Source organism: Paenibacillus radicis (ex Xue et al. 2023) (genome assembly GCF_024722015.1).
GTDB lineage: Bacteria > Bacillota > Bacilli > Paenibacillales > NBRC-103111 > Paenibacillus_S.
This window is the reverse complement of sequence record NZ_JANQBD010000010.1, coordinates 57,672-173,014: the sequence shown is the minus strand read 5'-3', so window position 1 is coordinate 173,014 and position 115,343 is coordinate 57,672. Positions and strand designations below refer to the sequence as shown.

The 115,343-nt window shown below is 45.5% G+C and carries 100 protein-coding genes, 3 riboswitches and 1 other annotated feature (1 of these 104 only partly in view); of the genes, 34 read left to right on the top strand and 66 right to left on the bottom strand.

Annotated features, from left to right (window positions below; all coding sequences use genetic code 11):
• Nucleotides 1–3,135: 3,135 nt before the first annotated feature.
• On the bottom strand, nucleotides 3,136–3,504 hold the full coding sequence (locus NV381_RS15500) for a winged helix-turn-helix transcriptional regulator (RefSeq protein ID WP_258214193.1): 369 nt from the start codon (nucleotides 3,502–3,504) through the stop codon (nucleotides 3,136–3,138).
• A gap of 187 nt (nucleotides 3,505–3,691) precedes the next feature.
• On the opposite strand from NV381_RS15500, the gene hxlA reads away from it, so the two are divergent.
• Both hxlA and hxlB read left to right on the top strand, forming a co-directional pair.
• Nucleotides 3,692–4,327 (top strand): 3-hexulose-6-phosphate synthase, encoded by a 636-nt coding sequence (gene hxlA, locus NV381_RS15495; protein ID WP_258214192.1) that lies wholly within the window; start codon nucleotides 3,692–3,694, stop codon nucleotides 4,325–4,327.
• 2 nt (nucleotides 4,328–4,329) lie between these two features.
• Nucleotides 4,330–4,887: a 6-phospho-3-hexuloisomerase gene (hxlB, locus tag NV381_RS15490; RefSeq protein ID WP_258214191.1), complete on the top strand. Its 558-nt coding sequence runs from the start codon at nucleotides 4,330–4,332 to the stop codon at nucleotides 4,885–4,887.
• Nucleotides 4,888–5,000: 113 nt separating this feature from the next.
• Here the strand turns inward: hxlB and NV381_RS15485 are convergent, their stop codons facing one another.
• From NV381_RS15485 to NV381_RS15460, 6 genes are all read right to left on the bottom strand, one after another.
• Nucleotides 5,001–5,237 (bottom strand): glycine zipper 2TM domain-containing protein, encoded by a 237-nt coding sequence (locus NV381_RS15485; protein ID WP_258214190.1) that lies wholly within the window; start codon nucleotides 5,235–5,237, stop codon nucleotides 5,001–5,003.
• Between the two features lie 140 nt (nucleotides 5,238–5,377).
• Entirely contained in the window at nucleotides 5,378–5,449 is a 72-nt protein-coding gene (locus NV381_RS15480) for a YjcZ family sporulation protein (protein WP_258214271.1), read from the bottom strand.
• A 69-nt stretch (nucleotides 5,450–5,518) separates the two neighbouring features.
• The gene (locus NV381_RS15475; RefSeq protein WP_258214189.1) at nucleotides 5,519–6,097 is read right to left on the bottom strand and encodes a sulfite oxidase-like oxidoreductase; all 579 of its coding nucleotides are present in this window, start codon (nucleotides 6,095–6,097) and stop codon (nucleotides 5,519–5,521) included.
• Between the two features lie 77 nt (nucleotides 6,098–6,174).
• Nucleotides 6,175–8,001, bottom strand: coding sequence for a PAS domain S-box protein (locus tag NV381_RS15470; RefSeq protein ID WP_258214270.1), 1,827 nt, complete (start codon nucleotides 7,999–8,001; stop codon nucleotides 6,175–6,177).
• Nucleotides 8,002–8,108: 107 nt separating this feature from the next.
• Nucleotides 8,109–9,053, bottom strand: a complete 945-nt coding sequence (locus NV381_RS15465; protein ID WP_258214188.1) for a Gfo/Idh/MocA family protein — start codon at nucleotides 9,051–9,053, stop codon at nucleotides 8,109–8,111.
• A gap of 55 nt (nucleotides 9,054–9,108) precedes the next feature.
• Nucleotides 9,109–10,386 (bottom strand): MFS transporter, encoded by a 1,278-nt coding sequence (locus NV381_RS15460; protein WP_258214187.1) that lies wholly within the window; start codon nucleotides 10,384–10,386, stop codon nucleotides 9,109–9,111.
• A gap of 155 nt (nucleotides 10,387–10,541) precedes the next feature.
• Between NV381_RS15460 and NV381_RS15455 the strand changes: the two genes are divergently transcribed.
• Nucleotides 10,542–11,117, top strand: coding sequence for a hypothetical protein (locus NV381_RS15455; RefSeq protein WP_258214186.1), 576 nt, complete (start codon nucleotides 10,542–10,544; stop codon nucleotides 11,115–11,117).
• A gap of 3 nt (nucleotides 11,118–11,120) precedes the next feature.
• Here NV381_RS15455 and NV381_RS15450 read toward each other — a convergent pair whose 3' ends face one another.
• The 5 genes from NV381_RS15450 to NV381_RS15430 all read right to left on the bottom strand — a co-directional run bounded on the left by NV381_RS15450 (nucleotide 11,121) and on the right by NV381_RS15430 (nucleotide 17,024).
• Nucleotides 11,121–12,683, bottom strand: a complete 1,563-nt coding sequence (locus NV381_RS15450; protein ID WP_258214269.1) for a leucyl aminopeptidase — start codon at nucleotides 12,681–12,683, stop codon at nucleotides 11,121–11,123.
• A gap of 114 nt (nucleotides 12,684–12,797) precedes the next feature.
• Nucleotides 12,798–13,814 carry an aldo/keto reductase gene (locus tag NV381_RS15445; RefSeq protein WP_258214185.1) on the bottom strand — a complete coding sequence of 339 codons (1,017 nt, stop codon included), beginning with the start codon at nucleotides 13,812–13,814 and terminating at the stop codon, nucleotides 12,798–12,800.
• 256 nt (nucleotides 13,815–14,070) lie between these two features.
• On the bottom strand, nucleotides 14,071–15,555 hold the full coding sequence (locus tag NV381_RS15440; RefSeq protein WP_258214184.1) for an anti-sigma factor domain-containing protein: 1,485 nt from the start codon (nucleotides 15,553–15,555) through the stop codon (nucleotides 14,071–14,073).
• Between the two features lie 17 nt (nucleotides 15,556–15,572).
• A complete protein-coding gene (gene sigI, locus NV381_RS15435; protein ID WP_258214183.1) occupies nucleotides 15,573–16,367 on the bottom strand; it encodes an RNA polymerase sigma factor SigI in 795 nt (264 codons plus the stop codon).
• 228 nt (nucleotides 16,368–16,595) lie between these two features.
• Nucleotides 16,596–17,024 carry a hypothetical protein gene (locus NV381_RS15430; protein ID WP_258214182.1) on the bottom strand — a complete coding sequence of 143 codons (429 nt, stop codon included), beginning with the start codon at nucleotides 17,022–17,024 and terminating at the stop codon, nucleotides 16,596–16,598.
• Nucleotides 17,025–17,380: 356 nt separating this feature from the next.
• Here NV381_RS15430 and NV381_RS15425 point away from each other — a divergent pair, with 356 nt between their 5' ends.
• Nucleotides 17,381–17,596 (top strand): KTSC domain-containing protein, encoded by a 216-nt coding sequence (locus NV381_RS15425; protein WP_258214181.1) that lies wholly within the window; start codon nucleotides 17,381–17,383, stop codon nucleotides 17,594–17,596.
• Between the two features lie 319 nt (nucleotides 17,597–17,915).
• On the top strand, nucleotides 17,916–19,880 hold the full coding sequence (locus NV381_RS15420) for a glycoside hydrolase family 15 protein (protein ID WP_258214180.1): 1,965 nt from the start codon (nucleotides 17,916–17,918) through the stop codon (nucleotides 19,878–19,880).
• A 102-nt stretch (nucleotides 19,881–19,982) separates the two neighbouring features.
• Here NV381_RS15420 and gcvH read toward each other — a convergent pair whose 3' ends face one another.
• The 3 genes from gcvH to leuB all read right to left on the bottom strand — a co-directional run bounded on the left by gcvH (nucleotide 19,983) and on the right by leuB (nucleotide 22,311).
• Nucleotides 19,983–20,366, bottom strand: a complete 384-nt coding sequence (gene gcvH / locus NV381_RS15415; protein WP_258214179.1) for a glycine cleavage system protein GcvH — start codon at nucleotides 20,364–20,366, stop codon at nucleotides 19,983–19,985.
• A gap of 106 nt (nucleotides 20,367–20,472) precedes the next feature.
• A complete protein-coding gene (locus NV381_RS15410) occupies nucleotides 20,473–21,021 on the bottom strand; it encodes a peroxiredoxin (protein ID WP_171651278.1) in 549 nt (182 codons plus the stop codon).
• 210 nt (nucleotides 21,022–21,231) lie between these two features.
• Nucleotides 21,232–22,311 (bottom strand): 3-isopropylmalate dehydrogenase, encoded by a 1,080-nt coding sequence (leuB, locus tag NV381_RS15405; protein ID WP_258214178.1) that lies wholly within the window; start codon nucleotides 22,309–22,311, stop codon nucleotides 21,232–21,234.
• A 201-nt stretch (nucleotides 22,312–22,512) separates the two neighbouring features.
• Between leuB and NV381_RS15400 the strand changes: the two genes are divergently transcribed.
• Both NV381_RS15400 and NV381_RS15395 read left to right on the top strand, forming a co-directional pair.
• Nucleotides 22,513–23,088, top strand: coding sequence for a hypothetical protein (locus NV381_RS15400; protein ID WP_258214177.1), 576 nt, complete (start codon nucleotides 22,513–22,515; stop codon nucleotides 23,086–23,088).
• Between the two features lie 498 nt (nucleotides 23,089–23,586).
• Nucleotides 23,587–24,783: a PLP-dependent aminotransferase family protein gene (locus tag NV381_RS15395; RefSeq protein WP_258214176.1), complete on the top strand. Its 1,197-nt coding sequence runs from the start codon at nucleotides 23,587–23,589 to the stop codon at nucleotides 24,781–24,783.
• A 644-nt stretch (nucleotides 24,784–25,427) separates the two neighbouring features.
• Here NV381_RS15395 and NV381_RS15390 read toward each other — a convergent pair.
• Nucleotides 25,428–25,538, bottom strand: coding sequence for a sporulation protein YjcZ (locus tag NV381_RS15390; protein WP_258214175.1), 111 nt, complete (start codon nucleotides 25,536–25,538; stop codon nucleotides 25,428–25,430).
• A 110-nt stretch (nucleotides 25,539–25,648) separates the two neighbouring features.
• The gene (locus tag NV381_RS15385; RefSeq protein WP_258214174.1) at nucleotides 25,649–27,979 is read right to left on the bottom strand and encodes a helix-turn-helix domain-containing protein; all 2,331 of its coding nucleotides are present in this window, start codon (nucleotides 27,977–27,979) and stop codon (nucleotides 25,649–25,651) included.
• A 268-nt stretch (nucleotides 27,980–28,247) separates the two neighbouring features.
• On the opposite strand from NV381_RS15385, the gene yiaK reads away from it, so the two are divergent.
• The 5 genes from yiaK to NV381_RS15360 are packed head-to-tail and all read left to right on the top strand — an operon-like array spanning nucleotide 28,248 to nucleotide 33,866.
• On the top strand, nucleotides 28,248–29,246 hold the full coding sequence (gene yiaK, locus NV381_RS15380) for a 3-dehydro-L-gulonate 2-dehydrogenase (RefSeq protein WP_258214173.1): 999 nt from the start codon (nucleotides 28,248–28,250) through the stop codon (nucleotides 29,244–29,246).
• Nucleotides 29,247–29,284: 38 nt separating this feature from the next.
• The gene (locus tag NV381_RS15375; protein WP_258214172.1) at nucleotides 29,285–30,448 is read left to right on the top strand and encodes an oligogalacturonate lyase family protein; all 1,164 of its coding nucleotides are present in this window, start codon (nucleotides 29,285–29,287) and stop codon (nucleotides 30,446–30,448) included.
• A 36-nt stretch (nucleotides 30,449–30,484) separates the two neighbouring features.
• Nucleotides 30,485–31,996 (top strand): extracellular solute-binding protein, encoded by a 1,512-nt coding sequence (locus NV381_RS15370; protein ID WP_419182272.1) that lies wholly within the window; start codon nucleotides 30,485–30,487, stop codon nucleotides 31,994–31,996.
• Between the two features lie 3 nt (nucleotides 31,997–31,999).
• On the top strand, nucleotides 32,000–32,947 hold the full coding sequence (locus tag NV381_RS15365) for an ABC transporter permease (protein ID WP_258214170.1): 948 nt from the start codon (nucleotides 32,000–32,002) through the stop codon (nucleotides 32,945–32,947).
• Nucleotides 32,948–32,984: 37 nt separating this feature from the next.
• Nucleotides 32,985–33,866, top strand: a complete 882-nt coding sequence (locus tag NV381_RS15360; protein WP_258214169.1) for a carbohydrate ABC transporter permease — start codon at nucleotides 32,985–32,987, stop codon at nucleotides 33,864–33,866.
• Nucleotides 33,867–33,972: 106 nt separating this feature from the next.
• Here the strand turns inward: NV381_RS15360 and NV381_RS15355 are convergent, their stop codons facing one another.
• From NV381_RS15355 to ilvB, 4 genes are all read right to left on the bottom strand, one after another.
• Nucleotides 33,973–35,523, bottom strand: coding sequence for a 2-isopropylmalate synthase (locus NV381_RS15355; RefSeq protein WP_258214168.1), 1,551 nt, complete (start codon nucleotides 35,521–35,523; stop codon nucleotides 33,973–33,975).
• A gap of 153 nt (nucleotides 35,524–35,676) precedes the next feature.
• Nucleotides 35,677–36,669 carry a ketol-acid reductoisomerase gene (gene ilvC, locus NV381_RS15350; protein WP_258214167.1) on the bottom strand — a complete coding sequence of 331 codons (993 nt, stop codon included), beginning with the start codon at nucleotides 36,667–36,669 and terminating at the stop codon, nucleotides 35,677–35,679.
• A gap of 241 nt (nucleotides 36,670–36,910) precedes the next feature.
• Nucleotides 36,911–37,399: an acetolactate synthase small subunit gene (gene ilvN / locus NV381_RS15345; protein WP_258214166.1), complete on the bottom strand. Its 489-nt coding sequence runs from the start codon at nucleotides 37,397–37,399 to the stop codon at nucleotides 36,911–36,913.
• A complete protein-coding gene (ilvB, locus tag NV381_RS15340; RefSeq protein ID WP_258214165.1) occupies nucleotides 37,396–39,138 on the bottom strand; it encodes a biosynthetic-type acetolactate synthase large subunit in 1,743 nt (580 codons plus the stop codon). The genes ilvN and ilvB overlap by 4 nt, the downstream gene beginning before the upstream one ends.
• A gap of 533 nt (nucleotides 39,139–39,671) precedes the next feature.
• Here ilvB and NV381_RS15335 point away from each other — a divergent pair.
• Complete coding sequence (locus tag NV381_RS15335; RefSeq protein WP_258214164.1) at nucleotides 39,672–41,246, top strand: ArnT family glycosyltransferase; 1,575 nt, start codon at nucleotides 39,672–39,674, stop codon at nucleotides 41,244–41,246.
• Between the two features lie 122 nt (nucleotides 41,247–41,368).
• Here the strand turns inward: NV381_RS15335 and NV381_RS15330 are convergent, their stop codons facing one another.
• The 9 genes from NV381_RS15330 to NV381_RS15290 form a co-directional block, all read right to left on the bottom strand.
• Nucleotides 41,369–41,761, bottom strand: a complete 393-nt coding sequence (locus tag NV381_RS15330) for a GtrA family protein (protein ID WP_258214163.1) — start codon at nucleotides 41,759–41,761, stop codon at nucleotides 41,369–41,371.
• 5 nt (nucleotides 41,762–41,766) lie between these two features.
• Entirely contained in the window at nucleotides 41,767–42,777 is a 1,011-nt protein-coding gene (locus NV381_RS15325) for a glycosyltransferase family 2 protein (protein WP_258214162.1), read from the bottom strand.
• 54 nt (nucleotides 42,778–42,831) lie between these two features.
• Nucleotides 42,832–45,177: a glycosyltransferase family 2 protein gene (locus NV381_RS15320; protein ID WP_258214161.1), complete on the bottom strand. Its 2,346-nt coding sequence runs from the start codon at nucleotides 45,175–45,177 to the stop codon at nucleotides 42,832–42,834.
• A complete protein-coding gene (locus NV381_RS15315; RefSeq protein WP_258214160.1) occupies nucleotides 45,153–45,383 on the bottom strand; it encodes a hypothetical protein in 231 nt (76 codons plus the stop codon). Before NV381_RS15315 ends, NV381_RS15320 begins: the two co-directional genes overlap by 25 nt.
• 503 nt (nucleotides 45,384–45,886) lie before the next feature.
• Nucleotides 45,887–46,246, bottom strand: a complete 360-nt coding sequence (gene rplT, locus NV381_RS15310) for a 50S ribosomal protein L20 (RefSeq protein WP_171651261.1) — start codon at nucleotides 46,244–46,246, stop codon at nucleotides 45,887–45,889.
• Nucleotides 46,247–46,286: 40 nt separating this feature from the next.
• Nucleotides 46,287–46,490: a 50S ribosomal protein L35 gene (gene rpmI / locus NV381_RS15305; RefSeq protein WP_171651260.1), complete on the bottom strand. Its 204-nt coding sequence runs from the start codon at nucleotides 46,488–46,490 to the stop codon at nucleotides 46,287–46,289.
• Between the two features lie 24 nt (nucleotides 46,491–46,514).
• Nucleotides 46,515–47,030, bottom strand: a complete 516-nt coding sequence (gene infC, locus NV381_RS15300; RefSeq protein ID WP_258214268.1) for a translation initiation factor IF-3 — start codon at nucleotides 47,028–47,030, stop codon at nucleotides 46,515–46,517.
• A gap of 22 nt (nucleotides 47,031–47,052) precedes the next feature.
• Nucleotides 47,053–47,191: a sequence feature (ribosomal protein L20 leader region), on the bottom strand.
• 332 nt (nucleotides 47,192–47,523) lie between these two features.
• Nucleotides 47,524–48,759, bottom strand: a complete 1,236-nt coding sequence (locus tag NV381_RS15295) for a glycosyltransferase family 2 protein (protein WP_258214159.1) — start codon at nucleotides 48,757–48,759, stop codon at nucleotides 47,524–47,526.
• A gap of 272 nt (nucleotides 48,760–49,031) precedes the next feature.
• Complete coding sequence (locus NV381_RS15290; RefSeq protein WP_258214158.1) at nucleotides 49,032–50,204, bottom strand: glycosyltransferase family 4 protein; 1,173 nt, start codon at nucleotides 50,202–50,204, stop codon at nucleotides 49,032–49,034.
• A 329-nt stretch (nucleotides 50,205–50,533) separates the two neighbouring features.
• Between NV381_RS15290 and NV381_RS15285 the strand changes: the two genes are divergently transcribed.
• Together NV381_RS15285 and NV381_RS15280 are read left to right on the top strand one after the other, a co-directional pair.
• Nucleotides 50,534–51,061 (top strand): phosphatase PAP2 family protein, encoded by a 528-nt coding sequence (locus NV381_RS15285; RefSeq protein WP_258214157.1) that lies wholly within the window; start codon nucleotides 50,534–50,536, stop codon nucleotides 51,059–51,061.
• 74 nt (nucleotides 51,062–51,135) lie between these two features.
• Nucleotides 51,136–52,260, top strand: a complete 1,125-nt coding sequence (locus NV381_RS15280; protein WP_258214156.1) for an MGDG synthase family glycosyltransferase — start codon at nucleotides 51,136–51,138, stop codon at nucleotides 52,258–52,260.
• 91 nt (nucleotides 52,261–52,351) lie between these two features.
• On the opposite strand, the gene trmB is transcribed toward NV381_RS15280, so the two are convergent.
• The 3 genes from trmB to NV381_RS15265 form a co-directional block, all read right to left on the bottom strand.
• Nucleotides 52,352–53,101 (bottom strand): tRNA (guanosine(46)-N7)-methyltransferase TrmB, encoded by a 750-nt coding sequence (gene trmB, locus NV381_RS15275; RefSeq protein WP_258214155.1) that lies wholly within the window; start codon nucleotides 53,099–53,101, stop codon nucleotides 52,352–52,354.
• A gap of 162 nt (nucleotides 53,102–53,263) precedes the next feature.
• Complete coding sequence (locus tag NV381_RS15270; protein WP_258214154.1) at nucleotides 53,264–53,467, bottom strand: hypothetical protein; 204 nt, start codon at nucleotides 53,465–53,467, stop codon at nucleotides 53,264–53,266.
• A gap of 24 nt (nucleotides 53,468–53,491) precedes the next feature.
• Nucleotides 53,492–54,148 carry a WGxxGxxG-CTERM domain-containing protein gene (locus NV381_RS15265; protein ID WP_258214153.1) on the bottom strand — a complete coding sequence of 219 codons (657 nt, stop codon included), beginning with the start codon at nucleotides 54,146–54,148 and terminating at the stop codon, nucleotides 53,492–53,494.
• Between the two features lie 260 nt (nucleotides 54,149–54,408).
• Between NV381_RS15265 and NV381_RS15260 the strand changes: the two genes are divergently transcribed.
• The 4 genes from NV381_RS15260 to NV381_RS15245 all read left to right on the top strand — a co-directional run bounded on the left by NV381_RS15260 (nucleotide 54,409) and on the right by NV381_RS15245 (nucleotide 57,797).
• The gene (locus NV381_RS15260; protein WP_258214152.1) at nucleotides 54,409–55,365 is read left to right on the top strand and encodes a TIGR01212 family radical SAM protein; all 957 of its coding nucleotides are present in this window, start codon (nucleotides 54,409–54,411) and stop codon (nucleotides 55,363–55,365) included.
• Nucleotides 55,366–55,494: 129 nt separating this feature from the next.
• Complete coding sequence (locus tag NV381_RS38210) at nucleotides 55,495–56,172, top strand: cytochrome c (protein WP_308861900.1); 678 nt, start codon at nucleotides 55,495–55,497, stop codon at nucleotides 56,170–56,172.
• Nucleotides 56,173–56,196: 24 nt separating this feature from the next.
• Nucleotides 56,197–56,781 (top strand): class I SAM-dependent methyltransferase, encoded by a 585-nt coding sequence (locus tag NV381_RS15250; protein WP_258214151.1) that lies wholly within the window; start codon nucleotides 56,197–56,199, stop codon nucleotides 56,779–56,781.
• A gap of 50 nt (nucleotides 56,782–56,831) precedes the next feature.
• Entirely contained in the window at nucleotides 56,832–57,797 is a 966-nt protein-coding gene (locus tag NV381_RS15245) for a type I phosphomannose isomerase catalytic subunit (protein ID WP_258214150.1), read from the top strand.
• A 113-nt stretch (nucleotides 57,798–57,910) separates the two neighbouring features.
• Here NV381_RS15245 and NV381_RS15240 read toward each other — a convergent pair whose 3' ends face one another.
• From NV381_RS15240 to NV381_RS15205, 9 genes are all read right to left on the bottom strand, one after another.
• Nucleotides 57,911–60,001 (bottom strand): hypothetical protein, encoded by a 2,091-nt coding sequence (locus NV381_RS15240; protein WP_258214149.1) that lies wholly within the window; start codon nucleotides 59,999–60,001, stop codon nucleotides 57,911–57,913.
• 768 nt (nucleotides 60,002–60,769) lie between these two features.
• Nucleotides 60,770–62,533: a B12-binding domain-containing radical SAM protein gene (locus tag NV381_RS15235; protein ID WP_258214148.1), complete on the bottom strand. Its 1,764-nt coding sequence runs from the start codon at nucleotides 62,531–62,533 to the stop codon at nucleotides 60,770–60,772.
• 157 nt (nucleotides 62,534–62,690) lie between these two features.
• Complete coding sequence (locus NV381_RS15230; RefSeq protein ID WP_258214147.1) at nucleotides 62,691–62,921, bottom strand: hypothetical protein; 231 nt, start codon at nucleotides 62,919–62,921, stop codon at nucleotides 62,691–62,693.
• A 203-nt stretch (nucleotides 62,922–63,124) separates the two neighbouring features.
• Nucleotides 63,125–65,473, bottom strand: coding sequence for a universal stress protein (locus tag NV381_RS15225; protein ID WP_258214146.1), 2,349 nt, complete (start codon nucleotides 65,471–65,473; stop codon nucleotides 63,125–63,127).
• Between the two features lie 75 nt (nucleotides 65,474–65,548).
• The gene (kdpC, locus tag NV381_RS15220; RefSeq protein WP_258214145.1) at nucleotides 65,549–66,166 is read right to left on the bottom strand and encodes a potassium-transporting ATPase subunit KdpC; all 618 of its coding nucleotides are present in this window, start codon (nucleotides 66,164–66,166) and stop codon (nucleotides 65,549–65,551) included.
• Nucleotides 66,167–66,222: 56 nt separating this feature from the next.
• On the bottom strand, nucleotides 66,223–68,253 hold the full coding sequence (kdpB, locus tag NV381_RS15215; RefSeq protein ID WP_258214144.1) for a potassium-transporting ATPase subunit KdpB: 2,031 nt from the start codon (nucleotides 68,251–68,253) through the stop codon (nucleotides 66,223–66,225).
• Between the two features lie 28 nt (nucleotides 68,254–68,281).
• Nucleotides 68,282–69,961 (bottom strand): potassium-transporting ATPase subunit KdpA, encoded by a 1,680-nt coding sequence (kdpA, locus tag NV381_RS15210; protein WP_258214143.1) that lies wholly within the window; start codon nucleotides 69,959–69,961, stop codon nucleotides 68,282–68,284.
• 38 nt (nucleotides 69,962–69,999) lie between these two features.
• The gene (gene kdpF / locus NV381_RS38470; protein WP_379371498.1) at nucleotides 70,000–70,077 is read right to left on the bottom strand and encodes a K(+)-transporting ATPase subunit F; all 78 of its coding nucleotides are present in this window, start codon (nucleotides 70,075–70,077) and stop codon (nucleotides 70,000–70,002) included.
• A gap of 147 nt (nucleotides 70,078–70,224) precedes the next feature.
• A complete protein-coding gene (locus tag NV381_RS15205; RefSeq protein WP_258214142.1) occupies nucleotides 70,225–70,632 on the bottom strand; it encodes a hypothetical protein in 408 nt (135 codons plus the stop codon).
• Nucleotides 70,633–70,864: 232 nt separating this feature from the next.
• Nucleotides 70,865–71,073: riboswitch (cyclic di-AMP (ydaO/yuaA leader) on the bottom strand.
• Between the two features lie 79 nt (nucleotides 71,074–71,152).
• A riboswitch (cyclic di-AMP (ydaO/yuaA leader) is annotated at nucleotides 71,153–71,346 on the bottom strand.
• Nucleotides 71,347–71,677: 331 nt separating this feature from the next.
• A riboswitch (cyclic di-AMP (ydaO/yuaA leader) is annotated at nucleotides 71,678–71,851 on the top strand.
• 109 nt (nucleotides 71,852–71,960) lie between these two features.
• Between NV381_RS15205 and NV381_RS15200 the strand changes: the two genes are divergently transcribed.
• Nucleotides 71,961–72,422 carry a hypothetical protein gene (locus NV381_RS15200; RefSeq protein ID WP_258214141.1) on the top strand — a complete coding sequence of 154 codons (462 nt, stop codon included), beginning with the start codon at nucleotides 71,961–71,963 and terminating at the stop codon, nucleotides 72,420–72,422.
• Nucleotides 72,423–73,553: 1,131 nt separating this feature from the next.
• Here the strand turns inward: NV381_RS15200 and NV381_RS15195 are convergent.
• Both NV381_RS15195 and NV381_RS15190 read right to left on the bottom strand, forming a co-directional pair.
• Nucleotides 73,554–74,654 carry an ABC transporter permease gene (locus NV381_RS15195; RefSeq protein ID WP_258214140.1) on the bottom strand — a complete coding sequence of 367 codons (1,101 nt, stop codon included), beginning with the start codon at nucleotides 74,652–74,654 and terminating at the stop codon, nucleotides 73,554–73,556.
• 28 nt (nucleotides 74,655–74,682) lie between these two features.
• Nucleotides 74,683–75,642: an ABC transporter ATP-binding protein gene (locus NV381_RS15190; protein WP_258214139.1), complete on the bottom strand. Its 960-nt coding sequence runs from the start codon at nucleotides 75,640–75,642 to the stop codon at nucleotides 74,683–74,685.
• Nucleotides 75,643–75,841: 199 nt separating this feature from the next.
• Here NV381_RS15190 and NV381_RS15185 point away from each other — a divergent pair, with 199 nt between their 5' ends.
• From NV381_RS15185 to NV381_RS15170, 4 genes are all read left to right on the top strand, one after another.
• Entirely contained in the window at nucleotides 75,842–76,777 is a 936-nt protein-coding gene (locus NV381_RS15185; RefSeq protein WP_258214138.1) for an RluA family pseudouridine synthase, read from the top strand.
• Between the two features lie 50 nt (nucleotides 76,778–76,827).
• Entirely contained in the window at nucleotides 76,828–77,775 is a 948-nt protein-coding gene (locus NV381_RS15180; protein WP_258214137.1) for a helix-turn-helix transcriptional regulator, read from the top strand.
• 67 nt (nucleotides 77,776–77,842) lie between these two features.
• Complete coding sequence (locus NV381_RS15175) at nucleotides 77,843–78,382, top strand: DinB family protein (protein ID WP_258214136.1); 540 nt, start codon at nucleotides 77,843–77,845, stop codon at nucleotides 78,380–78,382.
• 249 nt (nucleotides 78,383–78,631) lie between these two features.
• Nucleotides 78,632–79,195, top strand: coding sequence for a guanylate kinase (locus NV381_RS15170; RefSeq protein WP_258214135.1), 564 nt, complete (start codon nucleotides 78,632–78,634; stop codon nucleotides 79,193–79,195).
• 118 nt (nucleotides 79,196–79,313) lie between these two features.
• Here NV381_RS15170 and mgrA read toward each other — a convergent pair whose 3' ends face one another.
• The 18 genes from mgrA to NV381_RS15080 form a co-directional block, all read right to left on the bottom strand.
• Nucleotides 79,314–80,309 carry an L-glyceraldehyde 3-phosphate reductase gene (gene mgrA / locus NV381_RS15165; RefSeq protein ID WP_258214134.1) on the bottom strand — a complete coding sequence of 332 codons (996 nt, stop codon included), beginning with the start codon at nucleotides 80,307–80,309 and terminating at the stop codon, nucleotides 79,314–79,316.
• A gap of 40 nt (nucleotides 80,310–80,349) precedes the next feature.
• A complete protein-coding gene (locus NV381_RS15160) occupies nucleotides 80,350–81,204 on the bottom strand; it encodes a carbohydrate ABC transporter permease (protein ID WP_258214133.1) in 855 nt (284 codons plus the stop codon).
• A gap of 3 nt (nucleotides 81,205–81,207) precedes the next feature.
• Nucleotides 81,208–82,119, bottom strand: a complete 912-nt coding sequence (locus NV381_RS15155; RefSeq protein ID WP_258214132.1) for a carbohydrate ABC transporter permease — start codon at nucleotides 82,117–82,119, stop codon at nucleotides 81,208–81,210.
• 82 nt (nucleotides 82,120–82,201) lie between these two features.
• Nucleotides 82,202–83,551 carry an ABC transporter substrate-binding protein gene (locus tag NV381_RS15150; RefSeq protein ID WP_258214131.1) on the bottom strand — a complete coding sequence of 450 codons (1,350 nt, stop codon included), beginning with the start codon at nucleotides 83,549–83,551 and terminating at the stop codon, nucleotides 82,202–82,204.
• A 144-nt stretch (nucleotides 83,552–83,695) separates the two neighbouring features.
• The gene (locus NV381_RS15145; protein ID WP_258214130.1) at nucleotides 83,696–85,276 is read right to left on the bottom strand and encodes a response regulator transcription factor; all 1,581 of its coding nucleotides are present in this window, start codon (nucleotides 85,274–85,276) and stop codon (nucleotides 83,696–83,698) included.
• A 103-nt stretch (nucleotides 85,277–85,379) separates the two neighbouring features.
• Nucleotides 85,380–87,101, bottom strand: a complete 1,722-nt coding sequence (locus NV381_RS15140) for a sensor histidine kinase (RefSeq protein ID WP_258214129.1) — start codon at nucleotides 87,099–87,101, stop codon at nucleotides 85,380–85,382.
• Nucleotides 87,102–87,423: 322 nt separating this feature from the next.
• Nucleotides 87,424–88,104 (bottom strand): hypothetical protein, encoded by a 681-nt coding sequence (locus tag NV381_RS15135; protein ID WP_258214128.1) that lies wholly within the window; start codon nucleotides 88,102–88,104, stop codon nucleotides 87,424–87,426.
• A gap of 466 nt (nucleotides 88,105–88,570) precedes the next feature.
• Entirely contained in the window at nucleotides 88,571–89,770 is a 1,200-nt protein-coding gene (locus NV381_RS15130) for a trans-sulfuration enzyme family protein (protein WP_258214127.1), read from the bottom strand.
• Nucleotides 89,771–89,812: 42 nt separating this feature from the next.
• Entirely contained in the window at nucleotides 89,813–91,147 is a 1,335-nt protein-coding gene (locus NV381_RS15125) for a Sapep family Mn(2+)-dependent dipeptidase (RefSeq protein WP_258214126.1), read from the bottom strand.
• Between the two features lie 46 nt (nucleotides 91,148–91,193).
• Entirely contained in the window at nucleotides 91,194–92,147 is a 954-nt protein-coding gene (locus tag NV381_RS15120) for a uroporphyrinogen decarboxylase family protein (RefSeq protein WP_258214125.1), read from the bottom strand.
• Nucleotides 92,148–92,430: 283 nt separating this feature from the next.
• Nucleotides 92,431–92,625: a hypothetical protein gene (locus NV381_RS15115; protein ID WP_258214124.1), complete on the bottom strand. Its 195-nt coding sequence runs from the start codon at nucleotides 92,623–92,625 to the stop codon at nucleotides 92,431–92,433.
• Between the two features lie 278 nt (nucleotides 92,626–92,903).
• Entirely contained in the window at nucleotides 92,904–93,914 is a 1,011-nt protein-coding gene (locus NV381_RS15110) for an extracellular solute-binding protein (protein ID WP_258214123.1), read from the bottom strand.
• Nucleotides 93,915–94,056: 142 nt separating this feature from the next.
• Complete coding sequence (locus tag NV381_RS15105) at nucleotides 94,057–95,142, bottom strand: ABC transporter ATP-binding protein (RefSeq protein WP_258214122.1); 1,086 nt, start codon at nucleotides 95,140–95,142, stop codon at nucleotides 94,057–94,059.
• Between the two features lie 18 nt (nucleotides 95,143–95,160).
• Nucleotides 95,161–96,816, bottom strand: coding sequence for an ABC transporter permease (locus tag NV381_RS15100; protein ID WP_258214121.1), 1,656 nt, complete (start codon nucleotides 96,814–96,816; stop codon nucleotides 95,161–95,163).
• A gap of 84 nt (nucleotides 96,817–96,900) precedes the next feature.
• Complete coding sequence (locus NV381_RS15095; RefSeq protein ID WP_258214120.1) at nucleotides 96,901–97,935, bottom strand: ABC transporter substrate-binding protein; 1,035 nt, start codon at nucleotides 97,933–97,935, stop codon at nucleotides 96,901–96,903.
• 27 nt (nucleotides 97,936–97,962) lie between these two features.
• Nucleotides 97,963–98,748, bottom strand: a complete 786-nt coding sequence (locus NV381_RS15090; protein WP_258214119.1) for a DUF3919 family protein — start codon at nucleotides 98,746–98,748, stop codon at nucleotides 97,963–97,965.
• A 73-nt stretch (nucleotides 98,749–98,821) separates the two neighbouring features.
• Nucleotides 98,822–100,237, bottom strand: coding sequence for a sensor histidine kinase (locus tag NV381_RS15085; protein WP_258214118.1), 1,416 nt, complete (start codon nucleotides 100,235–100,237; stop codon nucleotides 98,822–98,824).
• A 3-nt stretch (nucleotides 100,238–100,240) separates the two neighbouring features.
• Nucleotides 100,241–100,918 (bottom strand): response regulator transcription factor, encoded by a 678-nt coding sequence (locus tag NV381_RS15080; protein ID WP_258214117.1) that lies wholly within the window; start codon nucleotides 100,916–100,918, stop codon nucleotides 100,241–100,243.
• Between the two features lie 255 nt (nucleotides 100,919–101,173).
• Between NV381_RS15080 and NV381_RS15075 the strand changes: the two genes are divergently transcribed.
• From NV381_RS15075 to map, 6 genes are all read left to right on the top strand, one after another.
• On the top strand, nucleotides 101,174–101,431 hold the full coding sequence (locus NV381_RS15075) for a hypothetical protein (RefSeq protein ID WP_258214116.1): 258 nt from the start codon (nucleotides 101,174–101,176) through the stop codon (nucleotides 101,429–101,431).
• Between the two features lie 182 nt (nucleotides 101,432–101,613).
• A complete protein-coding gene (locus NV381_RS15070) occupies nucleotides 101,614–101,790 on the top strand; it encodes a hypothetical protein (protein ID WP_258214115.1) in 177 nt (58 codons plus the stop codon).
• A gap of 224 nt (nucleotides 101,791–102,014) precedes the next feature.
• Nucleotides 102,015–102,314, top strand: a complete 300-nt coding sequence (locus NV381_RS15065) for a helix-turn-helix domain-containing protein (RefSeq protein WP_258214114.1) — start codon at nucleotides 102,015–102,017, stop codon at nucleotides 102,312–102,314.
• Between the two features lie 233 nt (nucleotides 102,315–102,547).
• Entirely contained in the window at nucleotides 102,548–103,477 is a 930-nt protein-coding gene (locus tag NV381_RS15060) for a hypothetical protein (protein WP_258214113.1), read from the top strand.
• Between the two features lie 135 nt (nucleotides 103,478–103,612).
• The gene (locus NV381_RS15055) at nucleotides 103,613–104,221 is read left to right on the top strand and encodes a TetR/AcrR family transcriptional regulator (protein ID WP_258214112.1); all 609 of its coding nucleotides are present in this window, start codon (nucleotides 103,613–103,615) and stop codon (nucleotides 104,219–104,221) included.
• A gap of 3 nt (nucleotides 104,222–104,224) precedes the next feature.
• Nucleotides 104,225–104,974, top strand: coding sequence for a type I methionyl aminopeptidase (gene map / locus NV381_RS15050; protein ID WP_258214111.1), 750 nt, complete (start codon nucleotides 104,225–104,227; stop codon nucleotides 104,972–104,974).
• A 21-nt stretch (nucleotides 104,975–104,995) separates the two neighbouring features.
• Here map and NV381_RS15045 read toward each other — a convergent pair whose 3' ends face one another.
• Both NV381_RS15045 and NV381_RS15040 read right to left on the bottom strand, forming a co-directional pair.
• Nucleotides 104,996–105,232 carry a DUF6953 family protein gene (locus tag NV381_RS15045; RefSeq protein ID WP_258214110.1) on the bottom strand — a complete coding sequence of 79 codons (237 nt, stop codon included), beginning with the start codon at nucleotides 105,230–105,232 and terminating at the stop codon, nucleotides 104,996–104,998.
• Nucleotides 105,233–105,465: 233 nt separating this feature from the next.
• Complete coding sequence (locus tag NV381_RS15040) at nucleotides 105,466–108,669, bottom strand: bifunctional cytochrome P450/NADPH--P450 reductase (RefSeq protein WP_258214109.1); 3,204 nt, start codon at nucleotides 108,667–108,669, stop codon at nucleotides 105,466–105,468.
• 188 nt (nucleotides 108,670–108,857) lie between these two features.
• Here NV381_RS15040 and NV381_RS15035 point away from each other — a divergent pair, with 188 nt between their 5' ends.
• The gene (locus NV381_RS15035; RefSeq protein WP_258214108.1) at nucleotides 108,858–109,463 is read left to right on the top strand and encodes a metalloregulator ArsR/SmtB family transcription factor; all 606 of its coding nucleotides are present in this window, start codon (nucleotides 108,858–108,860) and stop codon (nucleotides 109,461–109,463) included.
• An 88-nt stretch (nucleotides 109,464–109,551) separates the two neighbouring features.
• Nucleotides 109,552–110,553 (top strand): DoxX family membrane protein, encoded by a 1,002-nt coding sequence (locus tag NV381_RS15030; RefSeq protein WP_258214107.1) that lies wholly within the window; start codon nucleotides 109,552–109,554, stop codon nucleotides 110,551–110,553.
• 134 nt (nucleotides 110,554–110,687) lie between these two features.
• On the opposite strand, the gene NV381_RS15025 is transcribed toward NV381_RS15030, so the two are convergent.
• On the bottom strand, nucleotides 110,688–111,605 hold the full coding sequence (locus tag NV381_RS15025) for a M15 family metallopeptidase (protein WP_258214106.1): 918 nt from the start codon (nucleotides 111,603–111,605) through the stop codon (nucleotides 110,688–110,690).
• 131 nt (nucleotides 111,606–111,736) lie between these two features.
• Here NV381_RS15025 and NV381_RS15020 point away from each other — a divergent pair, with 131 nt between their 5' ends.
• Both NV381_RS15020 and NV381_RS15015 read left to right on the top strand, forming a co-directional pair.
• The gene (locus NV381_RS15020; RefSeq protein WP_258214105.1) at nucleotides 111,737–112,510 is read left to right on the top strand and encodes a hypothetical protein; all 774 of its coding nucleotides are present in this window, start codon (nucleotides 111,737–111,739) and stop codon (nucleotides 112,508–112,510) included.
• 149 nt (nucleotides 112,511–112,659) lie between these two features.
• The gene (locus NV381_RS15015) at nucleotides 112,660–113,337 is read left to right on the top strand and encodes a DNA alkylation repair protein (protein WP_308861891.1); all 678 of its coding nucleotides are present in this window, start codon (nucleotides 112,660–112,662) and stop codon (nucleotides 113,335–113,337) included.
• Between the two features lie 421 nt (nucleotides 113,338–113,758).
• Here the strand turns inward: NV381_RS15015 and NV381_RS15010 are convergent, their stop codons facing one another.
• A protein-coding gene (locus tag NV381_RS15010; RefSeq protein ID WP_258214103.1) for an AraC family transcriptional regulator crosses the window boundary here: on the bottom strand, nucleotides 113,759–115,343 show its 3' portion. It continues 740 nt past the right edge of the window; only the last 1,585 of its 2,325 coding nucleotides appear in the window; its start codon lies off the right edge, out of view — the gene reads right to left on this strand; it ends in the stop codon at nucleotides 113,759–113,761.

The following is a 115,343-nucleotide window of genomic DNA, read 5'->3' as shown; positions in this document are numbered from 1 at the left end:
GGGTAATCTGGCTGTCCCGGATAGCCGTATTAGAAAATACGGGTGCTGAAGCAGGAGGCTGTACGTTGTTCGGATAGCCCAAGGCCTCATGAGAGAAATCACTTTCCCCGCTCGCATTAACACTAGTGACAACATAATAATAATTTTTCTTGTTCTCCAATCCCGTATCCGTATAGGTTGGTGAAGACAGATCGGTTGCAACACGCGTATAAGCGCCTTTGGAAGTTGTGCTTCGATATACGTTATACGTATCTGCTCCACTAGCTGCGCCCCACTTTAGCACTACCATATTGTTAGCGCCTGCTGTGGTCAACATTTGTGGAGTTACAGCACTTTGCTTGTAAACTCTCACATTATCAACATACATACTGCCAGTCGAAGACCCGGCTGTTCTTGCTTGAATTTTGGAAATGTTGGTGTCCAGTGTACTAAACTTATAGTTTCCTTCGTAAATTCCGTTAAGAAATACATCAGCAGAATTTGTACCTGTATCGGCAACGAATTTTAGATTATACCAATTGACTACATTACCAGGGTTAATGGGTAAAAAAGTATTGAGATTCGTAACACTGAATGAAAGTACCGTTTTACCTGAGCTATCGAGCAATTCTAATGGATAAGAATCACCAATGACTTTAGGCTGCATGAAATCCAACTCAGCGGTTAGGCCGTTTTTACCTGATACCGGAGTGAAAGTATTCGTATAGCCGCCTCTGCGACTTGCATTTGCGTTATCATTGATCCACAATACATTAGTTGAATTTCCTATAATAGCTGGTGATTTATTATTTGCCGGTGCAGCCTCAGTCGGCGAATAATATTTATTCGTCAAATTATTATTGTTAATTACGGTTATGTTATTAATCGCAGCATCCGCTGCTGCAGCAATAGTTACATACCCTGACGGTGTATCTCCAAGCACGCTTGTTTCAAAATTATCATTAATTAGAAAAGCTCTTGTCTTGCCCGACACTTCGCTGGAGCTGTCGCTTTCTCCCAGTGCGTTTACAGCAGTCACCACATAATAATAAATGGTTCCGTTAGTTAAGCCGGTGTCTGTGAAGCTTGCATTGCCAGCGTTCACAGTGTTGATAACCGTGTACGGGCCACCTGCCTTCTCGCTTCGTTTGATTTTATATGAGGTCGCCCCGGACACGCTGCCCCAGTATAGACTTGCTTGCTTGTCGCCTGCCCAAACCACCAGATTTGTCGGTGCAGCAGGAAGCGAAGGAGTATTAGGTGTCGCCGATACAGAATTGGAGTTTGCGCTTTCTACCGATGACACATTAACGGCCGTAACCACATAATCATAGGCAGTTCCATTAAGAGCGCTGTTGTCGGTGAAGCTTAGTGCTGCAACATTTTGCAAAGAGGTGTAGGAGCTTTCCGATGTCAATTTGCGCTTGACGTTATAGGATGCCGCACCAGTGGCTGCTGTCCATTGAAGATCGACTTTATTATTGCCGCCAATTGCCGTCAATCCTGATGGTGCAGGCTGAGCGCTAGGAGCGATTGGCGATGCTTTTACTTGGTTAGAGTATACACTTTCGGTTACCGGGTTAACGGCTGTAATGACATAATAATAGTCTTGTCCGTTGGTTACCGTCGTATCTGAGTAGCTAAGTCCCGTTACTGGACTTGCATTAATGGAGGTGTACAAGCTTCCGCTTGTAGTGCTGCGTTTGACGTTATAATACGTTGCACCCGTTACAGAGCTCCAGCTTAAGTCAACTTTACCGGAAGCTACCGTTGGCGCTGAAAGCGTTGGAGCAGGAAGTGCTGTGTATACTTTGATATTATCTAAATATAGAGCGGTTTGAGCCCCATTGCCTGTGTTGATATCAATCGCTGCGAAATCATTGACATCTGCTATAAAGGCAGCGTTGCTGACCGTCGCCATTGTTGCGCCAGTTGCTGAGGATAACGTGAAGCTAACGGTTTTTGGCGTGCTCTTTATGTCGATAGTCGCTTTCAAACGATACCAGTTGTTTGGAGCAAGGACTGCACCCATATTTGTTAATGTGCTGCCAATTCTGTAAGCCAAATTATTGCCTGAGCTGTTCTCGATTGAAAAGAAAGCAGTATTCGCACCCGTATTCGAAAAACGAATTCGATTGGAAGTACCAGTGGATAAATTGCCTGCGCTAAAGGTGTCCTTGAAATAAAAATCTAGTTCGGCAACCGAAACATTGCCTGACTGCGGGCTGAACATTCTAGTAAACCTCGTGGAACCGCATTTATTAGCAGATCCATCCTGACTATCGTATAGGAGGACAGCCTTATTACTTGGATTGGTCGGGTTAGGAACAACCTGCACGTAGTTGTCTGCCGCACTGTAGAGCCAATTGCTCACAGGGTTCGGACAAGGAGAGCTAGTAGAAGCGGTCGCCTGTACTTTATACGATGAATCCCCATTTAAATACGTTGATGTACCACTAACTGAAGTATTAACGGATGCTGCTGGCGCAGCAGCCAATGCCGGGTCTTCAAAATCATCAAATATCGGCAATGCTGTAGACACTGCAGCTTGTGCAGCCGGCACGTTCCATAACGGTATATAGGAAGCAAGCAGCAATAAGCACATTATAATTCGCAAAGATTTCATCATGCAGTCTTTTACCTCCTGAAATGTTATTTTATTAAACAAAGATGCTTTTATAAGCTCAGCATGATACATTCCCCCTACATATGAAATATCCCACAAACAGAAAATGAGCGCCTCACATCCTGCTTCTGAACTCTGCCCGTCTGCATTTTCATTATGGGCGCCAAATCCACCCCAATCTATAATCATCTCACTTGAAGTTAGGTGATTACTTGCAGCCGCACGGCTTTCGTTGACAATCAGCTTGTTTTAACCTACAAACGCAAATAACCCCCTAGGGAGCAATTCCCTTAGGGGGTTATTAACATCATTCTAAACCTCTACAATTTCAATTGTTAAATTTAGCATATTCGCGATTCATCTCTTCAAGGCTTGGATAACCGCCGTTTTGGCCCAGCACTCCGCTTCACGGTCAAATCCTCAACCATCCAGCTTTCTCAGGATATACGGATACTCACTTCCCGCGGCCACAGTGTTTGGATTCTAGGAGCACAGGTCAAGACGAAGCTCCTGACACTATTCCAATGCCTTTATGACTCAGAGCCTTCATTCCAAATTACCTTCTCACCATAATCCTTGCCCCAGCTGTACATCATTTTTAAAATAGGCATTAAGCTTTCACCATAATCCGTTAATGAATATTCCACTCTTGGTGGAACTTCGGCGTACACTTTACGTGTCACCAGTTGGTCCTCTTCTAACTCACGAAGCTGGTTAGTTAACATCTTTTGAGTGATAGAAGGGATTAATTTTTTCAACTCGCTAAACCTTTTGGTCCCCTCTAACCCCAGATGCCAAAGAATAATCAGCTTCCATTTCCCGCCAATAACTGCAAGAGTCAATTCTTTCTCGCAATTAATTTCCTTCAGGTTAATCCGTTCCTTTAACTCACTTGCCATGATTACTTCACTCCTTTTTCAAGAGAAAGTCTAATAACACCCGAACCGAATCATCAAGCCAGGCTCAATAGTATCTCCTGAGTAACTACACCACTTACAAGTGCGTACTTCCCAATTGGATAGTTAAGTCCTAGAATAAGTCTTGTTCAGAAAAATTACAACTACTTGTTATAAAGGAGAGGTATTAATGGAACTTCAACTAGCATTGGATCTTGTGAATATTCCTCAAGCTAAGGAGCTCGTCAAGGAAGTCGAAGCTTATATAGATATCGTTGAAATCGGCACACCTGTTGTTATCAATGAAGGGCTGAGGGCCGTCAAGGAAATCAAAGAAGCCTTTCCCCATTTGAAGGTTTTGGCTGATCTTAAAATTATGGATGCTGGTGGCTATGAAGTCATGAAAGCATCTGAAGCCGGTGCTGATATTATTACCGTATTGGGTGTTTCGGATAACAAAACGATTCAGGGCGCGGTAGAGGAAGCTAGAAAGCAAAACCGCAAAATCATGGTAGACATGATCAATGTAAAAGATATTGAAGGTCGCGCGAAAGAAATCGATGCGTTCGGGGTAGATTATATTTGTGTACATTCCGGCTACGACCATCAGGCTGATGGAAAAAATTCCTTCGAAGAGCTTGCAGCTATTAAACGGGTGGTCAAGCATGCCAAGACCGCTATTGCAGGCGGTATCAAGCTGGATACCCTGCCGGAAGTTATCCTGGCAAATCCCGATCTTGTTATCGTTGGCGGCGGCATTACTGGCCATGAAAACAAAAAATTTGCAGCTGCAACAATGCAATCATTAGTTAAACAAGGCGTGTAATTATGCAGATTACTCAATATACAAATGAGGTTATTAAAGAGTTAAATCGTACGGTATCTTTAATCTCTGAGGAGTCCGCTGAGAAATTAGTAGAACATATTCTGCAAGCTGAAAGGATCTTTGTGGCTGGAGCTGGCAGATCCGGTCTCATGATGAAAGCTTTTGCTATGCGGATGATGCATATGGGGCTTCAGGTTTATGTTGTAGGTGAATCTGTGACACCGGGTTTATCAAAAGAAGATCTGTTGATCATTGGCTCCGGCTCAGGAGAAACGAAAAGCTTGCTTGCCATGGCGGCAAAAGCTGCAAGCTTAGGGGCTGCAGTAGCGATCACAACGGTTATTCCTGACTCATCCATTGGGCGATTAGCAGATCTCGTTATTCAAATACCCGCCCTATCCAAGGACACAACGGATAGCGGTCTTACAAGCATTCAGCCTATGGGCTCTTTGTTTGAGCAAAGTATTCTTCTGCTGTTCGATTCGATCATTCTCCAAATGATGATTAGGCTGGATTTAGATTCCTCAGCCATGTTCGGAAATCATGCCAATCTGGAATAAGCAAGTAAGGGCAGCTTCGCTACTATAGCGATGGCTGCCTTTTAAAGTAGAACGAAGGCGGACAGGTTTCCCCGCCCCCCTTTTTATCCTCCACTTAGAAGATAGAGCTATCCTTATTTTTCGTGTTCGTTTGTGTTATTATCGCTATCTCCAACACTGTCCCCCATTTTATTGCCTAGAGCTGCACCTGCGATTCCACCTGCAACGGTGCCAACAGGGCCTAATAGGGAACCCACTACAGCACCTACGACAGCACCGCCCGTAGTTCCAACAGCTTCTCCAACTCCTGACATGTTTGTCTCACTGCTGTCAGAACCTTCTTGTATATTGCGGTCTTTGTTTTTATCCATTCATCTCACTCCCTCGTTTTTATGATAGAAACCGCTTTGTCAGCGCAGTCCCAAAATATATAATGCCCTAACACAACTGTAAGAATTCTTAAACATATAAATAAAGCCCTCACTCCCGAAGGAAAGAGGGCTGACTTTTGTTAGATAAATGCACGAGAAACAATAACCAACAATATGAACAGCACGAGAATTACACCCGTAGAAGTAAACAAACCTTCAGCATTTTATGAACGAAGGAGTAATAGAGATTGGACTAATCAATGAAACAGGCGCTTACATGCCTAGTCAAAATCATAACGTTGCTCTTTAAACGGATCGCCGTACATATGATAGCCATTACGCTCCCAAAAGCCCGGCTTATCCTTCTCCATGAACTCAATACCACGAATCCACTTGGCGCTTTTCCAAAAATATAGGTGAGGCACCACCATTCGTACAGGATAACCATGCTCTGGCGTCAGCAACTGACCGTTATGTCGGATTCCGAAGAAGGAGGTTTCCCGCAAGAAGTCTTCCAGCGGCAAATTCGTTGACCATCCATGCTCCGCATGCAGCATGACATACTTCGCTTCAGGCTTCAGCTTAACCCGCTTCATCACCTCGCTAACGGCAATACCCTCCCATACATTGTCCAGCTTCGACCATGTCGTCACGCAGTGGATATCGTTATTGAACTCCTGCCGCGGTAACGCCATAAACTCCTTGTGGCTAATCGTTGCGTCTTCTTCAACTAGCCCGAACAGCTTGAAGTCCCATTTGCTCATATCATTGTAATAAGGGACCGTGCCGTAGTGCAGAACCGGGAATCCCTCGGTTAAAGTTTGTCCCGGCGGTACTCGGTCATTTGTAATTTTACTCATTTTTCACTGTCTCCCTCTTTTTCCCGAAAGTCCGTCTCCTCCTATTATACCCCTGCTCTATGTCCCTATAACCTTCTCTATGTTGGGAGGGGAAACCTCACTTCTACCCGTGTCCCCTCCTTCAGCTTGCTTGTCACAAAAAACTGCCCACCATGCTGCTCAATAATTTTATGGCTGATCATCAGCCCTAAGCCTGTGCCGCCCTCTTTGGTTGTGAAAAAGGGTTCGCCCAAGCGTGACAGCAGTTCTTCAGGGATACCGCTGCCTTGATCCTCAATACTAAGAACGATGTATTCAGTAGAAGCTTCATCTGTCAGCTGTATTTTTATGACTCCACCTTTTTTCATCGCTTCAATGGAGTTTTTCAAAAAGTTAATGATAATTTGTTTAATCTGGTTAGGATCGCAATAAACCGGGTAATGATCCTGCTCGGCAATCAATACAATTTCTATATTGTTCATAATGGCCTGTGTGCCGATTAAAGCCATTACTTCCTCAGCCAAGTCCTTCAAATTCATTGATTTCAGCTGCAAAGATTGGGGCTTGGATAACACCAGCAGCTCGCTTACAATAAGCTCAATCCGCTCCAGCTCTTCTTTCATTATGTCCAAATACTTAGGAACCTGTTGATTACTGTGCAGCATGAGCTGAATAAATCCCTTAAGTGCAGTTAACGGATTACGGATTTCATGCGCTACCCCGGCAGCCAGCTGACCTACAACCGACAGCTTTTCAGAATTACGCAGCATCTCATCCCTTTTCTTCTGCTCTGTAACATCCTTAACCATAACGTAGCATCCAGTCAATTGCTGCTGGATAATGATAGGGGCAAGTGTTACAAGAAGATCAATAACGTGACCATCCTTATGCAGCATTCGGATGTCCGCTCTTTCTATTTGTTCTCCTTTCATCAACAGCTTAAACCGCCCCGTCATAATTGACGCATCCTCATCATGCAGCAAGCTTGTAAAATGCCCACCCTTTAATTCCTCAATGGTATAACCCGAGAGCTCCTTGGCTGCAGGATTAGCGGACGTTATAATTCCTCTTCGATCAAGAGCCATTATGGCATCGGGATTATAATTTTTTAGAGAAGTATACCTGTCATAGGTTTCCTCTAATAGTGCTTGCGACTGCTTGCGCTCCGAGATGTCTTGGACTATTCCTTGAATTTTATGAGGTGCTCCCTGCTCATCCAATATGACAATACCTTGAATATATACATATTTGTTATGTCTTTTGGCCGTAATAAGCCGACACTCCAGCTCGAACATGCCAGAGGTTGTAGCCAGCCCCAGCTTCTGCTGGAATTGTTCCCGGTCATCGGGGTGTACAAAATTCATTATGTTATTGGACTTGCCGACGACACGAGACGGATGCAGTTCAACAATGCAGAATAATTGTTCCGTCCAGATGATTTCATCCTTTTGGATATCCCAATCCCAGCTGCCAATGCATGCGATTTTTTGAGCTTCTGCCAAGCTTCTCTGGCTTTTGATCAAAGCCTGTTCCGCTTGTCTTTTTTGCATGGAAATTCCATTAATATGGATATGAAGAACGGGCTGCTGACCCGAATGAACCGAATCAGTCGAATCAGTTGAATCAACCGTATCAATCGTAATCAAAGATAGCTGCTGAGTCGTCCAAATCGATTGTCCAGACTTATGTATCATACGCAGCTCAAATGGAACGAGAGACGGGACGTGCTCCTTCAATTGTTTAATTTGCAATTGAAACGCTTGCCAATCAGCCGGATGGACTAATGCGAAATACGTTACGGCCAGTAGCTCCTCTTCATCGTACCCCAGTAAACCGCATAGTGCAGGATTGACTATTATCATCTGTCCATCCATGCCGGCGCAAGCGATACCTGAGGAGCATAATTTAAATGATTGCTCGTAAATAGCAGACTGTTCATACCGATTTGTAATAATGGATCAGCACCTCCCACACATGTTCCTATCTCTTGAAACGACTGGATAATATTATGCAGGCATTGTCATATGATAAATCATGAAGGCGATAAACGATCTGCAAGCTCATGTACGGCAAGTACATGACCTGCACTGACTGAGCAGGCTTCGGGATGATCCAGGCAATGTATGAAGTGATCTACAATTCCGGCAAAGCCCCTCCGATGAAGAACTCCGTCCCAGCTGCCAAAGCTGCTGATTTGCGGAGAAGCAGAGCTGGCTGACAAAATAGCTGAATCCATATTCACTACTTCAGCCGATCGGAAAGACCCGTGAAGCTCCAGCTTCTCCAGATCAGAACCGGCACGCCGAACCATACTGAATTGACCGTATCTGGTACCGGACCGCTGATCTCCATTCGTGAAAGCCAAGCTTCCCGTTCCAATTAACAGCCTTCCAGCTTCATCCGTCTGCTGTGCATAATGCAAAATTTCATGCTTGTCTCCACCAAACCAAAGCAATAAATCCAGCATATGAATCAAGTCATCGTGAAGGGTATGCCGGGCGCTGTGCTTTTGCAGCTTGGTTCTATGCTTCGTAACGGTGCATTGCTCGAAGCCGCCGGCTTCCTCCAGCCAAGCTTTGGATCGCAAGTACATGGGGGCAAAACGGCGATTGAATCCAACCGCGAGCAGAATCCCCTGCTTCAGAGCAAATTCAGCCATTGCGGCCGACTCTGCCAAGCTGTAGGAAAGTGGCTTATCCACATAAACCGCTACACCTTGCTTTAAACAATCCATTACAATTTCATAATGAGTCTCCGTAGGACTATGGATAAACACCGCATCCGGCTTAACTTTTAAAAGATCTTCCAGAGAATCAAAACGCCCGCCAATTCTATATTGATCTGCTACCTTCGTAACCGTTGCTGTAGTGCGGCTGTTTAATCCAACAATCTCCACCTGCTCGTTTGCAGAAAGAAGTGGTAAATATACCTTTTGGGCAATGTCGCCAAGCCCTATAATTCCGATCCTTTTTTTCATATTTGACGTTACCTCCCCAGGTTCTCACTATCAATCATTACTGTTACCGGTTACATTATTGCTTTATAACTTCCTTCGATTGAATGCTAAACACATATTTCCCCGCCATACCGATTAGTGCCAGCAGCAAGCCAACAGCGCAGGAAACTCCATATTGCTGAACCCATAAAGGAAACAGGGCAAGCTGCTTATACATAAATCCTCCCAGCATCGGACCAAGAAAACCGGCTATTCCTGTTATAGTTGAGTATACAGCGAAAAACATAGGCCTTTCACTCTTCGGAGTTTCACCTATAATATAATTGAATACGAGTAGATTAAATCCTCCGGTCCCAATTCCTAGCAGGACATGAACCAAAGTTAGCACAAAGACTGCGGGCATTAACGCCAAGCCACCCCAAGCCAGACAAGATGCAGCAATAATAGGAAGAGTCCATAGCAGTAGTGTTTTGGCCGAAAATCTGCTATTCAGCAATCCCCATATGTAATAACTTGCCATCATGACTAAGGTCATCACAATCGTGTAGAATGAAACGCTTTCATAGCTTAATTTCATAACGTCCAGCATAACATAGTTAAAAAAAGGAACCGCAACACCCTGTAAGAACAAGAAGAGCGACAAAAACAGGATCGCAGCCCGAAATCCCCTGTCTCTATAAGGCTTGAGGAGCATTGGCCCCAATTGGCTTTCGGTTGATTTCTCAAAAGGCGGACTCGGATAAAAGGCATAGGCAACTATATTAAGCACTGCACATACGGCGCATATCACAAACAAATACCGGAACCCTTCTCCTCCTGTATAAGCCTCCAAGATTTGTCCACCTGCATAGATAGCTACAGCTCCAATAGCCCATAGAATCGTGTTGCGAAGTCCAAAATATTTGCCGCGAATCGGCACAGGCACCATATCGCTAACTAAAGATGACCATACAACGCTGCCTGCGGCATTTGACAAAAACGCCGTAAAATACATCACTATAAAAACAGGAACCCACCACTCCTTGGCAAATACATAAGGAATAATGCCTGTTGCCGCCCATAACACTCTGTGCAATCCTCCGAAAATAAGCAGAGTCCATTTGCGGTTGGTAATTTTTTGCATCCAGAAAGCCATCATAATTTGAGCTACGTTAACAAGAGTAGTAACAGCGAGGACCAGGCCAATTTCTTCTGAGGTCGCCCCGAGAAATAATAAATAGCCTGTTAGAAAAGGGCCGCCCAGCATCTGCAGCAAAACGATCGCAGGGAAGCCTTCCAGCGTTGCAACCCATAATCCCCTCCGGTATGCAGAAGGTTTTCTTCTAGGTCGGTTAATAAGGTTCGATAAATCCATAGAAATGTAACTCCTTCGACAGGAAACAAGAGCGTTTGACAAAATTTAACGAACTCTTAAAAGGGGAAGCCCTTTAATAAACTACCACCAATGTGATAGAATGAAAATGCTGTGTAGTTTGGCCATATCTGTTTTCCATCTGGGGGATTGCTTTCATGTCGAAAAAACAATCATCATTATTATTTATTTATATCTTCGTATTCCTGGCCTTAATTGGTGTCGCTATCTTTCTTCAATCAGCATTTTATTTGTATGCGGCAAGCGCGTTGCCTATACTCATTGTGATGGCATTGCCCGATACTCGAAAAAACCAGTACATTCGCGGTGTCAAAGACCTTAAAGCTGTTCGTATTTATAAACAGTCTAATGAGGACGACCCGCTATTGATCATTACCTTCCAGCAAGGCTTCATTCGCTGGAACAGCAAGAAGCTGTACTTTCATTTAAACGATATTCAGCCAGCCCCACATCCACAAGAGCTCGCGAACGAAAATTATGCATCACTTTCCGTTCTGGGCTTCGACCTAACCCCACACCCTAGCAAGACCGGCTGGATCGGTATTGATCTTACCCAGCTTGCGCTAAGAACCGCCAATCTATCCTATACAACGGATGAAATTACCCGTCTGGTTATCCCTATGAACGATCTTGAGGATACGGCGCTGCAGATGATGTCTGCGACAAACACCGTTCCTCTGGGCAAAAGTAAAAATAAAAGCATTTCGGCCTAAGCTTCACATCTGTGAAGTGCATAACCAGTGAGCCAAGGTGCGAACCATCGTACCGGTGCCGCCTTTCGGCTCTGTACCGCGGTCATTCCACAGCCAGGCTGTGCCGCCGGTATCCAAATGAAGCCATGGTGTGTCTCCGGCAAAAAATCCAATAAACAGCCCGCCTGTAATGCTGCCCGCCCACCGATCGCGTGAGGCGGCGTTTTTTATATCTGCTACATCACTCTTGAGCATATCGTGATATTCCGGATAATTAGGGAACGGCCATACTTTTTCCCCTGCCTGCTTGGCAGCCTGAATAATTTCCTGCTGCAGCACTTCGTCATTGGACACTGCTCCTGTAGCCACATCGGCAAAGCTAACCAGCACAGCGCCGGTCAAGGTAGCTACATCGACAATCCGGGTTGCGCCCAGCTGTTTGGCATAAGTGACTCCGTCTCCTAATACAATACGGCCTTCTGCATCGGTATTTAAAACCTCAACGGTGTGGCCGCTCATCATCCTGATTACATCGCCTGGCTTAAAAGCAGCTCCAGACGGCATATTTTCGGCTGCTGGAATAACAATAACCAGGTTAATCCTCGGTTTAAGTCTGCCTACCGCATGCAGCAGCCCTAACAACACAGCCGCACCGCCCATATCGCTGATCATTTCTTCCATGCCGTCCGGCTTCTTGAGCGAGATACCCCCGGTATCAAAGGTGATGCCTTTGCCAACCAAGCCTACTACATTATCCCATGAATCCGTTCCTTGGTAACGGATAGAGATCATGCGCGGAGGATTGGCGCTGCCTTTGCCAACGGCATGGAGCCCTCCCATGCCATGCTCGACAATGGCTGCCTCATCCAGCACTGTGCAGGCCATGCCGTATTGGGAGGCCACCCGGGCAGCCTCCTGGGCCAGTGTATCCGGCACAAGCACATTGCCGGGAAGGTTCGTCAGGTCGCGCGCGTACTGCGTCGCGACCGCGAACGCCCGCGCAGCCTCCAGCGGCTGCGCAAGAGCCTTGGCGGCGCTGCCGCCGCCTAGCGCCGCGAGTGTCGCCTGATCTGCGATCAGGGCGACCTCGCGCAGCGCAGGCACGGGCGGCTGCGCCGCCACAGCGTAGCTCGGCATGCGGTAGCCGCCGAGCAAGAGCCCTTCGGCGAGCGCGTGGACACGCTCGCCTAGTGGCGCAGCCGCCGCGTCAGCGGCTGTGCCAGCGGCGGCTGTGCGCGGCAGCGGCGCCGCGAGCCGCTCGAGCCCGCGGGCCAGCGCCGCGCGGGCCGCGTAGACGCCTGCGTCACGCCAGGCGACCGTGCCGGCCGCTGCGCGGCCAAGGCCGCTCAGCACAAGCGAGCGGCAGGGCAAAAGCCCAAGCGTCGGCAGCACCTCCGCTTGGCCCAATTCGGCCGCGAACTGTCCCCGTTCGCGCATCCCCGCCACCTCGGCTGCCAATGGAGCCGGCAGCCATTCCTTCAAGCTCTCCGCGTCGTCTAGCTCCGCTGGCGTTAATAGAAGCACCAGCGCGTCTGCATTAACGCGCTGCAGCACTTCGGCAGCGGTATCCCCAACATCCCGCTCCATAATATGCAGGCTGGTTTCCAAATCATCCTTAACCATCAGCTGGTTTAAATCCATCGGTATGAGCCTCCAATTTGTACCTCACAGAGACGGGTTCTTCATTTCTCTGCTCAGCTATTAGCTATAGTACGAAGCCGCCTCTTGCACAACCCTCTGCATCGGTAGATGATACGGACATTGCTGCTCGCAAAGCGGCTTCTCCTTACAGGGCTCGTAATCAGCACAGGACATGATACTGTCCTTTTGCTTTTCAAAAAATCCTTCGCCTTTCGGAAGCAATCCGAATACATCGCGAATTTTGCTCGAAATCATAATATCCGGAATTTTTACATCAACGGGACAGGAGCAGTAATTACAGCGGCGGCAATTATGAGTTCCCAGCTGCAGTGCCAGCTCTTCCAGCTCTTGACGCTCAGCTTGTCCAACTTCTTGCTCCATGGCTGCCAAGTTTTCTTTAACCTCATCCACGCTTACCATACCGGATATAATTACGTTCACATCCTGACTGTAAGGGAAACGTATCGCTTTCTCGACCGGTTGAATAAATCCGCCAGACAGAGGCTTCATTGCTACCTTGCCCATTCCCATTTCCGTTAGCTTCGGAATCAGCTCATTCAATGCAAACGGTTGAGCTAAATTCAGGTGAAACAGAACCTGATCGAATTGCCCGTTGCTGATCCATTTCGTCAGCAGCTCCGGTCTATGTCCAGTAATTCCAATAAATCTAACCTTTCCTGCTTCTTTCATCTCCAGCGCGGCTTTGTAAGCTCCGTTCTCATCCATAGCCGCTTTGTACTCATTGACATAGTTGACATAGTGAATTTGCAATAAATCTATAACATCGGTTTTCATGCGTACCAGGCTGCGTTCGATTTCTTCCTTGGCTGATGCGTAATCCCGCTTATTCGTCTTCGTTGCCAAAAAATATTCCGAACGACGGTGCGCTATCGTTTCACCGATAATCTCCTCGCTGTTGCGGTAGCCCGCCGCCGTATCGATATAATTGATGCCGTGATCCAATGCGTAATTTAGCGCATCTCCTGCTTGCTGCAACGGAACTCCTGGCAGATTCATCGCTCCGAATCCCAGAGCTGATACTCGATGACCTGTTTGACCAAATAAAGTATATCTCACGGCTTATTCTCCCCTATTCCCATATTAACTTATAACATCACTTCACTAAAAAGCCTGCAATTCTCCCCGCCAATAAGCATGTTCCAAATCAATTTTTTTGAATTTCCCTTACACAATTTTCTATGTATATTCAAGTTCTCATTTTATCACACCCATCCATCCTCCGTCATGAAGGTCTGTAAATTTATGTGCAAAAAAAAGAGACACATCAGCCCTTATGGGCCTTTGTGTCAAACATTAAGCAAGCAAGAAGCGTTTAGCGCTTATCATTCTTGTTATCCGTGTCTTTCTTGTTGTCCGATTCTTTTTTAGTGTCCGTTTCTTTTTTCCGATCATCGGCCTTATCATCTTTTTTCTGAGTCTCGTTCTTCTTTTCCAGCTCTTTTTTCAAATCATCTGCTTTCTTCTTATCATCGTTTTTTTTATCATCATTTTTATCGTCGTTTTTCTTGACGTCCTGCTGTTTATTATCATCATTACGCTTGGGGTCATCTTTTTTGTTATCGTCCTTCTTGCCGTCATCCTTTTTAGGATCATTGTCTTTCTTGTTGTCGTTTTTATTATCGTTTTTATTATCATTTTTGCTATCGTTCTTATTATCGTGCTTAGGGTCATTCTTTTTATCGTCGTCCTTACCGTCATCCTTCTTGTTATCTACGGGACGAACACTACCAGGAGATTGAGTTCCTGGTTTTGTAGTATCCGGCTTTGAAGTATTTGGTTTGGTAGTGGCAGGAGAGCCGCCGGTCTTTTTGTCATCCTTGCGGTCATCCTCTTTATTGTTGTTATTGTTTCCAACAGCAGGCTTTTTCGGATCCGTTTTACCGTTATTGGTTGTATTCGTGTTCTTCCCGGTATCTTTATCTTTGGCTGCCCGTTCTTTCTTCTTCTCATCGAGCTTCTTATCCAATTCGCCCGACTTTTCCTCCTCTATCAGCTTTTTTATAGCTTCCTTAGTCGGTACTTTCTCGGGCTGAATAACCGCGGATTTGTTATCCGAATTATCCTTGATGATTTTATGAATAGACTCTTTCTTTAAATCATCAACCGTCACTTCAACCCCGTTGCTCTTGGCGTTTAAATAAACGGAATATTTACCCATGGATACGCCGCTTTTGTTAGCTTCCGCGCGAATCTCCTGGGGCGCAGCAAAAGCCTCTACCTGGTAGGAGGCAGTCTGGTCAGGATGCGTTTGCTTAATATGCTCAGTTACCTGCTGCCGAAGCTTTTCAGCAATTTTCGCATCATCGACAGTACCTTTATCCAGGACTATTGAACTAGCGATTACAATATCCGCTTCACCCTTAGACAGCGACTTCTGTTCAGCCTTGTCCAACAGGGAAGCTGTCACTTTCTCTAATGTCTTTCCTTTAAAATCAACCGCCTGGATCAGTTCCGATCCATCATCATTTAAGCCGCGAAGCTCGAGCACTTGCTCCTTCTCATCAATCCCCATCTCAACCGAAGGATTGATGTCGAGTGATACATAGGCAACGACTTCGGAGCTGCCTATTTTGCCTGCAAAACTGGCGAAAACTACGAGGCAGAACACGACCGCCGCAACCATTGCGGAACGGCCGGCTACAGACGGATTAGCCCAATTAACACCTGCGTCAGCATATAGAATTTCCTCGCCCACTTCGCAAGAACGGTTTTTTCTGGAAATCTTATCAAACTTGCCATCCTGACGCATGACTATGATGCTTTTATCCGTCATCTCCATGACGATGCCTTTATTCATTTGCTTCCCCCCACTCTCTATATAAGCTGTGTTTGATCCTTGATATGTAAATAATCCCTAAGATACGGATAAGGACCATTATAAATTAAAGCAACAGCTATAATGAACTTGCGGTTACGCTCCAATGTCTTTCTAGACACCTCCACCAAATCTAATAATTCTTTGATTGGCAGCATCCGTTTCGTCAGCATGGTCCGCATTAAATCGGGATTCCCCGACAGCTGTCTGCCTATAGCAAACAAAGCTTGCCTGGAATCATCATGCTTGGGAGACGCGTCTACCAAATCCGCAAATTGAATGCCAAAATCAGATAAGCAACGGTTCAAATCTATTATTTCTCCTCGCCGTTCCTCCATCCCTTTTTGCTTCTCATAATGCTCAATAGCCTGATGAATTTCCACCGGGTTTACAATGTTATCCTCATCATCCTCAACCTCAAAGGTGCTGTAAGGCGTCTGGTGTGCGAATCTCTGCTCTTTGCGGACATAGTCAATTAAGCGACGCCGTATGACCTGCTCCGCAAAACCGAGAAACGACCGCCCCGCCTCCGATGAAAATTGGTTAACGGCTTCATTGAAAGCACCCAAAGCAATGCTGAATTCATCATCTCTTGCAGGGTCTATATATCTTTTGCAAAAACGGCTCGTCACTTTCGCAACATACGGCTGATAATCCGTAATAAATTGATTGCGTAGTCGTAAGTCACCTTGTTGAATTTGAAGCACCAGTTGTTCCGGTGGCAGCGAATCCGACGTTTCTGATGAGTGAGATTGACGTTTTCCGAGAAACTTCTTAAATAAAACAAGCAGCAATCGTTCCACCTCACACTATAGTTTTTCGCTGTGACCGCGATGATTATGGGGGTCGTTCTAGGTCTTCTGGCACATTATATTGTAAACTTTTAATCGCCGTCTCCGATCACAGACTTTTGTCTAATTTGGAGCCTCTCTGACATGAATATGTGAGAAAATTATGACTGTGTCAGAACAACTCGTCTGAAAGTAAAACAACGTCCCTATACGAGACGTTGTCAAGTCCGATTATGTTAAGCCTCGCGTCGTCTTTTTGTTCTTCAGCTTGTTTCTGCGCTTGCTTAGAATGTTCAGCCTTTTCTTAAGCTGTTCTTCCCATTCGACATCGTGCCATGTCTTGGCTACCATTAGCAGATCCAAAGACATATCAATCTGGCTTCGCACGACCTCCATCGGGTCCTCATTCTCATGGTTGACGCAGTTCTCATATAATTCCGCTTGACTGCGGGTATCTACATATTCCTGAAAGTCCACTTCCGGGGCTCCGTCCCCATGGGCGTATTCGGCCAAAATTTCGTATTCGCTTTCTACCATATGATGTACCTCGACACGATGGCATACAGGGCAAAACAACAAAGGCACATTGTGGATCTGGGTACGAATATGCTTCAAGGTTCCTTGGGTTCCGATCATACTGGCGCCGCAGCAAAAACTCATAGAATCACGCCTCCTTGATATCTCCAGCAAAAAGCGATTTTTATTCTATTCTACCTGACCTTGCTGAAATCCTCTTTTTTTGTCGAAATGAACGCACAGTTAAATGTTTCCTTTTACTTGGTTTCCATAGGAAATATTATATTCATGAACTGCTGTATAATTCAAAATCTATTGCGATAGCGCTTTACAGGGGCAAATTTTAAATGCCTATACTATAGACGGAAAATAGCTCCAAATGTTGCGGTCTAAACATGATTCAATAATCATAAATATAAGCAGACGATGAAAATCCGTTGCCGGGCAGCTTCTGCACAGCATACGGATTTTTCATTCCCATCTTGAAGGGAGAGGGTCTCATGAAGTATATTCCCATCAGTTCCAAACAGATTGCCTATGTAAGCTACGACGACCAATCTTCGCAGATGCATATCCAGTATCATACGGGTCACAGCCATATTTGCGACAATATCGATCAAGAACAAGTACAGCAGCTGATACAATCCGATAATCCTTACGATTTAGTCATGCGGTTAACCCAACTTCAACGAGTTCCTAATATACAAACAACTTAATAATCCGTTGGCCTTTAGCTTATCGTGGATGTATCGACTAAGTAAAATCAAACTCATAAACGTCCTCTTTATGGGCTTCCCTATCTCCGCTTTCGGGCAGGAGATTTTATTTTGTCCAAGAATCGAAATTAGCAAGTATAGTTCCTATTCATAGAGGAAATAGTAGAATTATAGAAATGGTTAAGGCATAATAATGAAAATATTTTCAAAATTTCGTTAAGTATCCGTTTTCATCCGTTACTTAGGATTGACCATACAGGAAGAAAAAGGTACTCTAAATTGAAGAAGTACACTCCAGAAATAGAAGGATGTGGGTCGATTGCCAAGACAATTAGTCATCGGAAACGGGAAATTTTTGATCAACTTAGATCAGTACACGTATATGCGGGATTTATATTATCCTTATGTGGGCCAATTAAACCACATCGGCGGCTATCAATGTAGAGTGGGATTATGGGTTGATGGAGCCTTTGCTTGGCTAAGCGATCCGGAATGGGATTTTAATCTTTCCTATGTCGAGGATTCCCTGATCACCGAGGTTACAGCAACACATCCTCATTTGGGTATCACCCTTATTATTAACGATGGAGTTCATCAACGAGAAGATATTTACTTGAAAAGAATACAAATTCATAATGAGCGGGATACCGTTCGTGAGGTTCGTGTTTTCTTCAATCAAGATTTGGTTATCAATGAGACCGAAGTGGGGGATACGGCAGCTTATTACCCCTCTAACAATACCGTCTTTCACTATAAAAAAGATAAATATTTTATGTTTAGCGGCAGTACCGGACCCGATGGAGTTTTCCAATATACGACAGGTGTCAAAAGATTTTATAATGCTGAAGGAACATGGCGGGATGCTGAAGATGGCCATCTGATGGGCAATGCCATTGCCCAAGGCTCCGTAGATAGCACCATCAGCTTCCGGCTGCATGTACCGCCAAACTCGAACGAAACGATGTATTATTGGATGACCGCCGGGAAAAACCTGGAGGAAGTCAAGAAGCTCGACACTTATGTTAAAGAGAGCCATCCCGGCAAGCTGCTGGATCGCATCAAAGTATATTGGCAGCGTTGGGTTAACAAATCAGAGCGAGATTATGGCAATCTAAGTCCGGAGATTATTCGGATGTATAAGCAAAGCCTGCTCATTGTTCGCACACAAACGGATGTCAATGGTGCGATTATCGCAGCCAATGACTCTGATATCATGCAAAGCAACCGTGACCATTACAGCTATATGTGGCCTCGTGATGGCGCCTTAATCGCTTACGCGATGTCCATGGCCGGCTATCAAGGGATGATTACGCCTTTCTTCCATTTCTGTGCCAATGTTCTATCACCGGAGGGTTATCTCCATCATAAATACAATCCAGACGGAACCGTCGGCTCCAGCTGGCATCCTTACATTCATGCCGGCAATGAACAGCTGCCGATTCAAGAGGATGAAACAGCTCTTGTCCTGTTTGCCCTGTGGCAGGACTTCCAGAAGCACGGTACTATCGAGCTTCCGCAATCCTTATATCGCACCCTGATTCGTCGTGCAGCTCGATTCATGTCGAGCTATATTGATCAGGATTTGAACCTGCCTAAGCCCAGCTACGACTTGTGGGAGGAACGTTATGGCATCTTTACGTTTACAACCTCCGCTGTATACGGCGGGCTGATCGCGGCAGCGAATTTCTGTAGTCTGTTCGGCGATGAAGAACGAAGCAGCCGCTACAGACATACCGCAGAGCGTATCAAGTCGGGAATTCTGAAGCATCTGTGGGATGAAGAAGAGCAGCGCTTTGTAAGAGGACTGTATCAGGAAAACGGTCAATGGGTGAGAGACCGTACTTACGAGAGCAGCGTATACGGAATATTCGAATTCGGCGTTTTGCCGGCTGATGACTATCGTGTCGTCAAAACGATGGAAGCAAACCGTGAGCATCTGACCATCAAAACCGATATTGGCGGTGTGGCCCGCTATTATCACGATTATTACTTCCAACGTTCATCCGACATTGAGAAAGTGCCCGGTAATCCGTGGATTATCTGTACGCTTTGGATTGCCGAATGGGAAATCGAATATGCCAAAACGGTTGAGGACCTCGAAAAGCCGCGAGGCACACTGGAGTGGGTCGTCAAACATGCAATAGAAAGCGGCATTTTGCCTGAACAGCTCGATCCTTTTGATGGAGCGCCAGTTTCCGTAGCGCCATTAACCTGGTCACATGCCACTTATGTGCTGGCAGTGGTCAAGTATATGGAAAAATACAAGCAGCTTACCAAGAAATAATAACAAAGCGCTTAAACCTTACCACGACTCAAAACAAGGAAGCCTCCATCGCACTGGCAGCAGTGACATTGGAGGCTTCCTTGTTTATTCATGTTCAAGCTTTTACTCATGTCCGTATGTATCTTCGTATTTCCGCGCATCCCATAACTGCTCAAGCTCAGCTGGGTCGGCAATTTCTATCACGATCATCCATCCACCACTATAGGGCGCCATATTAATTGCGCTTGGATCCGCTTGTAGCAAACGGTTAATATCCACTACTTTCCCTGACACAGGAGCATACATCTCGGATACAGTCTTTACCGACTCCATGCTGCCAAAAGGTTCTCCCGCTTTCAAAACATCGCCGACTGCAGGCAGCTCCACGAATACGATCTGACCTAGCTCCTCTTGTGCAAAATCAGTCATACCGATTACAGCGCGATTGCCCTCCACTCGAATCCATTCATGATTCTCGCTGTATTTCAAACTATCCAATACTTCCACTCGAATGTCCTCCTGCTCATTTACAAAAATCCCTCTAGCTGCAGTATAGCAGACCAGAGGGATTTTTTAAAATATGATAAAGGCTGTTTAAATTAGGAAAGCCGGCTTATTGAGCAACCAGGTGCTTGTCGCCTTTTTTCCAGTTCATTGGGCACAATCCACCGGATTGCAATGCTTCCAGAACGCGGAAAGTTTCTTCTACGCTACGGCCTACATCGTTGTGGTTGACCACTTGATATTTTAATTCGCCTTCAGGGCTGATAATGAACAAGCCGCGAAGAGCGATACCGTCTTCTTCAATCAATACGCCGTAATCGCGTGCAACTTGTTTAGTCAAGTCTGCGCCCAACGGGAAGTTCAATTTACCAAGACCATTGCTGTCAACAGGAGTGTTGATCCATGCGCGGTGGGTATGTACACTATCAACAGAAACGCCAAGTACTTCAGCGTCCAATTTCTTGAACTCATCATAGCTTTCGCTTAATGCTGTAATTTCTGTAGGGCAAACAAAAGTGAAGTCAAGCGGATAGAAGAACAAAACCAACCATTTACCTTTATAATCGGATAAAGAAACCTTGCCGAAACCTACACCGTCTCCATTAGCTGTTTCAAGTGTAAAATCCGGAGCTTGCTTAGCTACCAAACGTTCTGCCATCTGCTTATTTCCTCCTTTTATTACTAGAGATTATTCGATTAAAATCGTAACATTCGACCTCTTGAAAGTCAATATTATAATAATTACTATTTAATAATAATTATAATTTACTGACTATTTTGTGAAATATAAGTTTAATATCATACAAAGTAAAGACCCTTAAGCATTCTTGACCGAATGGACCTAAGAGTCTTCGCTAAGCTTCCGCCCTTATTTTCTAATAGCGTTCACGATCAAGTCACCCATGGCTGTTGTTCCAATTGCTTTGCTCTTGTCAACAGCAATATCACCCGTACGATGACCGGCATCCAACACTTCTTTCACTGCACGTTCAATAGCTTCGGCTGCATCGTGGTAACCGAATGTCAAACGGAACATCAATGCTACGGAAAGAACGGTTGCGATCGGGTTGGAGATCCCTTGGCCTGCAATATCCGGTGCAGAACCGTGTACGGGCTCGTACAAGCCGAATGCGCCTTCGCCCAGGGAAGCGGATGACAGCATCCCGATGGAGCCTGTCAACATAGCTGCTTCATCGCTCAGAATGTCACCGAACATGTTCTCAGTAACGATTACATCGAAGCTCGATGGGCGGCGAAGCAATTGCATTGCACAGTTATCAACCAGAATGTGCTCAAGCTCTACATCCGGGTAGTCTGCGGAGATACGAATAACGGTTTCTCTCCACAAGCGGGATGTTTCAAGAACGTTAGCTTTATCGACGGAAGCCAGTCTCTTGCTGCGCGTGCGGGCAATTTCGAACGCTTGGCGAGCAATGCGCTCAATTTCTTGCACGTTGTATACGCAAGTGTCAACCGCTTCTTCCCCGTGTGCACCCTCGCGGCGGAACTTCTCGCCGAAGTAAATGCCCCCAGTCAATTCACGGACAACGATCAGATCCGTTCCTTCCAATACTTCAGGCTTCAATGTGGAAGCATCCTTCAGACAGTCGAAAATAACTGCTGGGCGAATGTTGGAGAACAAGCCCAGCTCTTTACGAATGCCGAGCAATCCTGTTTCAGGACGAAGCTCCTTCGGATTGTTGTCCCATTTCGGACCGCCTACAGCGCCTAACAGAACTGCATCCGCTTTTTTACAAAGCTCCAATGTATTTTGCGGCAAAGGAGTACCTGTCTCATCGATTGCGATTCCGCCAAATAAGCCGTGCTCGGTTTCAAAACGATAGCCAAAAATCTCTTCCGTTTTCTTCAATACTTTTTCCGCTTCAGCGATAACTTCAGGACCGATACCGTCTCCTGCAATAACTGCGATTTTTTTTACATCCGCCACTTATATTCACTCCTATTTCATAAAGTTCTAGATAATATCCTTTGTACCATAATTAGCCGTTCATTACAAAGATATAAAATCTATGATCTTAATAGGAAAAAACAATAAGCTTTCAGGACGGCAGCTTTCGAATCCTATATTTATTAACACCCCGCTTCATTTATGGTAAAATTAGGTTAACTCATACTAGGTGGTGGCTCCATGGATGTGCTTCGACTAAGAAAACTAAGAACTACCCAGTTCATTTTAGTCAATTCCTTTATATTGATAGCGACAATTTTATTTACTTTTATCATTCATGTTTATTCTTTGGCAGTTTTTCAACGAACCTTGGGCGTTATCATTCTTATCCTGGCCGTAATGAATATTATTTCCAAGACATTGAACTATAATTTGTTCGGATTATTCCCTGCAATGAGAGAGCTCATTACTTACGAAGCGAAAAAGCTCGGAAAGGAATTTACCAAGGTTAGATGGACTCAAGTTTCCGCGCAGCTGTTTGTGGCACTGATGATGCTGGCTCAATCCTTTTTTATGCAGCTTCCACCAACCCTTATAACCATTCAGGATATGATGCTCTTCACTATTCCAGTCCTTCTTCTCACAATAATCGGCATTAATATCAGCCTGGTCTACCATGTAAAAAAAATAGATAAAGGTACTACAGAATCGCTGAAGGGCTATAATTCCAAATCCATCCTGATCGGTCTGGCAATAGGAATACCTTTAGGGCTTTTATCCATAATAGCCAGTTTTCTAATTGTTGCGTTTATGTAAGCTCATAGGGTCATCAATAGGTAAAGGAGAGATATACAGATGCTCAATAACATATGGACCCCAAGCTCCATTATCGTCATTTCCCTCCTCTTTGTTATCTTAATCGTCTTTGTTTTTGTTAAAATCCGCAAACGGCGGAATCCTGGTAATCCATTTGCAAAAAAACGCTCTTCCAGACTTAATCGCTCTGCGGCATCTGCTTCATCCGGTAAATTGCCCCCTTCCAAACAACAGCAAAGCTGTTCGTACTGTAAGCGTAAGGTTAATCCGAAGGAGCTGACTTTCTATTCTGGAGTCGAAAAGGTGGTTGGGGTCTGCCGATCCTGCAAACCCCAAGCGGAGCGCCAATCTTTACTCAGACTTTAATCGCCTTTCGAACGGCTTCCATTGCTTCGCCTTACGAACTATATTCCATGTTGTTTTATCGCTATTAAAGGATTAAAATGATAGTTATATTGTTTAATCAGGAATATTATTTCAGGCTAAAGGAGCATCTATATGGATTACCGTTTCTCCGATACTATTGATAGCTTTAAATCTTCTGCTGTGCGAGAAATTTTAAAACTCACTCAAGGAAAGTCCATTATTTCACTAGCCGGCGGACTGCCAAATGAGCAGTATTTTCCTATCGACGCTGTGCGTGAGGCTTTTTTGCGTGTCTTCGAAGAAGGAAAGCAGGTCTTGCAGTACGGCCTAACCGAAGGCTATACACCACTGCGGCAAAGCATCGCCAAGCACATGGAGCGCAAGAACATTCACGTAGGCGTAGACGATATGCTGATCACGACCGGTTCCCAGCAAGCGATTGATTTGCTTACCCGCGTCTACATCGATCCCGGCGATATCATTCTCGTGGAGCGCCCGACATATCTGGCAGCCATTCAAATCTTCCAGTCCCACAAAGCGCGTATTGTTTCCGTAGATGGTGATGCGGACGGCATGAACTTAATCGATTTGGAACAAAAGATCAAGCAGTATAACCCTAAAATGATCTATGTAGTTCCTACCTTTTCCAACCCTGCGGGCAAAGCTTGGAGCCTCGAGCGACGTCAAGGAACATTAGATATTTGCAAACGTAACAATGTGCTTATCCTCGAGGATGATCCATACGGAGAGCTTCGATTTGGCGGCGGAGAAGCACTGCCATCGATCTTTTCATTAGACAAGCATCCGCATGGCAGTGCTGTTCTGTATACAAGCACCTTTTCTAAAATCGTAGCACCTGCATTACGTACCGGCTGGGCAATCGGCGATCCTGACGTTATTCGTCAGATGACCCGCGCTAAACAGGCTGCCGACCTGCATTCCAGTACGATGGATCAGCAAGCCTTGCATCAGCTTTTCGAACATTTCGATCTATATTCGCATATCGATCTGGTCCGCAGCGAATATGAAACTCGGATGCGCCAGATGGCTGACCTGCTGAATCAGCAGAACTGGCCGGGACTCCACTGGAATGAGCCCAAAGGCGGTATGTTCATCTGGATAGAACTAGCAGAGGAAATCGATACGGAGAAGCTGATGAAGCTGGCTGTTGAAGAAGGCGTTGCATTCGTACCGGGCGTAAGCTTCTTTGCAGATGAGCCCAAAAGAAATGCAATGAGACTCAACTTCACCCATACGGATTATGAGCAGATGAAAGAGGGCTTTGCCCGATTAGACCGCGCTATTCAAAAAATGCTGCAAACCGTATAAAGGGTTATCCCAAAATTCATTTTAGGACAGCCCTTCCGGCATTTTATCCTGAATATAGAGTTGCAAAGAGACCTCCATTAAAGGTTCTTTTGCACACTCTATGGGATTCACTCACTAGGGTTTACCCTTTTGAGAACCCCACGCAATTAACAGGAAAATGTCACGTTATTTTCTCCGAAAAATAGCGTTCCAAGCGCTATAACTGGAATTTCTCCCGCTAATTCTAAGGATTTTGGCTGATATCATCCCTATCACCTAGATTAGCTGGAGTTTTTCCAGTTGTATTGCTTTCAACCGATATCCAAGCTGGATTAACGGGAGGATTTCCATCTAACATCTTTCTTTCGGCTGCCGTAAGAATATTCTGGTCTCCTTTACATTGAGAGCAACCTTTGAATATCTGTTTTCGCTCCATGATTTAAGCAACATTAGAAAGGGTATTCTCGCTTTATCGCTGTAAAGCAACTTAAACTTTCGTATATTTTAAGAGAAGCTTAGATCAAGCCCTCTCGATGAAGATACATTCGTGTCTGACTACAAATGGAAAACCCCCGGAATACCCGGGGGTTCATGCCATACTGTATGGTTGGTCCCTATTCCGTTTGTGAAAATAGCCTTAGAAGACCAACTTCATAAGATCATACTTAGATCCAGGCACGCGAAACGATAACCAATAGAATGAACAAAACCAAGATCACGCCAGTGCTAGTGAAAAAACCTCCGCAACTTGCACCTACTCCAGCTCCCAATCCCATAGATCTCATCCTCCCTTCTTAAAGGAACTTCTTTATGGTATGTGACCATGTAGCGTAAAGTTTGGGCTTTTGACATAATAGGCCTTTGTTGTTCGAATTTAGGCTCCTACTCAAAGACTTTCACCTTCCGGAACTTGTTTGCCGAATTTTTCTCTATATGTCCCAGGAGTCATCCCTTCTTGTTTACGGAAAGACCTGATAAAGTTTTGCGGATTGTTATAATTCAATTGCTTGGCAATCTCTTTTACTGTCATATTGGTTTCAATTAACCACTGCTTGGCTGCTTTTTGACGGTACATGGCCAAATAATCGCTGAATGTCATGCCTGTTTCCTGCTTGAAAACAGTGCTTAAATAAGAGGAGTTGTAATGAAGCCTGGCTGCGCACTGCTCGAGTGTAATATCTTCCAGGTAACAAGTTTGAATAAAGTCGATGATTTGAGCGGAAAGGTTATGGTATAGCGAATCTCTCCTGTTGGTAAATACATGAATCATCGGTATAAGGATTCGAGATTGAAACCATGCTTCAATATCCGCGCCAACATACAACTGAAGCAGCTCCTCATACAAGGAACAGCCCTCCATGCCAAGCTCCCCCATACTAATACCGGACTCCTGAAGCACAACCATCAGCTCGTTGAGAAATAGCATTAACATATTCTGATATTCCCACGGCATACGCTCTTTGCTAAATACATATTCCATCCATTCTTTAAGCAGCTCCCGCACCTTGTCTTGATCAGCTAGCTTTATGGAATCGATCAATTCGCCGGAAATATGCTGCGGGTATGAAAAAACAGCCGGCTGTTTGCCAGAAGTCATAGCGACACTGGAAATAATGATCCCCTCTCCCAGCTTCAAACGGTACTTCAATGCTTCCAAACCTTCCTGATAGGCTCTTGAAGCTTCGTCCAGCTTACTGAAAGGCAAGCTGATGCCGATGCTTACCACGAGCTTTAAATAGCTCTTAATATTATGCTGTATCGATTCTGCCAGCTCGAAGATGTAGCTTTTGAACTGCCTGTCATTCATTCCGCTGCATCCGACCAACGCCACTTGAGTTTGATCATGGATTACCGGTCCTAAACATTGATGAGCTGGTACCATTTCCTCCAAAATATTGCTAACGGCAAATTGCAGAAGATCCAAATCTTTCGTACTGTACCGAATCTGCTCATGCATCTCAATCTGTAGGGTCAGCACCGCCATCCTCTCCCAAGCGGCCACGCGCTCTTCATAATCAAAATGAACCAACGCTTCCCCAATTTCAGACGATTTCATTTTCCCTTGAAAAAGCTTATTAATAAACGTCGTTCTCAATTGTTTGGTATATTGCTGCATTTCTCCCCGCAAGCTTGAGTTGGATTCGATCAGTTGAGTAATGTGCTCATGGATCATCTGAAACTCATCCTGCCTATTCTTATCATGGTGAGGAAACCGCTCGATAACGGCTCTCATAATTTGACGAATCGGCGTGTAAATTTTACGTGAACCGAACCAAACGAAACAGACCGATATACCAATAATGAGCAGGCAAAGGTACAGCGTAAACCAGCCGATAGCTCTCGATTGGGCAGTTATGTGGTTAATATCTGTAAAGGACGCGTATATCCAGCCGTTATATTCGGATCTGATGTAGGATACAGAATACCGGCCTGTCCCCCGCTTAATCTCAAACTGACCCTCCGGATCGCTAAACATCGCCAAATCTTCCTTGCTTACATATCCGGTCTCCAAAACAGATTTCCCAATCATCTTTTCATTAGGGTGAATGAGAATTTGTTGGTCCTTGAATACAACGACATCCTGCAGTTGAGACGGATTATCTATCATTGCCGACAAACTGCAGCTTGGAATGTGGGCTACGGCCAGCCCCTTTTTTTGCATACTGAATACAGGCAGCTTCTTCACTAAAGTTACAATGTACTCGCACTCGTAGCTTTCCGTCATTCGGGAGGCAGACAATTCGCTTCGATTCAATATCCAGTTAGAGCTTAGCGGCAGTCCTAAAAAGCTTAACAGCTCATCCTTTTTGGGAAACTTGTCAAAGTCATAAAGTCCGTCATTACTGATCAACCAATTATTTTCCGTATTAGCCAGCAGAACGTCCGTCACCTTACTATCAACGGATTGGGTAAAGCTCATATTTTTTTTAAGGCTGTTTAACAGTTGAAAATCATATACGGTGAGCTGACGGTAAAATGCTTCCTGAAATGTCGTAGAATTGATAACCTGGCTTAAATTATTGTCCAAAGTAACCAGCACTTGTTCTATATTTCCTTTTAATTGAGTTAAAAATTGGGCGTTCCCCTGCTTCACTTGAATTTGGATAGCTTCGGAGGAGCGTAAATACGAAAAAAAGCCGAGTACGATTACAGGCAAAATACATAGAGCACTGCCGAACAGGATCATTTTTAAAAAGATACTCCGTTTATTCAACATTCAAGATCCTCCTGAAATTCCTTCTAAAGAATGAAAGCGTATACCCATTTTAGTAGAAGGATGCTGACAGGGCAATAATCATGCATAGCCCGCACATAATCATTAAATTGTATATTTCGTGTTATATCGCTTAAATGAGTTGATTTTAACGGTTATTTCAAGAGCCAACGAAATGATTCTATGCGTAATGGGGTTATCCCTTATATGATCAGACTAGTTTTTCAGAGCTACCACAAAAAATAATGAAAAGAAAGGGTGATCTTACGACTTGCGGGTACCTTACTACGAAATGCAGCAGCAGTTTCTTCATGTATTAGTGAAATATGGGCTGAGCACGGATCGAGCCGAGCTTTGCGCAACCTTGTTTGCTGAAGCAAGCTTGGACGGCATTCCTTCACACGGGCTGAACCGATTCCCTTTATTCTTAGAATTTATTCGTAAGGGGTATATCCATGTTGACGCTCAGCCGAGGCTGACCGCTAGTTTCGGAGCATCCGAGCGTTGGGACGGAGGAAGCGGGCCCGGCAATCTTAATGCACATGCATCGATGAAGCGGGCCATTGAACTTGCTAAGCTCCATGGCATGGGCTGCGTCGCATTGAGCAACACCAACCATTGGATGCGTGGCGGTAGCTATGGCTGGCAGGCTGCTGAAGCCGGCTGCATCGGGATTTGTTGGACGAACACGAATCCGAATCTCCCTGCTTGGGGCAGTACCGAAGCTAAAGTTGGCAATAATCCGATCGTACTTGCCGTTCCCCGGCCTGATGGGCATTTGGTGTTGGATATGGCAATGTCGCAATTCTCCTACGGGCAACTAACGAACTACAGTCTTCGAGGAAAGCAGCTTCCTGTCGACGGGGGCTTCGATAATGAGGGAAACGCAACCCGAGATCCTGGGGCTATCCTGCAAAGCCAGCGCCCGTTGCCCATTGGATTTTGGAAAGGCTCCGGCCTAGCCCTCATGCTCGATATGATCGGGATGGTTCTTTCCGGGGGAAAATCAACCCGAGACATAGGAAAGCTTGGTGTGGAGCTTCAAGTGTCTCAAGTGTTCCTTGCTTTCGATACGCAAACATTTTCGGATTACAATGAACTGACGCAGCGTATAAACGAAACCATCTGTGACATACATTCGGCTAATCCAGTGTCTCCTCAAGATAATATAAGATATCCGGGAGAAGATACGCTGCGCAGGCGTCTTGAAAACCTGAGACATGGTATCCCGGTAGATGCTGCCATCTGGCAGCAAATGTTGGAAAGCTAATTACAAATTACTAGAAATTTGCGGAGGAGTTACTTACAATGATCGGTAAAACGTATCCTTCTGAGAAGAAAACATACAAAGATGCAAAGACAGGCAAGATGGTTACCCAATTAACATCCGGGGAGAGCAACAACTTTCAATTATATTTTACAGATAACTCTTTCACCTTAGGGGATAAAGACATTTATTTCTTGTCCGACCGAGGGTCTGAGAAGCCAGAGCAATACAACTTTTTCAAAATGGAATTGGACAGCGGAATCATCACTCAGATAACTGACGAGAAGCAAGGATTAACCAAATATACAAAAACCCCTGACAGCGAGTACTTAATTTACACCGTTGGCAACCTAATGAAAAAGCTGAATACCAGAACAATGGAGTCCGAAGTTATATACGAAGAAACCGGCAACTACACGATGGGCGGCCCTTTCATCAGCCCGGACAAGAAATATGTAGGCATTCCACGTAACGAGAAGGTCGGTTTAGTCCGCGGCGCCAATTATGCAGGATTTAAAGAAATGATGTATGCGATTAAAAATTCGGTGATCACGTTTGCGTACATGGATGGCTCCAGGGCGCTCGATGTGCATGAGAGCACGCATTATATCAATCATTTTCAATTTTCACCGGATGACAGCTCCGTAGCCTTATTTTGTCATGAAGGCCCGTGGAATCTGGTACAGCAGCGGATGTGGATGCTTGACGCCGTCTCTCGCAAAGTAACCCCCTGCTTCCGTCAAGAGGAGGATGACAGCATTGGCCATGAGTTCTGGACCCGGGAAGGCAACATCTTCTTCGATAACCGCAGAAAAGGGCATGATGGTACCATCACTTCCGACCGCACACAAGCAACAGTAGAAACTGTACACGACATTGAGGCTGATCAAATGCCTTACGTTGCCATAGTGGATAGGAAAGGCGAAGTTCTCAAGAAGGTCGAGCTGCCTTATTATTGCAACCATTATCATGCCAATACGGACAACTCGCTACTGGTGGGTGATGAGGTTGATGATCTGGTCCTTATAGATATGACTCAAGAAAAGCCGGTTCCACAAACACTATGCTACCATGGAACCTCCTGGTATGACGGACGCAGACATGCCCATCCTTGCTTCAGCTGGAACGGAGAGCTCATTTTGTTTGCTTCTGACCGGGACGACAACAAAAACAATTTATATTTAATAGAACTGGATCAAGAGTAAATCCACTTATTAATGGGAGGTCTAACGAAAATGAACATGCAAGCGCGGAATTTCAGATGGTTAAATGCGTTAAGTATACTCGCACTGGTAACTGGTATTGTGGCCGGCTGTTCCCCTGCATCCAACAATGAAAAGAAAGAGGCCAAATCAAGTAAAGCTCAACCACAATCCAATAAGATTACGATCATGGTTAATTTGCAAACGCCGGTTGTACCTTCGGATAAAATCGAGAAATTAATTGAAGAGAAAACCGGAATGGACATCAAGTTCGAATGGGTTCCCGACGGAACCTATGATGAGAAATTCCAGGCTGCATTTGCAACAAACTCCCTTCCGCAGGCCGCTTATATTAAAAACCAATCTTCCTTCATTCAACTGCGTGATGCGATTAAAAGCCAGCAATTTTGGGAGATCGGCCCTTATTTGAAGGATTATCCGAATTTGAGCAAGCTAAATAAAGAAACTTTAAATAATACGGCTGTAGATGGAAAAATCTATTCGCTTTATAAAGAGAGACCTCTTGCCCGGCAAGGGATTATTTACAGAAAAGACTGGGCAGACAAGCTGGGATTGCAAGCTCCCAAAACAACCGATGATATTTACAATATGTTAAAAAAATTCAAGGAATCGCAAGCCGGCGGCCCCAAAACCGTTCCGCTCGCAGACCGCAACGACCTGATTTACGGTTCTTTCAAAACATTGAGCTCCTACTTCGGGACACCGAACGGCTGGGGAGTTGAAAATGGGAAGCTTGTTCCCGAGTTTATGACCAAAGGGTATATGGATACAATGAAATTTGTTAAAAAGCTTCGCGATGAAGGCTTGATCAACCAGGATTTCCCGGTTACCTCCAAGACCGATCAGCAAAACATGATGTATACCGGAACCTCAGGTATGTATATCGGGGCATTAACCGATGCAGGGGTTATTCAAGATAAAACCTCCAAAAACGTCAAGGAAGCACAATACGATGTCGCCAACCAAATTCTGGGAACAAATGGAAAACCCGGCGTCTGGGCGCTTCCCGGTTATGGCACGCTCGTAATGTTTCCAAAATCAGCCGTCAAGTCGGAAGCTGAGCTGAAGCAAATTTTAACCTTCTTTGATAAATGGTTCGATAAAGATATCGTCAACTATTTGAAATATGGCGTTGAAGGCGAGCATTACACGTTAAAAGACGGCAAGGTCGTTCCGAACGCCGATACAAAATTGTTAGAAAAAGACGTCAAACCCTATTCAACTCTTGCTCTGACTGACTCCATGAACGTTCTGCCTTTACTGTACAATATCCCTGTGGAGGAAAAAGGCTTTAAGCTATCCGATGAAGCGGTAAACTTTGCGGTTCAAGATCCAACTGTGCCCCTTAACTCGCCTACCTTCAACGAAAAAGGCGCAAGAATCGGAGATATTATTAAAGACGCAACCTACAAATTTATGTTGGGCAAGATTGATGAAACCGGCTTCCAGGCAGATGTGAAGAAATGGCAAGACGAAGGCGGCGCCAAGATTATCGACGAGTACAATGCTGCGTTCAAGGGCGGCAAGTAACATATGAACGATACTGCTACCGCCTCCATAACGGCCGTGAGTTCCAGCAGTCCGTTAATGAAGAGATTACTGCGCAACCGCTTCATGTATATGATGATTTTGCCGGGCCTGCTGTACTTCATTATTTTTAAGTACATTCCTATGTGGGGATTGATTATATCGTTCCAGGACTACCTTCCCTATAAAGGGTTTGCCGGTAGTGAATGGGTTGGCTTGAAGCATTTCAACAAGCTTTTCAGCGAGCCGCAATTTTGGGTTATATTTCGAAATACACTCATCTTGTTTGTCTACAACATTTTGTTTTATTTCCCTATACCCATCTTGCTTGCGATTATGTTGAATGAAGTGAGAAATGCCTTCTTTAAACGCTTTGTACAAACGATCATTTATATTCCCCACTTTTTATCCTGGGTCATTATTGTGTCTATCTCTTATGTAATGCTTACAATGGATGATGGTATTATCAACCAACTGATGGCTTATTACGGTTTTCCCAAAATCAATTTCCTGCTGAGCGATAGTTGGTTTCATCCGATTTATATTATTCAGGTCATTTGGAGAGAAGCCGGATGGGGCACGATTGTATACTTGGCCGCCATTGCCGCTATCGATCCCCAGCTATATGAAGCGGCCCGTATGGATGGAGCCGGTCGGTTCAGACAAATTTGGCATGTAACTTTGCCATCGATCCGCACCGTCATCGTCGTACTGCTCATTCTGCGTATCGGGAATGTTCTTGATTTAAGCTTTGAGCATGTATACTTGCTGCTTAACTCGATGAACCGCAATGTCGCAGAAATACTGGACACGTATGTATACACAGCCGGTTTGAAGCAAGGACAGTTCAGCTTCAGTACAGCTGTAGGATTTTTCAAATCGTTCATTGGCTTAGTATTGGTTGTATTAGCTAATAAATTAGCCAAAAAGTTCGGTGAAGACGGCATCTATTAGCCAGATAACGCACTAAACGGATAAGGAGGTTCACGCCATGGTTCATGACAAAACATGGGCAAGCCGTTTATTTGATACAGGCAATCTATTATTATTGACTATCGTTGCAGTAATTACTTTTCTTCCATTAATGCACGTCCTCATGGGATCCTTTACAACTGCCGAGGAACTGGTCAGAAAACCTTTTATATTGATTCCGTCACAATTCAGCTTGAATGCCTATCAATATATTTTATCAACGGATGCTCTCTTCAGCGCATTAGGGGTATCCATCGGCGTAACCGTGGTCGGTACGGCCATCAGTATGTTTTTGACCTGCTTGATGGCCTACGGCCTGACGCGGAGAGATTTGGACGGTCGCAAATTAATAAATTTTCTGGTTGTATTCACGATGCTGTTTCAGGGAGGATTGATTCCAACTTTTCTGATCGTCAAAGCTATGGGACTGATTGATTCTTATTTCTCACTCATACTTCCGACGGCAATTAATGCGTTTAATTTAATCATTATGAGAAGCTTTTTTCAAAACTTACCTGACGGCTTGGAGGAATCGGCCAAAATCGATGGCTGCAATGATATCGGAATTTTATTCAAAATCGTGATCCCACTTTCTATGCCTGCGATTGCAACGATATCCTTATTTTATGCCGTTAACTACTGGAATACGTATTTCAATGCCGTCATGTACCTGAATGACGCTTCAAAATGGCCGATTCAAATACTATTGCGTCAGATTGTCATCCTGGCCAGCGGGTTTAACGCAGATACATCTGTCTTCAATGAAGGTTATGTGCGTCCACCGGAGCAAAGTGTAAAAATGGCGGTTATCGTTGTATCTACATTACCGATCCTTATCGTATATCCGTTCCTGCAAAAGCATTTTGCCAAAGGGGCTTTGGTCGGCTCCGTCAAAGGCTGAGGCCAAAGTATAAAGCTTATCTATCCATCTATTGAAAAATGTAAAAACACCCCGGTACTTCGCCTGAAATCAGGCTTGGTATCGGGGTGTCTAAGTTAACCCGGCTTTAGATCAGGGTTACATTATCACGGCTATTGCGGGCAGGCGACTTGCGCTTCTCGATCAAACGATTGATCGCATCAATGTACGCCTTCGCGCTTGCTTCCAAAATATCCGTGCTTACGCCGCGGCCTTGAACGGAGTAATCGCCTTGGCGCAATACAACATGCACTTCGCCAAGCGCGTCCTTGCCTTGAGTAACGGATTTGATCGAGTAATCCTCCAGCTCGACCTCTTCGTTCGTTACCTTGTCGATCGCTTTATAGATGGCGTCCACGGAACCGTTGCCGACAGCAGCTTCTTCCGCCGTACCGCCCTCAATCTTATTGACACGAATAGTCGCCGTAGGTACCGATTGATTACCGTAAGACAGCTGCATCGTATCCAACACGAACACTTCCGGCGTTTCGATCAATTTCTCCTCGATCAATGCGCGAATGTCCTCATCGGTTACATTTTTCTTCTTATCCGCCAAGTCTTTAAACTTGGCGAAGGTTGCATTCAGCTGCTCGTCAATCATATCGTAGCCCATGTCAACCAGCTTCTCACGGAATGCGTGACGGCCGGAATGCTTGCCCAGTACGAGCTTGCTGTCCTTCAAGCCGATCATTTCAGGCGACATAATTTCGTAGGTCGTCTTCTCCTTAAGCATGCCATCCTGATGAATGCCGGACTCATGCGCGAACGCATTGGCCCCTACAATCGCTTTATTGCCAGGAACGACCATTCCTGTCAGCTTACTGACCAAACGGCTTGTACGGGCAATCTCGCCCAACACAAGCGATGTTTTCGCTTGAAAGAAATCTTGACGCGTTTCCAGCGCCATAACTACTTCTTCAAGCGAAGTATTTCCAGCGCGTTCGCCAATTCCGTTGATCGTACCCTCTATTTGATCGGCACCGTTCAATACAGCAGCCAGCGCATTAGCGGTAGCCATTCCCAAGTCGTCATGACAGTGTGCGCTTAGTTGAATTCTCTCGATACCTGCTACATTTTCCTTCAAAGTTTTAAAAATGTTACCGAATTCGCTCGGATTCAAGTAGCCTACCGTATCCGGAATATTAACAACTGTCGCACCAGCACGAATAGCCATAGCTGTTACTTCACATAGAAAGTCCAGCTCCGTACGGCCGGCATCCTCAGGTGAAAACTCGACTTTGTCGAAATATTTCTTCGCATAACGAATCGCTGCTTCGGCTGTTGCCAGCACCTGCTCCTTTTCCATCCGCAGCTTATGCTTACGGTGAATAGGGGACGTTGCCAAGAATACGTGAATAGAAGGATCTTGAGCTCCCTTCAGCGCTTCACGCACCGCATCAATATCCTGCTCGCGCGAACGCGCCAAGCCGATTATAGAAGCGTTTTTGACTGCGCGGGCAACCGCATTTACACCTGCCAAGTCACCAGGAGATGCAGCCGGGAAGCCGGCTTCAATACGATCGACACCCAGCTTTTCCAACTGCAGCGCAATTTCCACCTTCTCCTGCATGTTGAGATTCACACCCGGCGATTGCTCCCCGTCTCTCAACGTAGTGTCGAATATGTATATTTTTCTCATGGGTTGGGTCACCTCCTAAGAGTTTTCGTAAGAAAATTACATCATAAGCCTTTAAGCAGAAAAAGGTACGGCTCGAAGGTGAGAAAAAAGAGCATTCCCCATTGTCTTCAAGCCGACCTCATTCAACACTATATTACCACAAATGAGCAAATCTTATTTCTTGATCCAGTGCATCATTTCACGAAGCTGGGAACCTACTTGCTCAAGCGGATGCTCGGATTCCAGGCGACGAGTCGCTGTAAGGAATGCACGGCCGGATTGATTTTCCAAGATAAAGTCACGAGCAAATTTACCTTGTTGGATATCTGTAAGCACGTCTTTCATTGCTTTCTTAACTTCGTCAGTGATGATGCGAGGACCAGTTACATAGTCACCGTACTCAGCAGTATTTGAAATGGAATGTCTCATTGTAGCCAAGCCTCCTTCATACATCAGGTCAACGATCAGCTTCAATTCGTGCAAGCATTCGAAGTAAGCCATTTCAGGAGCATAACCTGCTTCAACCAATGTTTCGAAACCTGCTTTAACCAATGCAGAAGCACCACCGCAAAGAACGGCTTGCTCACCGAACAGGTCAGTTTCTGTTTCTTCGCGGAATGAAGTTTCGATAACTCCCGCGCGTGTGCAGCCGATACCTTTAGCATAAGCAAGACCGATTTCCTTAGCTTTGCCACTTGCATCTTGCTCGATAGCGATAAGTCCAGGAACGCCGAAGCCTTCTACATATACACGACGAACCATGTGGCCCGGGGATTTAGGTGCTACCAAGAATACGTCTTTGTCCGCGGACGGAGCAATTTGACCGAAGTGAACGTTAAAGCCGTGGGAGAACATGATTGCTGCGCCATGCTTCAAGTTCGGCTCGATTTCATTTTTATATACGCTTGCTTGTGTTTCGTCAGGCATCAAAAGCTGTACGATGTCAGCAATTTTAGTTGCTTCTGCTACGGAGTATACGTCAAATCCGTCGTTTTTAGCTTGCTCAAAGGATTTACCTTGACGAAGACCGACGATTACTTTCAAGCCGCTATCGCGAAGATTTTGTGCTTGAGCGTGGCCTTGGCTTCCGTAACCGATAATAGCGATTGTTTTACCTTGTAATACGTTAAGATCTGCATCTTTTTCATAATAAGTTGTAACTGCCATGGATAATAGTTCCTCCTTTAATTTAAAAACCCTGTGAGTGGGCGATATAACGGACAACCCTCATCGGTAAAGCTACGGATGTGCTGCTCTGCATAACTGCTAACTGCCGTTCAACTTTGCAGTCCGCAGCAGACCGACATTTTTCGCATTTGACTCCTGCACGAAGTTATCCGCTGTACCCCCCACTCCAAGGTACATTTTACTCTAAATCTGCTTTCTAGAAAACCTTATGTGTACTTTTTTATTTAACTGATCCGCGGATCATCGCCGTAACGCCTGTTCTAGAAATCTCACGGATACCGTATGGCTTTAATAATTCGATCATTGCATCGATTTTCAGTGAATCTCCCACTACCTGTACAATTAATGAACTGGGGCCAATATCAACCACAGCCGCGCGGAAAGTTTCAACTACACCGAGCACTTCAGGGCGGGAGCTTGGCTCCGCATTGACCTTAATCAACGCCAGCTCGCGTGCTACCATTGGGTTAGAGCTCAAGTCTATAACCTTAATGACATCAATCAATTTGTACAGCTGCTTGGAAACCTGCTCCAAAGTTTTATCATCGCCTGTAGTTACGATTACCATACGGGACAAGCCCGATTCCTCGGACTCCCCTACGGTAATGCTCTCAATGTTGAAGCCTCTGCGGCCGAATAAACCGGAAACCCGCTGAAGCACGCCAGGCTGATTGTTTACTAATACGGAAATGGTATGTCTGTGGCTCATTCCGAATCCCCCATTATCATTTGATCTATCGTCGAGCCTTGTGTAACCATCGGATACACATTTTCGCCTTTGCGGACGAAAAATTCGACGAGTACCGGACCTGGGGTGTCCAGCGCTTCCTGCCAAACACGGCGGGCTTCTTCTTTATTCGTTGCTCTCAAGCCCTTAACGCCGTAGGCTTCAGCCAGCTTAACGAAGTCCGGACTGCCGGCCAGGTCGATGTGACTGTAGCGATTGTCATAAATGATCTCCTGCCACTGGCGAACCATTCCCAGCACCTGATTGTTGATAACAACAATTTTTACCGGAATTTTGTTGATAGCACAGATCGCCAACTCTTGAGAACACATCTGCATGCCGCCGTCACCATTAATGGAAACAACCAATCTGTCAGGATGCGCTACTTGAGCACCGATGGCTGAAGGGAAGCCGAAGCCCATTGTTCCCAAGCCGCCGGATGTAATCCATGAACGAGGATGATTGAACTTGTAGTATTGTGCAGCCCACATCTGATGCTGCCCAACATCTGTCGTTACAATTGCATCGCCCTTGGTTGTTTCGTGAATCATCTCAATTACATACTGTGGCTTCAACTCCGTATCGGAATCTTTATACCGCAGCGGACGGTTGCGCTTGTTCTCAGTAACTTCCTTAATCCACGCTTCCGATTGGGAAGGCTTCACTTTTGGCAATGCCAATTGAAGCACAGCTTTTACATCGCCTACAACCGGAATGGTTGCTTCTACGATTTTACCGATTTCGGCAGGATCTACATCGATATGAACGATCTTCTTCGCTCTCGGTGCAAAGCCGTCTACCTTCATCGTCACACGGTCATCAAACCGTGCCCCGATAGCAATCAACAGATCGCAATCCTGCAGCGCGTGATTCGCCGTATACGTTCCGTGCATCCCCGGCATTCCCAGCCATAGCTCATGAGCGCTCGGGAAGCCTCCCAGACCCAACAGGGTAGTTGTTACAGGAATACGCGTTTTATCTACGAACTCCAGCAGCTCTTTGGAAGCATCTGCGTACACAACGCCGCCACCGGCAAGAATGACTGGACGCTCCGCCTCGGCAATAGCCTCGATCATGCGGTCCACTTGAAGCTTATTCGGTTGAACCGTCGGTTTGTAGCCGCGGATTTCTACCTTCTCCGGATAATAGTAAGGCGCCTGCGCATTGGATACATCCTTCGGAATATCGATAAGAACCGGTCCTCTGCGACCTGTGGAAGCAATATGGAAGGCTTCTTTAATAACACGCGGTAAATCCTTAACATCACGTACCAAGTAGCTGTGTTTCGTAATTGGCATCGTAATCCCGGTAATATCCGCTTCTTGGAAGGCGTCTGTTCCAATCACACTTGTTGCTACATTACCTGTGATGACGACAAGCGGCACCGAGTCCATGTAGGCTGTTGCAATACCAGTAACAAGATTTGTAGCGCCAGGACCCGACGTTGCGATACATACGCCTACCTTACCTGTAGAGCGTGCATAACCGTCTGCTGCGTGGATAGCTCCCTGCTCGTGGCGGGTCAGCAAGTGATTGAAATTCGGATTGCCATGCATGGCATCGTAAATATATAAAACGGCTCCACCTGGATATCCAAAGACGCAATCCACGTCCTCCAACAACAAGCTGCGAAGCAGCATTTCCGACCCCGTAACAACATCCGGTTGAAGCAGTTCCTTGCGCAGCTCTTCTTTCGACTTTTGTGTGGTTTGAACGATCATGATTTTGTCCTCCTCCCGTAAACTCAAAACGCGAAAAACCCCTCTCATCCCAAAACGCCAAAAATAGCGTCTGAAGGGACGAAAGGGGTTCTAATCTTCCGTGGTACCACCCAGAGTTTGTTAAATGCCTCACAGCAAATAACCTTAGCAGGTACGCAGCTTAACACAAGCTGTTATACCTTCAGCACGGTAACGTGTGCTATTCCGATTTTCCCTAATAGCTATGTCAATGAGACATACTTTTCAGGAAAACAGCTCCGAGGTGAGCTCGTACATAAGGGATTAATGGCATAGGTTTCAGCAAATCCTCTGCTCTCTGAACATAAGTGCCCTTATAACTTCGTCCTCATCATTGCCGATAGAGTCTGTGTGCTTTTTCAATATTATAAGACGAATTAGGTAAAGAGTCAAGTATAATGGAAAATAATTAAGAAGTAACAAAAGTTGATTCAGATCCGGTTTTCACCCTATTATATTATGTATACTAAAAGAACACATACTTGAGGATAGCGTAATTAGAGGAGCATAGATCAATGAACAAAGAAAAATACTTACCCTTGAGCATATTTGCCGGGATATTTGCAATAGAATTTGCGGTTGGCTTCTATATTAGCTACATTATCGGGTATATGCATTCAGATTCTTTGAGTCGTGTTGCTAATGCCTTCTACGTATTATATAGCCGCGATCCCCATCTGGCAGCAATAGGCTTTGTTTGGAATCCTCTCCCCAGCTTTTTAGAATTAATATTACTCTTGTTTTATCCACTTTTCCCGGAACTGGCTTCACATGGAATAGCTGCCATAATCGTAAGCAGTATCTTTGCCGGATTAATATCGATGCTTATATACAACACTTGCAGAAAATTCGGTCTCCCCAAATGGCTAGGCTTGTCCATTTCTTTATTATATTCCTTGAATCCTTTTATTTTTCTGTTCGGTGCGAATGGATTAAGCGATGCTCCTTATGTATTTTTTCTAATGTATTGCGTCATAAATTTCACCAATTGGATGACGAACAAACACACAGCTCATTTATTGAAAAGCGGGGTTGGTATTGCTCTCGCATTCTGGACTCGTTATGAAGCTGTTCCAGTAGGGGTAGCTCTTGCATTTGCAGTCGTTATTGTTATTATTTCTATTTTTGATAAGCAAACCGATGCAGGCAATAATTCCATCCGCAAAAAATTTCACCACATAGAAGCTGCATGGATTGTACTTTTAGCTCCAGCCGTTTTTTCCGGTTTACTGTGGGTATTTTTCAACTACACCATTATGCATGACCCCTTTTATTTCTTAAGCTCCGAGTATTCGAATTCAGCCCAATCAGAAGAACTAAAACGGGACACTGATTTCCAGGCGATATTCAATAGTCCTCTGCAAGCTTTGTGGCTTTGTGTAAAAAAGACAATTTGGTTTTCTGGACCTCTTGTGGGAATCCTACTGATAAGACTGTTCAACAGAAGATTATTCAAGTGGGACCTCTTGGTGCTTCTTCTAATTATCGCGTCAGTTCCTGGATTACAATTTCTACTATTGATGAAAAGCTCTACCTTTGCCTGGTTTCGATACTTTATGTATGTGCTTCCTATTACGATAGCCTGGATTCCTTATGAACTAAGTAAAGTGAAAAAGGGCTTTATCAACTACAGCCTGATCTTGCTAAGCTTGCTGGTAACCATTGGAGTTCTGACCTATGCTTTAACCAATCCAAAGATTGCACCTGACGAGAACAGCTTCCTGTCCATAGAAAAAGGAATTTACTATCAAAGAACGAAGCTGGATCGGTCCATTGCCGTTTGGCTGGACGAGAATTTACCTGATGCAACTATATTGACTGATTCAGCAGCAGCCTATATGATTTTGGTAAACAGCAAGCAACCCAAGAAATTTATCATCACAAGCGATGAACAATTCCGGTCTTCTGTCAAAGATCCTATTGGAACAGGTGTAGATTACATCCTTATTCCTCGATTACCTGTATACAGCACCATAAATTCGGAGTATCCGAAATTATTTGATTCCGGAAGCAGCTGGACCACTCTATACAAATCTTTTCAAGATAAAGGTCAAAATTATGAATGGCGACTATACAAGGTAAATAAATAAACAATTAAATATTCGAATCCTTCTATTTCACCTACTAATGGATCAATTTCATAATAAATAAAAGCTTAACATCGGCTACTTTTCGTAACCAGTGTTAAGCTCTTATTATATTACCTCTTATTTTATGAGCTGTGAGTCTCAGATTTTTGTTGAAAAGTCCAGTAGTAATTAAAAACAAAATTTAAAATCGGCACAACTACAACCACCAGGCATTGCCCGATTAAATAGTGCCAATGAAGAACATCAACAGATATATATATAATGCTTGTATTTGCCAACAGCCCTGTAACCGAAACAACCGTGTACTTGATAAGCGGCCTCCAGCCAGACGGCGACGTTCGGAATGTCCACATTTTGTTCAGAAAGTAGGAAACTATAAGAACTACAATAAATCCCAATGCAGAAGCAATTATCGGATATACATGAAATGCTTCTACCAAGACGTACAGTACTGCAAAATGAAGTACAGTCCCCAATAAACCTACTGCGCCATATTTCAACATGAGAATTCTCATAATAATTAACTTACCCCGTATTTCATTTCTCCAGCACTCTCACGTATTGCGTAAGCATTGTTATTAGATGATTCCATAAGCTCACTGTCTATTTTTTGACTGACTAAATAACGTGGACGCCCCTTTACTTCTTTATAGATTGAGGCGATATATTCTCCTATGATGCCCAGTGAAATCATAATAACACTCCCAATAAACAACAGCAACAAAATGACCGTAGTAAAACCCGTTACTGCATCTCCAATGAACTTTTGATAAATGGTCTGAACTCCAAGAACTATTGCTCCTATTAAAAATAAGAGTCCAAACATGCTGACAAATCGAAGTGGAATAGATGAAAAGGCTACTACTGCATTAACTGCAAGTTTAAGCAGACTTAAAAAATGCCATTGACTCTTTCCTCCTACACGGTCAGCAACTTCAAACGGGATTTGAGCCCGATTGTATCCAAGCCATGCAGTCATCCCACGAAAAAAAGTATTCCGCTCCGGCATCCCTCGCCAAGCCTGAACAACCTTTTGATCCAACAGTTTAAAATCAGAAGCGCCTTTCAAATCAAAACCAGATAAATGATTTAGAATGCTATAGAAAATGGTTGAATAGAATGTTTTATCTAATGATTCGTTTCCTCTGTCTGTTTTTACACATTCTACAATCTCTTTACCTTCTTCTCTCCACAAGCGGACCATACTCTCTAACAATGAAGGGGGGTGCTGTAAATCAGAATCCATAATAATAACCGCTCGGCCACAAGCATGCTCCAAACCGGCACAAAGTGCTAACTCTTTACCGAAATTCCGGCTTAAGCGCAGTGCCGTCAAGTGAGATATACTTGTTCCGTGATTCGTTAGTTGATCCCATGTAGTATCACGAGAGCCATCGTCAACAATAATAAATTCGTATGAGGAAGTAATGCTTTTCAGTTTCTTTTCAATTGATAGAAGCGATTGTATAATATGGACCTCTTCATTATAAACCGGGATTACCACGGATATTTCAGGTATTTCTCTACTCACAATTGCACCCCCTAAAATAAACTGACAAATCGAAACCTTTTGCGAATTGAGATATTAAGGATTGGCCGAATCTGAAACAGGCTCGTGCTTTGAAAGGCCGTGAGTGGTCTTCTCCCAGTAGAACGGTTTGGTGATCAATTGCCATGCCGCTTTAACCGCAGCTATACTCATCAATACCCAATAAAAAGGCGTTAATAGTGCATATTTGACCAAGCCATACGAAAACACATGCTCTTTTCGTTTTTCCAATTCATAAATAACCCAATATACTCCTACGACATTACTGAATACAAACAGGAAGTTACCGACTAGAAACTCAACCGATGCAAAGTAGTAAATAGCCCCCGGAAAAATTTGCGGGATCCATTCAAGCTGCCACCCATACCAGAGGATAATCATTAACCAGTAAAAAGGGTTCAAAAGAGGCAACAATGGTGTAGCAAGCACCATTACCTGAAATCCCATAAATCCTTTTAAGCCTAGCTCCTTGTAAAGCTTGAACGGGTTCCGCATGTGAACCAGCCAGGTCTGCATATATCCTTTTATCCAGCGAGACCTCTGTCGTATCCAGTTACCTACTCGACTGTTAGCTTCCTCCCAAGTCCGCGAATCGACAATCGCCGTTGTATACCCTGATTTGTATAAGCGTATTCCAAGATCGGCGTCTTCGGTTACATTGTAAGGATCCCATGCGTTAATTTCCTTGAGCACTGCCATTTTAAAATGATTGGACGTCCCTCCAAGAGGGATCGGAATATTAAGCTGCATAACACCCGGTAACAGCAGCTCGAACCACATGCTGTATTCATGAGTGAACCAGCGCGTAAGCAAGTTTTGATCGCTATTAAAATAATTCAATTTACCCTGGATACAAGCCAAATTAGCAGGGCCGTTTACAAATGCAGCATGCACCTTCTTCAGTTGATCCGAATCCGGCCTATCTTCAGCATCGTATATAACTACGTATTCGCCGCGCGCACGAATCAAGCCGTAATTACAAGCTTTAGGCTTTGTTTTAGGAAGACTGTGAGGCACTACAATCGTAGTGTAGTAGGCAGGAAGATTCATGCTCATAAGCAGCTCCTGCGCCTCCACATCATCCTCTTCAATTAATAGCCTGACATCCAGTTTCGCTTTTGGATAATCCAGCCGCTCGATGTTACCCAGCAAATACGGAATAACCTTACTTTCCTTATACATCGGAACCAGAATTGTATAAATAGGTAGAGTTCTCTCATCGACAGCGTCCACCTGTTCTTTGGTAAAGCGGATTTGAGCGTAATCACGCGTGCCATACATGACGATCAAAAATTTAAACAGGGTCATAGAAAAATAAAAAACTTGGACAAGGACATTAACTGCAATTAGCGTACGAAACCAGTCCAATGCAAAGCACACCACCAGCAGCAGTGCAGCTCCAGCAGCAGTGACCAATTGTGCGGTCGTAAAGGTTACATGAGCCGAATTTTCCGGCTGCTCATTAACCAGCTTTTGTGTGCTTTCAACCATAAGCTCAGACTCGTAGATCTGCTTCCAGAAGTACTCCATCTCTTCACGTGTAGCAAGCACCTGCTCAATCGGCAGCTCCAGCAGAGCTTCAATAGCTCTCTGCGCTTCATCTGACAATGGACCTCCCACTGCCACCAAATAACGATTTAAATCCTGACTAATAACAACTGCGTCATATTGTCTGGCCAAATATTCAGGCAGCTTGTTAAGGTCATGAAAATCAAACTCCGAGCCTATCCGGCCAAGATTATTCTGCGTAGCGATATGGCGGTACAGCTTCTCCGGTTCAATAAACCGCATCGCCATAAGAATATCACCGAGCATACCACCACTTTTACGTTGAAACTCCAGAGCTTGATTTAATTCCTCCTGTTTGATAGCACCGGTATTGACAAGCATGTCGCCAAGTCTTCCCTTTTGGGTCTTGCCATCTAGCAGGTCTGATACTCTCCGTTTATCAACAAAGCCCATTTCCGATACGATATCACCAAGTCGGCCACCGAATTTCTTTTGATGTTCCATGGCCTCTTCCAGCTGAGCCTGAGTAACAAGACCTTCGGCTACCATCAGGTCGCCCATCCTCATTTTCGGCTTTCTGGGACCGCTGTTCATATCAGGCTTAAAGCCCTCTTTATCAAGCAGTTTGAGCTTTTGTGCTATTAATTCCTCAACATAGTCTTCTTTACTTTGGTATTCTCGTTTCAAATATTCCAGCTGTTTAGCGAGTTCCTGCAATCGCTTCTCTTGATCCTGACGTTCAACTTCCTCTAATTCCCGCTTAAAACGAACCCGCTCTTCCAATCCTTTGGCATGCTTGTCGGTCAAACTTCTGCGGAGCCCTAGCCAAGCGAAACCGAAAGATGGTTCTAATTCTCGTTTCTTTGTATCCATTGTTTCAAGCTCGTTTCCAGTTGATTCAACTCAACTATCTTCTGCTTAATATTATTGATTTCGTATAGCAGCTCCGCTTCCTTCAGCTTATACGATTGTTTATTAATTTCACGCTGCTGGTTCAGAGTCGCCTCTTCTGCTTCCAATGAGGCAAAATAACGTTCTGCCTTACGATGGTTATAACCGATCAGCGCTTTTTCTTTCACATTATTCACTCCCCATTTGGATTGGTTATCAGCCATCACGATCTCTATGAAATCAACCACTCCTTCAGCAACTGGAAGAACTAACGGTTACCCACAATAACCCCTGTACTTGTGACTGGATACTCAAATTTTAACAGCTGCTCACTAGACCAAGGTCGTAGCCTAGCGCCTTATAAGGCATTAGATCACATACAATTCAGATATAAGCCAAAAGACCCATAACTAAAACAATAAGACCTAAGACCCATTCGTTTTTATTAATTTCATGATACCATATTTGATTTATAAAAAAATTAAGTAAATATTAGATATTCATTAAGTTGTGGTCAATTAAAGGTGAATTGTTAGAAATTTGTTATATTAATTACCCATATTCCGACTCATTTCATCATACAGCTTGCTATCTGAACAAAATCTAAACAGCTGCCGCGAGAGTTGAGCAAACTAAAAAACCCTATCTCCCGGATTATTCATCCAAAGAAACAGGGTTGTATTTGTATTTGTTACGCGTTCACTTTTTGCTTAGCAGCAGTAGCCAGATCGTTAAATGCGCTTAGGTCGTTGACAGCAAGGTCAGCCAACATTTTGCGGTTTACTTCGATACCGGACAGCTTCAAGCCATGCATGAACTTGCTGTAGGACAAGCCGTTGATGCGAGCCGCAGCATTGATACGTGTAATCCACAATTTGCGGAAATCACGTTTCTTTTGACGACGGTCACGGTATGCATACAGTAAGGATTTCATTACTTGTTGCTTAGCCGTTCTAAATAAACGATGCTTGGAACCAAAATAACCTTTAGCCAGCTTCAAAATCTTTTTATGACGACGACGAGTGACGAACCCGCCTTTTACTCTTGCCATGATTGATTACCTCCAGAATTTAAGTAGAATAAAATACGAATTAACCTTTGATGTTACCCAATTGCTGTTTCAAGCGTTTTACATCGCCTGGAGCCATAGTAGGGTTTGTACCCAATACACGCTTTTGACGAGCGGATTTACCGGACAACAAGTGGTTCTTGTAGGCTTTGTATCTCATTACTTTGCCTGTACCTGTGATCTTGAAGCGGCCTTTTAAGCTGCTGTGTGTTTTCATTTTTGGCATGATGTTTTTAGTCCTCCCTAATAATTATGCTTGCTGCTTCGGCGATAAAATCATGATCATACTGCGGCCTTCCAGTTTGGGTCTGCGTTCAACTACACACAGCTCCTCCACTTCAGTCGCCATACGCTCAAGCACTTTTTGACCGATGCTCGCATGCGCGATCTCACGACCGCGGAAACGCACGCTCAGTTTTACTTTGTCGCCTTCGCCTAGAAATTTAACAACGTTGCGCTGCTTCGTTTGGAAGTCATGCTCATCGATTGTAGCGCTCAGACGAACTTCTTTAAGCTCAACGATTTTTTGGTTCTTACGGGCTTCCTTTTCTTTCTTTTGCATTTCATAACGGTATTTCCCGTAATCCATAATCCGGCAAACCGGCGGCTTAGCCGTCGGAGCAACGTTGACCAAGTCCAGGTTGGCGTCAATCGCGATTTGAAGCGCTTCGCGAATCGGCTTGATGCCGAGTTGATCGCCGTCTGCACCGATCAGACGTACTTCCTTCACACGAATCTCATCGTTAATTAAATGCTCTGTACTAATAACCTTCCACCTCCAGAGATTGTAAAATTAAAAAAGACGAGGGCGCAATGGCCCACGTCTTAAAAGGTTCAAGTGATTATCATTATAAAAACTTCACTTTAGCTTTAATTACCAGCCAACCAAGTCGGTCAGGTGAGAAGCGGGCGCTTCTTCTTTTTTAACACCAAAACATCATAACATAACCGCAGCAATTAAGTCAACGTGTAAGTTTCGAAACTTCGGTAAGATTTTATGCGGTTTGACACACCGTCCCTCCCGACGTTTCGGGAAGCCCTGTGTACCGAGGTCCTGCAGGTGTTGCGGAAACAAGATCAAACTTAAAGCGTGTCCGCAAGGACGAAAGCGTTCCTACTGGCAGGAGCACTAACATGAAGCGTGTCCCGAAGGGACGAAAAGCGATCCTCCACATAACGTCACTCAGGCGCACCACGGGTGTCCAGAGGGCAGAGCCCTTTGGAGCCCTCCCGGCGGGGAGGGTTTGGGTGGGGACATCCTAGCTAACCTGCTTGCTTTGCATCTCTTCCAAGCGAATAACACGCGTATGCTCCGTATGGCTCCATTGCTTGTTGTTCTGAGTGAAAAAGGCGTAAACAGTGATCGGCCACCAAGAAAGCATAAACACAGGGAAGGTGATCAGGTACGCATACGTTTTCCAAGTCGCTTTCTCAATAATGAGCGCTAACGGGAATTGGATAAAACTGAGGGCACCGATAATCATGAACAGGCTTGGTGCATAATCATACAGTGATTTCAGCGAATAGATTCCCGGCATTAGCAAATTGACCCATAATATAAGAGTGACTACAGAGCCGATCAGAACGTTATACACGTTCAATGCATAAATAGCTGTGTCCAGCTTAGCCCAGCTGCCCTCTTTAAGCCCCTTCCAAAACAAAGGAAAGAAATAGCGCCGCGCTACATCAAAATGACCCTGCATCCATCTTAGACGTTGTCTCGCAGATGCTTTAAAGGTCAGTGGCTTCTCATCAAAAACTTTAGCGTCGTAGTTAAAAGTTGGGTTCACTCCACGCTGAACGCAGCGCATTGTAAATTCCAGATCCTCTACCAAGCTTGTCGCGCCCCAACCAATTTCTTTAATCAGGTTGGTTTCGAAGCACATGCCGGTTCCGCCCAAGAAATTAGCCAAGCCAAGGTTTTGGCGCGGCAGCTGCCACAAGCGGTTGCAATACCAATAAGTGATTGCATACGCTGCAGTAATCCAGGAATCATGCGGATTCTTAGTATCCAAATAGGCTTGAATTACACGCGAGCCATTGATAAGATCATTGTTCATCAGACTCAGGTAGTCCGGATTCACCAGATTATCAGCATCCAACATTACAATCGCATCGTAGCTGCGAGGCATTTTCCACAGTTCCTTAAGCATCCATTCGATCGCATAACCTTTGCCTCTTAGCTTCGGATTGCTGCGCTCACAAGCATATACTCCCTTGCTTCTGGAGATTTGGGCCGTGCTGTCCGTACAGTTATCGCAAATAACGAATACATCATATAATTCTTTCGGATAATCAAGTTTTTTTAAGTTGTCCAGAAGCGCTCCAACCACCTGCTCTTCATTATGAGCTGCAACCAGGATTGCAAACGACTTCTGCGGCGCATGAGTTGCTTTTGGCTCTCGACGGTACCAACCAAAGAACGTCAAGAACAGCTGATAGGCTCCGATCATAGCTAAAATAACCTGAACGCCTAACAAAAAATAATCCAGCATTAAAAGAATCCCCCTTTTTTTATGTACCCCAAAGTCTCTGTTCTCTCTCTATAGCTATATCTATGAACTTCGATGGCTTTGTCTGGATTTGAGTGGGTAACCGAATATGATTTTCCTCTCTTTAAGACGTTTTGTCAAAAGCCCCAAGGAGCTCCATTACGCCAGATCCCTGAATTATAACGAGAATTATGGACATATGGCGCACGACTCTTTGTCATCCAGCTTATTACGTCTTATTATCACCGTATTTCATACTTTTTAGAGTCATTAGTTTACTTCATTGCCGCCTCATGTTCTCTTGCAAGACCGGCTGATTCACTTAGGACATGGAGATAGCTATCGTACAACCGTGAAAAAATCTGCTCCCATGATTGTTGCATGCTATAGGTGCGTCCTGCTTCGGCAATTTCCAACCGCCGCCCTTCATTATGATACAACAATTCCACTGTATTCACAAATTCTGCGATGTTTCCAGGCTTGCATAAAAGTCCATTTTGATTATGATGGATAAGATCTTTTACCCCGCCTGCCGCCGCTCCAATCACCGCAGTTCCAGAGGCCATAGCTTCAAGAATAACATTACCGAAAGTCTCGGAAGCCGATGGAAACAAAAACACGTCGGCAGCTGCATATAGACGACTTAATTCCCTCCCCTGCTGAAAGCCTGTAAAGGTGATGTTAGACGCCCCACCATAATTTTCAAGCAATGGCTGGTACAGCGGTCCGTCTCCTGTGATCACAAGATGGGAATTGGCACGAATCGTGTCGGAAAGAGCGAGGAACGTCTGCAAGAGCACGTCCACGCTTTTTTCAGGAGCTAATCTGCCCACATAAAGGATGATAAACCGGTCAGGATTAATCCCATACTGCCTCCACACATGAGGACGGTTCACAATCGGGCGGAAAAGGCTCTCCTCAACGCCGCGGGACCAAATTTCCATCCGCTTTAAGCCTTTATCCTGCAGATGAAGCAGAGTTGATTGTGAAGGAACATATATTTTTTGGCACTCCTGATGAAACCAGAGCATATATTTCCAAAGCATCGGCTCCATCCATTGCAGCTTATAATAAGATAAATATTGGTCAAAATGTGTATGATACGATGCAACAATAGGCACGTGATGCTTTTTGGCATAATGCAGTCCAGTTATCCCTAGATTGAACGGAGTGGCCACATGAATCAGGTTAGGTGCGAAAGCTTTTAACGACTTGTTAAGTTGAATTGGGTTAGGAATCGCCATCCGGCATTCCGGATAGAGCAAAAAGGGAATACTATAAAATCGTTCCACTATACTCATACCCAAATCATCAGCCGAGCTGCTCAGCGGTGCGAACACTTTGCATTCCACATTTCGTGACTGCAGGAATTGAACCCATCGCCCCAACGTTTTGGCAACCCCATTGACATCTGGCAAATACGTATCTGTAAACAATGCTACCCGCATGGCTATTCCCTCCTCATAATACAAATCTGTACATAGGAGCGCGAATGGAAGGACGAGTGAAGTCCCGGAAATCTGTGTTCTCCGGTTCAAATTCATTATCACTTTCATCCTAGCATCGGAATGTTAGCAGAACATCAAACCAAGATTAAATCTGCTTGAAATGCGAGTTTTTGAAGCCTATTTTATTGAATGAAGCAAAGGAAGAGATTGAGCAATGTTAAAGTTGGATTTATTGCAGATTTAATACTCCACTAACAATAGAAGGTTATAATAAATATATGACGGGTAGGCACAGCTTATCCCAGTGAAAGTTTGAGGAGGTGAACTTGATGAGCCGTGTTGTAACTTGGCTGCAGCAGCGAGAAAACCGTATGTTTTGTTGGGTAAACCAACGGATTCAGCACACCTCTTTGGATCTGTTTTTTACAACGATTACACATCTTGGCGGTGCGGCCATTGCAATTACTACTGCGCTCTGCTTAGCCTTATTTGGGCAAGGAAACTGGAAAACAGCGGGTATTTATAGCTGTCTAGCTTTAGCATTGAGTCACATCCCAGTCGCAATTATTAAAAAAAAATATCCGCGGCTTCGCCCTTATCTTGTTGTTCCCGATACTAATACTTATAAAAAACCATTGAAAGATCATTCCTTCCCTTCCGGACATACAACCGCTATCTTCTCCATTGTGCTGCCACTTGTATGTGCTAACTTGTGGATCGGAGCCATTCTCTTGCCGCTAGCCACCCTTGTCGCCATATCGAGAATTTATTTAGGTCTGCACTATCCTTCCGATTGCTTGGCTGGAGCCTTCATCGGGACCATTTCAGCGTTGTCAATTGTCGCATTTTTCGGATAAGTTGCATTTTGCCTATAAAATGTTTAATGTTAAAATTGTGTAAATCCATTGTCACAAGGTATGGTGAAACGCTAATGCGTAAAAAAAGGGTGTTGTTATTATCCGAAGGCTTTGGGGCCGGGCATACGCAAGCCGCTCATGCACTCTCCGTCGGTCTTCGCATGCTCTCGCCTGGCATCCAGACCAGGGTGCTGGAGCTCGGCTCCTTTCTCCATCCGACGTTGGCTCCATGGATCTTTACAGCTTATCGTAAAACCGTGACAACTCAGCCTAAGCTGTACGGATATATGTACCGTTCCCAGTACAAGAAGTCTTTGAATCGGTTTACTCAGCTGGCTTTGCATCGTATTTTCTATGCTCAAACAGCAGAGATCATCAATCAATTGCGCCCCGACACTATTGTTTGTACGCATCCATTTCCAAATGCCGTCATCTCCCGGTTAAAACGTGCTGGACTCAACGTCCCCTTGTGCACCGTTATAACCGATTATGATGCTCATGGAACCTGGCTAAGCTCAGAGGTAAACAAATATCTGGTCTCCACCTCCGATGTGAGGGATAAGCTGCTAGGCCGCGGAATTAATTCCGATGCCATTGAAGTGACCGGCATACCGGTTCACCCTAATTTCTGGGGTCAGCATAACCGTGACGAGCTTCGCGCCCAATATGGACTTAAAGCCATGCCAACCGTTTTAGTGATGGGCGGAGGCTGGGGGTTGATGAATAACGGGGAAATGCTGCACTATTTTACAGATTGGCGTGAAAAAATACAGCTTATCATTTGCCTTGGCAGCAATGACAAAGCATTAGCAGCCTTATCCGAGGACAAACGATTCCAGCATGAGAACATTCGGCTCATGGGCTTTACCAATGAAATTGACAAATGGATGGACGTTTCTGATTTGTTGATAACCAAACCCGGAGGAATGACCTGCACGGAAGGGTTAGCCAAAGGGATTCCCATGCTCTTCTATAATCCGATACCCGGTCAGGAAGAGGAGAATCTGCAGTATTTTACCCAGCATGGGTTTGGGGAGCATATTAAATCCGACGCAACTATCGATCACTGGCTCAAGCTGCTTGTGGATGGTTATCCAGAAGTTCTCAAGCGCCGCGCCCTATTGTCTTTGTCCCAGCACACGAATCCATACAATCCTATGGACTGTTCGCAGGCTATAATGGAGATTTTAAACCAATAACTAAAAAATAGCATGCGTCCTCTCTAGAGGATCGCATGCTTTTCTTTTACTACGTATCGAGCAGAACCATCCTGCCGCCGTTTCACTGGGCTCACAGGTCGTCCTGACTCGATATATCCTTATTGCTTTCTTCTTCTCTCTCGTTGAGTTCCAGCCTGCTCAAATGACTCTTAAGAGCATTCGACCCTATAACGACTTCCAGACGGTGAATATTCATTCCCTGCCCGAAAAACTTTGTTTCGTATTCAGTCATGACCAAGTCAGTTCTTGGTCCATCCGCATGCAAATCCAATGAAATATTACGCATGCGAAGGCCCATATCGGAAAAAGAATTTAAGGAAAATTCAAATAATGAGCGTGAATCGGTTTTGAAATGAATTTCGCCATTTTCGTTTAATACATCCATATACTTGCGAACAAAGCCGGAATGTGTCAGCCTGCGCCGCGCATGCCGTTTTTTCGGCCAAGGATCGCTAAAATTCAAGTAAATACGTTCAAGCTCATCCGTATCGAATATATCCTCGATTTTTTCAATGTTAAACAAAGCAAGCCTCAGGTTTGCCAAGGTGCCGCCGTTTTCTTCACGTGATAATACGGCCTTCTCTCCGGCTCGGCGAAGAAGCTCGTCATACATATCTACGCCTATGTAGTTAATTTCAGGATTGAGCGAGCTCAGTTGGCTAATAAATCGTCCTTTTCCCATACCCAGCTCTACATGGATAGGCCGATCGTTGCCAAATACGGCACTCCACTTTCCTTTATATGCAGCCGGATTTAACTCAATAAGGTCTGATTGAGCTTCCAGCGCTTCTCTGATACCTTTTCTGCCGCGTAAACGCATAATTTTCCTCCAAATCGGTACTTGTAACTTCTACTTATAATGGTCAGAAAAAATTATACCCTTAATTGCGATTAAAGAAAAGGCGGGTAACGCAAGCTTTCTACGTCTCCACGCCTTCACCTTAATCCTACAGCTTCACTGATACCTGAAAATTAGATGATTTTATAAGTCAATTGCCTCATAATATAGCCGATGATTTCCTGGAATGAGAAGCTGCTCCAATGAAGCTCTGACCTTTTTACGGGCCTGAGCCGCTAAGAGTGGATCCCCCCAGAAGTTAACGCCACTGCCAAGAGCCATTGCTTCTTTAACCGTTAGCTCTATCGTCAGCTTTTCGTCCGAACGGGGAATGCTAGCTATATTCATGATGTTCACCTCAATTTACAGCATTTATTTGTTGAAGGAATCATCACGATCTCGGCCTTTGCTGCGCATACCGGCTAAGCCTAACAAACCGAGCAAACCAAGCCAACCCCAGTTTGTTCCTTTTGTAGTAGTGTCCGCATTAGCGCGGTAGCTATAAGTACCGTAATTCCCGCCATATCCAGTGCTTGTGCCCTTGCCAGTAGTATTGTAAGTTCCATAGGTGTTCATCCGATCCAGCAAATGATGACCTCTGATACCATCGGTCCCTGTCGTGTTGGTCGTTGTACCATAGCCAGTACCTGTGCCATAAGTTCCAGTTCCAGTTCCTGTCAAAGTGTTAGTCGATCCATAGCCGCTACCGTAAGTTCCGGTTCCGGTTCCGGTTCCGGTTCCGGTTCCGGTTCCCGTTGTCGTGTTAGTCGATCCATAGCCGCTGCCATACGTTCCTGTTCCAGTCGTGTCCGTTGTTCCAGTCGTCGTATTAGTCGTATCCGTAGTCCCTGGCACTGCTATAGTACCGGTAGGAGTATTAGTTGAGCCGTACGCTCCTGCAGGAGTGGTTGAGGTTCCTGTTGTTAATCCGGTAGTCCCCGTATTCCCCATTTCAGCATGAGCTTGTGCAGCGAAACCTAAAGACGCGACCATTGCCAAAGATAAAACAACTTTACGAAACTTGTGCATTGTTGTATTCTCCCTTCGAAGCAGATTGGATTATTGGTGCACTAATAGCATGGTCGGTTAAAGACACAAATATCCTTGTGGTGATTAGGAGGGTATTGTTAAGGAAAAAGTTCGCACCCCCCATCATTTTGCGGTAAAATAAGATCATCTTGCAGATGATCCACTGTTAAAATTTCAACGTGCATATCTGCATAAGAAAAAAGCTCTAAAATCGAAGCCATCTTCGACAGAGCTGTTTCGACAAAAAGGAGCCTTATAATATGAAGCAAGCTGAGCCGCTCACAATTCCTTCCGATTGGGGAGACAAACGGTTTCATACATGGAATACTGAAATGCGCAAACAATTCGGCACCAAGGTTTTTAAGGTTATGCTGGATGCAGGCTTTACCTGCCCGAATCGGGACGGTTCTATCGCGGCCGGTGGATGTACATTCTGTAGTGCACGTGGGTCAGGCGATTTCGCAGGCAGCCGCCGCGACGATCTGGTTACCCAATTTAATAAAATCCGGGATTTGCAGCATAAAAAATGGCCGGAAGCGCAATATATCGGCTATTTCCAAGCTTATACGAACACCTACGCTCCTGTGGAGGAGCTGCGGGAATATTTTGAGGTTATTTTACAGCAGCCGGGAGTTGTTGGCTTGTCCATTGCTACACGTCCGGATTGTTTGCCTGACGATGTTGTAGAATATTTGGCTGAATTGAATGAACGCACTTATTTATGGGTAGAAATGGGCTTGCAAACCATTCATGAGTCAACCTCACAGCTGATTAACCGCGCTCACGATACCCAATGCTATGAGGATGCTGTAGCCAAGCTGAGAAAGCATAACATCCGTACATGCGCTCACATTATATATGGACTGCCCGGTGAAACCCACGAGATGATGCTTGACACAGGTCGGGCCGTAGCCCAAATGGACGTTCAAGGTATCAAAATCCATTTGCTGCACTTGATGCGCAAAACACCGATGGTCAAACAATATGAGGCTGGTTTGCTGCAGTTTTTGGAAAAGGATGAATATGTCAAGCTGGTCGTCGATACATTAGAGCTTCTGCCCTCCGACATGATTGTGCATCGCCTGACAGGGGATGCGCCGCGGGACTTATTAATAGGACCTATGTGGAGCTTGAAGAAATGGGAAGTACTCAATGCTTTCGATGATGAGCTGAAGCTTCGCGATACTTGGCAGGGGAAAAAATTCATTCGCAGCTAAAGCTTCAACTCTCCTTCATGCATGAAACAAACCGAATGGGCGAACCTTACGTTTCTTATAGTAAGGCCTACTATTCTATATAAAGAGTGATGCAAAATCGGGCACCTCTTGCATGAAGGAGCGATGTTTATGAATCGGAAATTACCCATTATCGCAGGAATGTTTGCACTTGCATTGCTTGCGGGCTGCGGCAGCGACAAGCCCGCGGCACACCCGGCCAGCCAGACGCCGGCTGCAGCAGCACCGCCAGCAGCGGCAGCGGACACGAAGCCGTCCGCAAGCGCCTCTGGCGGTAACGCCGCCGCACCGGCGGCAAGCGGCGCAGCCGCAGCGCCGAAGGCGCCAGAGGCGGCTAAGCCGGAGCCCGCGCCTGCGGCGAAGAATGAGGCGCCTGCCAAGGCAGAGGCGCCCAAGCCGACACCGGCACCGCCACAGGAGGCGCCGAAGGCAGCTGCACCGGCAGCTTCGCCAGCTCCAGCGCAAGCCCCTGCCGCCAAAGAGCCCGAAGCGGCGCCTGCACCTAAGGCTGAGGCGCCCGCTGCGGCTAAGCCGGAAGCAAAAGCGCCTACCGCAGCTGACTTGGCAGCTAAAGCAGAGCCATTATTCAAGGATAATTGCATGGCCTGTCACGGTGACCAGCTGCAGGGCGGAGCTGGACCGAACATTTCCAAAGTAGGGGAACGAAGAACAAAGGAAGAATTAATAGCCAAAATTCAAAATGGCGGTAAGGTCATGCCTTCTTTCAAGGATGCAATCAAACCCGAAGAAGTGGAAGCCTTGGCCGCCTGGCTTGCAACGAAAAAATAAGATTAGTTATGAATGGAGGCTACTATGGGTTTTCTGTCCATACTCAGCTACGCCCATAAGCTGATAGAAGAACGGGTTTCACCGGGAGAAACAGTAGTGGACGCTACAGCAGGCAATGGAGTGGATACATTGTTTCTTGCCAAGCTTGTTGGCGCCAAAGGCTCGGTTTATGCTTTTGACATACAGGAACAGGCACTTGAGAAAACCCAGCAGCGCTTAGCCAAAGAACGGCCGGACTATTCTCATGTCCGGCTTCTTTTATGCAGCCATGACCAGCTCAAGCATACGATTCCCGCTACTGAGCATGGGTCTATTGGTGCGGTGATGTTTAATCTGGGCTACTTGCCCGGCAATGATCATGAGACCATTACGTCTGAAGCATCTACAATCCCGGCCCTGCAGCAGGCTGCCCAATTACTGCGAAAGGGCGGTATTCTTACCATAGCTTTGTATACAGGTCATGAAGGTGGCGAGCAGGAAGCAGCAGCCGTTCGAGAATGGGCTGAGGGACTGCCCCAGCAGCAGTTTCAAGTGTTAGAATATCGATTCGTCAATCAGAAAAACCATCCTCCCTATTTGATAGCGGTAGAAAAACGATCTTTCGATTGATATAATTACTTGGTAGAGAGAATACTTTAATAGAAGAGGTGGAAACCATATTGAAACCGTACCCTTTGTTATTTCAACCAGAAATGAAAGAGCGAGTTTGGGGAGGACGTGCGTTAGAGCAATTCGGCCTGACGCTGCCTGAAGGCCACATCGGCGAAGGCTGGATGATTGGGGATCACCCGAACGGAACGACCAAAGTCGTTAATGGCGAGCTTGCAGGACTCGGTTTAGATCAAATACGCGAGCAGTATGGACAAGACTTTTTTGGAATCAAAGGTTTCTCTGAGAAGAACGGCCGCTTTCCGCTGCTCATCAAGCTGTTGGATTGCCAGGACGATCTATCTGTTCAAGTACATCCGAATGACCATTATGACAGATTGCCGCAAGGTGAGCTCGGCAAAACCGAAATGTGGTATATTCTTGACGCCAAACCAGGTGCCAAAATAATCTATGGGCTTAATGATGGAGTAACCCGCGAACAATTGGCTGAGGCTATTGCAGGTAACCGCATCCTGGATTGTCTCCAAGAAATTACCGTTGAAGCCGGGGACTCCTTCTACATACCAGCCGGAACGGTGCACGCATTAGGCGCAGGCGTGCTGGTTGCGGAAATTCAGCAAAACTCGGACAGCACTTACCGTTTATATGACTACAACCGATTAGGCTTGGACGGCAAACCACGGGAGCTGCACATTGAAGATTCCTTAAATGTTATTGCCTATGAAGGCTCCGGTGCTTCTCATATGAAAACAGAGCTTGTCTCAACGAATGAATGGCTGACCTTAGCTCACTCCCCATTTTTTGTAACCGAAAAAGGAAAAGTCGAGCAGGCTTGGCCGCTGCAAACAAGCAATGATAGCTTCGTCATTCATATTATTTGCGACGGCTCTGGTACCATACGTTGGGCTGATGGTGAACTGACAGTTAAACCGGGCGAATGCTACTTATTACCGGCCAACCTTGGCGATTATACACTCACCGGATCCATGACCGTACTTCGCAGTTATTTACCTTAAATTCATCATGCAATATTTATTGTTATAAAACGCCAAAAAAACAAGCCTTTGCCTTCATTCGGCGCAGGCTTGTTTTTTGCATTCTTTTGTTGTATTTTCAAAAAAAGCTTCGTTTACTCTGTTCCACGGGTTCTGCTATCCGTCCCAAACCAAAGAATATTTCTTTCGGAGCCGTAAGTCTTTACAATTTCAGACGATTTGGGCAATAAGTCGTTTGTATACGGCATCACCGTCTTTTGGGTGGGATCTGCTGCATACCAGCTCTTTTCCTTCGTGAGGAACACAATACGCCCATCTTTCTCCAGATGGAAGCCTGTGAAAGGAGCTTGCTTTAGCAGCTTCAGATCTGTTTGCCACTCACTGCTTTTGCCTGTTTTCACATCGTATATTTTCCAAACTTCGTTTCCATTCTCCTGCTGGTCAATTCGCAAATAAATCCCATTATTGCTGCCCGGAACCAGCTGTCTATATTCTGAATACCCGCCAGTCCGCTCCACACCATCAACCTTACTCTTTTTACCTGTCGCGGTATCCATGATATATGCTTCCGGATAAGCTTGCGGCCAAAGTGAATTTATAGTAGTAAAATACAGTTTGCTCTTGCCAATAAACTGAATCCAAGCAGAGCAAGGGCCTTCATAGCATGTATAACGGCTTATATCCTTGAAGGTTTTGCCGGGTTTTGTTTCTTGCGACGAGGCAAACCATTGTACGCCGACAGAAATTTCGGCTTCCTCATTGAATGCTCCCGCTCCTATTGCGATTTCCCCGCTATAAGGATCAACTGCAATAGCTACAATCCGCTGCTGGTTAGATTTATCGTCCGCCGCATCCGGTACCTTCCAAAACAATCTTTCTTCGCGAGTAGAAGCATTATACAACCATACCTCTTGACGCTTCATCGTATGCTTCATATAAATCAGAGTATGGCCATCCATTAACCATTGAGGATAACCAACTTCTGCATAATCAAAAGAACGTATGATTTGACCTTGATGGTCCACCAATGTATAAACTAACTCTGCATACATCTGATTTTCAACATATTCCCCCATCAATCCCCACTGCCCGTCGGGAGAAACCGATAAGGTATCAAAGTTGTTTAATCCGCTAAACAAACTAGCTGTATGCTGAGTCGACAGATCTGCTGCTTTCACTTCGACCCTTGAGACCGGAATGAACATCATGTGCTCGTTCTGTTTAAGCTCAAGCCCCTGCATGCTGCGTGCGCCAGCCATACTAAAAAAATAAGTTTGGCCTATGTTGCTTTCTGCAAACTCAATGGTCAGCTTAAGAGAACGATTCCCTTTCCATTCCAGTGTCCTTTTTACATTAGCAAGCTGCTTGCCTAAAACTTCTTCTACCGAGCCGCGATCCATGTCTGCCGAAAAGTCCGCTTGCAGCTGATAAGGTACTGCCGCATCCATTCTTCTAGGCATGCTGACTCCTTCCGGGAACGATACCCTAAACGCTTTCTCCAATCCTGAATCCTGCTCGGAATGCACCTTATAGGATAGTTTTTCTATATAATGCAGCTCAATAATTTTGCTCCTTTTGCCGTCTTTTGATGTAAACTTTACTTGTAATGGTTGCTTGGGAGCATCCTTGAGATGAATGACAACCTGCTGATCCTCGTCTCCTCTTGAGTTCTGCCCTTCCACTGTAAAAGCTACCGGTTCCCCTGAAGCTGTAAGTACTTTGACACCTCTGCGTAATGCCTCATAATCCTCCTGACTCTTAGAAGACATATCCGGGATGGTCAGTGATACAAAGATATTCGCTTCAGGGTCGCTATAGAAAATTTTGTCTTGGGGCTTGTAATCCCAATAGGAGTCACTATCGCCGATTCTTAAATAGTTCAGCTTATCCCTCTCAATCAACGAATAAAGCTCGTCTTCCGCTGAGTCTACTCCAGCTAATGCCTCCGAGCTCTGCTCCGGACTATCGATTGCAGCTTCCGGTCCCCCCGCCGTTTCTGCAATCGGTTCTGCTTCACCAGCCGCCGGCTGCTTCAGAGCATCCGTACCAGCAGTACCTTCAGCCACTTGGAGCGGCTGCTCCTTCTGCTCAAGCTTTCCAAGCTCAGAATGATTACCGCTGCTATTCATCGGAAACAGGATCCATATACCAAATGCCAAAAAAAGAACAGCAAGCCCTGCCGTAAGTGCCACTGTACCTTTATTTTTGTGCTTCAACCATCCCATAGCCGCGCACCGCCTCATTTTTTTCAATTACCTTCATAGACGCTATATACCCCCATTTTGTTCCTCTCAATCGCCTTATTTTCCACAAATAGGATGATTATTCCAAAAGAAGCTTTAGCTACTAGGGGCGGCGCTAATTATCTTTTTATGACTGCTGATGCTTTTTGATGGTGCTTAAGTGATGTTGCTTAAGTGATGGCGTGAAAACGGATATTCAAAGGCTGCTTTCATTTTAGAGGGGATTAGAGTTTTCGGACGGCTGCCGAAAGAAGGATAATAGAAGGAAATCCTCATGTTAATTCAGCCAGGATTTCGTTTGAAATCAATCTACCTGGAAAAACTCCTGCTAATATAGGTGGTATTGGTGATATCAGCCAAAATCCTTAGAATTAGCATGAGAAATTCCAGCTATAGGGCCTAGAATGCTATTTTTCAGCTCAACTAACCTGACAATTTCCTGATAATTGTGGAGTTGGCCATATAATGCCGTAACCTAACCCCCGCGCGCGAATCCCGGGTTCGCGTTACGGCATAACATGGCGGTCGGTCGAACCCCCGAACCCCGATACCCGAGATTGGCATGCGTTGGAATGTGACCTATTTTCTACATTCGCTAAAGAACACCTAAGAAAGGGCTGTTGGGAAAGGGTAAACCCTTCTCGGTGAATCCCATAAAATGTGCAAAAAAACCTTCAAATCACACTATCAAAGTGGATTTGAAGGTTCTTTTTAACCATATATTCAATAAGGCAGTGTAGCACTGATTATCTATGTTGCTGCCTTTGCTGTCAGGTCCAGTGTAAAATGCTTCGCACGCGAGGCCGCATCCGGAGGGAAATATACGACTAGCAGCTGTTCAGTACCGCTGACCATCTCCCTGCTTTCTAAATAGCGATCCAGCTCGAAGGGGAGCACTTCCAGCATAACATGCTTATGCAGATCCTTCTCGCTGATTCTCAATTCCGCGAAAGCATCCGACAACGCTCCAGGACTTTCGGTCAGCATTCGGAAATATTCAGACTGTCTTGCTTTGTCCAAAGTGAACTCCCACCAAATTTTACGCGGCTTGTACTTATGGTTTAAGAAATAGTCGAGCTTCATCAAGCCCTCGATTATATCCAGCCTCTGCGTGCCCCGGTCTATCAAGAAGGAGCGTAAACGCGTAAATAAATCCTCAAGCTGATGGCCGATTTTTTGCCAGCCTCTCGTTTCCCAGTAATCGCCAAACTGTTGGAAAAAATCAAATGCCGACGGAAACTCCTCGCGGATCAAATAGCTCACGGTATGATCCAGCCGATGCGCATTCCAGTATTTCTCCAGCACATCCTCAACTCGCTTAATCCGTACCAAATCGGAAAACGGCAGGATATCGTTGCCTAGAATTTCATACGGAGCATGATCCATATACTTGTATCCGTACTTCTCAGCGTCGGCTCGCATGCCTGTACCACGGAGCATTTTCAGAAAGCCCAGCTGAAGCTCCTCAGGTCCCAATTCGAAAACATCATTGAAGGTTTTGCGGAATGAGTCGTAATCCTCTTCAGGCAAGCCTGCGATCAAATCCAGATGCTGGTCGATCTTGCCGCTTTCCTTGACCATCGTTACCGTACGTGTGAGCTTGGAGAAATTTTGCCTGCGTTTGACAAGGTAATTCGTCTCGTCATTCGTTGACTGCACGCCAATTTCAAAGCGGAACACGCCCGGCGGCGCTTCCGCAGCCAAGTAGTCCAATACCTCGGGTCGCATAATGTCTGCAGTAATTTCGAATTGGAACACGCAGCCCCGGTGATTTTGGATTAGAAACTCAAAAATTTCCATCGCATAATCACGCTTAATATTAAAGGTCCGATCAACAAACTTAATAAGCTTGGCACCCGAATCAATCAAATACAACAGGTCGCTCTTGGTCCGCTCCATATCAAAATACCGTACACCCACCTCTATAGATGATAGGCAAAACTGGCAGCTGAATGGACAACCACGGCTCGTTTCAAAATATACAACACGGTTAGCCAAGCTAGGGATATCTTCAGGAAAACGGTGCGGAGAAGGAATATCATCAAGCTTAAGCTTCGGACGCGGAGGGTTAATAATAACTCGGTCTTCCTTGCGGTATGCCGTGCCAAACACGCTATACAACGCGCGATCCCCGCTCAGCTCCTTCAACAAATGGTGGAACGTTTCCTCGCCCTCGCCTACAACGATGTAGTCGACCTCAGGTATTCTCTTCATCCAATATTCCGTATCGTAAGATACCTCGGGCCCGCCGAGAACGATAATAAGCTGTGGGTTGATCTTTTTGAGCATATTAATTACGGTAATTGTCTCTTCAATATTCCATATATAACAAGAAAACCCGATGACATCAGGCTGTTTCAAAAACAGATCCGATACAATGTTCATGGCCGGGTCCTTGATTGTATACTCCGTTATGTCTATGTCGAAATCATCGCCGCAAAACGACTTCAAATAGCGGAGCGCGAGCGATGTATGGATAAACTTGGCGTTCAATGTAGATAAAACTACTTTCATGTATAGTACCTCTTTTACTTACAGTCTCTTTAGTATCCTTATTTTACACGGAAAAGAGAGCGAACACAAAATTACTTTTTGCCAAGCCTCTATACCTTCTTCTATTCGACAAAAAAAAGAAAATGGAACACCTTCTCAGGTTCATCCCATTTTCTCGCTACAACCATGATAAATTTTCTTGCGGTACTACGGCTTCCGGTGTCATTGCGCCAAGCATAAACTCGTCACTGCCTTCTTCTGCCCACCGGTTTGTTTGTGTTAACAGCTGCTCTTCAACCATTTCCTTTTGTGATACCAGATGCTCCGTATTGCCTCCTCCGGTTTGTTCGATAGAATGCTTCAATTGCTCTCGCTGCTCCATACGTTTGGCCATTTGATATAAAATCATGATTTATTTCCTCTTTTCCGTTATTGTTTGAACATTGTAATCTTACCCTGTGAATATGAAGCCAAGATTAACGGAGCATAAACCTTTTGTTAAATATTAAATACTATCAGTAGCATTCCCTATAATGATGAAATATATGTAAAACGATGACGCATTATGCTAAAAAAATAAAAGCATCCCGAGGATGCTTCCACTCTCAACAGCTATTTATCTTGAACTACCGCATTTAATGGATCATAATCAGCAACCACAAGCACATCCATATGCCGTGCACTACGGAGCAGCCTTTTCACAATAGAGCCCTTCCATAGTTCTTTCCATATCGATAATTTCGATTGTCCCAAAATAATTTGAGTTGCTTTGAACTCATTCGCTCTTTTTACCAAAACATCGGATGTAGAATGACGGCGGTCTGACTTGATTATTTCAAAGGTTCCTCCGAGCCGGGTGGTCAATCGATTGATCACTTCCAGCCTTTGTGTCATTTCATCTGTCAAGGTTACATGCTCCAGCTGTACATAGGTGACATGCCATGCCGCTTTAAGCCTGTGCGCAATCCTGAAGCCTCTGCGAATCAACCGTTCCGCATGAGGCTCCGCATCCACGCAGACGAAGATGACCTCCTTCCTTCTCCACGGTCCCCGCAGCGAGCCTCTTCGTTCCCATGACTCCAAACGCTCATCCACATCATCGGCTATTTCCCTTAGCGCCAGCTCCCGCAATGCGATCAGGTTACCGGTTTTGAAGAAATGGTTCAAAGCCTGATTCACTTTATCCATCGCGTAAATTTTGCCTTCCCTCATCCGCTGCTGCAATGATCCAGGCGCCACATCAATCAGCTGTACTTCATCGGCCAGCCTCAGTATATGGTCAGGTACGGTTTCCCTTACCCGCACTCCCGTGATTTGCTCTACGGAATCATTCAAGCTTTCCAGATGCTGAACGTTCACTGTAGAAATAACCGAGATGCCGGCGGCCAGAATGTCCAATACATCCTCGTATCTTTTTTTATTTTTGCTGCCGGGTATATTCGTATGCGCCAGCTCATCCACCAGCACAACATCCGGATTGCGGCGTATAATTTCATCCGTATCCATTTCTTCCAACCGGGTACCTCTATAGTCAACTATCATGCGGGGAATCAGTTCAAGCTCTCCCACCTGCAGCTGCGTTTCTGCCCGCCCATGCGTTTCCAGCAGCCCAACAAGCACATTGAGTTTTTTTAGAAGCAGATCATTGCCTTCCCGCAGCATTTTATACGTTTTCCCAACGCCAGGTGCGGCGCCTATATATACTTTAAATTGCCCTCTCTTCATCCGTTGAATTTTCCGCTCCACCTCTTGAGAGCTTAACCGGCGGAACCATTCCGCTTCTTCCTTCGGTTTGGACAGCTTGGCTGGTAATATTCGTTCTCCTTCATGCTCTGCACGGTCAGCCACAACAAAGATATCGATGTTTCTCGTTTTTTTCAAAATATCGTGGACAATCGAGCCCTGCCAAAATTCCTGCCATCCCGTCTGCTTGGAATGACCGAGAACAATTCGGGTTACATTATTAGTCAGAGCATAATTAACTAAAATACCCGGTAATGCTCTGCGTGAGCATAGAGGCAGCTCCTCGAACTGTGCCCCTACCTTCTCTACCAGCTTAATTATTGACCGTTTAAAGGTTGCCGCATCCTTCGAGAGATCATTCTTCAGGTTTACAAAAGTAACGACAAGCAAGTCACCGTTCAGCCTCTTGGCGATTTGCTGGCCTCTGCGTACATAGATCGAACCGTTCCAATGATACTGGACGGAAACGAGAATCCGTTCCGTTGCACCTGACGGGCCTATTAGCCCAATCTCCTCCCTATGTTTCTCCAATGACTCATTTACGCCTTCCGCCATTAAACGCAGCGATAGTTCCCGAAGAACCGCAAGATTACCTTGCTTAAACAAACGGCTGCCTTGACCTTGATCGATACGCAAATGCCCATCGGCCACCCGGCTCAACAACGCTTCCGGTGTGGCATCAATCAGCACTACCTCATCGGCCAGCTCCAACGTATCGGCGGGAACCGTCTCCTTAACCTCGATGCCGGTCAGCTTCCTGGCTAATTCCTTGACGCCTTCCAGCTCATACACATTCACCGTTGTTATGACGCTGATTCCATGGCTAAGCAGGAAGCGAATATCCTCCAGCCGGGTCGGAAATTTTGCACCTTTGCGATTTTGGTGCGCCAGCCCGTCGACCAGCACAACTTCGGGATTACGCACTATCAGAGCGTCCAGGTTCAAGTCTTTCTTTTCCTCTTGCTCCTTCATCCAGTGAATACTTGGAACTCGCTCCAAATCGCCGATCTGTTCCACCGTTTCCGGACGCTGCATCGTTGACACAGCACAGATCACGACATCAATGCCTTGCTGCTTCAAGCTCTGTCCCTCGCGCAGCATATGATAAGTTTTACCCGATCCGCTCACAGCGCCGATATAAACCTTCAGCCGTCCCTTATGCAGCTTGGAGATAGACAGCAGGATTTCTTCCGGCGTCTTGCGTTTAAAATTGTCCATGCAGCCGCTCCTTCCTCATGCTATAAAAGAAAAGCGCACAGACCACCCTAAGTTACCGGGTGGTCATCTCGCAGCTTATTTGGTTGCTTGGATGCCTAAGCCTTGCAAAGCCAGATTGAGCTTTAGAACATTCACGCGCGGCTCACCGAACAAGCCGAGATCGCGTCCTTCCGTATTTGCGTCAACCAGCGTATTCAGCTGAGCTGTCGGCAATCCGGTCAGCTTGCTGATCCGCGGCACCTGCGCTTTAGCGGATTCGGGACTGATATGTGGATCCAGCCCTGAGCCCGAGTTGGTAATCAGGCCAATCGGGAGCTTGCTTATGGGAACATCAGGATTGTTCGCCTTCCATGACTCAATGGATTCCTGTGTGCGCTTCAGCATATCCGGATTGGAAGGAGCATAGTTATTAGTCCCGGAAGCTTCCGCTTTATAATCGATACTCGATACCCTTCCCTCGAAAAACTTCGGATCGGTAACCTTTTGCCCGATCAGCTCCGAACCGACGATTTCTCCCTTACTATTGTAAATCATGCTGCCGTTGGCCTTTCCCGGCATGAGCACTTGAGCAATACCTGTGCATACCAGCGGGTATACAATGCCGCATAAAACGATAAACACTAGACTCGCGCGAATGGCGATTCCCAGAGACAACCTGGCCGTTTCAGTTCCTGCCTGTGCCGATTTATTCATCCTTTTCCAACCTCTTTTCTCTATACTAAAAGCTCATCTGAGCATTCCAACGTATGTTAGATCCAAACGTGAACGATAAGGTCAATCAGTTTAATGCCTACAAAAGGAACGACGATGCCTCCGAGACCATAAATTAGAATATTTCGCTGCAGCAGCTTCGTAGAGCTCATTGGCTTATAAGCTACGCCCCTCATGGCCAGCGGAATCAGCAGCGGAATAATAATGGCGTTAAAAATTAATGCCGATAAAATCGCCGACATCGGAGAACCCAGTCTCATGAGGTTCAGCGCCTCCATCTGAGGAATCGCCAATGTAAACATGGCGGGAATGATTGCAAAATATTTCGCCACATCGTTGGCAATACTGAAGGTTGTTAAAGCTCCGCGAGTCATAAGCAGCTGCTTGCCAATGGCAACGACCTCGATAATCTTCGATGGATCGGAATCCAGATCGACCATGTTCGCCGCTTCTTTAGCCGCTATTGTGCCGCTGTTCATTGCTAGCCCTACGTCTGCCTGGGCCAGCGCAGGAGCATCGTTGGTTCCGTCTCCTGTCATCGCAACCAGCTTTCCTTCCGCCTGCTCTCTGCGGATAACCGCGATTTTATCCTCCGGCTTGCTCTCGGCAATAAAATCATCCACACCCGCTTCACGAGCAATGGTTGCCGCCGTTAATGGATTATCGCCTGTGCACATAATCGTTTTGATACCCATTCTGCGAAGCTGCTCGAACCGCTCTTTCATACCGGGCTTCACAGTATCCTTCAAATAGATCAAGCCGAATATTTGATTATCTACAGCCACTGCAAGAGGTGTGCCGCCTTCTGAGGCGATCGCATTACTTTTGACATCCAAATCCCTTGGAACCGCACCTCCGGAGGCTTCCACCCATTTCTTCACCGCATCGACGGCACCTTTACGCACCTTGCGCCCATCTGTGAGATCAATCCCGCTCATTCGCGTTTCAGCCTTGAATTCAATAAATTCTCCGCCAGCCGCAAGTCCTTCGTTATAAGTCAAGCCTTGCTTCTTCATTAACTCCAGCACGGATCGCCCTTCCGGTGTCTCATCCTTCATGGAGCTGATTGCCGCCCATTCACCCAGTATTCTGGCATTGTCGGAGCCGACTGGAATGAACTCACTAGCCATCCGGTTACCAAAGGTGATGGTCCCGGTTTTGTCGAGAATCATCGTATTAATATCTCCTGCGGCTTCCACCGCTTTACCTGACATGGCGAGAACATTAAATTGGGTTACCCGATCCATACCAGCTATTCCTATAGCGGACAGCAAGCCACCGATCGTTGTAGGAATCAAGCAGACCAGCAAAGAAATCAATACCGGTATTTGCAATTCAATTTCCAAAAATTTAGCAATAGGAGCCAAAGTAACGACAACGATCAGGAAAATCAGCGTCAAGCTCGAAAGCAAAGTGTTCAAGGCAATTTCATTCGGCGTTTTTTGCCGTTTGGCCCCTTCAACCAGAGCGATCATCCGGTCGATAAACGATTCTCCCGGATCGCTCGTAATTCGAACCTTAATCTTGTCGCTGACTACTCGCGTACCACCGGTTACAGAGCTGAAGTCACCGCCAGCTTCTTTAATAACAGGGGCAGACTCACCTGTTATTGCAGACTCATCGACAGATGCAAGACCCTCAATCACTTCACCGTCACCCGGGATCATTTCACCTTGTGCGACTACTACGATGTCACCTTTACGAAGCTCCGTTGACGGAACTTCCTTCAAGCCCCCGTTAACTACTTTTATAGCGGTAATCTCTTGCTTCGATCTTTTCAACGAGTCAGCCTGCGCCTTCCCCCGCCCTTCTGCCAGAGCTTCCGCAAAGTTAGCGAACAGCACGGTGAAAAGCAGGATCACAAATACGGTAAGGTTAAAGCCTATGCTATCCTCCGTACCAAAATATCCAGGCAAAATGGTCATCAATAAAACAATGAGCGTACCTACTTCAACCACAAACATCACCGGATTTTTCATCATCGTGACCGGGTTCAGCTTCACAAAGCTATCTTTAACGGCATTTGCAACAATATCACCGGATAATAATTTTCGTCTATTCGTATTCATTTGTAGTTATCCACCTCTTCCATTTCCATTAACGGATCGTCAAATACTCTGCGATCGGCCCGAGCACAATACCAGGCAAAAACGTCAAAGCCCCTATAATCAATACAGTTCCTACGAGAATTCCGGCAAATAAGCGGTTATCGGTACGGAAAGTCCCGATGGTCTCAGGAACCCATTGCTTGCGCAGCAGGGAACCGGCCACGGCCAGCATTGCTACCATGGAAACGTAGCGGCCAAACAGCATAACAAGCCCCGTTGAAATATTCCAAAACGGAGTATTGTCTCCAAGTCCCTCGAAGCCCGATCCGTTATTGGCGGCTGAAGATGTGTACTCGTACAGCACTTGCGAAATTCCATGAAAGGACGGATTAGTAATCCCTGCTTTCCCTAACTCAGTAACGAGTGCTATAGCCGTTGGAGCCAGAATGATCAGCGGATGCGCTAGAATCGCAATCGCAATCAGCTTCATCTCGCGCGCTTCTATCTTCCGGCCCAGAAACTCCGGTGTTCGGCCGACCATCAGCCCTGCAAGGAAGACCGCCAAAATAGCATACATCAGCATATTAACCAATCCTACGCCTTTACCGCCAAATACACAGTTCAGCATCATTAAGGCTAATGGAGTGATGCCTCCAAGCGGCGTCAGCGTATCATGCATATTGTTTACACTGCCGGTGGTAGCCGCTGTGGTTACCGTTGTAAACAATGCCGATTGGGCGATTCCAAAGCGTGTTTCTTTCCCTTCCATGCTGCCTTGAGAAGCGTCGATACCCAGCTTATTGAGTACCGGATTTCCACTGGATTCCGCTGCATACGATAGAGAGAGGAACATGACAAACAAAATCATCATGGCCGAGAAAATAACCCAGCCTTGCTTGCGATTTTTGGCGAACAAGCCAAACGTATAAGGAAGTGCGGCAGACAATACCCACATCGACAAAATTTCAATGACGTTGGTTAACGGGTTCGGATTTTCAAACGGATGGGCTGAGTTGACTCCGAAAAAACCACCGCCATTTGTCCCTAAATGCTTGATAGATTCCAGTGAGGCAACCGGTCCTATGGCGATTTGCTGCCCCGTTCCCTCGAGTCCTGTTGCCGTTATAGTAGGCTGCAGTGTCTGCGGCACCTGCAAAGCCACAAGAAGCAGGGTAACCACAAAGGCAAGCGGGAAAAATACACGAACATGAGCCTTCACAAAATCCTCGAAGAAGTTACCGATGGTTTCTCCTTTACTGGTAATCCCTCTAATAAAAGCTATCGCAACTGAAAAGCCTGTCGCTGCCGAGGTGAACATCATCATCATAATGACCGCCATTTGCGAGAAATAGGACAACCCGGACTCTCCGCTGTAATGCTGCAGGTTCGTATTGGTCATGAAACTGATGACCGTATTGAAGGTCAGCGTCTCTTCCATATTGTCAATTCCGTTAGGATTTAAAGGCAGATACTTTTGCATTCTCAATATCAAATAGCTGACAGCAACGAGCACAATATTAGTAATGATAAAACTGAGCGCATACGTTTTCCAGGTCATGCCTTTTCGTTCCTTCAAGCCAATCAGTGAAAATATAGGTTTTTCTATAAAAGAGAACCATTTGTCCGTCCGGTTAGCTTCATTCGAAAATACGTGATACAAGTAGGTCCCCACCGGCTTAACCAGCAGCGCCAGAATCACAATGACAACGGCAATTTGTAAAATGCCCATAGTTTATTACTTCCCTTCCTAAGCCTATCTGTTTTTTCTCAAAATTTTTCCGGATTAATCAGCGCGTAGGCCAAGTAAACAAAAATAAATACAGTAAATATCACGACGACTATCATTTATGGTCGCCTCCCGATTCCTGGATCACTCTTCCGCACCAGGACAGAAATCCTGTGAACAGCGCATAGGTCACTACTAGCATTAAAACCATGTAGAGATCCAACATGTATATTCCCTCCATTAATATCATTAAGATTGCTGACTATTTATCCGACATGCGTCTGAACCAGGAAAGAAACATCCTCACTGGTCGTATGAATCACATAAGTGGCGCCGAGCCCTTTATAAATAAGACGCGGGTTACTCGTGTGCGTAATCACATAAATAGGCTTTACCGTCCAGCTGCGGCATATTTGAATATAACGGCAGCATAAGTTCATGCTCTGTTCAAATAGAAATATTTTCCCGATAGGTAGTTCTGGAATTTTCCATTTGGCTTGTTCAATAGTATCTATCAAAATGATATTTTTTACACCCAGACCATCCAGCCGCTGTTTTTCCCCTTTATTGTTAGCAATGGCGGCGAATGGCAATCCTTGCCGGATCAATTGGCATATGAATCCTTCACCGGTCTTGTTAGGCGCAGATACCAAAATAAATTGTTGCTGTTCCATTTCGATTTTCCTCCTTTTTTCCCCGAAAAGAAGGCAACCAACTATCCCCCAAAAGTGACACGAACCTCTATAGTGAATTCCGATTACTTATGGGGGAGCCCCCAATTATCTGCAGAAATTTGCTTCGCTTCATTCCTTAAGCGCAACAAAAAGAAGCCTGCGAAAAGAGGTGAACTCTTCTCGCGGCTTCCTAAGGCACAGAAAATTAAACCGTGTCTTACCCACGACAATCGTTGCCTCTCTCGATACGCTTACGAGGTTAGCTGTCGGATTCGGGCGTGAGAGTCGCCCTACCTGCAGGTATACTTCCAGCATACCTAACAGGATTCACCCCATGAAGCTTGCCCGATACTTGTGTCTGACTTACAGACTAATGAAGTATCTTGCGCTCCTTTGGTTCCCCCGTTCCTTTTCCATTCAAGGACTCAGCGATAAAGATGCATGTTCATTTTAATTATGAAATAGTGGTCCTAAAGCTGTTTGCTTTCAACTTTCTATACAAACCGGTTCACGCTTAAAAGTTCTTACTATCCAACGCCTACGAGGTTAGCTGACGGATTCGGATGGTGAGAGTCACCCTACCTGGATGCAAACTTGAGTGCATCTTCAGGATTCACCCCAAACGACTTGAAATACGGCTCTCACACCGTATTGGCATCGTTTTGTTGGTTCCCCCGTTTCCCCTGTAATTAGGAAATTAAGCGGTTAGAATTGGAAACTTTGTTGTAAATCATGAGTCGTATCATACTCCTGTAGCTTAGCACTGTAAATAAAGCATGACTTTCATATGCGTCTATAACGGATAGCTAGAACCTCTTAATAAGGTTCATTCTTCAATTTACTGCATCTACCTCACTCTATCTCCATTTTTAAAGGAATTCTCAAAAAACATAGCATAACCTAGCATTAGGGTAGATAATAAACGTTAACCTCAGTTGAATTCGCTTACATCTGCTTATATAGCAAAAATACCTAAAATAACCTCCTGATTGGCGGTTTACAATATGCTCCAGTCAGCGTATGATACGTTTCAATAACTACATAATTTATTTTCACGCTTAATTCCCGCATAGGGAAACGGGGGACCCACTTGAAGCCATCTTAGTATAGATGGTTCACGGGGTGAATCCTTACAGGTATGCCGACGCATATCTGCTGGTAGGGCGCTCTCAAGCCCGAATCCGACAGCTAACCTCGTAAGCGAATTGAGAGAGAACCAGCGATCGTGCTATTCCTAGCCAGCTTGTCAGGAAGCCCGTGAGTAGAGATTCTCTGCTCTCCGGGCTTTTTTTTGTTGTCCAAAACAAATAACAAGGAGTGTATTCATTATGTTAAAGCTTGCTGACCCTCTGGATTCTCCATCCGACCGAACCCTGGAAGGCTTTAAAATTGGTTCCATGGAAATTTATCAATTTGATTGTCTTCTATTAAAAAGACGAATTCCGCAAGTCACAAACGAATGCGCATGCGGCTTGCTAAAAATATCGAGCAATGGAATCAACGGCTGGGAGGAATGCATCCTGCCTTCCTACGGGAGAAAATTCGATCTGATCCCATGGGCTTCTGTGTTCATTAAGTTAAAAGGACTTTCCGTACTTGAAGCCATGGCCTTCATCCAAAACAAACAGGAAGCATGGGGACAAGACCGCTGCTCGTTGGCCCATTCCGCTCTGCAGGATCTCATTAATCAACTTCAACAAACGGATATAGCCCCTCCGCAAAAGGAAAACGGTATTGTACTGGAACGTTCCTACTTGATTGATCAATCGCGATCCTATTTTTCCTTTTAAGCAAAATAACCTATTAATAGTAAGGGAAGGGATCATTCCATGAGTATTTTATATTTCATTGTAGTTTTCATTTTATTATGCCAGTGGATTTATTGGTTGATTTCACGTTACCCCGAAATACGCAAAATGCGGTGTGAAAAAAAGCGGATATATCGGCTAGGTGCCTTGTCTTTATTTATAGTTTCCTTGATCTTAAGCTACGTCCTTGCACAAGCGGCGGCTGTAATACCCGTTTCCCAAATGACATCATTAACCTTCATTACGACTTTGTTTATCGGACTAGTTTGCATCCTTTGCCTTAGAGTCTACATAATGAACAGCAGACAAGTATTCCGGTCAACCTGCTACTCAGGCATGTTTTTCTCGTTCTTTCTAATAGCTATGGAGCTATTTTGTTTTATTATGCTGTTGTAAGGGTGTTCTCCAATGCATTGCAAAAAAGGGGCTGTCCCAAAAGGGTATCAGTGAATGAATCAGCCCAAACTATGTACAAAGACGCCTCCAAAACCACCATGTAAGCGGAAATGGAAGCGTCTTTTTTGTAGGGAAATTCCCATCAGAGTGGGGGTTCGAAAATCGAAAAATGAGTCCGGCCGCTTTTTGGATGTTACTTAAGTGATGGGGCGGCTGCTTTCAACCTAGAGGAGACCATGATTTGTCGGGGCCGCTGTGGAAGGAAAGAAAATAGATGGAAATTGTAACGCTAATCCAGCGTGGATATCGCCTGAAATCAATCTAACTGGAAAAACTAACTCTAATAGAGGTGAAATGGTGGATATCAGCCAAAATACGTAGAATTAGCATGAGGAATTCCAGCTATAAGACTTGGAACGCTATTTTCGGAGTAACTAACTTGACATTTTCCTGATAATTGCACGGAGTGCGCCAGACTGCCATGCAATGCCGTAACCGAACCACGAGCCACGAACCCGATACCAGCGATGAGTACGCGCTGGAAGGCGACCTCATCTTATTCATCACTAAGAATACACAAGAATATGCAAAAAAGCCTTCAACTATTAAAGTGGAATTGAGGGCTCTTTTGCAACCATCTATTCAGGATAAAATGGTGGAGGGGTTGTTTCAAAATGACTTTTGGGACAGCTCCACCTGGCAGTATAGTCGTGCTAGCTACTCCCACTTGAAGGTCAAGCTTGCTGCAATAAATGCAAGCACTAACCAACCGCCCAGGAATGCTGCCTCCACCCATAAGCCTGACATTGCAGTCCCTACATTCATGACCTGACGTAATGCAACAGTAAGATGGGATATCGGTATTAGCTTTACAGCTCCTTGTAAAAATTCCGGCATATTTTTGATAGGGAAAAATACACCTCCGACAAACAGCATCGGGAAGGAAATGAACCCGGCAATCGGTCCTGCGCTCTCCGGAGTTTTGGCAATTCCCGCCACAATGAACCCTGTAGCCATGAAAGCAAGTGTGCCTAGAACGACGAAAAACAGTAAAGTCAGCCAAGATCCGTTCACTTGGGTACCGAAGAACAAATACGCCACTAGCAGAACAATAACCGATTGAATTCCGTTTAGAACGAGCCTGGCTGTAATTTGCGCCGCGATGAACGTAGATGCTCGCAAGGTTGTGCTTTGCATACGACGAAGCACCCCTCTCTCCCTCCAAGATGCGATTTGGCCGGCAACCCCGTTCAAGTTATTGGACATAATCATCATAGCCAAGATGCCTGGCACCAGGAAGTCAATATAACGCAATTTCAAAGATTGCACGCCCTCTGATTTCAAGCTAAGAACAGGAGTATAATTCACGCTCTGCTTAGACACCGAATCGATGATCTGGTTTAGAGCTACTTTGGCCAGCTCCGATACGGACAAGTTCGTTTCATCGTAGTACATTTTTAGCTCAGCTGGCGCACCCGACTTAATTCCACTTTGAATCGTTTGACCGGTCCCCTTAGGAATGATCAGAACGAATTGCGTGTCTCCCTGCTTTAGCTGTGCAAGTGCTTGCTCCGCATCTTGGGATTCAGTCGCTTTTACAATCGCACTACTTTTCATTAAGCCGCTAATGGTTTGGGATTGAGTCGTTTGGTCTTGATCGATAACAACTCCCTCCAGAGAAACAGAATTTCCGTTTCCAAGAAATGAGCCCAGCATGACCATAAAAAAGACCGGAAACAGCAGTGTCCAGAATAAAACTTGCCGGTTCCTTATAAAAATTCTAAGTTGGGCCAACGTTAATTGTACATATGCATTCATTCGGCTCGGCCGCCTCCTTTTTTGCGTTTCATTCCTCTCTCAAGCTCTTCCCAGTCATATGGATAAAGACATCCTCCAATGTAGCTGTCCGCGTCTGCAGGTCAATAATTTTCCATTGCTCTGCTTCAGCACGTTGTATCAAGTCAATAAGCGAGGTCTGCAAATGGTCGGTGTATAATACAAAAACATCCTTGCGCAAATCAGCCTGCTTCACTTTTTGCACGTTATGGAGCTGGTCTAGCATCTCAGTGGATTGCTGTTCCGTCAGCTTCCCCCCCTCTTCTGTCAGGCGAAACTCAATAGCGCTGTCCGACTGCAAACTGCTCACGAGGCTCCGCGGCGTATCCAGCGCGATAACCTGACCGCTGTCCATCAAGCAGATCCGATCACAGAGCACATGCGCTTCTTCCATATAATGAGTCGAGAGCACAACCGTTTTGCCCTGCTCCTTTAATCGTAAAATAATATCCCACAGCGTTCGGCGTGCCTGAGGATCAAGTCCTGTCGTCGGTTCGTCCAGAAAAACAACCTGAGGATCGTTAACCAACGCAAGTCCGATAGCCAAGCGCTGCTTTTGCCCACCGGACAAGTTTTTGACACGGTCATTTACTTTTTCACGCAAAATCATATCATCCATCAACGGCTCAAGGGGAACCGATTCCGGGTAAAAGCTTGCATACATGCGCATAATCTCATGCACCTTCAGCAGCTCGAACAATGAGGTTGATTGAAGCTGAACACCGATAACCTGCTTGACCTTGTTCAAGTCGGTCTGTGTATCAAAGCCTGCCACCTTCGCACTGCCTCCATCAGGCCTTCGAAGACCTTCGATCATTTCCATCGTAGTAGTTTTACCTGCCCCATTGGGACCGAGCAATCCAAACACTTCACCCTTATATACTTCAAAATCTACTCCCTTGACAGCAGTAAAATCGCCATATTTCTTAATTAAGCCCTTCACTTCAATTATAGCTTGCGGTGCAGTCAACGGTCTCGTCCTCCTTCACTCACCTATTTCCCTTATCTTCCACAGTATACCATTCTCCAAATACATAAAGCACATTCATGCTTTCATTGGATGTATGACCTCGGAACATGATATAGTAAGGTCTATAAATCAATGCACCTGAATGAACCCGGGCTCATGCGTCAATGTGGAAACAGCTGTGCAAAAGGAGAACTAAATCATGAATAGAAAAAGGAACCAACCTGCGAACCATAAGCCAAATCCATCTCCAACCAAACTATACACAGTAAAAGAACCTGCGGAGCTATTGAGCTTTTTAATAACTACTTTATCGAATCAAGGGCGCAACTCCATTAAATCCATACTGAGCCGTGGGCAAGTATCCGTGAATAATCAAGTCGTGACCGTATATAACTATCCGCTGCAGCCAGGACAGACGGTGTCCATCCGCAAGGACAGAGCTTCTGAGGCTCCGCCTATGGTAGGGCTTAAAATTTTACATGAAGATGAGGATATCATTGTCGTTCAAAAGGATGCTGGCCTGCTGTCCGTTGCTTCCGATCAAGCTCATGAAAATGAACTGACAGCCTATAAGCAGCTTACAGCCCATGTTCGTATCGGCAATCCGAAAAATCGTATTTTTATCGTTCATCGCCTGGATCGCGACACCTCGGGAGTCATGCTGTTTGCCAAAAGCGAGCGCGTCCAGCAAACGCTGCAAAATGCATGGCAGGATACAGTGAAGGAGCGTACTTACGTTGCCCTTGTTGAAGGAATGGTAAAGAAGCAGGAAGGCACCATTTCATCGTGGTTGAAAGAGAGCGCTACGTTAAAGATGTACTCCAGCTCTTACCCTAATGATGGACAGCATGCTGTGACCCACTATAAAGTCATCCAGTCCAATCGCAACTTCTCGTTGCTGGAGGTCCATCTCGAAACCGGACGGAAAAATCAAATTCGAGTTCACATGCAAGATATGGGCCATCCCATTGCAGGCGATAAGAAATATGGCTCCACCACCAAGCCCATCAATCGGCTAGGGCTGCACGCACGTGTCTTGTCCTTTATACATCCACGATCCGGCGAGCTGCTCCGTTTTGAAACGGAAATTCCCAAGTCATTTATCAATCAATCACGTATAACACCTCCGCAGTAACTGAGAATGGTAGACTTCGATACGATTCTCACCAGGAGGATGCGGCATACATGAACAAAACAGACCGATTGTTAGCCATAGTGTTGCAGCTGCAACGCAAATCGATTTTACGAGCTGAGGATTTGGCAGCTACATTCGAGACAAGCGTGAGGACCATCTATCGAGATATTCAAGCACTTAGCGAAGCTGGAGTGCCGGTGGTAGGTGCTCCAGGGCAGGGATATTCCTTGATGGAAGGGTACTTCCTGCCGCCGATTACTTTCACAGCGGAAGAAGCCGTGACATTGCTCATTGGGACGGATTTTATCGAGCAAAGATTCGATATCGACTATGGAATTAGGGCACGAAGCTCTCGTGGAAAAATTGAAGCCATCCTGCCTGAGCATGTTCGAAGCGAAGCATCTCGAGTACGTAAGACCATCCGACTTCTCGCTTCTAAGGAAGATATATCTAGCGGACAAAATAGAGAGTACATCGAAACGATTCGTCGAGCGATATTGGAGGAGCGGAAGGTAAGATTCGGTTATTCGAAAAGAATGCCCGAAGAAGATGGGAATCGCAGAAGTGTTCGTGAGGCTGCCCCTTATGGACTTGTGCTTGTCCAAGGATCATGGATACTGATTGCACAGTGTGATCTGCGGCAAGACATTCGCCATTTTCGGTTGTCACGAATGACCGACCTTACCGTTCTGGAAGACCGATTCAAGGTACCATCCGATTTTAATTTGCATGATTACACGCCTCTGGATGACCGGAATACACGAGTATCCATTCTGGTCAACCCTGACATCGCGGATAAAGTGAAGGAATCGAATAACTTTTACATGGAAGCTGCAGAGGACCATGCGGAAGGATTGCAAGTGAATTTTCGTGTCCGTCAGCCCGAGGAATTGCTGCACTGGGTCCTCGGCTGGGGGGCGGATGTCGTTGTATTGGAGCCGGAATCTTTCCGGAATCGGGTTCGTGATGAAGCTGAAAAAATGTTCAAACGCTACTGACACACTGTTGTCAGTAGCGTTTTTGTATAGTAGGGCTAGATGATCCTAAAGGAGCTGTTTTAAAAATATGAATACAAACGAAGCCTTACAGCGATTTGAAGAAATTGCGAATCATTATCTTCATGAACTGGATAACTTCAGCATGGACCAGTTGAAACGTCAGCCAAGTGAGAACGAGTGGTCGCTTGGTCAAATGTATCAGCATCTGATTAACTCAGCTCTTTATATGCAGCTTCGCAATATTGAACATTGCATCAGGGCAAGCGATGATTCCATTGCCTCTACAGCGGAAATAACAAAGGAGGGTGCAGCTATATTTGAACAAGGAAGCTTCCCGCCCATACGTATTCAAGTCCCTCCCTCCCCACAATATACACCGGAGCAACCAGAAAGCAAAGAACAGTTGATTCAAGGATTGAACACCGTGATCCATCGAATGAAACAAATCGAGCCGACGCTTGAAAAGGCAACCCTGCAAGCTACGGTCTCCCATCCGCGATTCGGTGCACTGCGTGCGAAAGAATGGTTTTTGCTCATTGAAATGCACTACCGTCACCACCTTCTTCAGATGGACCGTTTGAAAAAAGTATTAGAAATCAACGTATAAATCTAAAGTATCTTCCCAATTGAATAATTTGAATCATACAGGTTCTAAGTAACAATAGTTCAACACATTTCCCCGATAAAAAGACCCCATCAGGTATTCGATGAATCGAATCCAATGATGAGGTCTTCTTTTTCATTGTAATGATGTGCTGGTCAGGTTATTGAAAGAAAATCTATATATTATTACATAGAGTTCAGATATAATTTAAATAAAGCTGCATTATATTCAAAATATTGGGAGGTCATTATAGTGAATGAGATCCATAATAAAAGATTAATTTTTGTATTTACCGGCCCCGATGGTTCCGGGAGAAAAACCGTAGCCCAAAAAGTAGGTGCATTGTGTGAACTGCAAAGAGTCTTATCCTATACAACCCGACCCAGCAGATTATATGAGAAAGATGGAGTAGACTATCACTTCATCACTCCTGAGCAATTTATTGAAGCGGAACAAAACGAAGAATTTATTGAAACTCTTGAAATTGAAGGGGTATTTTACGGAATCAAATCTGTGGAAATTGAAGCTACGTTTCAGAAGCATCCCTACATATACCTTATTCTGAACCGTCAGGGTTCGAAGCTTTTAAAGGAAGTATATGGTGATAAAGTTATCCAGATCATGATTTATGCCGATCGAAACAAGGTGATGAGCCGTTTGCTGGAACGCGGAGATACAACCGAGGTTATTTATAAAAATTTAGACCGTTATGAACAAGAAATGGGTTACTTAAAAGAATGTGACGCTAATGTTGAAAATTATGATCTGGACGATACGGTAGAAGAAGTTGCTGAAATTTTGAAAACCTATATGTAAATTCGCACTCCAATAGCTTTTGAATGCTTATGGCTTGTCCTTATTCCCTATACTGCAAAAGGCTGTGCAGGTCCTTCCCTGCCCAGCCTTTTGTCGTCTAGTCAACCTACTAGGTTGCTTAAAGCAGAATCGTCTCGATCTGCTCGATTTCCGTCGCATCTAATTCCAATCGGTTAATTGCACCTACATTATCTTCAATCTGACTCACCTTGCTCGCTCCTATCAACACAGAAGCAACGCGTTCCTTACGCAGCACCCATGCAAGAGCGAGCTGAGCCAAAGTTTGCCCGCGACCCATGGCAAGCTCGTTCAATCGTTTTATTTTATTCAGCTTCTCTTCGGTAATATCCTTTTCCTTAAGAAACGGACTATTCGAGCTCGCAGCACGGGAATCCTTAGGTATTCCATCCAAATAGCGGTTGGTCAGCACACCTTGAGCCAATGGGCTAAAGGCAATGCAGCCTGCCCCGCCTTCCTCCAGCTCCTCCAATAATCCGTCCTCAACCCAACGATTAAACATGGAATAGGTAGCTTGATGAATCAGCAGAGGTGTTCCAAGTGACTTTAAGATCTGAATCGCCTGTTTGGTCTGCTCCGCGTTATAATTCGAAATTCCAACGTAAAGCGCCTTGCCTTGTCTCACGATTAGGTCCAGTGCCCCCATTGTTTCTTCCATTGGAGTATTAGGATCAGGGCGATGAGAATAGAAAATATCCACATAGTCGAGTCCCATACGCTTCAAGCTCTGATCCAGGCTGGAAATCATATTTTTCTTAGAGCCCCACTCTCCGTACGGCCCAGGCCACATATAATAGCCAGCCTTCGTGGATATGATCATCTCATCGCGATAAGCAGCCAAATCTGATTTGAGGATTTTACCAAAGGTTTCCTCAGCGGAACCGGCAGATGGTCCATAATTGTTAGCCAGATCAAAATGAGTGATTCCTAAATCAAACGAACGGGAGATCATTGCCTTGGCATTAGCCAAAGTATCGACATCGCCGAAATTATGCCACAGCCCTAAGGAGACCGCCGGAAGCTTCAGTCCCGATCTCCCGCAGCGGTTATACACCATTGAATCATACCTTTGTTCATTCGGTACATAAGTTGTCATTATCTTAGCTCCATTTCATTTTCTAGTAAAGGCTGCCTGTCTAGCCCTTCAGTCCTGTTGTACTTATGCCTTCCACAATATACTTTTGAAATACGAAAAATACGACTACTATTGGAACCAAAGACAAGATAGACATCGCGAACATCGCTCCCCAGTCCGTCTTCATCGTCGGGTCGGAGAAATTTTTAATAGCCAAGGAAACCGTCGCCAATTTGGGCGAATTTAAATATAACAAAGGGCTGAAGAAATCATCCCATGTCCAATAGAACTTAAAGATCGATACCGTAATAATGGCCGGGACAAGCAAAGGTACCATAATCCGGATAAAAATCTGATACTTATCACATCCGTCAATATAAGCCGATTCATCCAATTCTTTGGGAATTCCTCTTAGAAATTGGGTAGTAAGAAAGATGAAGAACGCTCCTCCAAAAAATGCGGGGACAATCAAAGGTAAAAATGTATTAATCCATCCGATTTTGTGAAAAAAGATATACTGTGGGATCATCAGTACCTCGCCTGGAAGCATCATTGTCAACATCATACAGCCGAACCAAAAGGATGCCCACTTGAACCGTATTCTGGCAAACCCGTACGCAACCATGGTTGACGAGATAACCGTCCCGATTACAGACAGAATGGTAATGATAAAGGAGTTTTTGAAAAAGACAGAAAATGAAATGCCCGCGAACCCTTTAAATCCGTTAACGTAATTGTCGAAGTTCCATTTCAGAGGAATTAATTGATGCGCATGGGTGAAAATTTCCGTGGTATCCTTCAGGGAGCTGGACAACATCCATAACACAGGGTAGATCATGACCAAGGCAAATAGAGTAACAAAGACATGAACAAGAATACGTCCGGACTGCCTGATTGTTTTTGCTGAGCTGTTCATGCTCTAATCCCCTTTCGATTCGTAATGAACCCAATGTTTAGATGTTTTGAACACGACGGCCGTAAAAAAAGCGATCATAAGCAGCAATACCCACGCCATCGAAGAGCCGTATCCCATTTCATAATAACGGAATGATTTCTCGTACAAATACAGCACATAGAACAACGTCTTATCAAAAGGTCCGCCTCCGGTTACGATCATGCCTTCGGTGAACACCTTGAATCCATTGATAATCCCCATGACCAGATTAAAAAAGATAACCGGCGTCAGCAAAGGGAGCGTGATGCTTTTGAATTTCCGCCATGCGTTCGCACCGTCTACCTGAGCCGCCTCGTATAATTCAGCGGGTATTTGCTTCAACCCTGCAAGAAAAATAAGCATAGAGGAACCAAATTGCCATACGGACAAAACGATCAGCGACAGAAGGGCTGTTGAAGGATGAGTGATCCACGAAACCTTCTCTGTAATTCCAAAGGATGCCTCCAGAAAGGAGTTAAACGCACCCGATGCACCAAATAACTGCCTCCACATGACCGATACGGCGACACTGCCTCCAATCAAAGTTGGCAAATAATAAGTAGCTCTGAAAAAACCGAGAAATTTCAACTTCATGTTTAGAAGCATCGCTACAGCGAGCGCAAAGCAGAGGCGTAAGGGTACAGCAGTAAACACGAAAATCAGGGTCGCCTTAACCGATATCCAATAGCGGGAATCTTCCATAAACATCTCTTTGAAATTGTCCAATCCTACCCATTCCGGAGGAGATAAGATGTCGTATTTGGTAAAAGCAAGATATAGCGAAGCGGCTATAGGAATAATGGAAAAAGCAAGAAAACCAAACAACCAAGGGAAAATAAATACATATCCCGCCGTATTGTCGGATCTCCAAAATGTTTTGTTGCCGACTCCTCTCAAGCTCCATCACCTCGGTTGTGTCCTGGGATAAATCTTGGGATAAACCGATGCAGCTGCAGACAGGCTTATCCCAAGCCTTCCATTATTTTTTCTTAGCCAATACTGCATTCGCTTCTTTTCTGAACTTTTCCGCCGCTTGCTGAGGAGTAATCTTCTCGTAGAATACCTCGGCACGTATATTCGTAAAGATTTTACCTACCTCCGATCCTGCAACAGGAGCAGGAGGATCAATGACGCTTGAATGTTTTTCGACCGTTTGAAGATACTGGGACACTCTCTTTTGCGTATCGCTGAAGCTGTTCTGCATACCAGCAATGAGCTTCGGATGATACGGCATTCCGAAATAAGCGTTCAATGATTTAGCAGCATCAAGATTGTTTGTGAAAAACTCGATAAACTTGGCCGCCTCCTCAGGATGTTTGGAAGAGGCTGCAATGCCATGGAAGAAGGAAGGCTTCATATACATCCCCTTGCCATCGCCTGATCCCGGATACATCGCATAGCCAAGAGGCTTCTTGAGCTGGGTTTCCATTATATCGGCATGGTTGCTCCAGTAGGAGAATCCGCCGAATGCCGCTTGCCCTTTAGGAAACGGACCGTCTTCCAGCCCTCTGACTTCAAGCTCAACGCCAATTGGGCTTATAATGCCTTTTTTCTGCCAATTGAGCTGCAGGTTCATATAGTCAATGAACAATTTATCGTCATCATAGCCAAGTGCGTCCTGCGCCTTATTATAAAAGGATTTGCCTTGTTGTCTGAGCCATACTTCAAAATGACTTTGCATCATATGGGTATCGCCATAAATATTCAGCTTGTCTTTAATCGTCTGCAGGTCTTTCTCATATTGATCCCATGTATAATCCGGACCAGGTGCCTTAACGCCGGCTTTTTCCAGCTTCTCAGGGTCATAGAACATAACTAGGGCATTGTTTCCTATGTTAATGCCATAGGTTTTTCCGTTAATAATACCGCCTTTCATGTTAACTTCCGCTACACCGGTCATATCGATGGTTTTATTGGCTATGTAATCATCCAAAGGCTTCAAAATCCCTTTATTTACATAGTTCTGAATTTGCGAGTAGTCTACACGAACAATATCCGGCAAGCTGTTCGAAGCTGCTTGTACATTAATTTTGTCATTGTAGGCATCGCCCGCATAATATTCCGCTTCTATCTTTATATTCGGGTTGGCCTTCTGGAACAGCTCAATAACCGCGTTGTTCTTATCAACCGTCAATTGTGAGCCTGCCCAATAGGTCATTCTTAAGGTGACGGGGTCATTCTTTTTCGGAGCCGCCGTATTAGGCTGAGAAGCAGCTGGCTCTTTGCCCTTGGTTCCACCGGCATCGGTGCTTGAACCTTGCGAGCATCCGGCGAGCGTGGACGATAATGTCAATAAAGCAGTCAAACAAAGAAACGTAACCTTCTGCATAACGACACTCCCCATCTTGAATTTTCTAAAATCGTATAAGAGAGAATGAAACAGGTTGGCCCCCCCTATTTGCATTTTCAAGTTAATTCTACTTGGTTGCCCATCATATGATAATAAAAAAAACAGACACTTTTTACTTGAAAATCAGTAATGAGTGTCATGTTTTATCATCGTTTTATATTCCACCGGCGTATAGCCTGTATACTTTTTAAAAAGGTTGCTGAAGTACTGCGAATCCCTGCCAAATCCTGTTTGTTCCGCAATTTCATACACCTTATAATTGTTAAATTTTGTCATAAGTTCCTTCGCCCACTCTATTCTGACCCTGGTTACATACTGCGAGAATTTCTCGTTCATTTCTTTTCGAAACAGCTTCCCCAAATAATCCACATTCATATAGAAATAATGCTTGGCAAGCCACTGCAGTGACAGCTCCTCATTCCCTAAATTTTCTTGAATATGCTGAACCATACTGTGAACGAGCATGCGGTTTTTTTGTGAATAGACTTCGTAGTTTTCTTTGGTAATGACATGAGACACGCCAAATATATATCTATGGATCTCCTCCAATGTTTTCATCTGAAGGATAGGTACAATTTTGGGAATATTCTCGTTGATTTTATCCGGCATCGTCTGCCTAACAATGGTCGTGATCAATTCGATGCAATAGCTGATCGCCATATTAATTTCACAACGAAACTCGCGCAGCTTATCAAAGAAATAGGCTAATTCGTCTTTAAGATCTTCCGTATTCCCGATTTTTATTGCCATCACGATGTTGTTATAATTCAAATTCACAATTTCCGTTGCGGTCGAGGACAGCTCCAAATCAACCTCTTCGCTTGTAATAATACTGCTCTCGCCAAGGTAAAACCTGTATTTCAAATACTGCTGGGCATCATGGTAAATCTTTGGAATATCTTCAAATGTGCAAGGATTACTGATCGACAAAGTCAAATCGACTTTATATTTACTCTCAAATTCCTCTTTGATTTTACTGGTCATATTTACCATTTCTTGTAATTCCATATCTTCGATCAGGATGATAAACTTATCTCCTACTATCGTGCTGAGCATAACGTTGCGTGTCTTGATCAGCTCTTCGGAAATATTTTTGAGCGCATATAATTCAACGAACTCAAAAGCAGCCTCCAGCTGGAACAAAATCAATCTTACCTTCTCATCTTGGATGTGTAAAATTTTTTTATAATGCTCCATCTCATGCTTAAAAAAGGTTCTGTTCAGCAAGCAGTCTCTTAGCAGCTGCTCTTTTACTTTAGGCAGCGCTTCGGCAAGCTGGTTTTCCATGAGCTGATAGAAGCTGATCTTATTTCTCTGCTCATCCAATTCGCTGATAACCTGCTGCAATACATGAGTTATGTCCATCTCGTCACAAGGCTTTAATAAATAATGTTTAACGCCATGCTGCATCGCTTTGCTGGCAAACTCAAATTCACCATGGCCTGATAGAACGACAAACTTGGCATCCGGCAGCAGCTTCATCGTTTGCTGGATAAGCTCCAATCCGTCCATTCGAGGCATCTTAACATCCGTTATGATAATATCCGGCCGTATATCCAGCATTTGCTCGTATGCAGATAATCCATCAGGAGCACAGCCGGTAAAATCCAGTCCCAATCGATCCCAATCGATTAATTTGGCAATGCCCTCCCGTATAATTCTTTCGTCATCAACCACGAATACCTTATAGCTCGGATCAATCAATTTTCAACACCTCACCTATCGTCATTTGCTGCCATGGAGTCTGTCTGATGAAGGAAATCCGCGAATATTTGCGGGAAAAGGACGGCTCTCCACTCAGAATGCCCTACGCCGGACTGTTCGTATAGGGGATAGAAATTTTAATGATGGTGCCTTTATCCGGCTCACTCTCTATACGAATGCCATAAGGCTCTCCGAATAAAATTTTCAGCCGTTCATTGATGCTTCTCAATCCAATACCCGTTCCCTCCGCTGCTACCTCATTAAGCTCCAATTTACTCAAATAATCCGCATCCATTCCCGGTCCGGTATCTTGGACAATAATAACGAGCCTGTCAGGTAACTCCTCTGCGTATACGGTTATCTCACACATCTCGGAAGCGGTCTCCACCCCATATTTTATACTGTTCTCAACGATAGGCTGCAAAATAATACATGGAATATACAACGAGTGAAGATGCTCTTCTATTCGCATACGATAAACCAAGCGGTCTTCGAACCGGAATTGCTGAATGTAAATATAATTGGATAAATTCCCGATCTCTTCCTTCAGCGTAATAAATTCCTTATCATTCACTGTACTTCGAAGCAGACTTCCCAGTGCCTTGACCATACCCGAAATTTGCTGCTGTCCGTTCATCCTCGCTAACCAATTGATCGAATCCAATGTATTGTATAGGAAATGCGGGTTTAATTTGGCCTTTAACGTATTGTACTCGGCATCTTTAAGCATGATTTGCTTCACATAATTTTCTTTGATCAATGTATCCAATTTATCTATCATCTTATCGAAATTACGGCTAAGCTGGCCGATTTCGTCCCGATTTTCTGGAAACTCCAGCTTATCCAGCTCGAAATTCCCCTTCTCTACCACCGTAATTTTTTTCGTTAGCTTTTCGATCGGCTGGGTAATGCTTTTGGAAAATCGCAGGCCAACCAGCAGAATGATAAGCAAAACAACAACATACAAGCAGATCAATACAATCTTCATAATAAACGTATCTTTGAAGATGGACCCATAGGGCACAAGATGGATAAAGGTCCACCCCGTATATTGAAGGGTAAAATAGGCGGCCAAATATTTCTCGTGATTCAAGGTGATCAAGCTATAATTATTCACATCATTAAAAAGTAGCTCCTGCTCCTGATAACTGATTGGACTTTCACCAGGATAAATAACTTTATCTCCCGATACGATGAGCAGCGTAGAATCATAATACCTGCTTTCACTCGGTGAGGCATATATAATTTTATCTGCAAAGGTTCTAATCAACAAAGTCCCGAGCGGTTCCATGCTGGAATCATCAATCTCACGAATTTCGCGAAGGGAGAAAAAAGCGTCGTCCTGCAGTATCCCTCCCACCCAGACGCTCGCCCCTTTATATTCCGAAGCTTTTTCACGCAGGCTCTCCATATCGCTGGAACTGATGGTTTTGACATTTAATCCGACACCATGAGAATTATTGTTTGTATCAAGAATCGTAATGGAGGAGACCGCGTAATCGAATAAATGATAGGAAAGCAGCTTCTTCTTTAATTCATTTGCTGCGAAATAAGCCTCATAGGTCCCTGGAGCTGTCTTGATTTCTTTCAAATACCTTTGGACATCTGCGTCGGACATGATCGAAAGGGATAATTTATCGATATTCAGCAGCTTTTCTTCGATCCGCTGCGAGAACAGGTGAAACTTATCCGTTGTTTCTCGATAGATCAAGCTATCATACAAGGATTGCGAAAGCTGTACAAACAGCCAGCCCAGGAAGCTGGTCAAAAAAGCCCCCATAATGATAAAAATGAATAGCTTATGTTTGATTTTTAAGTTTCTCATAGGATCACCTGTGTAAATTATACCATAGCCTCTCAGATGGCAGATCGCCAAATTCCTTTGAGGAAATGGAGCTGCACTCTTATATTCTCAACCAGTAAATCTCGCCGATCACCAGTTCCTGTCTTAATACATTGGCTGAAACCAGACGTTGGGGCGTCATCTAAAACCAGAGCATAGTTCCTTGGCTACCCATACGTTGGTGCGTCGCCTAAACCCAGACCTCTAAAACCAGACCCTAGTTCCTTGGCTAGACCCATACGTTGGTGCGTTGGGAGGGAATAGGGTATGGGGTTACGGCCACTGTTGAAGTCATGTTCCTTGATTAAACGGCTTGCAGCGGTGTGAACACACCTTCAAAGGCGGACGCTATTGCTCCTACACCCCATACCCATTCCCTCTCTTGTTCTACTCTATGCTTGGGAAGTTTCCTTGCTTGCTTGCTTTGCTTTCCTGCTTTCCTGCTTTCCTGCTTTCCTATTTCCTGCTTTCCTATTTCCTGCTTTCCTATTTCCTGATTTACTTGCTTCCTGCTTCCTTGTTCCTTGTTCCTTGTTTCCTTGCTTCCTTGCTTCTTGCTTCCTTGCTTTCCTGCTCCCCTATTTCTTGGTTTCCTCGCTTCCTTGCTTCCTTGCTTCCTTGCTCCTTGCTCCCTGCTTCCTTGCTTCCTTGCTCCTTGCTCCTTGCTCCTTGCTCCTTGCTCCCTGCTTCTTTGCTCCCTGCTTCCTTGCCCCCTGCTTCCTTGCTCCTTGCTCCTTGCTTCCTTGCTTCCTTGCTCCCTGCTTCCTTGCCCCCTGCTTCCTTGCTCCTTGCTCCTTGCTCCCTGCTCTTTGCTCCCTGCTTCCTGCTTCCTGCTTCCTTGCTTCCTGCTTCCTTGCTCCCTGCTTCCTTGCTCCCTGCTCCCTGCTCCCTTGCTCCCTGCTTCCCTGCTTCCCTGCTTCCCTGCTTCTCTGCTGCTTGTTCCTTGCTTCCTTTCTCCTTGTTTCCCTATTTCCCATCCCAGCATTCTAACCGGTCTCGATCCGATACCGAGGCTTCTCCTGTTTGAGGAGATAACATCATACTAAACCTTTTCATCGATTGAGTTGCTCTCTTGAGAGGGGCTACTGCTCACTAATATTCTTAAGCGGAACGTCAGTCCCTTATTTACTATACTTCCACTCGAATTCATGGAGCTGAGGAACTACGATGCCTTATTTCATCCTCCAATAGGCTGTAATGCCATATTTCAAGTAAATAAGTGATCGTAGTTCCCTTTCACTCGAATGATCACGTGTGCAGTTCAAAATAGCGCATCCTTGTTCCTCTAACGTGCCAAATAAGTAAAGGAGATGAAGTAAACCTCCAAATTCAAATCCAGTTGCTAGTGAATGGCGCCTCCGATGTTCATAAAAACCTGTTGCATCCCCATTCCTAAACAGCGAAAAATCGGTGCGGGAACTAAGGCCCGGCCGATTTTCCGATAACGCTGTTTATACGCTGGCTATGTTAAAATCAAAGCCCTTATCCTGATTGCCGGGACTTTGTTTAGGCTGAAAAAACGAATGGATGCTGCTCACATCTTCAATCAAATCAGCCGTATCTTCCAGCCCAATATTAAACCGAATCAAGCTTACTGGACGCTCGGGCGAGGCATCGGGCACCAAGCCTACCACCAGCACCAGACTTTCATACCCTCCAAAGCTGAGGCCGATTCTGAAATAATCGAGCTGATCCACCCATGTTTTGGCCTGCTCAAGCGTACCCTCCACCTCGATGGACATCAGACTGCCGTAACCGCCCATCTGCGAAAGGGCGAGCTCATGCTGAGGATGCGTGGAGAGCCCGGGAAAATTGACCCTTCTTATGCAGGAAACTGTGCTGAAGTATTCCGCCATTGTCTGCGCTGACTTGCTTAAGCGTTCCATCCGCAAAGGAAGAGTCCTCATTCCACGCAGCAATAAGGACGCCGTATGAGGAGTCATCACCCCTCCCAACAGTTGATGGTCGATACGGCTCAATTTATCAATAAGCTCCGATGATCCAATCACAGCGCCACCTAGAACATCGCTATGCCCACCGACATATTTCGTTAACGAATGAACAACCAGGTCGATGCCCATCCGCAGCGGATTTTGATAACATGGAGACGCCCATGTATTATCAATGATTGTTTTAATGCTGCGCGCTTTGGCAGCTTGGACGCAGGCAGCCAAATCCTGCAGCTGGAAATAATAGCTGGTCGGACTCTCCAAATAGATAAGAGCTGTATTTTCACGAATGGCTTCCGTAATTTTATCCATGGATGTGCCGTCCACATAGGTTACTTCAACGCCATACCGGGTCAAGAAAAACTCCAAAAACTCTCTGGTGCCGAAATACACCTGATCAACGCATATGATATGATCACCCGTTCGTACGGTAGATAAGATAGCCGCAGAAATAGCAGCCATACCGGAAGCGAAGCATTGAGCCCTCTCTCCGTACTCCAGTGCGGCCAATCGCTTTTCTAATTCCTGTACCGTCGGATTTCCCATCCGGCTGTATTTGAAGGAATGCCCCGGCTCATCGCTTTTGGCGTAAGAAAATAATGTATTCTGATAGATGGGGATCGAAACAGCCCCTTGATGCCTCTCATCATGCTTATCGTGGGCAACAAATGTAAACGGTAAAGGGTTCTTTTGCGAGTTCAAGCGAATACCCCCTTTCTGGTAATTCTGACTTTTTGTTATTTGCTATTTCTTCGACAGCTCATATAGCGCTTGGGTACAAACCTCAGCATGCCGCATCAATTGATCGATTCCGATATTTTCGTCTGCCTGGTGAAAATTAGTGGCTGGCGATCCCGGAAAAGAAGGGCCGAAGGTGACTCCGCGATTGTGCAGCTTCTTCGCATAGGTTCCTCCCGCCATGGAAATCAGCCTCGCCTGTTCGCCAGTCACCGTCTCATAAGCACGGCTTAGCATGCCGATTAACGGATGGTCCGGTGCCATGTACAGTGCAGGCATATGTGCTTTAACGACAGTTTCCAGCCCGGCGTCTGCGGCAATCTTTGTAAGAAGGGAAATGATTTCATCCCCCTCCGCCGACACGGGGTAACGGATGTTCAGCGTAACTTTAGCTTCCTCACGGTTTACAGCGATGCTCGCCAAGTTCACGGTAACATTGCCATGTATCTCTTCCTCAAAAGCGATGCCAAGAGAAGTTCCATCCAGCTCCTTACCGACTCGCTGCTGCAGAAACCGCAGAAACGGCTCAGCCGCAAGACCCGAACAGAGCGGGTTAGACGTAATTTCCTCAATCAAACGAGTGATCGCATTGATCCCGTTATGCGGCCAAGCTCCGTGAGACGCCTTTCCTGTCTTCTCCAGCGCTAATAACTGCTTGCCATCTACCGCAAGCACTTCGGCACGACACAGGTCAGGCACCACATTAGCGGCGTCTCCACCCTCGATCCGGATCCAGTTGGCGCTGCCGCTTGCTTCCAGCTTTTGTATCCACGAAAAGGTGATAACCCCTTTCTCAGCATTCGATATTGGATATCCCCCATCGGTAACAAAAGCGTAGTCCGGCAATGGCTCCTGCTCGAAATAATAGTCCAGATCGTTCATGCCATTCTCTTCATTCGTGCCGAAGATAACCCGAATCCTCCGATCCGGAATGAAACCTGCCTGCTTAAGCGCATATAGACTGTAAAGCGCCGCAATAACCGCGAATTTATTGTCGGATGCACCCCGTCCATAAATTTTGCCGTCCACAATCTCGGCCGACAGTGGAGGATATGTCCATCCATCACCGATGGGTACCGTGTCGACATGGGTTACAACGGCAGCTATCTCGTCTCCGGAACCAAATTCAGCATGCCCTGTATAGCCATTCACATGGGCCGTCCGAAATCCCAGTTCTGAAGCCAGATCCAGCATGTAATGCAGAGCTTGGTTTACTCCCTCGCCATACGGCATCCCCGGCTTAGGCTCTTCCATTACACTGTGGATTTGAATAAGCTGGCGCAAGTGATGAATCATTTCCTTCTCGTATTGCCGAACTGAGTGTCCAATGTGCATCGCCATTTTCTCTCTCCTCACCTGGGCTCATTAAGCCCTTCCCGATGTACGGTTACTGGGCCGCTTTGGCTGCTTCTACTACCCATTTAATCCGCTGCCTGTCGATATCGCCAGAAAGTGAGCAATCCGCACCTAGAATAACCCCGGTAGTACCCGTTTCCTCTATGAGATTAGCTGTAAATTGATCGACATCTGCTTTCGTACCGCTATATAAAAGGCCTTCCTTTGTATTATCGAATCCGCCCAAAACAGCCTTTCCACCAAAAAATTCCATCCCCTCTTTTAATCCTAATTCCTCTACATATATAGCCCAGTTAAAGGCTTTTGCCGGATAATCCCGCCAGCATTCCAAACGATTCTTAATGCCTGCCCAACCACATAGATGAAGCATGTTATTATCGCTAAATTTATTGGCATGGTCCAGCACATATTTGTCACTTGGCGTAATCCACTTCCGGTATTCGTCATAGGTGAAACGATCCATCTCTCCGCCCTGTAAGCAATAATAAGCTCCGGTACATTGACCTTCTGTAATAATAAGCTCTGCCAGCATAGCCTGATCCTGCGCAATTACATCCAATGCATACATGACAGCCTCAGGATCCTCTTTCAAATGCCTCATAACGAGCTCATCTGAAGTTCCGAACCGAATGCAGGAGAAAGGTGCGAACACATTGTAAAATATGCAGCACTCCCCGTTAACACGGTCGCTGATCCCTTTTGCCCGTTCAACCTGCTCTTTGATATATGGATGGTCCTTGCCCAATGGCTTCAATTTACGCCAATCTGTTGCCTCTTTGATTTCCGCATTAATTGGAAAAGCGAAATAACCATCACACATAATTTTGATAAAATCGATATCGCTATCCTTATAATGCTGAACATGAGCTTCTATGCATGCTTCCCCTTTGGCCTCTTCGCCAGAGAAATGAAACCAGAAGCCAACAGGAACCTTGTCTACAGCTTGCTTGTTCAATGCGTTAAGAACTCTAGTTTTTTTATCCAATCTAATCACTATCCTTCGCTATATAATTTTTTGTTCATTAAAGCACGTTTTACTACCCTTTAAGTGCTCCGATCATTAAGCCTTTGACAAACTATTTTTGCAGAAAGGGATAAACAAACTGGGACCGCAGAAATGACATTGCCCAAGGATCGTCCATAATAGCCCTTCATGCTTCAGCAGCATGCGAGGATCACATAATAAAGGGGGTAAATAGTTACTAGCATTAGCAGTATCATGAATAAAATATTTACCAGATTAAACAGCTTTTCGGCTGCTGTACTCTCTATCGCCATCCCCCGTCCCCCTTTAAGGTTACGTCACCTTTCGCGATAGGCAGCTTGTTTGATTTCGGGCTGTTATTATTCGCAGGTTTATCTGCAGCTGCAGGACCCGAGCAGCTTGAGCAGGCTGTTGACAACACCGGCTGGCCACCCAGCACAGCTGCCGTAATTCCTTTTACATGTGGATGTGCAGGCATTCACTTTTCTGACCTCTTTATAGTTTTTACGTAGTAAAAACTCGCTTCGCAAGTGTCTGTTTCGTTCATCATTCCTCCTATCTTTCATTCAATTTAGTCAGGTCTAGTTGAAATTAGAGTAAGTTTACTATCTTTATTCCAAAATAAACATAAAAAAAAGCAGACATTTTTGTGAGAAAAACCGAAATCATAACAAGGTATCGTTAGATTGGTTTCTCTTACAATGTCCACTTTTTACCATTTTAAGGGCATTATTCAGTGCTCAAATGAAGCTTCAGTTACTTGACCAAGCGCCATCTATTCAGCAATTGCTCACGATGACGTGCGGCGATATCAAAGCGATAAGTCACGAGCAGATTTTCCAGCTTTACAGGAGTTAGCAGCGGATTGACCGTAATGTTGGGAAGTACAGGAAAAGAGAATGCGGTATTCATGTATTCGGTCTGCGCCTCTTTGGATAACACAAAATCAACGAACTTTTGGGCCGCTGCTGTATTGTTCCCACTCTTCAATATGGATACAGCACCAATCTCCCAGCCTGCTTGAGGGGGAATATAGGAGTTGATGTCATAGCCCGAATTTTTAAAACGCAGCTGGTCACCGAGGAAGTTCACTACCGCTGCCACATCCCCGACGGCTAAACGTTGTGCAGAAGTGATCCCTGCAAAAGTGGTCGATGAGCTCTGCTTCTTAAGCGCCTGCATCAATTGAATGGCTTCGTCCTCCCCCCGCTGCTGAGCAAGCGAAGCAAGGAGTGTATAGCCAGTTCCTGAGGTTTCCGGGTCAGGGATTTCTATTTTCCCCTTCAACTCAGGGCGCAATAAATCTTCATACTTCTGCGGCAGCGGTAAGGAGGCCAATTGCGGGTCCTGCCGCCATACCGTCTGATTAACGCCAATCGCAAGCGCCCCCATATACATACCTGTCCAATAGCCTTCCTTATCTTTATATTGTGCCGATATTCCATCAGCCATGTAGGAGGTATAATGAACGGATTTCCCCTTGTTTTTCAGCTGCTCGTGGAGATCAGCCGGACCGCCTAGCACAACATCAATCCCTGTTTTCTCTATAGTCAACAGATGGTAGCTTGCTTCCCCACTGGACATACGAATCATTTCATACGGCTGATTGGCCTTCTTTTTAAACTTTTCCAGCAAAATGCGGCCCTCGTCTTCCTGAAATATAACGTAAACTTTAAGGGGCTGGCTGCTTGTTTTCTCCGAATAAAAGGAATAGCCTATGAACGCCGCTGCTGCCAATATTAGAATAACGATTCCTTTCTTCCACATACCAACCGCCTCCTGCGCATAGAATCCAAGGATAAATAGCTTCGCCAGCTTTCTTTCAAGTCTCACGTAATTGTATCAAGGCCAAAAAAGGAAAACCGTTGTTTTCCTTTTTTAGTATTCACTATTGTGAGCTTATTCTATTTTACTTCGCCACTTTAATCAAATGAATTTTATCCGCTGCAGCTCGTATTTTCACTATACCTTGAAAGGAAGTCTGGCCTATGTCATAGGCGTCAACGATCCATTCCTTCCCCTCGTCTCCTGCGAGGAAATACCGCTCTTTCTCACCGAGAAACATAGACGATTTAACTACGACACCGTTCATTTCAAAATCTCCTGGATCGGGCTGTTGATTGATGCGCATCGATTCCGGACGAATGCTTAGCAGCACCTGCTCTCCAACTGTTAGCTGCTCTTTGGTGCTTATAGTTACAGTATCACTAGCACTGCCGTATTTTACAGTCACGTTTTCCCCATCTATATGAACCGTGACAGCTTCAACAAAATTCGTTGTCCCAATAAAATCGGCTACATATTGCGTACGAGGCTTATAGTAAATTTCATGCGGCGTGCCGTGCTGATCAATAACACCTTTATTAAAAACAACAATCTGATCCGACATGGACAAAGCCTCCAGCTGATCGTGGGTTACGTAAATGACGGTTAAACCAAGATCCAGCTGTATATTCCGCAGCTCGACCCGTACCTCTTCCCGCAGCTTGGCATCCAAATTACTTAGCGGCTCATCCAACAATATGATCGGGGAGTCCATGACAAGAGCTCGCGCCATCGCAACACGCTGCTGCTGTCCACCAGACATTTCATGCGGGTAACGCTCCTCCAAGCCGGTTAATTTCACCTTAGCCAAAGCTGCCTTGACCCGGTCCTGTATCTCCGCTTCGGGGCGCTTCTGAATATCCAGGCCGTAGGCGACATTATCGAACACCGTCATATGAGGAAATAGGGCATACTCTTGAAACACCATCGGGGTTCCCCGTTTGTAAGGAGGCAGATCATTCACAAGCTTCCCGTCAATCCAGATTTCACCCTCATCTACCGTGTAAAATCCTGCGATAGAACGCAGCAGGGTCGTCTTTCCGCAGCCGCTGGGCCCTAAGAAAGTAATAAATTTACCTGCTTCAATCTGCAAATCAATATTTTTGAGAACGTGATTGGTACCGAACACCTTATTCACATTCTTGAGATCAAGCAGCACCTGTGTGCTCATTACGACCACTCCCTGCATCTAGAAATCAAAGATTTTTACCTTGTTGCCAAAAATCAACTTCATTATGCCCAGTGTCCCAAGCGTTGCACCCATCAGTCCCACCGCCACGGCGGCAGCCCAGTAATAAGTTCCGGTCTCTGCGTAATTAAAAATGGATACAGCCGCTACAACCCATTGAGGCGTAATGAGGAAAACAATCGTACTTAACGTATTCATATTTTTCATAAAAGCATAGACAAAATTAGCTACGACCGTTTTTTGCAGCATTGGGAATACAATGGTCGTCAATGTCTTGCGGCTATCAGCGCCAAGATTCGTTGCCGCCTCTTCGATGGATTTATCTACCTGCTTGAACGATGCGGTCAATCCACGGTACCCGACAGGCATCTGCTTAAGCAGCATCGCTACGATAATCAATACGGCAGAGCCCTGAAGAATGATCGGTCCTGAGCTAAAGGCTACAATCAAGGCGAGCCCTACGAAGGTACCCGGCAAAGCAATCGGCAGCACTGCTGTGAAGTCCAGCAATCTTTTGCCTGGAAACGGTTTGCGCACAACGACATAAGCTAACACCAACGCAAACGCAACAGCAAGCAAAGAGCTGATTAGAGATAACACCAAGCTGTTAAGCACCGCAGGACTGGACGGATTAAATACGACTTTCATTATATGATCCAGTGTAAACGTATTGTCTCTTCCGAAATTTTTCGTAAAAGCGAACAAAATCGTAATCGCAAACATCGCTATGATGAATAAGGAGATTAGACTATTAAACGAAAAAAGCAGGATATTCGTCTTTCTTGAGGTCGTAATCCGATTCAAACCTGATACAGGCTTACCTGTAATGGTTGAATAAGAGCCCTTGGACATGATCTTGTTCTGAAGGACAAAAACTAGCAGGGCTGGAATAACAAGAATAATACCCATAACGGAAGCAAGCCCAGGTTGGTTATTAATGATTTCACCATAAATTTCAACAGCCAATAGGGAATAATTGCCGCCAATCAGCTTCGGATTTCCAAAATCAGCAAAGCAGTTAATAGCTACGAGTAAGAAAGCGTTAATGACTCCGGGCAGCGCCAGCTTAAAGGTAATCGTACGAAACAGCTTAAAGCCTCTAGCGCCCAGATTTTGTGCTGCAATCTCCAGATTCGGAGAAATCGAACGAAGTACGCCTGTAATGGTCATGTAAGCAAGCGGGAAATAAGAAATCGTCTGGACAATCCATAGACCAGGCAGCCCATATAAATCAAGCTCGACATCAAACCATGCTTTCATCCATTGGGATACAGAGCCACCCCGGCCGAACAACAGCAGGAAGGCCAAGCCGCTCATCACCGAAGGTGCCAGCAGCGGTAAAAAAGCAATGAATCGAAAAAATTTCTTCCCTGCAATGTTGCTATAATTAATAGCGTATGCATAGATAAAACCAAATATCGTTGCCGTAATTGCTGACAGTGAGGAACTGACTATTGTATTAAGAAGAGCTGTTCCGTAACGGCTTTTACTAAAAAACGTTCCCCAATCTCCACCACTTGGAATAAAAATGACGAATACTAGCGGGTAAATAACAAACAGAAGCAACAGCGCAAAACAAATCAATACGAGCATGAGTGAAGAAGGATCCTTTAAGAGCCTGCCGATCGACTCCCCGATGCCACTTTTCTCTTTCATAGGGGGAGAGCTACCACCTTTCTTCTTGTTCCATTAGGGGTACTGCGGGAACTCAACGTGCCTGCAGTACCCCTCTGGCACAACTTATTTCAAATCCTTCAAAGCATCCTGAAGCGCTTTTCTTTGTTCAGCTGCTGTCCATAAGCTATATGTTTTGTTATATTTGGTTGTTTTGATATCAACACCGCCCTGTGGAATAGGCACGGATGGCTTAACCGAAACGGAATAGGCCGATTGTGTATAAATCATTCCTGGTTCTTTAGTTAGCATGTAATCCATCAGTTTTTTGGCAGCGGCTGTATTCGGACCATTCTTAACAATGGCAAGTCCGCCTACTTCATAGCCTGCAGCTTCCGGAACGATACTAACAATCGGATTGCCTTGGTTTTTCACTTTAATCTGGTCGCCCAGGAAGGTAATTCCGATAGTGTATTCACCTTTACCGGCTTTTTGGATAGGCTCAATACCGGATTTCGGTCTTTCCTTCAGGTTTGGCAGCAACTGGGTCATATACTTCAGCATTTCATCCTTGCCCCATACTTGAGCGAGAGATGCAACGGCTGTGTAGGACGTACCTGACGTAGCCGGATCGGACATACCGATCTCACCTTTGAATTTAGGATCCAGCAAATCTTTAAACGTCTGCGGATAGGCGGCTGTTCCGTATTTTTCCTTCCAACGCTTCTCGTTGATACCGATTGCAATTGGATTCAAATAAAATCCGGTCCAAGCTCCGTCTTTATCCTTCATGTTGTCAGGAATATCAGATGCATTCGGCGAGACGTAAGCTTCCAAAGCCCCTGCCTTTTTCAATACCTCATGAGAATCTGCCGGACCGCCCATTAAAAAGTCGGCTTGCGGCTTACCCATTTCATTCTGTACACGTGAAACCGCTTCACCGCTTGGCAAACGCAGAACATCGTAATCAATGCCCGTTTCCGCTTTGAACTTTTCAAGAAGCATACGAGCTTCTTCCTCTTGGAAGATCGAATACACGGTAACTTTCCCCTGAACCTTACCTCCGAATACTCCCGATTTGTACATAAAGAACCCTGCTATCAGCACAACTACAATTACAGATAAACTAATGAGCGAAGTATTGCTTTTCTTTCTAGCCATTTCATCAACCATCCCTTCAAAAATTATTTATGAGGCATCGTTCAGCTTGAAATAGGCTCTTTGGTTGGTCTCATCCAGTAAATCAAAAACGACAATGTAAGCGTTGTTATAGCGGTCGATGTGAATCCAATGCTTCTTGGTTACATGATCGTCTGCCAGTTGTATAACATAGTGGGCGTCAGGCTGTTGGGCCAAGTCGTCAAAATGACTAAAATCAATCACTCGAACCGCCGCTTCTACCTGTGCGGTAAGCTCTGCCCGCTCCACCCTGGACAGTAGTGTAAGCTCGCCGTTCTGTAGAGCAAACACCTCGTTACGGCTATCATCAATAGCCATTCCAACCGTAGCTGAAGTTAACGTTTTATCGATCAGTATACTTTGAAGCTTGCGAATTTCAGCGCTTACATTAAGTGAGTTCACCGATTCCTGACCGAAGCGAAATGTGTTCGTCTCGATTTGGAACGGGATGTCCTCCTGATCCAAATAAGCCATTACTCCTGTAAGAAGCAGCCGGGGAGGCCTGATTGAATTCTGTTGCTTCCCTAGAACCAGCAGTCCGGCAAACGAGGACTTCAGCTTCAGCAGTTCCTTCGGTTCATCGATCGAGATGGTGCCTAAACCAGGGTAAGTAACATCGACGCGCATTGGAACACCGGCGAACATATCGCGGCCATCCTGCTGAGGAGGTACAACATGCACTTCATCATATGGAATTCGGAATGCATAGGCGCAAATGCCAACCAAGATGCAGGCAACAACGACTTGCAGTAGAATGAGACGAAACCATGAAAGCCCTTTCTTTTCCCCTGGCATTTACTTTACCCTCCTTTTATCTCAAAAAAATCATAGGTTTGTATCAATTTTGTAACAAGCGCTTACATGGGACTTATAAGGGTGGCAATGTACTAAATCTCAGCTGCACTTCCGTCCCTTTCCCCTCCTGACTTGTGATGAGGATACTGCCGCCCTGCAGCTCCATGAACTGTTTGCACAGCGGTAAACCAAGCCCATGCGATTGCGCTGATATAATACGGTCCTGCTTATATTCAGAGGGAAGAAACAAGGTCTGCCTGTCCTGCTCTGAAATACCTCTGCCGTTATCAACAATATGTACCCGGCCTTCTCCCTCGCAGCATTCCAGCCTAATATCCAGATGCGTACATTCCCCATGTCTAATGGCATTGTCAATCACATTAAACAACACCTGCTGCGTAAGCTTCGGATCCAAATACACTTCGCAGGCGTCAGCTTGCAGATTTGTGATGATAGATGATTTTTGAATAGTAGGCTCTAAAATCCTCAGGCTATCTGAGAGAATCGTCGACAGGTCTACCTGTTCGAGTTTAACGCGCCAAATCTCATTTCCTTTAAGTGACGTTTGCAAAAGATCCTCTACCATGTTTAACAAGCGGTCGCTCTCTTTGCGAATGTACATATTGCAGGTCTTGATATCATCCAATTGATCCATCTTGGCAATCAAATCGGAAAACCCAATGATCGAGGTCAGCGGTGTCTTCAGCTCATGCGTCATATTGTCGTAAAACGTCTTTTGCTTGCCTTGCTCATAGTGCAGCAGCTCAATATGCTGTTGAAGCGCGTCGGACATATGATTAAAGTCTGCTGCCAGCTCCCTCACTTCATCTTGACTATTAACGACAATTTTTTTGCTGAAATTACCGACGGATACAAGCTTAAGCGCCTGCTGCAAATCTTGCAATGGCTTCATCAGGATGGAAAAAAAGGAGTAGCTCGCCAGTAGGGAAATCAATAAGCAAACCAGAGCCACTCCGATAAACCAATATCGCATTTGTTTCTGTGTCTGCACATGCTGATTCAAATCAAGTAAATAACGAAAGCCGCCCACAATCTTGCCCTCATATCTGAATGGGGCTGAATAAATTAAATATTGAGTATCCGCCGCCTCCGTTATAACCGTCGCTGTCTCGCCTTTGAGCACAGTCTCGATATCACTGCGTTTAAGCAAATTCTCTTTATCGCCGCTATTGCCGACAATTGTTTCATCCAACGCAAATAGCTGTACCTGAAAGTTGCTATTCGCGGCCAGATGGGAAGCAATGAGCGGTGCGTAAGCACCTGAAAACAATTGCTCTATATTGATCTTTTTATCATTAACAATTTTTAAAGCCTCAATCCGGTGCAGCGCAAAATATTGGCTCAAAGTTTGAGTGTCGCGTTCAATCATGCTTTTGCTAAGCGTATAATTCACGATAAAGTACATCGCTGTAAGCAGCATGATGATGGTGACCGTGTGCTGGAGAAACAGCTTATTTCGCAAGCCCATCGTTTATACCTCCAGCTTATAGCCTGTACCGTGTACGGTTGCCACCAAATGGTCATGAGGCTTCATTTTTTCCCTCAAACGGTTGACCATCATATCAACGGAACGCGTCTGGCCGTAATACTCAAAGCCCCACACTTGATCTAATATTTGCTCGCGTGTGAACACTTTTTTCGGATTGGTGCACAGCAACCACATGAAATCAAACTCTTTGCTGGTCGTTTTGACATAGGAGCCCGCGACTAACAAATTCCGCTCTCCCTTGTCAATTTCAATCAGCCCGATTTGAATAGTTTCGGACAGGGGGGCCGCAGTCGCTTTCATCCGTCTCATGACCGCCCGCACACGAAGTATAAGCTCCCTTGTCTCGAAAGGTTTGGTCAAGTAATCGTCTGCGCCCAGTTGAAAGCCGAGTATTTTATCATTCATCTCATTTTTCGCAGTCAGCACGATTACGGGAATTGACTTATATTGCTGCTGGAGCGCTTGCAAAAGCTCGAACCCTGAACGGTCTGGTAGCATTAAATCAAGCAAGATTAGATCTATCGGCTGCTGCTGATCGTCAAGCTCCTTCATGCCTGCCGCTGCTGTGCCTGCAACTATGGAATGGAAGCCTTCAACCTCTAAGCTTAATTTAAGCAGCATTTGAATGCTGGGATCGTCTTCAATAATTAATATATTCACTAAGGGTCACCCTTTCTTTCCGAGCTTGTGTGCGTTTGTTATGTAACTGACTGTACAAAATTTTATTGAAGAATACCAGAGCGAATCTGTATTTACATAAAAACTGTTAAACTTAATGAACTTTTCCTTGACGCAAAATTTGGTCCCCACCAAGCGGTGAGGAGTCAGTGGTTGAATGAAAAGCTACTAATGAGTAGGACAATTAAAATACATAATTCATCCATATAAAATAGATATAAAGGGGTTATTTCAACTGTGTATGAAGTTGAGATTTATGAAGATGAGGTTGGTAATTCAGAACTGAAAGATTGGCTTCGTGAACTAAAACATCGCAAAGATAAGGGAATAAAAGATGCCAGAATCGTACTTAATCAGATACATTATTGTATAGAACGTATCAAGATCGAGGGAACTTATGCTCCTGAGGAAACCGCCAAACACATAATTGATGACATATGGGAGCTGCGTCCCGATAAATACAGAGTTATGTTTTTCCAAATGAAAGAAGGCTGATTAATCTTCATAGTAGAGCGTCCTCCTAGGATGATGTGATGGGCTTTTAAGGGCACTGACCCATTGCAACCCCATCGTACCAGAGGCGCTTCTTTTTGTGCAAAGGCGTTTTCTTAGCCCCTACAGGAATTTAAAGTGGAAATGCCCTTTCTAATTTTGCTTAAGTGATGGCGCGAGAATAGATGTTCAAAGGTTGCTTTCATCGTAAAGGAGACCAGGATATTCTTACAGCTGCCGAAAGAAAGACGATAGATGGAAATCCTCCCGTTAATCCAGCCTTAATATGGTTTGAAATCATTCTAACTGGAAAAGCTCCTGCTAATCTAGGTGATAGGGATGAGATCAGCCAAAATCCGTAGAATTAGCAGGAGAAATTCCAGTTATAGGGCTTGGAACGCTATTTTTTCGGGAAAATAACGTGACAATTTCCTGCTAATTGCGTGGTTAAATCACTCCCGTAAGGAAACACGGAGAACTCCACAAAAGCATATCAAAAAGGCTACACAATTAAGGAATGATTGGAATAAGCGTAATCATTGACTGTTAAAAACTAGAAGTCTGATATATAAATGGAGGAAAGACAATGAAGTTCGATGATTTTATGGAAGAAATTGGTGAAAATTCTATTGAAGCGGAAACAATTCGACAAATCGCGCGAATGGTTGCTGATATTGTCAGACGGCGAAAAATGCTTGGATTAACCCAAGATCAAGTTGCCAAGAAGGCCGGTCTTTCTCAAGCACAGGTAGCACGACTGGAAAACAGTTCACAAATTCCTAGAGTTGACACACTGATTAAAGTGGCTATAGCCCTTGGAATGTATATTCATTTGAACGCGACTGAAGAAGAAGCAGCCACTCTCAATCAAGTGGCACATGTCTAGCAACCAAATTGTGAGCAGAGTGGGTTCTTTTCGAAGGCTTTGACTCACATATATCCAATCCATTGCTCCCCATTACTATCACCGTCCAGATAATTTATGTTGCCAATAGTTTACCACAAAATGGATAATAGAGTTGAAACGCCTACGATCTCGTTTAATGACCAATCCGCAGCAAAAAGTGCTGCACAAACTATTCTCGATATACTATTTTAAAAAAGGAGACGGTGAATGGTATGAATCCAACAAGTAAAGCAATCAAGCGCATATTAGACGAGCTGGGAAATCAGGAGCTTTTAGACGAACTCAGTAAAGAGCTTTCCTTATCAGACTTAAACACCTTGCTGCTCGAACTGTTCAGACAACGAACTCTGGATACATCGTATGCCGACTTGCTGAGAGCTTATTCGACGAACCGGTTTGTCCAGCCTGCACAACTGGATCCCCTCGCCCTTAAGCGGCTGGAGCTTCATATTCTTACAATAGCGCAGCAAGCCTCCTACCAAGCCATTCAGCTATCGCCTGTCGCTCCGCTAGGCTCATGCTCTGTAGTCGCAACTTCCGATCAGAATAAAATCATATCATCTTTAAGAGGAACCGAGGTGGTAGCCGATGCCACCAATCTATTAGCCTTACATATCTGTGATTTATTAAAGGAAAAAAAGGCAGCTAATGACGTGAATCCCATAAGATTCAGCACCACACACCGGCATGTAAGAGCCCAAAATTTTAATAGACCCGGATTACTCCCGCATTTTCATTTATACGCAATGGTTAGCTCCGGAAAGGACAAAGGTTCCTATTCATTTGAAAAACAGACGCTTTTGGAACATATATTGGTTTATCAAAGTATTTTTTCATCCTTATATCATACCGATGTAACCGTGAAATTAAACCGTCGTGACGGTTATACAGATAGCGAAGGGCTCCTTCAAAGATTAAGTGAACATCTCCAAGAAGCCGCTCCAGCAATTTCCGTTATAGTAAACATGGATGAGAATTCAAATCAATACTATAAAGGACTGCAGTTTACGGTTACGGTTACTATAAAGGGACAAGAGCTAAATATAGGCGATGGGGGCTTTGTTGATTGGTCGCAGAAGCTGCTCGGCAGCAAAAAGGAAAGAATGATGATCAGCGCCATTGGTTTGGACAGACTTATTTAAATCAGCTTCCTACAGGCTAATGAACCTACGGAAGCTTTTTTCTTTTGTCAGCAAGGCTTGAAATTGTCATCGAACTTCTGTATTATTTTATTATCGACATTTTTGCAGGTCTAAACAAAAAAAGGCGGTGAAGCCATGTCTCCCAGAACCAAGGAACAGAACGATGAAATCAGAGAGCGCAGAAAACTGCAAATTATTGAAACAGCTGAATTACTTTTTATAAGAAACGGCATGAATCTGGATATTAGAGATGTAGCCCAGGCAGCCCAATTAGGCTATGGAACGGTATATCATTACTACAATAACAAACATCTGCTGATTCACGATATTATGGAATCCGGCTTTAGCGCCGCGGAGGAAACAGCCCAACAGCTTAATGCGCCGCAGTCCCCCCTGTCCCTGCTACATACTTATCTGCAATGCTTACCCGATAGCTGGACGAAGAGCCGGGCGGCTTTTGCCATATACAAGAAGGCTTCAGAGAACTTTTCGATGTTTGAACCGGATATTCAGCAAGCATACAACAATCGGTTCGAGAAATTTATTTATATGCCCGTAGTTACTTTAATTCAAAAAGCCATTAGCTTGCAGGAGTTGCCCAACAAGCTCGATCCTCATCGGACTGCTAACACGCTGCTCGGTGCGCTGATTGGAGCTTTCAGCATTTATTCCGGACATGACAACCAACGGTTTGACGCTAACTTTACAGCAGATGTATTAATAAAAGGAATTTTGGAGGTATGACATGTGATCACTCTCAGAACGATTGATGAAATTCAACAAATGAAAAAAGCCGGGCAAATTGTCGCGGCCTGCCATAAAGAAATTGCACATATGATCAAGCCAGGAGTGACTACACTCGAAATTAACGATTACGTTGAAAAGCGAATTACAGAAATGGGAGGAAGCCAATTTACCAAAGGCTTTATGGGTTACCCATTCGCAACCTGCGCATCCATCAATGATGTCATTGCCCATGGGTTCCCGAGCAAAGTCCCTTTGAAGAACGGTGACATCGTCACGATCGATATTGTCGCAATTGCTGATGGCTGGGTAGGTGATTCGGCTTGGTGTTACACCGTAGGAGATGTGTCCGAGGAAGCAAAACGCTTGATGGAAGTAACCAAAGAATGTCTCTACATTGGAATTGAGCACGCGGTAGTCGGCAATCGAATTGGAGATGTGATGCACGCTTTACAGCAGCATGCCGAACGTAACGGCTATTCTGTAGTTCGTGATCTATTAGGACATGGGGTTGGTAGGTCCGTGCATGAGGAACCTAACTTCCCACATACCGGCAAACCCGGTAAAGGCTTCAGGCTCAAAGAAGGTATGGTTATTACCATTGAGCCCATGCTTAACCAAGGTACTTATGAAATGACTATCGACTCTGATAACTGGACGGCAAGAACAGCCGACGGCCGATTGTCCGCACAATACGAGCATACCATTGCTATTACCGCGGACGGTCCGATTATTTTGACAGAACAGGAATAAGACTGATAATAATTTAATAAATTAAGTCCAGCCCCAGAAGAATCCGTCCCTATCCCAAGCTACCCTTCCACCATGCAGCTTTTTGAATATTTTTTTGACATCCTTGGATATGGACGGATTCCCATTTTCATTCACATAAATAAAATGCTCGCCAAATTTAGCTTTAATCCGCTCTACAGCGTCGCTTTGATACAGTATCCCGGCAAACTTCACTTCCTCTATCATCCATCCGGCAACATCATCTGCTGAAAATTCCAAACCTATCGCTCCTCTATTTATGATGCAAATACAATCCAAGTATACCCTATTTGTCATGAATCTGACTAATTTCAGATGTACTGTATAATCGAGGAGTCTATAATTGTCTATTAACAAAAATCTACGCCCTTAGAATGTATTATAAGCTTGGACAATATTAAAGCCCTCTCATTATTTCGGAGGGCTTTTGGACTGTTCTTTTATATACGATACGGTAAATTATCCATGTCTATTTACGCTCCCGCCCACACATCCTTGGTGTAACGCCCGTCTTTCTGCAGGCTGTCCAGCCATTGCTTCGCCTTGCTTTCATCGACGCCATGGGCTTCAGCATACGCTTGTTCAAGTGAAGCCTCCACATCCGGCGCCATCCGGCTGCCGTCCCCGCATACATAGAGTCTTCCTCCGCCATCAAGTATTGCGATCAGCTCGTTGCCGCATTGCCCCATTTGATGCTGGACGTATGTTTTCGCTTCATCTGCTTTGCGTGAAAAAGCGCAGTGCAGCGTCACAATCCCTTCTTGCTGAAACCGCTCCAGCTCCTCGCGGTATAAGTAGTCCTCATCGCTGCGACAGCCGAAGAACAGATGCGCCTCTCCCAGCTTCGCCCCTTCTTGCTGCATGGCGCTTCGTGCTTGAAGGAAGCCGCGGAATGGCGCCACACCCGTTCCGGGGCCAACCATGATGATCGGCGTTTGGGGATCATCGGGCAATTGAAAGCCAGACTCCGGTGTCCGCACGAACATCACTATATCCTTCCCTGCATCGCTCGCAGCAAGATGGTTCGATGCCACACCCCGGTATTCGCCGCGCCCGCTCAGAGCCGGTCCACGTACAACACCGACCGTAATGCTTGCCTGATTCGGCTGGACACGTGGTGAGCTGGAGATCGAATAATAGCGAGGCTTCAGCGGCGGTAGCAGCTCGATAAACCGTTCGAACGGCAGCTCGCATGCCTCATATTGATTCAGCAGATCGAGCATCGTGATCCGTTTGCTCAGTATCTGCTCCTTGTAAACCTCCTCGGCAAGCATAGCTTCCGGCTCCTTGCGGTGCGGCGGACAGACGGTGTACGCCGCCAGCTCTCGCAGCTGGGCGCGACTCGCCGCTTCCTGCAGCTCTACGCTGTGTGACAGCAGATCGTGCAAGCTTACGGGGCGGTCTAGCGGCAGGTGTGCGGCGCTGCGTCCGCTCGCCTTGAGGATGAGATGGTCGTTACCGTTCAGACGGAAACGGCGCAGCACTTCATCCACCAGCTCCGGACGGTTGCACGGCAGCACGCCAAGATGATCCCCTTCATGGTATGCAATGCCTTCCGGCAGTGCGATCTCCAGATGGCGTGTGCTGCGTCCGCTGCCAGCTCCCTGCAGCTCGCGGTTTTCCAATACCTTGGCGTGCACCGCCTCATACGATTCAGCCAGCGGGTTACCAACAAAGCCACTGACGAATTGGACCGTAAGCGTGCTTCGCTCGCTGTCAGCCTTAATGTTCAGCTGCAAGCCGAGCTGCCCCATTACCTCGGGCCACAGGCGGGTGCGCCAGTCTTCGAGCTGCTTCTCGAAATCGCTGCTGGCATCCCCTTCGCCCCGCTGGGCAAGACGGGTTGCGCCTTTGGCGGCAAGCTGCTCGTCAATCAGGCGCGGAATATGCTGGTAGGTGCTCGCCCAGTTGTGATCGCCGCAGCCGAACACCGCATACTTCACACCGTTCAGCTCACCGGTTTCTGCATCTTCCAGCCACTGTACGAATTCTCTGGCGCTGCTGGGAGGCTTGCCGTTGTAGGATGCGGTTACGATAAACACCGCTCCTTCCTTCGGCAGCTTGCCCGCTCTATCGTTCAGTGCCGCAACGTTGCAGTTAAAGCCCTGCAGCTTGGCCGCATCGGCCAGCTCTCTTGCAATGCCCTCGGCCGTGCCCATGTTAGAGCCGTACAGGATGAGCAGCGGCGTATTGTGGGCCTGTACCCCAGTGGCAGCATCACTCAATTGCTCCTCCTTGGGCAGTACAGCTGTTGCCGATGAGGCAGCAGCTGATCCCGGGAGCACTACCGTGCTGGAAGCGGAGGACGCTCTGAGACGGGCGCGGATTGTAAAGCCATCCGGCTTCAGTGTCAACGCTTCCTTCACCTTCAGCTGGTAATTTGTATGATCAATCAGCTCAAATTGCTTCAGCACCATCCCGAGCACAAGCGTTGCCTCCTGCAGCGCAAACTGCTGTCCGATGCATGCCCGTTGGCCATTGCCGAACGGCTTGTAGGCGTCATGAGGTATCCGGCTAGGATCCTCGAATCGCTCAGGCCGGAATGCTTCGACATCCTCACCCCATGCGGTCTTATCACGATGAAGCTGTGGGATAAGCACAGTCACGGCCTCGCCCTTCGCCATCGGATAAGTGCCTGCCAGCAGCGTATCCTCTTTCGCATATAGCGAGAAAGCGGGGGCCGTAGGCCACAGCCTCAGAGCTTCGCTCAGCACCATACGGACGTAGCGCAGCTCGCGAACTTGCGCATAGCTGGGAATAGGCCCTGTCATGACGCGGTCCACTTCTTCGTAAGCCTTTTGCAGCTTTTCCGGATTTTTCAGCAAATAATAGATCGCAAAAGATAATAGACCGCTTGTCGTTTCATGTCCGGCAATCAGGAAAGTAATAATCTGGTAGCGAATATTTTCGTCATCCAGACCCTCTCCGGTTTCCCGGTCGATTCCCTCAAGCATGTGCGACATCAGATCGTCGACACCTTGGCTTCCCTGTACTCTGCGCTCGGCTATCAGCTTATCGACCAAAGTATACATGGACTGAATATCATGCCGGAATTGGCGCTTCGTCAGCACCATCAGCTTGTCCTGCAGCCCGAGACGCTGGAGTTGGCTCATCGCTTCATGCAGCGAGCGGACCATGCTCGTAATAAAGGGATGCGGCTCCTCCCTGTAAAAGCTGTTGAACCGGTAATTGAAGCCGCAAAGACCTATCGTGTCCAGCGTCAGCCTCGTCATATCCTCCGGAACATCGATGCTCTCATCCGGGTTCAAGCGTGACCATTTCTGGATCATCTGCAAGGCGATATCGACCATCATCGTATGGTAGCCCTGCATCGCCCGCTGTGAAAAGCTCGGCAGCAATATATGATGCGCCTTCTGCCAATTCTGCTCCTCGGTATGAGCCGTGAACAGCCCATCACCCGTAAATGCGCGAACATTCATTAAAGCCGGATGCACCTTTTTATCAAAACGCGATTCATCACATGCATCGGCCACCAGCTCATTATCCGATATAATAACCATGGATCTCCCAGGCATTTCCATTCTAAAAATGGGACCAAACTCCTCGGCAAGCTTGACCATTGATTGTACAGGCTTTTCTTTGTCGATCAGAGGCAGGTTGCCAAGCGGACCGTATGTTTTGGGTTGCGGAATTTGTGGACCAGTTAAAATTGTCATACTTATAACCTCCTTGGCTTTGTTCCCACAGCTTTTACCAGTTTACTATGTGATCATTGCGAGGGAATTATTACAAAACACGAAATACTATTGACAAAAAATACTAATTTAATTAACATCTAATTAGATAATAATTAAATCAGAACTTTGATTGAATATAATTTAAGAGAGGGGCGTGTTTTGAAACTATGCAGTTAGATAAAGTTGTTAACTACCATAAGGCGCTGGCTGATCGGACCCGAATAAGAATATTGATTCTGCTCTCTGAAGGAGAGTTGAACGGTCAAGTTCTTGCGGAGAAATTAAGTCTCTCCCCTGCTACTATTACCCATCACGCAGCCAAGCTTCGGGAAGCCAGTCTGATTAATGAGCGCAGAGACAAGAATACGATTTACTTTACCCTGAATCATTATTTTATTAAGAATAATGCCCAGGCAGCCTTAGATCTGATCTACAAGCAAGTTCATTCCGAAGGGGGTGCCGGTACGTTGGATGAATCAAGCAAACTGTTCATGGAATCCGTTATTCGAAACTTTTTCACATCAGAAGGCACTTTAAAGCACATCCCTGCACAGCTCAAGAAAAAACTGATCGTTCTCGAGCATCTGGTATCCCAATTGGAAAAGGGCCGGAAGTATAGCGAGCAGGAGCTCAATGAATTTATTAAGAAGTTCCATGGCGATTTCGCAACGATCCGCAGGGAATTTATTATGCATCAATTTATGTACAGGGAAAGTGAAATTTATGAGCTAAATCCGCGGGAAATGTGGGCCAAGTGGGAAAAATTGTCGTGACCTGGCTGCTTGAACCCTTGAGTAAACAGGGTGATTGGGGTACATTAAAATCTATGAATCTATTTGTATTTTTTGAAAGGAAGATATTGTGAGAGCCCTTATCATCTTACTCCTTATAGGCATCGCAGCCGGATTTGGAGCACCGTTGACTGCGGAAGCACACGTAAAGTGGTTCACGGAGCTTCCCCCTCAGAAGGAGAGTATTATCCATATTATTTCTCCTCTATTTATGTTTCTTGCAATTATGGTCGCTGTGCTGCTTGCGTTGTTAGCACAAATTTTGCCGGCGTTAAGTGAATGGAAGCTCATGCAAGCGGCCGACAACAAATTGGATCAGCTGCGTAAATATTCGATCCTTATTCTTAAATACGGATTAGCTGCTGCACTGACGATTCAAGTGTTGTCCGGTTCTCTATTCGTACCCGAATTTTCGATCCAAACTCAGCTTCAGACCGTCCTTCTGTGGGTCGCGATCGTACTGCTGCTTATACCGCAACATTATGCTACCAAAGCAGGGGCACTCGTTATTTTGTATTTATTAATCGATTTGACGATAAAAGTCGGTTTATTCCATATGCTGGATTACGGCTTCTATCTGGCTATTGCCTGCACTTTGCTTGTGGATAAAACGAAGGCTTCTGCTCTAGGTTTCCCGTTCCTCTACCTTGGTACCGGATTGTCGCTATGCTGGGTTGCGGTGGAAAAGTGGGTGTATCCAGCGCTGGCTATCGATATTATCCATCAGCATAGTGTTCCAACCTTCGGCTTCGCACCTGAGGCGTTTGTCGTGATGGCGGCGTTCATTGAATTCGTTGTCGGTTATCTGCTTGTAGTAGGAATACTCAATCGTTTGCTTTCCCTTGTGTTAACAGGTATTTTCGTATCTACAACGATGCTGTTCGGCATGACTGAATTGGTCGGTCATTTCATGATTCACGTCGTGCTGCTCATCTTCATTATTGAAGGAGTCAGCTTCTATAAACCTCCTATCAAAATGCATAAAACAAAGCTGGATCAGATGGTGTTCGTTTCCCTTAATTTTATATTTGTCCTGTCCTCATTTGTTTTAATTTACTACCGTTTTGCCTAAAAGCTGCTTCTATGGCGAGTTTATTTCCTTGTTACAAAACAAAAAGTTGGCCCCTTGTTCACCTTAATAGTGAAAGGGCCAACTTTTTATTTTTATAATATCAGCGTTTATTTGAAGTAAGGGATTATAGGGCTTTACTGTTTATTTACAGGAACCGCTTGCCCTAAATATTCCTCCATTGTTACGCCCCGCTTAGCAATTTCCTTGGACATCTCCGTGCCTACATAGCGCAAATGCCATGGCTCATATTGATAGCCCGTGATGGACTCTTTCCCCTTCGGGTAACGGATGATGAAGCCGAACTCCGCCGCATTCTCATCCAGCCATTTGGCTTCTTTCGTAGCTGCGAAACAATCGGAAGCTGCACATTTCCCTGAGATTCCCGCAACGTCGATAGCCAGACCTGTCTCATGCTCACTGTGTCCCGGCTTGGCGCTGTACTTATTGGCTGCTTCCTCCCCGTCCTTCTTAACATAATTCGCATATACGGTTTTCTGGGTTTCATGGGAACGGTAAGCGGAAACGCCCGATAAAGGCAGTTTATCGTCACTCGCTGCTTTAAACAGCTTCTCCAAAGCGGCAGCCGCTTCTTTGCGCAATTTGCGTTTTTCCGTTTTTTCCTTGAAAATAAAAGGAACATTAGGGTCGACCAAATCCTGAGGTACATAGCTATCAGGCAACTTATAGGCTTTATTTACAAGTACGGTTTTATCTGCAGGATTAGCTGCAACTTGGACGGCCTGGCCCTTCCCGCCAGTATCTGCCGGCTTCGGAGAAGATGTAATTGGCTGTGTCGATGGCTTGGCAGGATCTGCTGCGCCTGGCGATGGTGCTGCTGGTGAACCGGCCTTTGCGGGTGAATCGGTCTGAACCGGCTGCGCAGCTCCAGAGGTTTTGGCTGGATCGGCAGCTGTCTTAGGAGCATTACTATCACCTGTGCCAGTGCCTGACGGTGGGGCTTTCGAATCGTTGCCGCAGCCTGCGGCAGATATAATAAGGATTCCTGCTAGGAGAAGAACCGCTGCTGGCTTCAAGCTTGCAAATAATTTCATGAATCAACCATCCTATCCCTGTTGTAGTTGCCTCTCTAGTATACAATGACGCAGCGCAAAGGTAAAAAGTTGCCAATAAAGAGGATGATTGTGGAGGATGCCGTGACGTCAATAAGGGAGATTTCAGTCATATGGACTTAGCCAACAGGAGAATAACGATATACTTGCTGGCGGGCGTAGCTACCGCCCCGCTGTTCATGGAAGGCTTGCGGCAGACGATGGAAGCCCGACTCCTGCAGGACGGATGGCTGGTACAATCCGAGCTGCTCTTTCCCTATGGCGATTGGAGCCGGAAGCTGTCCAGTCAGCTCCGCGAAATGAGCCATGACCTGTGGCGCGCGCGTACGCGCCCGCTTCGCTCCATCGGAGGGCAGCGTGTCGCTGCCGCCATTAAGGCGCGCGGCGAAGACAGCTTGCCGCTGCTGATCGGGCACAGCGGCGGCGGTGTGGCCGCCGTGCACGCCGTGCAGATTCTCGCGGATGCGGGCGGGGCTGTTGGCGGCGGGACTTACAGCCGGTTCGGCGCCGACCCACGCCAGCCCTTCCCTCACCGCATCGTACAGATCGGCTCACCGAAGTGCCCGATCCCTGAATGGATGCGGGAGTCCGTTCTGTACGCCGGGGCGCTCAACGCCAAAGGCAAATCATCCGACCTGATAACCCGGCTGGGAAGCTGGAGCGGATGGCAGCGAAATGAGCGCGGAACGGCCACATGGAGTTGGAAGCAGTTCGCTCCCACTGCCATTGTTCATTTCCCCGTCATCGGCGGTCATCCCGATTACTTCAGGGAAAGCAGCCCTTATCTCAACATAGATGGTGTCCCCAACCTGGAGACTACTGTGCAAGCGATGTGGGATTGGTTTCAATCCTCATGCCGCCCCAAACCGGGCATCCAAAGCGATTAGTTATAAAACTGTACTGGCTAATCATTGGGCTAGCCAGCTAGTTTGAACGTTACCTTACCAGCAAGTTGTACCGATACATGCATCACATATGCTTTCTTCCAATATGAGTATAACGCTAGTTAGAATAAGTTATAAAGGAGTTGCTTCGGTTGTCCCTTTCATATTCCAACCTTCTGGAAAGCCATCTTAGGGCCCATGCCAACCTGGACAAGGCAAGCCCCATGGAAGCCTATATGCGCCATCTGTTCCCATTCCTGGGCATCAAATCCCCAGAACGTGTGGCCCTGGTAAAAGGCTTCATCCAGGAACACGGCGTGCCGCCGCAGGGTGAAGTACTAGCCACCACCATCCGTGAGCTGTGGAAGCTTCCCGAGCGTGAGTTCCACTACGCAGCCTTACAGCTGCTCGAAAAACAACTCAAGAAGCTCGAGCCAACAGCAATCGATCTGCTGGAAGAGCTGGTCATTACCCATTCATGGTGGGACACTGTCGATACCTTGGCAAGCCGGCTTATCGGCTCCCACTTCACCAAATATCCGGACCTGATCCCCATTTATACGGAACGCTGGATCGAGTCCGACAACATGTGGCTGCAGAGGAGCGCTCTTCTGTTTCAGCTGAGCTATAAGAGCCGAACCGATACTACTCTATTGTTCGACTATATTCGCCGCACAGCACATTCGCAGGAGTTTTTCCTGCGGAAAGCGATAGGGTGGACGCTGCGGGAATACAGCAAGACCGATGAATCCGCAGTCCGCCAGTTCGTTGCCGAAACAGCTCTGTCTCCTCTAAGTGTGCGGGAAGCGCTCAAACATGCGGACCGATAAATCAAATCAGTCGAGGTTGAATAGATAGCAATAACAGTAACTGGAAAAAGTCCTGTTAATTATGCCCTCCAATCGCTCTACTGACCTTATACATGGAAATAATCCCGTTAATTATATCGAATCGGAGCTTTTTCTTACATACACGCCCTTTTTAGATGGAGGTTTTCCAGCTAACTCCTCCCATTGCGGGTGTCCAAGCCAAATTTGCATGAGGTTTTCCAGTTAATTCCTAATGCGCGAATCCCTGTCACGCGTTGCGACGTTGTATGGCCGTCGGTCGAATCTTTTACGCAAGGGGTGCATTTTATACAACGACCTATCCCCGGTCCGAGTCTAGAGCAGCCTTACGATAAAAAAGCCCATCCGAGTAAGCTGAACTGTAAACAGCAAGCTCTCTTAGATGGGCTCCAATATGCCCCTTTTATCGATGCGACATCCTGTACTGCTTCGGCGACATATTCACATAGCGTTGAAAGGCCCGGTTCAAATTGCGCTCGGAATACCCGACCAATTCCGCTATTTCCATTACGCTGTATTCAGTGTCCTCCAGCAGCTTTTTGGCTTTGCTCACTTTGCTTTCCATAACATATTCAACGAAAGAAACACCCAGCTCCTTTTTAAACAGCTTGCTTAAATATGATGGGCTGAGCCCGACCAGGTCTGCGAATTCGATGAGGGAGTGATTGACGCCAACATTTTCCTTGATCTGTTTGCAAACGATCTGAATCGCAAGCTTGGCCCCCTTCTTACGGCTTTCTTCCGTAATTTGACGGTACAAAGGAAAGATTAGCTCAATAAACCACTCATATATTTCACGCGAGGTTTGCCTGGCCTTCAGCTGATCAAACCAATTGTCTTCCAGTGAGTCGATCATACCTGGCCCCTTCTCCTCCAACGATTGAATGATCGAGGACAGGAGCACATGATAGCACTGGTAAATCGTATTATAAGACTCCGAGCCCCGCACAATTTGGGCGAATTGCTCCAGTGCTTGCTCTGCAAGCTGAATCTCGCCTCGGGATAATGCTTCAACAATCACTTTCTCCTGCTCGTTCGGATAGAAGAACATACTCTGTCTGCCTGTCTGCTCCATCTCCTCGAAGAACAGCACAGGATGGCTGTCATTGAATATCCGGTGCTGCAGCGCCAGCTTAGCCTCACGATACGATTCCGCCACAGATGTGATCTCTTGGTACGATCTCCCTACACCAACCGACATGGAGAAGGACAAATAGGTTCTCAGCGCCTCACGAATTTCCTTGGCAAACATTCTCGTCTGCTCCAATACGCGCTCATGTGATTCCTCGCTGTCGAAATGCAGAATTGCGATGCCTTCACGTTCATTTTTTTCCACGATAAAGCCGTTAAGCGATGATTTGGCAAGCAGCTCGTTCATCACGTTCGTAACCGCGAATATTACAATAGAGCCTTCATTTGGCAAAAATCGCTTTTCTTTAAACAAATTTTCTATTATTCCTACCAATACCACATAGGTGCCCTGCACTGAAATTTGATGATGATCGCATTCATTGAGCAAAGAAGCTCGGCTTATGCTGCTCCCTGATAACAGCCTCTGCAGGAATTGATCCCGTATATTCGGGCTAACCTTCTTCAAGTAATTATTCAATGATTCCGATTGCTCGTTCAGATAGCTTAAGCAGGATTTGATATACTCAATATCGTTGCCCTTCGGTAACAACGGCTGGCCGCTTCCAATATTCTCTCCATAGCGAATCAGCTGCTCTATCGGGTTATAGGCCCTCTTGGAGGCGAAAAATGTCAGCAGCACACCAAAGGCCAGAAAGATCGTCACAGACAGGAAGATAACCCAGCGGACCCATGTCAGCTCCTTGGTCAGCTCACGCTCCGGCAGCAGCGAAATATAGGTTCGTCCATACGTTGTTTTATAATAAACCGCCAGATACCGCTCTTGGTCTTCACCAAGAACAACGGTCTCTCCGGTGCTGTCTTCATCTTTTAAAATATCCTGTAAACCTGCAAGTCTT

Bases quoted from the DNA above. Each gene is read 5' to 3' on its own strand.
- NV381_RS15500 (WP_258214193.1), bottom strand. From the start codon at position 3,504: ATGGCAAGTGAGTTAAAGGAACGGATTAACCTGAAGGAAATTAATTGC.
- hxlA (WP_258214192.1), top strand. From the start codon at position 3,692: ATGGAACTTCAACTAGCATTGGATCTTGTGAATATTCCTCAAGCTAAG.
- hxlB (WP_258214191.1), top strand. From the start codon at position 4,330: ATGCAGATTACTCAATATACAAATGAGGTTATTAAAGAGTTAAATCGT.
- NV381_RS15485 (WP_258214190.1), bottom strand. From the start codon at position 5,237: ATGGATAAAAACAAAGACCGCAATATACAAGAAGGTTCTGACAGCAGT.
- NV381_RS15475 (WP_258214189.1), bottom strand. From the start codon at position 6,097: ATGAGTAAAATTACAAATGACCGAGTACCGCCGGGACAAACTTTAACC.
- NV381_RS15465 (WP_258214188.1), bottom strand. From the start codon at position 9,053: ATGAAAAAAAGGATCGGAATTATAGGGCTTGGCGACATTGCCCAAAAG.
- NV381_RS15460 (WP_258214187.1), bottom strand. From the start codon at position 10,386: ATGGATTTATCGAACCTTATTAACCGACCTAGAAGAAAACCTTCTGCA.
- NV381_RS15455 (WP_258214186.1), top strand. From the start codon at position 10,542: ATGTCGAAAAAACAATCATCATTATTATTTATTTATATCTTCGTATTC.
- NV381_RS15450 (WP_258214269.1), bottom strand. From the start codon at position 12,683: ATGGAGCGGGATGTTGGGGATACCGCTGCCGAAGTGCTGCAGCGCGTT.
- NV381_RS15440 (WP_258214184.1), bottom strand. From the start codon at position 15,555: ATGAATAAAGGCATCGTCATGGAGATGACGGATAAAAGCATCATAGTC.
- NV381_RS15430 (WP_258214182.1), bottom strand. From the start codon at position 17,024: ATGAGTTTTTGCTGCGGCGCCAGTATGATCGGAACCCAAGGAACCTTG.
- NV381_RS15425 (WP_258214181.1), top strand. From the start codon at position 17,381: ATGAAGTATATTCCCATCAGTTCCAAACAGATTGCCTATGTAAGCTAC.
- NV381_RS15410 (WP_171651278.1), bottom strand. From the start codon at position 21,021: ATGGCAGAACGTTTGGTAGCTAAGCAAGCTCCGGATTTTACACTTGAA.
- NV381_RS15400 (WP_258214177.1), top strand. From the start codon at position 22,513: ATGGATGTGCTTCGACTAAGAAAACTAAGAACTACCCAGTTCATTTTA.
- NV381_RS15395 (WP_258214176.1), top strand. From the start codon at position 23,587: ATGGATTACCGTTTCTCCGATACTATTGATAGCTTTAAATCTTCTGCT.
- NV381_RS15390 (WP_258214175.1), bottom strand. From the start codon at position 25,538: ATGGGATTGGGAGCTGGAGTAGGTGCAAGTTGCGGAGGTTTTTTCACT.
- NV381_RS15385 (WP_258214174.1), bottom strand. From the start codon at position 27,979: ATGTTGAATAAACGGAGTATCTTTTTAAAAATGATCCTGTTCGGCAGT.
- NV381_RS15375 (WP_258214172.1), top strand. From the start codon at position 29,285: ATGATCGGTAAAACGTATCCTTCTGAGAAGAAAACATACAAAGATGCA.
- NV381_RS15370 (WP_419182272.1), top strand. From the start codon at position 30,485: ATGCAAGCGCGGAATTTCAGATGGTTAAATGCGTTAAGTATACTCGCA.
- NV381_RS15365 (WP_258214170.1), top strand. From the start codon at position 32,000: ATGAACGATACTGCTACCGCCTCCATAACGGCCGTGAGTTCCAGCAGT.
- NV381_RS15360 (WP_258214169.1), top strand. From the start codon at position 32,985: ATGGTTCATGACAAAACATGGGCAAGCCGTTTATTTGATACAGGCAAT.
- NV381_RS15355 (WP_258214168.1), bottom strand. From the start codon at position 35,523: ATGAGAAAAATATACATATTCGACACTACGTTGAGAGACGGGGAGCAA.
- ilvC (WP_258214167.1), bottom strand. From the start codon at position 36,669: ATGGCAGTTACAACTTATTATGAAAAAGATGCAGATCTTAACGTATTA.
- ilvN (WP_258214166.1), bottom strand. From the start codon at position 37,399: ATGAGCCACAGACATACCATTTCCGTATTAGTAAACAATCAGCCTGGC.
- ilvB (WP_258214165.1), bottom strand. From the start codon at position 39,138: ATGATCGTTCAAACCACACAAAAGTCGAAAGAAGAGCTGCGCAAGGAA.
- NV381_RS15335 (WP_258214164.1), top strand. From the start codon at position 39,672: ATGAACAAAGAAAAATACTTACCCTTGAGCATATTTGCCGGGATATTT.
- NV381_RS15330 (WP_258214163.1), bottom strand. From the start codon at position 41,761: ATGAGAATTCTCATGTTGAAATATGGCGCAGTAGGTTTATTGGGGACT.
- NV381_RS15320 (WP_258214161.1), bottom strand. From the start codon at position 45,177: ATGGATACAAAGAAACGAGAATTAGAACCATCTTTCGGTTTCGCTTGG.
- rplT (WP_171651261.1), bottom strand. From the start codon at position 46,246: ATGGCAAGAGTAAAAGGCGGGTTCGTCACTCGTCGTCGTCATAAAAAG.
- rpmI (WP_171651260.1), bottom strand. From the start codon at position 46,490: ATGCCAAAAATGAAAACACACAGCAGCTTAAAAGGCCGCTTCAAGATC.
- NV381_RS15295 (WP_258214159.1), bottom strand. From the start codon at position 48,759: ATGCTGGATTATTTTTTGTTAGGCGTTCAGGTTATTTTAGCTATGATC.
- NV381_RS15290 (WP_258214158.1), bottom strand. From the start codon at position 50,204: ATGCGGGTAGCATTGTTTACAGATACGTATTTGCCAGATGTCAATGGG.
- NV381_RS15285 (WP_258214157.1), top strand. From the start codon at position 50,534: ATGAGCCGTGTTGTAACTTGGCTGCAGCAGCGAGAAAACCGTATGTTT.
- NV381_RS15280 (WP_258214156.1), top strand. From the start codon at position 51,136: ATGCGTAAAAAAAGGGTGTTGTTATTATCCGAAGGCTTTGGGGCCGGG.
- trmB (WP_258214155.1), bottom strand. From the start codon at position 53,101: ATGCGTTTACGCGGCAGAAAAGGTATCAGAGAAGCGCTGGAAGCTCAA.
- NV381_RS15270 (WP_258214154.1), bottom strand. From the start codon at position 53,467: ATGAATATAGCTAGCATTCCCCGTTCGGACGAAAAGCTGACGATAGAG.
- NV381_RS15265 (WP_258214153.1), bottom strand. From the start codon at position 54,148: ATGCACAAGTTTCGTAAAGTTGTTTTATCTTTGGCAATGGTCGCGTCT.
- NV381_RS15260 (WP_258214152.1), top strand. From the start codon at position 54,409: ATGAAGCAAGCTGAGCCGCTCACAATTCCTTCCGATTGGGGAGACAAA.
- NV381_RS38210 (WP_308861900.1), top strand. From the start codon at position 55,495: ATGAATCGGAAATTACCCATTATCGCAGGAATGTTTGCACTTGCATTG.
- NV381_RS15250 (WP_258214151.1), top strand. From the start codon at position 56,197: ATGGGTTTTCTGTCCATACTCAGCTACGCCCATAAGCTGATAGAAGAA.
- NV381_RS15240 (WP_258214149.1), bottom strand. From the start codon at position 60,001: ATGGGATGGTTGAAGCACAAAAATAAAGGTACAGTGGCACTTACGGCA.
- NV381_RS15235 (WP_258214148.1), bottom strand. From the start codon at position 62,533: ATGAAAGTAGTTTTATCTACATTGAACGCCAAGTTTATCCATACATCG.
- NV381_RS15230 (WP_258214147.1), bottom strand. From the start codon at position 62,921: ATGATTTTATATCAAATGGCCAAACGTATGGAGCAGCGAGAGCAATTG.
- NV381_RS15225 (WP_258214146.1), bottom strand. From the start codon at position 65,473: ATGGACAATTTTAAACGCAAGACGCCGGAAGAAATCCTGCTGTCTATC.
- kdpC (WP_258214145.1), bottom strand. From the start codon at position 66,166: ATGAATAAATCGGCACAGGCAGGAACTGAAACGGCCAGGTTGTCTCTG.
- kdpB (WP_258214144.1), bottom strand. From the start codon at position 68,253: ATGAATACGAATAGACGAAAATTATTATCCGGTGATATTGTTGCAAAT.
- kdpA (WP_258214143.1), bottom strand. From the start codon at position 69,961: ATGGGCATTTTACAAATTGCCGTTGTCATTGTGATTCTGGCGCTGCTG.
- kdpF (WP_379371498.1), bottom strand. From the start codon at position 70,077: ATGATAGTCGTCGTGATATTTACTGTATTTATTTTTGTTTACTTGGCC.
- NV381_RS15205 (WP_258214142.1), bottom strand. From the start codon at position 70,632: ATGGAACAGCAACAATTTATTTTGGTATCTGCGCCTAACAAGACCGGT.
- NV381_RS15200 (WP_258214141.1), top strand. From the start codon at position 71,961: ATGTTAAAGCTTGCTGACCCTCTGGATTCTCCATCCGACCGAACCCTG.
- NV381_RS15195 (WP_258214140.1), bottom strand. From the start codon at position 74,654: ATGAATGCATATGTACAATTAACGTTGGCCCAACTTAGAATTTTTATA.
- NV381_RS15185 (WP_258214138.1), top strand. From the start codon at position 75,842: ATGAATAGAAAAAGGAACCAACCTGCGAACCATAAGCCAAATCCATCT.
- NV381_RS15180 (WP_258214137.1), top strand. From the start codon at position 76,828: ATGAACAAAACAGACCGATTGTTAGCCATAGTGTTGCAGCTGCAACGC.
- NV381_RS15175 (WP_258214136.1), top strand. From the start codon at position 77,843: ATGAATACAAACGAAGCCTTACAGCGATTTGAAGAAATTGCGAATCAT.
- mgrA (WP_258214134.1), bottom strand. From the start codon at position 80,309: ATGACAACTTATGTACCGAATGAACAAAGGTATGATTCAATGGTGTAT.
- NV381_RS15160 (WP_258214133.1), bottom strand. From the start codon at position 81,204: ATGAACAGCTCAGCAAAAACAATCAGGCAGTCCGGACGTATTCTTGTT.
- NV381_RS15150 (WP_258214131.1), bottom strand. From the start codon at position 83,551: ATGCAGAAGGTTACGTTTCTTTGTTTGACTGCTTTATTGACATTATCG.
- NV381_RS15140 (WP_258214129.1), bottom strand. From the start codon at position 87,101: ATGAGAAACTTAAAAATCAAACATAAGCTATTCATTTTTATCATTATG.
- NV381_RS15135 (WP_258214128.1), bottom strand. From the start codon at position 88,104: ATGCTGGGATGGGAAATAGGGAAACAAGGAGAAAGGAAGCAAGGAACA.
- NV381_RS15125 (WP_258214126.1), bottom strand. From the start codon at position 91,147: ATGGCGATGCACATTGGACACTCAGTTCGGCAATACGAGAAGGAAATG.
- NV381_RS15115 (WP_258214124.1), bottom strand. From the start codon at position 92,625: ATGCCTGCACATCCACATGTAAAAGGAATTACGGCAGCTGTGCTGGGT.
- NV381_RS15110 (WP_258214123.1), bottom strand. From the start codon at position 93,914: ATGTGGAAGAAAGGAATCGTTATTCTAATATTGGCAGCAGCGGCGTTC.
- NV381_RS15105 (WP_258214122.1), bottom strand. From the start codon at position 95,142: ATGAGCACACAGGTGCTGCTTGATCTCAAGAATGTGAATAAGGTGTTC.
- NV381_RS15100 (WP_258214121.1), bottom strand. From the start codon at position 96,816: ATGAAAGAGAAAAGTGGCATCGGGGAGTCGATCGGCAGGCTCTTAAAG.
- NV381_RS15095 (WP_258214120.1), bottom strand. From the start codon at position 97,935: ATGGCTAGAAAGAAAAGCAATACTTCGCTCATTAGTTTATCTGTAATT.
- NV381_RS15090 (WP_258214119.1), bottom strand. From the start codon at position 98,748: ATGCCAGGGGAAAAGAAAGGGCTTTCATGGTTTCGTCTCATTCTACTG.
- NV381_RS15085 (WP_258214118.1), bottom strand. From the start codon at position 100,237: ATGGGCTTGCGAAATAAGCTGTTTCTCCAGCACACGGTCACCATCATC.
- NV381_RS15070 (WP_258214115.1), top strand. From the start codon at position 101,614: ATGTTCAAAGGTTGCTTTCATCGTAAAGGAGACCAGGATATTCTTACA.
- NV381_RS15065 (WP_258214114.1), top strand. From the start codon at position 102,015: ATGAAGTTCGATGATTTTATGGAAGAAATTGGTGAAAATTCTATTGAA.
- NV381_RS15060 (WP_258214113.1), top strand. From the start codon at position 102,548: ATGAATCCAACAAGTAAAGCAATCAAGCGCATATTAGACGAGCTGGGA.
- NV381_RS15055 (WP_258214112.1), top strand. From the start codon at position 103,613: ATGTCTCCCAGAACCAAGGAACAGAACGATGAAATCAGAGAGCGCAGA.
- NV381_RS15040 (WP_258214109.1), bottom strand. From the start codon at position 108,669: ATGACAATTTTAACTGGTCCACAAATTCCGCAACCCAAAACATACGGT.
- NV381_RS15035 (WP_258214108.1), top strand. From the start codon at position 108,858: ATGCAGTTAGATAAAGTTGTTAACTACCATAAGGCGCTGGCTGATCGG.
- NV381_RS15025 (WP_258214106.1), bottom strand. From the start codon at position 111,605: ATGAAATTATTTGCAAGCTTGAAGCCAGCAGCGGTTCTTCTCCTAGCA.
- NV381_RS15020 (WP_258214105.1), top strand. From the start codon at position 111,737: ATGGACTTAGCCAACAGGAGAATAACGATATACTTGCTGGCGGGCGTA.